123 protein-coding genes (2 of these 123 cut by a window edge) are annotated in these 112479 nt (G+C 55.3%); 70 read left to right on the top strand and 53 right to left on the bottom strand.

Annotation, left to right across the window (positions count from 1 at the left end):
- The 5 genes from RCI_RS02555 to RCI_RS02535 form a co-directional block, all read right to left on the bottom strand.
- Nucleotides 1-1479, bottom strand: partial view of a DNA polymerase domain-containing protein gene (locus RCI_RS02555; RefSeq protein ID WP_148266496.1) — the 5' portion only. The gene continues 873 nt to the left of window position 1, outside the view; the window shows 1479 of its 2352 coding nt (coding positions 1-1479); its start codon is at nt 1477-1479; its stop codon lies beyond the left edge, outside the window.
- A gap of 73 nt (nt 1480-1552) precedes the next feature.
- Nucleotides 1553-1813, bottom strand: a complete 261-nt coding sequence (locus RCI_RS02550; RefSeq protein WP_231844917.1) for an AbrB/MazE/SpoVT family DNA-binding domain-containing protein — start codon at nt 1811-1813, stop codon at nt 1553-1555.
- A gap of 26 nt (nt 1814-1839) precedes the next feature.
- A complete protein-coding gene (locus tag RCI_RS02545) occupies nt 1840-2823 on the bottom strand; it encodes an AI-2E family transporter (protein ID WP_231844916.1) in 984 nt (327 codons plus the stop codon).
- Nucleotides 2824-2998: 175 nt separating this feature from the next.
- The gene (locus tag RCI_RS02540; protein ID WP_231844915.1) at nt 2999-3331 is read right to left on the bottom strand and encodes a hypothetical protein; all 333 of its coding nucleotides are present in this window, start codon (nt 3329-3331) and stop codon (nt 2999-3001) included.
- 55 nt (nt 3332-3386) lie between these two features.
- Nucleotides 3387-4769, bottom strand: a complete 1383-nt coding sequence (locus tag RCI_RS02535; protein WP_012034809.1) for an MBL fold metallo-hydrolase — start codon at nt 4767-4769, stop codon at nt 3387-3389.
- Nucleotides 4770-4931: 162 nt separating this feature from the next.
- Between RCI_RS02535 and RCI_RS02530 the strand changes: the two genes are divergently transcribed.
- Entirely contained in the window at nt 4932-6500 is a 1569-nt protein-coding gene (locus RCI_RS02530) for a GTPBP1 family GTP-binding protein (protein WP_012034808.1), read from the top strand.
- 102 nt (nt 6501-6602) lie between these two features.
- Complete coding sequence (locus RCI_RS02525; protein ID WP_012034807.1) at nt 6603-7580, top strand: DHHA1 domain-containing protein; 978 nt, start codon at nt 6603-6605, stop codon at nt 7578-7580.
- A gap of 162 nt (nt 7581-7742) precedes the next feature.
- Here the strand turns inward: RCI_RS02525 and mch are convergent, their stop codons facing one another.
- Nucleotides 7743-8684 (bottom strand): methenyltetrahydromethanopterin cyclohydrolase, encoded by a 942-nt coding sequence (gene mch / locus RCI_RS02520; protein WP_012034806.1) that lies wholly within the window; start codon nt 8682-8684, stop codon nt 7743-7745.
- A 184-nt stretch (nt 8685-8868) separates the two neighbouring features.
- On the opposite strand from mch, the gene RCI_RS02515 reads away from it, so the two are divergent.
- A complete protein-coding gene (locus RCI_RS02515; RefSeq protein WP_012034805.1) occupies nt 8869-9519 on the top strand; it encodes a DedA family protein in 651 nt (216 codons plus the stop codon).
- Nucleotides 9520-9525: 6 nt separating this feature from the next.
- Here RCI_RS02515 and RCI_RS02510 read toward each other — a convergent pair whose 3' ends face one another.
- A complete protein-coding gene (locus RCI_RS02510) occupies nt 9526-10296 on the bottom strand; it encodes a 23S rRNA (uridine(2552)-2'-O)-methyltransferase (RefSeq protein ID WP_012034804.1) in 771 nt (256 codons plus the stop codon).
- A 171-nt stretch (nt 10297-10467) separates the two neighbouring features.
- Here RCI_RS02510 and RCI_RS02505 point away from each other — a divergent pair, with 171 nt between their 5' ends.
- The 7 genes from RCI_RS02505 to RCI_RS02475 all read left to right on the top strand — a co-directional run bounded on the left by RCI_RS02505 (nt 10468) and on the right by RCI_RS02475 (nt 16609).
- Nucleotides 10468-11481, top strand: coding sequence for a phosphate uptake regulator PhoU (locus RCI_RS02505; protein ID WP_231844914.1), 1014 nt, complete (start codon nt 10468-10470; stop codon nt 11479-11481).
- Nucleotides 11482-11807: 326 nt separating this feature from the next.
- On the top strand, nt 11808-12650 hold the full coding sequence (locus RCI_RS02500; protein ID WP_012034802.1) for a phosphate ABC transporter substrate-binding protein: 843 nt from the start codon (nt 11808-11810) through the stop codon (nt 12648-12650).
- Nucleotides 12651-12685: 35 nt separating this feature from the next.
- Nucleotides 12686-13549 carry a phosphate ABC transporter permease subunit PstC gene (gene pstC, locus RCI_RS02495; RefSeq protein ID WP_012034801.1) on the top strand — a complete coding sequence of 288 codons (864 nt, stop codon included), beginning with the start codon at nt 12686-12688 and terminating at the stop codon, nt 13547-13549.
- 1 nt (nt 13550) lies between these two features.
- Nucleotides 13551-14399, top strand: coding sequence for a phosphate ABC transporter permease PstA (pstA, locus tag RCI_RS02490; protein ID WP_012034800.1), 849 nt, complete (start codon nt 13551-13553; stop codon nt 14397-14399).
- On the top strand, nt 14399-15157 hold the full coding sequence (gene pstB, locus RCI_RS02485; RefSeq protein WP_012034799.1) for a phosphate ABC transporter ATP-binding protein PstB: 759 nt from the start codon (nt 14399-14401) through the stop codon (nt 15155-15157). Before pstA ends, pstB begins: the two co-directional genes overlap by 1 nt.
- A 13-nt stretch (nt 15158-15170) precedes the next feature.
- Nucleotides 15171-15824, top strand: coding sequence for a phosphate signaling complex protein PhoU (phoU, locus tag RCI_RS02480; RefSeq protein ID WP_012034798.1), 654 nt, complete (start codon nt 15171-15173; stop codon nt 15822-15824).
- Between the two features lie 113 nt (nt 15825-15937).
- A complete protein-coding gene (locus RCI_RS02475; RefSeq protein WP_012034797.1) occupies nt 15938-16609 on the top strand; it encodes a metallophosphoesterase family protein in 672 nt (223 codons plus the stop codon).
- 361 nt (nt 16610-16970) lie between these two features.
- Here the strand turns inward: RCI_RS02475 and thiC are convergent, their stop codons facing one another.
- Complete coding sequence (gene thiC / locus RCI_RS02470; RefSeq protein ID WP_012034796.1) at nt 16971-18245, bottom strand: phosphomethylpyrimidine synthase ThiC; 1275 nt, start codon at nt 18243-18245, stop codon at nt 16971-16973.
- Between the two features lie 158 nt (nt 18246-18403).
- On the opposite strand from thiC, the gene RCI_RS02465 reads away from it, so the two are divergent.
- Entirely contained in the window at nt 18404-19495 is a 1092-nt protein-coding gene (locus RCI_RS02465) for a cell division protein FtsZ (protein ID WP_158308854.1), read from the top strand.
- 42 nt (nt 19496-19537) lie between these two features.
- On the opposite strand, the gene RCI_RS02460 is transcribed toward RCI_RS02465, so the two are convergent.
- Nucleotides 19538-20569, bottom strand: a complete 1032-nt coding sequence (locus RCI_RS02460; RefSeq protein WP_012034794.1) for a Coenzyme F420 hydrogenase/dehydrogenase, beta subunit C-terminal domain — start codon at nt 20567-20569, stop codon at nt 19538-19540.
- A 471-nt stretch (nt 20570-21040) separates the two neighbouring features.
- Between RCI_RS02460 and RCI_RS02455 the strand changes: the two genes are divergently transcribed.
- The 11 genes from RCI_RS02455 to RCI_RS02405 all read left to right on the top strand — a co-directional run bounded on the left by RCI_RS02455 (nt 21041) and on the right by RCI_RS02405 (nt 30029).
- Nucleotides 21041-21517 (top strand): GNAT family N-acetyltransferase, encoded by a 477-nt coding sequence (locus RCI_RS02455; protein ID WP_012034792.1) that lies wholly within the window; start codon nt 21041-21043, stop codon nt 21515-21517.
- A gap of 87 nt (nt 21518-21604) precedes the next feature.
- On the top strand, nt 21605-22480 hold the full coding sequence (locus RCI_RS02450; RefSeq protein WP_048197898.1) for a PhzF family phenazine biosynthesis protein: 876 nt from the start codon (nt 21605-21607) through the stop codon (nt 22478-22480).
- A 12-nt stretch (nt 22481-22492) separates the two neighbouring features.
- Nucleotides 22493-22942, top strand: a complete 450-nt coding sequence (locus RCI_RS02445) for a C-GCAxxG-C-C family protein (protein ID WP_012034790.1) — start codon at nt 22493-22495, stop codon at nt 22940-22942.
- 17 nt (nt 22943-22959) lie between these two features.
- Entirely contained in the window at nt 22960-23664 is a 705-nt protein-coding gene (locus RCI_RS02440; RefSeq protein ID WP_012034789.1) for a type 1 glutamine amidotransferase, read from the top strand.
- Between the two features lie 96 nt (nt 23665-23760).
- A complete protein-coding gene (locus tag RCI_RS02435; protein ID WP_012034788.1) occupies nt 23761-24945 on the top strand; it encodes an aminotransferase-like domain-containing protein in 1185 nt (394 codons plus the stop codon).
- On the top strand, nt 24942-25544 hold the full coding sequence (locus RCI_RS02430; protein WP_012034787.1) for a transglutaminase-like domain-containing protein: 603 nt from the start codon (nt 24942-24944) through the stop codon (nt 25542-25544). Before RCI_RS02435 ends, RCI_RS02430 begins: the two co-directional genes overlap by 4 nt.
- Nucleotides 25545-25585: 41 nt before the next feature.
- Nucleotides 25586-25978 (top strand): ACT domain-containing protein, encoded by a 393-nt coding sequence (locus RCI_RS02425; protein ID WP_012034786.1) that lies wholly within the window; start codon nt 25586-25588, stop codon nt 25976-25978.
- A 72-nt stretch (nt 25979-26050) separates the two neighbouring features.
- Nucleotides 26051-26701 carry a TetR family transcriptional regulator gene (locus RCI_RS02420; protein WP_012034785.1) on the top strand — a complete coding sequence of 217 codons (651 nt, stop codon included), beginning with the start codon at nt 26051-26053 and terminating at the stop codon, nt 26699-26701.
- Nucleotides 26702-26820: 119 nt separating this feature from the next.
- Nucleotides 26821-28053 carry an MFS transporter gene (locus tag RCI_RS02415; RefSeq protein WP_012034784.1) on the top strand — a complete coding sequence of 411 codons (1233 nt, stop codon included), beginning with the start codon at nt 26821-26823 and terminating at the stop codon, nt 28051-28053.
- Between the two features lie 141 nt (nt 28054-28194).
- Complete coding sequence (locus RCI_RS02410) at nt 28195-29370, top strand: amidohydrolase (protein WP_012034783.1); 1176 nt, start codon at nt 28195-28197, stop codon at nt 29368-29370.
- Nucleotides 29367-30029: a diphthine--ammonia ligase gene (locus RCI_RS02405; RefSeq protein WP_012034782.1), complete on the top strand. Its 663-nt coding sequence runs from the start codon at nt 29367-29369 to the stop codon at nt 30027-30029. Before RCI_RS02410 ends, RCI_RS02405 begins: the two co-directional genes overlap by 4 nt.
- A 16-nt stretch (nt 30030-30045) precedes the next feature.
- On the opposite strand, the gene RCI_RS15640 is transcribed toward RCI_RS02405, so the two are convergent.
- From RCI_RS15640 to RCI_RS02385, 5 genes are all read right to left on the bottom strand, one after another.
- Complete coding sequence (locus RCI_RS15640) at nt 30046-31521, bottom strand: PAS domain-containing sensor histidine kinase (RefSeq protein ID WP_012034781.1); 1476 nt, start codon at nt 31519-31521, stop codon at nt 30046-30048.
- Nucleotides 31522-31668: 147 nt separating this feature from the next.
- Nucleotides 31669-31791, bottom strand: coding sequence for a hypothetical protein (locus tag RCI_RS17435; protein WP_269446488.1), 123 nt, complete (start codon nt 31789-31791; stop codon nt 31669-31671).
- Between the two features lie 114 nt (nt 31792-31905).
- On the bottom strand, nt 31906-32649 hold the full coding sequence (locus RCI_RS02395; protein ID WP_012034780.1) for a hypothetical protein: 744 nt from the start codon (nt 32647-32649) through the stop codon (nt 31906-31908).
- Nucleotides 32650-32669: 20 nt separating this feature from the next.
- A complete protein-coding gene (gene map / locus RCI_RS02390) occupies nt 32670-33548 on the bottom strand; it encodes a type II methionyl aminopeptidase (RefSeq protein WP_012034779.1) in 879 nt (292 codons plus the stop codon).
- A complete protein-coding gene (locus tag RCI_RS02385) occupies nt 33545-34639 on the bottom strand; it encodes a M24 family metallopeptidase (protein ID WP_231844912.1) in 1095 nt (364 codons plus the stop codon). The genes map and RCI_RS02385 overlap by 4 nt, the downstream gene beginning before the upstream one ends.
- A gap of 280 nt (nt 34640-34919) precedes the next feature.
- Between RCI_RS02385 and RCI_RS02380 the strand changes: the two genes are divergently transcribed.
- From RCI_RS02380 to RCI_RS02370, 3 genes are all read left to right on the top strand, one after another.
- Nucleotides 34920-36515: a tRNA uridine(34) 5-carboxymethylaminomethyl modification radical SAM/GNAT enzyme Elp3 gene (locus tag RCI_RS02380; RefSeq protein WP_012034777.1), complete on the top strand. Its 1596-nt coding sequence runs from the start codon at nt 34920-34922 to the stop codon at nt 36513-36515.
- A gap of 115 nt (nt 36516-36630) precedes the next feature.
- Nucleotides 36631-38538: a tetratricopeptide repeat protein gene (locus tag RCI_RS02375; protein ID WP_012034776.1), complete on the top strand. Its 1908-nt coding sequence runs from the start codon at nt 36631-36633 to the stop codon at nt 38536-38538.
- Nucleotides 38535-39086: a rubrerythrin family protein gene (locus RCI_RS02370; RefSeq protein WP_012034775.1), complete on the top strand. Its 552-nt coding sequence runs from the start codon at nt 38535-38537 to the stop codon at nt 39084-39086. Before RCI_RS02375 ends, RCI_RS02370 begins: the two co-directional genes overlap by 4 nt.
- Here RCI_RS02370 and RCI_RS02365 read toward each other — a convergent pair.
- Complete coding sequence (locus RCI_RS02365) at nt 39083-39502, bottom strand: secondary thiamine-phosphate synthase enzyme YjbQ (RefSeq protein ID WP_012034774.1); 420 nt, start codon at nt 39500-39502, stop codon at nt 39083-39085. The two genes, RCI_RS02370 and RCI_RS02365, sit on opposite strands and share 4 nt — an antisense overlap.
- Before the next feature lie 179 nt (nt 39503-39681).
- Between RCI_RS02365 and RCI_RS02360 the strand changes: the two genes are divergently transcribed.
- Entirely contained in the window at nt 39682-41607 is a 1926-nt protein-coding gene (locus tag RCI_RS02360; protein WP_012034773.1) for a phosphoadenosine phosphosulfate reductase domain-containing protein, read from the top strand.
- A gap of 156 nt (nt 41608-41763) precedes the next feature.
- Here the strand turns inward: RCI_RS02360 and RCI_RS02355 are convergent, their stop codons facing one another.
- Nucleotides 41764-41955, bottom strand: coding sequence for a hypothetical protein (locus tag RCI_RS02355; RefSeq protein WP_048197895.1), 192 nt, complete (start codon nt 41953-41955; stop codon nt 41764-41766).
- A 72-nt stretch (nt 41956-42027) separates the two neighbouring features.
- Between RCI_RS02355 and RCI_RS02350 the strand changes: the two genes are divergently transcribed.
- The 5 genes from RCI_RS02350 to RCI_RS16865 all read left to right on the top strand — a co-directional run bounded on the left by RCI_RS02350 (nt 42028) and on the right by RCI_RS16865 (nt 44772).
- Nucleotides 42028-42528, top strand: a complete 501-nt coding sequence (locus tag RCI_RS02350; RefSeq protein WP_012034772.1) for a pyruvoyl-dependent arginine decarboxylase — start codon at nt 42028-42030, stop codon at nt 42526-42528.
- A gap of 15 nt (nt 42529-42543) precedes the next feature.
- Nucleotides 42544-43050 carry a hypothetical protein gene (locus RCI_RS02345; RefSeq protein ID WP_148266494.1) on the top strand — a complete coding sequence of 169 codons (507 nt, stop codon included), beginning with the start codon at nt 42544-42546 and terminating at the stop codon, nt 43048-43050.
- 486 nt (nt 43051-43536) lie between these two features.
- Nucleotides 43537-43782 carry a hypothetical protein gene (locus RCI_RS16875; RefSeq protein WP_158308852.1) on the top strand — a complete coding sequence of 82 codons (246 nt, stop codon included), beginning with the start codon at nt 43537-43539 and terminating at the stop codon, nt 43780-43782.
- 63 nt (nt 43783-43845) lie between these two features.
- On the top strand, nt 43846-44307 hold the full coding sequence (locus tag RCI_RS16870) for a hypothetical protein (RefSeq protein ID WP_158308851.1): 462 nt from the start codon (nt 43846-43848) through the stop codon (nt 44305-44307).
- On the top strand, nt 44308-44772 hold the full coding sequence (locus tag RCI_RS16865; RefSeq protein WP_048197889.1) for a hypothetical protein: 465 nt from the start codon (nt 44308-44310) through the stop codon (nt 44770-44772). It abuts the gene before it with no gap.
- Between the two features lie 38 nt (nt 44773-44810).
- Here RCI_RS16865 and RCI_RS16555 read toward each other — a convergent pair whose 3' ends face one another.
- Nucleotides 44811-45374, bottom strand: a complete 564-nt coding sequence (locus RCI_RS16555) for a hypothetical protein (protein ID WP_148266493.1) — start codon at nt 45372-45374, stop codon at nt 44811-44813.
- Nucleotides 45375-45452: 78 nt separating this feature from the next.
- Between RCI_RS16555 and RCI_RS17430 the strand changes: the two genes are divergently transcribed.
- Entirely contained in the window at nt 45453-45581 is a 129-nt protein-coding gene (locus tag RCI_RS17430; RefSeq protein WP_269446487.1) for a hypothetical protein, read from the top strand.
- A 928-nt stretch (nt 45582-46509) separates the two neighbouring features.
- On the opposite strand, the gene RCI_RS16860 is transcribed toward RCI_RS17430, so the two are convergent.
- Complete coding sequence (locus RCI_RS16860; RefSeq protein WP_158308850.1) at nt 46510-47874, bottom strand: hypothetical protein; 1365 nt, start codon at nt 47872-47874, stop codon at nt 46510-46512.
- A complete protein-coding gene (locus RCI_RS16540; protein ID WP_148266492.1) occupies nt 47801-48520 on the bottom strand; it encodes a hypothetical protein in 720 nt (239 codons plus the stop codon). The genes RCI_RS16860 and RCI_RS16540 overlap by 74 nt, the downstream gene beginning before the upstream one ends.
- 858 nt (nt 48521-49378) lie before the next feature.
- On the opposite strand from RCI_RS16540, the gene RCI_RS02305 reads away from it, so the two are divergent.
- Nucleotides 49379-50296 carry a hypothetical protein gene (locus tag RCI_RS02305; protein ID WP_012034768.1) on the top strand — a complete coding sequence of 306 codons (918 nt, stop codon included), beginning with the start codon at nt 49379-49381 and terminating at the stop codon, nt 50294-50296.
- A 19-nt stretch (nt 50297-50315) separates the two neighbouring features.
- Here RCI_RS02305 and RCI_RS02300 read toward each other — a convergent pair whose 3' ends face one another.
- A complete protein-coding gene (locus tag RCI_RS02300; protein ID WP_012034767.1) occupies nt 50316-51059 on the bottom strand; it encodes a phosphatase PAP2 family protein in 744 nt (247 codons plus the stop codon).
- 93 nt (nt 51060-51152) lie between these two features.
- Nucleotides 51153-51860, bottom strand: coding sequence for a dihydromethanopterin reductase (acceptor) (locus tag RCI_RS02295; RefSeq protein WP_012034766.1), 708 nt, complete (start codon nt 51858-51860; stop codon nt 51153-51155).
- Between the two features lie 909 nt (nt 51861-52769).
- On the opposite strand from RCI_RS02295, the gene RCI_RS02290 reads away from it, so the two are divergent.
- Nucleotides 52770-53498 (top strand): hypothetical protein, encoded by a 729-nt coding sequence (locus tag RCI_RS02290; RefSeq protein WP_012034765.1) that lies wholly within the window; start codon nt 52770-52772, stop codon nt 53496-53498.
- 16 nt (nt 53499-53514) lie between these two features.
- On the opposite strand, the gene RCI_RS02285 is transcribed toward RCI_RS02290, so the two are convergent.
- The 5 genes from RCI_RS02285 to ahcY all read right to left on the bottom strand — a co-directional run bounded on the left by RCI_RS02285 (nt 53515) and on the right by ahcY (nt 58308).
- Nucleotides 53515-54330 (bottom strand): inositol monophosphatase family protein, encoded by an 816-nt coding sequence (locus tag RCI_RS02285; protein WP_012034764.1) that lies wholly within the window; start codon nt 54328-54330, stop codon nt 53515-53517.
- Nucleotides 54323-54874, bottom strand: a complete 552-nt coding sequence (locus tag RCI_RS02280; protein WP_012034763.1) for an adenylyl-sulfate kinase — start codon at nt 54872-54874, stop codon at nt 54323-54325. The genes RCI_RS02285 and RCI_RS02280 overlap by 8 nt, the downstream gene beginning before the upstream one ends.
- A 1-nt stretch (nt 54875) precedes the next feature.
- Nucleotides 54876-55967, bottom strand: coding sequence for a phosphotransferase family protein (locus tag RCI_RS02275; RefSeq protein ID WP_012034762.1), 1092 nt, complete (start codon nt 55965-55967; stop codon nt 54876-54878).
- A gap of 158 nt (nt 55968-56125) precedes the next feature.
- Entirely contained in the window at nt 56126-57028 is a 903-nt protein-coding gene (locus RCI_RS02270) for a PfkB family carbohydrate kinase (protein WP_012034761.1), read from the bottom strand.
- A gap of 20 nt (nt 57029-57048) precedes the next feature.
- Complete coding sequence (gene ahcY, locus RCI_RS02265; RefSeq protein ID WP_012034760.1) at nt 57049-58308, bottom strand: adenosylhomocysteinase; 1260 nt, start codon at nt 58306-58308, stop codon at nt 57049-57051.
- Nucleotides 58309-58524: 216 nt separating this feature from the next.
- Here ahcY and RCI_RS02260 point away from each other — a divergent pair, with 216 nt between their 5' ends.
- A complete protein-coding gene (locus RCI_RS02260) occupies nt 58525-59010 on the top strand; it encodes an Lrp/AsnC family transcriptional regulator (RefSeq protein WP_012034759.1) in 486 nt (161 codons plus the stop codon).
- Here RCI_RS02260 and RCI_RS15635 read toward each other — a convergent pair.
- The 6 genes from RCI_RS15635 to RCI_RS02230 form a co-directional block, all read right to left on the bottom strand.
- The gene (locus tag RCI_RS15635; protein WP_052309883.1) at nt 59005-60219 is read right to left on the bottom strand and encodes an ATP-binding protein; all 1215 of its coding nucleotides are present in this window, start codon (nt 60217-60219) and stop codon (nt 59005-59007) included. The genes RCI_RS02260 and RCI_RS15635 overlap by 6 nt on opposite strands.
- Nucleotides 60203-61369 (bottom strand): alcohol dehydrogenase-like regulatory protein ErcA, encoded by a 1167-nt coding sequence (ercA, locus tag RCI_RS02250; protein WP_012034757.1) that lies wholly within the window; start codon nt 61367-61369, stop codon nt 60203-60205. The genes RCI_RS15635 and ercA overlap by 17 nt, the downstream gene beginning before the upstream one ends.
- 67 nt (nt 61370-61436) lie before the next feature.
- Nucleotides 61437-62117 (bottom strand): metal-dependent hydrolase, encoded by a 681-nt coding sequence (locus tag RCI_RS02245; RefSeq protein WP_048197880.1) that lies wholly within the window; start codon nt 62115-62117, stop codon nt 61437-61439.
- Nucleotides 62118-62206: 89 nt separating this feature from the next.
- Complete coding sequence (locus RCI_RS02240; protein WP_012034755.1) at nt 62207-63397, bottom strand: DUF362 domain-containing protein; 1191 nt, start codon at nt 63395-63397, stop codon at nt 62207-62209.
- Nucleotides 63394-63600 carry a hypothetical protein gene (locus RCI_RS02235; RefSeq protein WP_012034754.1) on the bottom strand — a complete coding sequence of 69 codons (207 nt, stop codon included), beginning with the start codon at nt 63598-63600 and terminating at the stop codon, nt 63394-63396. The genes RCI_RS02240 and RCI_RS02235 overlap by 4 nt, the downstream gene beginning before the upstream one ends.
- A gap of 77 nt (nt 63601-63677) precedes the next feature.
- Complete coding sequence (locus tag RCI_RS02230; protein WP_048197879.1) at nt 63678-64694, bottom strand: CbiX/SirB N-terminal domain-containing protein; 1017 nt, start codon at nt 64692-64694, stop codon at nt 63678-63680.
- A 154-nt stretch (nt 64695-64848) separates the two neighbouring features.
- Between RCI_RS02230 and RCI_RS02225 the strand changes: the two genes are divergently transcribed.
- From RCI_RS02225 to RCI_RS02195, 7 genes are all read left to right on the top strand, one after another.
- Complete coding sequence (locus RCI_RS02225; RefSeq protein ID WP_012034752.1) at nt 64849-65994, top strand: pyridoxal-phosphate-dependent aminotransferase family protein; 1146 nt, start codon at nt 64849-64851, stop codon at nt 65992-65994.
- A gap of 49 nt (nt 65995-66043) precedes the next feature.
- On the top strand, nt 66044-66508 hold the full coding sequence (ribC, locus tag RCI_RS02220) for a riboflavin synthase (RefSeq protein ID WP_012034751.1): 465 nt from the start codon (nt 66044-66046) through the stop codon (nt 66506-66508).
- 32 nt (nt 66509-66540) lie between these two features.
- Entirely contained in the window at nt 66541-66966 is a 426-nt protein-coding gene (ribH, locus tag RCI_RS02215) for a 6,7-dimethyl-8-ribityllumazine synthase (RefSeq protein WP_012034750.1), read from the top strand.
- Between the two features lie 18 nt (nt 66967-66984).
- Nucleotides 66985-68109: a pyridoxal phosphate-dependent aminotransferase gene (locus RCI_RS02210; protein ID WP_012034749.1), complete on the top strand. Its 1125-nt coding sequence runs from the start codon at nt 66985-66987 to the stop codon at nt 68107-68109.
- Nucleotides 68110-68217: 108 nt separating this feature from the next.
- Entirely contained in the window at nt 68218-68427 is a 210-nt protein-coding gene (locus RCI_RS02205) for a hypothetical protein (protein ID WP_048197878.1), read from the top strand.
- Nucleotides 68428-68674: 247 nt separating this feature from the next.
- Nucleotides 68675-70663, top strand: a complete 1989-nt coding sequence (locus RCI_RS02200) for a cation:proton antiporter domain-containing protein (protein ID WP_012034748.1) — start codon at nt 68675-68677, stop codon at nt 70661-70663.
- 57 nt (nt 70664-70720) lie between these two features.
- Nucleotides 70721-71452, top strand: a complete 732-nt coding sequence (locus RCI_RS02195; RefSeq protein WP_012034747.1) for an endonuclease III domain-containing protein — start codon at nt 70721-70723, stop codon at nt 71450-71452.
- A 43-nt stretch (nt 71453-71495) separates the two neighbouring features.
- Here the strand turns inward: RCI_RS02195 and RCI_RS02190 are convergent, their stop codons facing one another.
- Both RCI_RS02190 and RCI_RS02185 read right to left on the bottom strand, forming a co-directional pair.
- Nucleotides 71496-72149, bottom strand: coding sequence for a hypothetical protein (locus tag RCI_RS02190; RefSeq protein ID WP_148266491.1), 654 nt, complete (start codon nt 72147-72149; stop codon nt 71496-71498).
- A 104-nt stretch (nt 72150-72253) separates the two neighbouring features.
- Nucleotides 72254-73711, bottom strand: coding sequence for a hypothetical protein (locus tag RCI_RS02185; RefSeq protein WP_048197876.1), 1458 nt, complete (start codon nt 73709-73711; stop codon nt 72254-72256).
- Nucleotides 73712-73868: 157 nt separating this feature from the next.
- Between RCI_RS02185 and RCI_RS02180 the strand changes: the two genes are divergently transcribed.
- The gene (locus tag RCI_RS02180; protein WP_081477261.1) at nt 73869-74273 is read left to right on the top strand and encodes a M67 family metallopeptidase; all 405 of its coding nucleotides are present in this window, start codon (nt 73869-73871) and stop codon (nt 74271-74273) included.
- A gap of 25 nt (nt 74274-74298) precedes the next feature.
- On the opposite strand, the gene pdxS is transcribed toward RCI_RS02180, so the two are convergent.
- The 4 genes from pdxS to RCI_RS02160 form a co-directional block, all read right to left on the bottom strand.
- Nucleotides 74299-75195: a pyridoxal 5'-phosphate synthase lyase subunit PdxS gene (gene pdxS, locus RCI_RS02175; protein ID WP_012034743.1), complete on the bottom strand. Its 897-nt coding sequence runs from the start codon at nt 75193-75195 to the stop codon at nt 74299-74301.
- Between the two features lie 153 nt (nt 75196-75348).
- A complete protein-coding gene (locus RCI_RS02170; protein ID WP_012034742.1) occupies nt 75349-75774 on the bottom strand; it encodes a hypothetical protein in 426 nt (141 codons plus the stop codon).
- A gap of 160 nt (nt 75775-75934) precedes the next feature.
- Entirely contained in the window at nt 75935-76660 is a 726-nt protein-coding gene (locus RCI_RS02165) for an ABC-2 transporter permease (RefSeq protein ID WP_012034741.1), read from the bottom strand.
- Nucleotides 76661-76663: 3 nt separating this feature from the next.
- Nucleotides 76664-77512, bottom strand: coding sequence for an ABC transporter ATP-binding protein (locus RCI_RS02160; protein ID WP_158308849.1), 849 nt, complete (start codon nt 77510-77512; stop codon nt 76664-76666).
- Nucleotides 77513-77872: 360 nt separating this feature from the next.
- Here RCI_RS02160 and RCI_RS02155 point away from each other — a divergent pair, with 360 nt between their 5' ends.
- The 7 genes from RCI_RS02155 to RCI_RS02125 all read left to right on the top strand — a co-directional run bounded on the left by RCI_RS02155 (nt 77873) and on the right by RCI_RS02125 (nt 82719).
- Complete coding sequence (locus RCI_RS02155) at nt 77873-78628, top strand: ArsR/SmtB family transcription factor (protein WP_012034739.1); 756 nt, start codon at nt 77873-77875, stop codon at nt 78626-78628.
- A gap of 47 nt (nt 78629-78675) precedes the next feature.
- Nucleotides 78676-79053 carry an ArsR/SmtB family transcription factor gene (locus RCI_RS02150; protein ID WP_012034738.1) on the top strand — a complete coding sequence of 126 codons (378 nt, stop codon included), beginning with the start codon at nt 78676-78678 and terminating at the stop codon, nt 79051-79053.
- 77 nt (nt 79054-79130) lie between these two features.
- Entirely contained in the window at nt 79131-79319 is a 189-nt protein-coding gene (locus RCI_RS02145) for a hypothetical protein (RefSeq protein ID WP_048197873.1), read from the top strand.
- Nucleotides 79320-79486: 167 nt separating this feature from the next.
- A complete protein-coding gene (locus RCI_RS02140) occupies nt 79487-79987 on the top strand; it encodes a pyridoxamine 5'-phosphate oxidase family protein (RefSeq protein WP_148266490.1) in 501 nt (166 codons plus the stop codon).
- Between the two features lie 231 nt (nt 79988-80218).
- On the top strand, nt 80219-81007 hold the full coding sequence (locus RCI_RS02135) for a 2-amino-3,7-dideoxy-D-threo-hept-6-ulosonate synthase (RefSeq protein WP_012034736.1): 789 nt from the start codon (nt 80219-80221) through the stop codon (nt 81005-81007).
- Between the two features lie 13 nt (nt 81008-81020).
- Nucleotides 81021-81956: an ABC transporter ATP-binding protein gene (locus tag RCI_RS02130; protein ID WP_012034735.1), complete on the top strand. Its 936-nt coding sequence runs from the start codon at nt 81021-81023 to the stop codon at nt 81954-81956.
- Complete coding sequence (locus RCI_RS02125) at nt 81949-82719, top strand: ABC transporter permease (RefSeq protein WP_012034734.1); 771 nt, start codon at nt 81949-81951, stop codon at nt 82717-82719. The genes RCI_RS02130 and RCI_RS02125 overlap by 8 nt, the downstream gene beginning before the upstream one ends.
- Before the next feature lie 8 nt (nt 82720-82727).
- On the opposite strand, the gene RCI_RS02120 is transcribed toward RCI_RS02125, so the two are convergent.
- The 5 genes from RCI_RS02120 to RCI_RS02100 all read right to left on the bottom strand — a co-directional run bounded on the left by RCI_RS02120 (nt 82728) and on the right by RCI_RS02100 (nt 85919).
- On the bottom strand, nt 82728-83072 hold the full coding sequence (locus RCI_RS02120; RefSeq protein ID WP_048197869.1) for a hypothetical protein: 345 nt from the start codon (nt 83070-83072) through the stop codon (nt 82728-82730).
- Between the two features lie 241 nt (nt 83073-83313).
- Entirely contained in the window at nt 83314-83607 is a 294-nt protein-coding gene (locus RCI_RS02115) for a hypothetical protein (RefSeq protein ID WP_052309881.1), read from the bottom strand.
- A 216-nt stretch (nt 83608-83823) separates the two neighbouring features.
- Complete coding sequence (locus RCI_RS16070) at nt 83824-84300, bottom strand: hypothetical protein (protein ID WP_048198900.1); 477 nt, start codon at nt 84298-84300, stop codon at nt 83824-83826.
- 198 nt (nt 84301-84498) lie between these two features.
- The gene (locus RCI_RS02105; protein ID WP_048197864.1) at nt 84499-84825 is read right to left on the bottom strand and encodes a hypothetical protein; all 327 of its coding nucleotides are present in this window, start codon (nt 84823-84825) and stop codon (nt 84499-84501) included.
- A 206-nt stretch (nt 84826-85031) separates the two neighbouring features.
- Nucleotides 85032-85919 (bottom strand): methionine synthase, encoded by an 888-nt coding sequence (locus RCI_RS02100; RefSeq protein WP_012034729.1) that lies wholly within the window; start codon nt 85917-85919, stop codon nt 85032-85034.
- A gap of 296 nt (nt 85920-86215) precedes the next feature.
- Here RCI_RS02100 and RCI_RS02095 point away from each other — a divergent pair, with 296 nt between their 5' ends.
- Complete coding sequence (locus RCI_RS02095) at nt 86216-86455, top strand: hypothetical protein (RefSeq protein ID WP_048197862.1); 240 nt, start codon at nt 86216-86218, stop codon at nt 86453-86455.
- 36 nt (nt 86456-86491) lie between these two features.
- Here RCI_RS02095 and RCI_RS02090 read toward each other — a convergent pair whose 3' ends face one another.
- A complete protein-coding gene (locus RCI_RS02090) occupies nt 86492-87064 on the bottom strand; it encodes a flavodoxin family protein (protein ID WP_012034728.1) in 573 nt (190 codons plus the stop codon).
- Between the two features lie 71 nt (nt 87065-87135).
- On the bottom strand, nt 87136-88179 hold the full coding sequence (locus RCI_RS02085; protein ID WP_012034727.1) for a hypothetical protein: 1044 nt from the start codon (nt 88177-88179) through the stop codon (nt 87136-87138).
- 193 nt (nt 88180-88372) lie between these two features.
- Here RCI_RS02085 and RCI_RS02080 point away from each other — a divergent pair, with 193 nt between their 5' ends.
- The 7 genes from RCI_RS02080 (at nt 88373) to RCI_RS02050 (ending at nt 96558) form a co-directional block, all read left to right on the top strand.
- Complete coding sequence (locus tag RCI_RS02080) at nt 88373-88939, top strand: hypothetical protein (RefSeq protein WP_012034726.1); 567 nt, start codon at nt 88373-88375, stop codon at nt 88937-88939.
- A 12-nt stretch (nt 88940-88951) separates the two neighbouring features.
- A complete protein-coding gene (locus tag RCI_RS02075; protein WP_012034725.1) occupies nt 88952-89485 on the top strand; it encodes a hypothetical protein in 534 nt (177 codons plus the stop codon).
- Nucleotides 89486-89549: 64 nt separating this feature from the next.
- Complete coding sequence (locus tag RCI_RS02070; protein WP_012034724.1) at nt 89550-90965, top strand: metallophosphoesterase family protein; 1416 nt, start codon at nt 89550-89552, stop codon at nt 90963-90965.
- On the top strand, nt 90962-93310 hold the full coding sequence (locus RCI_RS02065) for an AAA family ATPase (RefSeq protein ID WP_012034723.1): 2349 nt from the start codon (nt 90962-90964) through the stop codon (nt 93308-93310). Before RCI_RS02070 ends, RCI_RS02065 begins: the two co-directional genes overlap by 4 nt.
- Nucleotides 93297-94451: a DNA double-strand break repair nuclease NurA gene (locus RCI_RS02060; protein ID WP_148266488.1), complete on the top strand. Its 1155-nt coding sequence runs from the start codon at nt 93297-93299 to the stop codon at nt 94449-94451. The genes RCI_RS02065 and RCI_RS02060 overlap by 14 nt, the downstream gene beginning before the upstream one ends.
- Nucleotides 94452-94454: 3 nt before the next feature.
- Nucleotides 94455-95012, top strand: a complete 558-nt coding sequence (locus tag RCI_RS02055) for a hypothetical protein (RefSeq protein WP_012034721.1) — start codon at nt 94455-94457, stop codon at nt 95010-95012.
- Nucleotides 94990-96558: an ATP-binding protein gene (locus RCI_RS02050; RefSeq protein WP_012034720.1), complete on the top strand. Its 1569-nt coding sequence runs from the start codon at nt 94990-94992 to the stop codon at nt 96556-96558. The genes RCI_RS02055 and RCI_RS02050 overlap by 23 nt, the downstream gene beginning before the upstream one ends.
- Nucleotides 96559-96819: 261 nt before the next feature.
- Here the strand turns inward: RCI_RS02050 and RCI_RS02045 are convergent, their stop codons facing one another.
- From RCI_RS02045 to RCI_RS02035, 3 genes are all read right to left on the bottom strand, one after another.
- On the bottom strand, nt 96820-97344 hold the full coding sequence (locus tag RCI_RS02045) for a helix-turn-helix transcriptional regulator (RefSeq protein ID WP_012034719.1): 525 nt from the start codon (nt 97342-97344) through the stop codon (nt 96820-96822).
- 7 nt (nt 97345-97351) lie between these two features.
- Entirely contained in the window at nt 97352-97576 is a 225-nt protein-coding gene (locus RCI_RS02040; protein WP_012034718.1) for an LSM domain-containing protein, read from the bottom strand.
- A gap of 115 nt (nt 97577-97691) precedes the next feature.
- Entirely contained in the window at nt 97692-98144 is a 453-nt protein-coding gene (locus RCI_RS02035; RefSeq protein WP_012034717.1) for a flavodoxin domain-containing protein, read from the bottom strand.
- Nucleotides 98145-98254: 110 nt separating this feature from the next.
- On the opposite strand from RCI_RS02035, the gene RCI_RS02030 reads away from it, so the two are divergent.
- A complete protein-coding gene (locus RCI_RS02030; protein WP_012034716.1) occupies nt 98255-98557 on the top strand; it encodes a nucleoside triphosphate pyrophosphohydrolase in 303 nt (100 codons plus the stop codon).
- 110 nt (nt 98558-98667) lie between these two features.
- Here the strand turns inward: RCI_RS02030 and RCI_RS02025 are convergent, their stop codons facing one another.
- Nucleotides 98668-99114: a tetratricopeptide repeat protein gene (locus RCI_RS02025; RefSeq protein WP_012034715.1), complete on the bottom strand. Its 447-nt coding sequence runs from the start codon at nt 99112-99114 to the stop codon at nt 98668-98670.
- Nucleotides 99115-99550: 436 nt separating this feature from the next.
- On the opposite strand from RCI_RS02025, the gene RCI_RS02020 reads away from it, so the two are divergent.
- The 6 genes from RCI_RS02020 (at nt 99551) to RCI_RS01995 (ending at nt 103906) form a co-directional block, all read left to right on the top strand.
- Complete coding sequence (locus tag RCI_RS02020) at nt 99551-100411, top strand: thiamine pyrophosphate-dependent enzyme (protein WP_048197859.1); 861 nt, start codon at nt 99551-99553, stop codon at nt 100409-100411.
- Complete coding sequence (locus tag RCI_RS02015; RefSeq protein ID WP_012034713.1) at nt 100408-101508, top strand: transketolase C-terminal domain-containing protein; 1101 nt, start codon at nt 100408-100410, stop codon at nt 101506-101508. The genes RCI_RS02020 and RCI_RS02015 overlap by 4 nt, the downstream gene beginning before the upstream one ends.
- A 2-nt stretch (nt 101509-101510) precedes the next feature.
- Nucleotides 101511-102047, top strand: coding sequence for a 2-oxoacid:acceptor oxidoreductase family protein (locus RCI_RS02010; protein ID WP_012034712.1), 537 nt, complete (start codon nt 101511-101513; stop codon nt 102045-102047).
- Nucleotides 102048-102064: 17 nt separating this feature from the next.
- On the top strand, nt 102065-102340 hold the full coding sequence (locus RCI_RS02005) for a 4Fe-4S binding protein (protein ID WP_012034711.1): 276 nt from the start codon (nt 102065-102067) through the stop codon (nt 102338-102340).
- A 210-nt stretch (nt 102341-102550) separates the two neighbouring features.
- The gene (locus RCI_RS02000) at nt 102551-103246 is read left to right on the top strand and encodes a hypothetical protein (protein ID WP_148266487.1); all 696 of its coding nucleotides are present in this window, start codon (nt 102551-102553) and stop codon (nt 103244-103246) included.
- Between the two features lie 165 nt (nt 103247-103411).
- On the top strand, nt 103412-103906 hold the full coding sequence (locus RCI_RS01995) for a hypothetical protein (RefSeq protein WP_148266486.1): 495 nt from the start codon (nt 103412-103414) through the stop codon (nt 103904-103906).
- 131 nt (nt 103907-104037) lie between these two features.
- Here the strand turns inward: RCI_RS01995 and RCI_RS01990 are convergent, their stop codons facing one another.
- Nucleotides 104038-105414: a phenylacetate--CoA ligase family protein gene (locus tag RCI_RS01990; RefSeq protein WP_012034708.1), complete on the bottom strand. Its 1377-nt coding sequence runs from the start codon at nt 105412-105414 to the stop codon at nt 104038-104040.
- 431 nt (nt 105415-105845) lie between these two features.
- Here RCI_RS01990 and RCI_RS01985 point away from each other — a divergent pair, with 431 nt between their 5' ends.
- A complete protein-coding gene (locus tag RCI_RS01985; protein ID WP_012034707.1) occupies nt 105846-107555 on the top strand; it encodes an AMP-binding protein in 1710 nt (569 codons plus the stop codon).
- Between the two features lie 66 nt (nt 107556-107621).
- Here RCI_RS01985 and RCI_RS01980 read toward each other — a convergent pair whose 3' ends face one another.
- On the bottom strand, nt 107622-107960 hold the full coding sequence (locus RCI_RS01980; RefSeq protein ID WP_148266485.1) for a hypothetical protein: 339 nt from the start codon (nt 107958-107960) through the stop codon (nt 107622-107624).
- Between RCI_RS01980 and RCI_RS16855 the strand changes: the two genes are divergently transcribed.
- From RCI_RS16855 to RCI_RS01965, 4 genes are all read left to right on the top strand, one after another.
- Nucleotides 107959-108132: a hypothetical protein gene (locus tag RCI_RS16855; protein WP_158308848.1), complete on the top strand. Its 174-nt coding sequence runs from the start codon at nt 107959-107961 to the stop codon at nt 108130-108132. The genes RCI_RS01980 and RCI_RS16855 overlap by 2 nt on opposite strands.
- Before the next feature lie 186 nt (nt 108133-108318).
- Nucleotides 108319-108672, top strand: coding sequence for a rhodanese-like domain-containing protein (locus RCI_RS01975; protein ID WP_231844909.1), 354 nt, complete (start codon nt 108319-108321; stop codon nt 108670-108672).
- Nucleotides 108669-108956 carry a hypothetical protein gene (locus RCI_RS01970; protein ID WP_012034704.1) on the top strand — a complete coding sequence of 96 codons (288 nt, stop codon included), beginning with the start codon at nt 108669-108671 and terminating at the stop codon, nt 108954-108956. The genes RCI_RS01975 and RCI_RS01970 overlap by 4 nt, the downstream gene beginning before the upstream one ends.
- Nucleotides 108944-109684: a lipoate--protein ligase family protein gene (locus tag RCI_RS01965; protein WP_012034703.1), complete on the top strand. Its 741-nt coding sequence runs from the start codon at nt 108944-108946 to the stop codon at nt 109682-109684. The genes RCI_RS01970 and RCI_RS01965 overlap by 13 nt, the downstream gene beginning before the upstream one ends.
- Nucleotides 109685-110057: 373 nt before the next feature.
- On the opposite strand, the gene RCI_RS01960 is transcribed toward RCI_RS01965, so the two are convergent.
- Nucleotides 110058-111461 (bottom strand): dihydrolipoyl dehydrogenase family protein, encoded by a 1404-nt coding sequence (locus RCI_RS01960; protein WP_012034702.1) that lies wholly within the window; start codon nt 111459-111461, stop codon nt 110058-110060.
- Nucleotides 111462-111472: 11 nt separating this feature from the next.
- Nucleotides 111473-112479: the 3' portion of a dihydrolipoamide acetyltransferase family protein gene (locus RCI_RS01955; RefSeq protein ID WP_012034701.1), read on the bottom strand. 280 nt of this gene lie beyond the right edge of the window; 1007 of the gene's 1287 nt are visible here — the last part of the coding sequence; the start codon falls outside the window, past its right edge; the stop codon is at nt 111473-111475.

Raw genomic sequence — 112479 nt, 5'->3', positions numbered from 1 at the left:
CGACTTGTAGAGCATTTCGAGCTTCCGGTACTCTTCCGAGGCCGGGTCGAGGCTTTTCAGCTTTGCCTTCACCGCGTCCCGCTCGGCGAGCACTTTGCCGAACACCACGGGGTAGACACCCTTACGTTTCCGGCAGATGTGGAAGTCGAGGAAGGGGACACGCTCACCGTGTGCACGGCACTCCGGGTGCCTGCAGTTGATCGTCTCGGGGCTGATGTTGTGCTTGACGAAGATCCGGGGGAATAGCGATGAGAAGTCCACGATGGCCACGTTCTCATGCAGTCCGGCCTCCGGTGTTATTACAAGGCCGCCGTTCTCCTTTAGCTGCTCTGTAAGGGGCGTTTTGAAGCCCTCGGGGTACTCCGGCTCGTCCGGTATCACCGTGGACTCTATGAGGGTGGAATTCACCGAGGAGGCGTTCATGAAGCCGTGCTTCTCCCTGCATACGGAATCCAGCGGCATCAGGCACCGGTGGCACCACGACATGAGCATGGGCAGCCGTTCCCTGGCCAGGTCGTAGACCATCGACGCAGGGCTCTTTTGCCGATCATGGAACTCGGCGCCGTAGACGTCGTCGAGGTCGAGCCCGGTGCGCTTGAGGTCGGCGTCGGTCCTTGCATCTTTCCACAGGTCGAGCAGGATGCGGCCGGGGGTACGAACCTGCTTCGCCTGCCAGTGGCGCACCGCTCCACGGGGCGGGTAAAGTTTCGTGGGATCCGGCAGGCGGCCTAATCGCAGGCGCATATTGTTATCCTGCGCCCGCAGCCCCAGCAGGGGCAGTGTTTCCCAGTCGGCGTCGAAGATGGCGATGGCATCCGGGTCGCAGGCATCGAGCCGCCGCTGCATCTCGGCCAGCACATCCTCTTCCCTGCCCGATATCGCTACTTCCTCCTTGCCATAGCGCAGGGTGATCGACTGGATGCGGCAGTTCGCCGGCACTCTGGTGGTGAAGGCAGGGTAAATAGCCATCACCTTCAACGCTTCGGAATCGGCCGGGCCGATATACTCGATGCTCTGCAGGACGCCGCCCTCTGCCTCGATCGCGACGAGCGAGTGCGGCGGTATCCGGCGGAGGTAGTACCACTGCAATTCAGGCAGCAGCTTCCACTCTGCAAACCGGACCTCTGCAGGCGCCCGGGCCCGGATTTCCCGCATGGTCTCCTCCGCCCGGCGCTCGTCCAGCATGAAGGCCCTTATCACAGGAACCTGGTCCGCCGCATAGATCGACGGATACCGGCAGGCCGTCTCGGCCCGGGCGACGTTCTCGTGCTGCGCCACGACTTGCTCCACCAGCCGGGCCTGAGTAGACGGGATGACGGAGAAGGATGGGCGGAACTCCCGGTCTTCGACGCATATGATGCCGTCCGCCGTCCGCAGCCAGAGCAGGTAGGCGCCGTGCTGTGAATCGGTCGATGGCCTGTGCCACAGATCTACAATCATGCCTGTCGCCGACAATGTCGCCGACGATGTCGTGCGCATGTTATACCTCCGTAGAGTAAATCTGGCCGGGGGATAGATAAGCGCGAAGATTAAGCGAGGCGAAAATATTTGATCAAGTGATCGGCTCAATCACAAGTTTCTTGTCTTTCACATCGATCCTGACATCAGTGCCTTCCTTCAGGCCGATGATGTTGGCCAGCTCTACCGGTATCCTGACGGCCAGGCTTCCGCCGATCTTAAAGGTTTTCCGGGTAAACATCTGGCTGTATATTTCATCGTATCCTTTCTCGTCCACCCATTCTTCTTCGCATTTTGGGCATACTTCCACCTGGGCGAAAATGCCTTTCCGGATTTCTCTTCGCTCTTTTTTCATAGGTGTACTACATATGGGACAGGAACTCATTTGCACTCCTCACCATATTTCAGGTAGGTGCGGTAGACGGCGATCAGCAGTCCCACGGCCAGCGGGGCCGCGAAAAAGCCTGAAAGTCCTCCTGCCAGCCCTCCGCCGATGAAGGACATGATGATCAGGAGAGGGTGGATGTTGGATGCCCTGTTGATCAGGTACGGCCTGATGAGGAAGTCCGGGGGAAGGTAGACGAATATGATGGCCGACAGGAAGAAAAGGATTCCTATTGCCGGATCCCGGTAAATGTACATGTATGCGGCGACCGGTATGAACACCATCATGCCCGACAGGATCGGAACCATCGCCGCTATGAAGACGAAAGCCGTACATAGCGCCAGATACGGGACGCTGAACAGGAAGAATAACACGGCCGACATCGTGGCGATGAAGAGCGCCGTATAGAAAGTGCCTATGTATATGCCGAACAGAATGCGATCAGCTTCAACTGTAAAAAAGCTGACCGCAGGCTGGAACCTTGCAGGCGTCAGGCTCATTATAGTGCTGATGATCCTGTCGCCGTCCTTGAGCAGGTAGTAGCAGACGAAGATCGATACCAGCGCGTTGGTGCCCAGCAACAGTAGCGAGGTAAAGGTTTCCCTGATGGGCACGGTTGCTGCGAACGCAAAAGCGTACTGAGAGATGTTCATCAGAACGTCATTCAGCTGAACGACCAGCTCTGCCGGGACGCCGAGAGCTTCGAGTGCCGCGTTGACCTGCGCCAGCGCCTCGTTTCCGTGATCGGAGAACCAGGAGATCTGGTTCCTGAGTTCTATGGCGGCGAATGAGAAGATCGCTATGACCGGTAACAGGATGCAAAAGGTCGCCAGCATGGGGGCATATTTTGTATATTTGCGGAGGAAGTCCTTGATCGGCCGGGTCACGTAGGCAAAGAAGACCCCGAAGACGACGCCGTCCAGCAAAGGCCTGAAGAAGAAGGCGACCGCAGCGACGATCAGTAAGACTATTATAGTCACAGCAATCGGCCATTTATGGTCGTACAGGTAAGATATTATCCCGCTGCTATTCTCAGACGTAGCCATATCGGTAAACCAGATTATTATAGCAGTTGATCAGTTAATTAGTTAATGATTTGAGTTCCGCCGGACGGATCCTGGCCGTTAAAACCAGGCCAGCCTATGATAGCGGACCTTAGAATCCGCCCACCATGGCATGTTTTCTGGTGATCTGCAGGGCGACCTCATCGATTGTGTCCGCGGTGATTGTCTCATCCATGACCGGATCGCTTAAGAAATAACTTTTTCCGCCCTCCGTCACCTGGTAGATCTTGACACCTTCATGGGTAGCCACATGTACCCTGGTATCTCCCGCCGCCAGCTTGATCGATATTTTTTTGACCACCTCGTCTGTGGTCCTGCCGACGACTGCCTCTCCGTAGACCAGGTCGCTCTTATAGAACACCTGGCCACGCACGTTCACCCGGTATACGTTTACTCCCTGGTGTGTCAGCACTTTCGTCTTCATGGCTATTACCATATACGGGCTGGTATATAAATCTAGATGGGAACTGCAGATCAAGTTATTTCGCAGGCTTCACCGGGTAATCTCTCGCTCTCCATGCTGTAAACCCTCCGGGCACGTTATACACCTGCCCGTAACCGGCTTTCTGAAGAATGCTGGCGCCCAGGCTCCCCCTGTGGCCGACAGAGCACATTACCGCGACAGGCCGGTCCCGGGGCACGTCAGGCAGATCTGTTTTAAGGTGTCCCACATATCGTAGCAGGGCCCCCGGTACTATGCCGTTCTGCCACTCCCGGGGCTCTCTTACGTCGATCAGCCGGATGTCGCTGGTGTCCATCAGGGGCTTGAGCGCATCGACTGGAAGCTCTCCTGTGAACTCTATCGGCATGCCCGCGTTTTGCCACGGCTCGAAGCCGCCCGCGAGGTATCCGTATACCTGGTCGAAGCCGATCCTGCACAGGAGCCTGTCGGCCTTCCACGCGTCCTCATCCTCGTATGGCACCAGCAGCAGCTCGGTTTCATAGTCGAACAGCCACCCCGGGAAGAGCGCCATCCCGCCCAGCCAGATGCTGTACGAGCCGGGAATGTGCCCGCCTCCGAATGCCTGGGGAAGCCGGATATCCACTACTTCCGTACCCTTCTGTCTCATGGCCCTGTCGAAAGTCTGTACCCCCAGAGGGACGGGAGCGCGCCTGGACTCCAATAATGGCGGGCCATTCAGGTTATAGTCCTCCATTCTCAGGAAGTAGGGCGGCCTGACGAACTTCTCGCCGACCTTGTACTCGATAAACTCGTCCCGCCCGAGCTGCAGGTGGGGATTAGTCCGCTTCTCGTAGCCGATCGTGCTCCAGTCCCGGTCACCCATGCCAGAGCCACACACAGAGCCGGCACCGTGCGCCGGATAGATGACCACATGATCGCCCAGCGGCAGTATTTTCCCATGGATAGAGTCGTACAGCTTCCCGGCGTTTACGTGCTTCTCATTTTCGTCTGGCAGATCGATGCGGCCGGTGCTGTTTACGAAAAGGGCATCTCCAGTGAAGGTGGCCAGAGGCTCGTCAGGGTATTTTTGGTCGTACAGCACATAGGTCAGGCTTTCCGGGGTATGGCCCGGCGTCTCCATGGTCAGAATGCTGAGCTTGTCGAAAGTGATCCGGTCGCCATCCCGCAACGGCTGGCCGTACTTGAAGGGCAGGCTGGCGCCGTGGTAGATCGTTGCACCCGTCATTTTCTCAAGTTCAAGGGAGCCGTGGACGAAGTCCTCGTTTCGGTGGGTTTCCAGAATATACCGGATAATAGCGCCACTTTCACGGGCGAGGTCGAGGCACTCCCGCAGGTCTGCGGGCTCTCGCCGGGGATCGATGACGACCGCTTCTTCCCCGGAAGCGATGAAGTAAGTGTTATGGGCGAGGCCTTCTGCTTTTAGGTTGCGGAGGATCATGAAATGGCACCTGATTAATGTTATGTTTTATATATAATATTGCTGACGGTACGTGGGCTTGAAAGCCGCTGCGCACTTTGCTATGATCGGTCGTGCTTGCGACCTTTAGTACATTTATATACACAAAGATTATATCGGCAGGATATTTAATGAACTTTTAATATGAACAAGCTCGAACTGGAGGCCCTGATCTCTGCCGGAGAGACAGACAACATAGAGTTCAAGGAGTTCCTCAACCGGGAGACTCACCTGAACTCCAGGCGCATGGAGACGCTGGCCTGCCAGATGAAGCACAGGGTCATAGCAGGCAACGGGAGCGCAGTTTACGTTATCGGGGTGACAGATGCGGGCAATATGAAGGGCATCACCCGGGAGGAGTTCGAGGAAACCGTGCTGGTGCTGGACAGCATTGCCGCCGAGATCGAGGCAAGGGTCACCGGCCGGGAGGAGTACCAGGTTAACGGCGGCCTGGTCGGCCTCATTACGATAGAGAGCACTCCAAAGTCTTCCGAGCATATCCTGATCGGCACCGCAGGCCACGTCGACCACGGCAAGAGCACGCTGGTGGGCGCGCTGGTCACGGGAAGGTCGGACGACGGGGCAGGCAGGACCCGCATCTTTCTCGACGTGCTGCCCCACGAGATCTCCAGAGGCCTGTCAGCGGATCTTTCATACGCAGTCTACGGCATCAAGGGAGACAGCGTCATCCACCTGAACAACCCGCTGAACAAGAAAGAAAGCGCCAACGTAGTCGCAGAGTCAGACAAAATCATCTCCTTTGTAGATACTGTGGGCCATGAGCCCTGGCTGCGCACGACCATCCGGGGCATCGTCGGGCAGAAGCTGGACTACGGGCTACTTGTCGTAGCTGCAGACGACGGCGTGACTCACATTACGAGAGAGCACCTCGGCATTTTGCTGGCCATGGATTTGCCTGTCATCATCGCTCTCACCAAGGTCGACGTCGCGACTCCGGAGCAGATCAAGAAGACGGAAGCCAGCATCCACAACGCGCTGAAGCTTGTAGGCAGAGTGCCCTTCCGGGTCAAGACACCGGACGACGTTTTCATTGTGAGTGACAAGGCGCCTGAAGGCATCGTCGTGCCTATCCTGCACACTTCGTCGGTCACCAGAGAGGGCTACGATTTGCTTGAGCAGCTCATTTTCAGCCTGCCCAAGCGGAACCTGCTCTCCAAGGAGCCTTTCCAGATGTACATCGACCGCATCTACCAGGTGGAAGGCGTGGGAGTAGTGGTGAGCGGCACGATCAAGCAGGGCGAGGTCGTCCCGAACGACATTTTGTTCCTCGGCCCCACAAAGGAAGGCGCATTTGTCAAGGTAAAGGTGCAGTCCATAGAAATGCATCACTACCGGGTCAACAAAGGCGTGGCCGGAGACATCGTCGGCGTAGCGATCAAGGGCATCAAGCCCCACGAGGTCGTCAGGGGAATGATGCTGTCGAAAAATATGCCCGAGGCCGCCCGGGAGTTCGACGCCGAGATCCTGATTCTCAACCACCCGACCCGGATTGGTATAGGGTACGAGCCAGTCATCCACCTTGAGACCATATGCGAAGCCATCGAAGTCGTCGGCCTCGATGCCGGGTACATGATGGCCGGCCAGCATGGCAAAGCCCGGATGCGGTTCAAGTTCCGGCCTTACGTCGTCGAGCCCGGGCAGAAATTCATTTTCCGCGAGGGAAAGAGCAAGGGCGTCGGGCGAGTGTTGTAAGAGTGCTGTAAGATACTGCATAATCCACGACGCATTGCACCTTTTTCATCCGGCGAGACCTGCAATAATGGATATGTAGCCTCGAGCTAATCCGCCATATGGATGACGATGACGACACTCATTCTGACCCATGCCGATTCCGATGGTATTTGCAGCGGGGCGCTGGCGGTGGCGGCAAGCGAAGATCCCACAGTCTTTTTTACCAGCCCCGTCTCCGTGATCGACGATGCCGAGGAAGCTGAAGAATATGACCGGGTCATCATTTGCGACATTGCGATCAACATCTCGACTTCCGGGGCGCTAAGGAAAAGAATGAACGAGTTAGCCGCAAAGCGGGAACTGATCTACATCGATCACCACCCGCTGCCCGAAGGCTTCAGCGCGCCATGGCTCGTCCACGATCAGGATGCCTGCGGCTCACTGCTTACCTACTGGCAGTTTAAGGATAAGCTGAGCCCTGACATGAGCAGGGTGGCCATGTACGGAGCAATCGCTGACTTCCGGGATAATACTCCTCTGGCTAAGGAGCTTGTCACCCGGTGGGATAAGCGAAGCCTGTACTACCATTCGGGCACCCTGTCCCAGGGCATCGAGATCGACCGCAAAAATTTCGACAGCAAACGAGACCTGGTGTTCAGGCTGTCGAAAAACATCATTCCGTCAGACATCGACGGCCTGGTGAAAAAAGCGGTCACCGCTTCCCGCCTTGAGGAGGGCCTGCGAACCAGGGTGGCGCAGAGCGTCGTCAGGCTGAATAACCTATCCTATGTGGTGGACGCAGCCGGGTTCATATCTAAGGCAGCTATCTATGCCCGCATCTACGGAAATACCCCGGTGGGAATATCTGCTGAACTCAGGCCGTCACATCACATGTACGACCTCAGTGTCAGAGCGGAAGACGGTATCGACCTGAACCGGCTCCTCAACGACTCCGCCGTCAAATTCGGCGGCCACGGCGGCGGCCACCCCCAGGCCGGAGGGGGACGCATACCGGAGCACAGGCTAAATGACTTCCTCGCCGACTTAGATGCGGCCATAGGACGGGCGATTAGTGAAAAAAGAACCACTGCAGAGATATAGAACTAGTATACCACAGAGGCACAGAGACTCACAGAGATTTACTTGATAGACGGATAGGTGAATAACCAAATATAATGTAAGCCTCTGTGTTTCTCTGTGCCTCTATGGTAAATAGTAGCTCTGCGAGCCCCTGTGGTGAAAAAAGTAATTAATTTTAAGTAGTCAGACTTTCAGCCCAAACGACGTGAGCAGCATCGAAGGATCGAGCCGTCCGTATGTCTTCAGAGATCCGTCAAGGCCGTTGACCATGAGTCTGGCGGGGCCGAACATGGCGGGGTCGACTTTGGAGTAGTCGCCCTGGGCGTCTTTGAGAAGCGCTTTGAAGCTCTTTCCGTACACTTTTGACGCGTCTGAGGTTGCGGATTTGAATGCATCGTTCGCGTCCTTTGCGTAAAGCGAAACCATGCCGTAGTACGCGATTGCGTCGAGGGCCGAGCCCATGCATTCCTGGTCGGTGGGGCACAGCGGCGCTACTGGTACGACTCCGGAAGCGGAGGTGACGTCGCTGGTGTTATAGCCGAGCTGTAGCAGGCGGTTCATGACCCATTCTACCGCTCTCGTGCTGGTCATGAAAGTGCCGACGATGGATCCTGGCGGGGCTACCAGCGCCACGACACATTCCGGATCTGTGGAGCACTGTTTTGCAATGTTGTCTATTTCTTTCTCCGTAGGCAGTGCAGTGGCCTCTATGTTGATGACAGCGGTCTCAGCATCGTCCGAGTAGTTTATCGCCTGGTACAGGGCTTTGGGTTTCTGGGCGCTTGCCCGGGCGGGGCCGAATGCGGTACCGGCGAAGCCTTCCGCTTTCAGCTTCCACGCAGGTTTCTGTGAGCCGAGGCAGGCGATGGCGGGGCGGTCGATCCAGACCTGGGAGAACTGCAGGTAGAGCCCGTCGATGATGCCCGGGACCATGGATACCCGGCCGAGGCCGCCCATTGCAATGCTGGCATAGAGCATGCCGGCGCCGATGCTGCCGATCGTGTTGACTCCGCAGTCGATTACGGTCGCCTGGTTTTCCAGGTAGTGCGACTTGACGTTCAGCTCTTCTTCTTTATTTAGCAGCTCATCGACGTAGCCGGTCACATTTTCATTGATGGAGAACATCGGTATAACCCACCTGTGCCTGTTTAGAGATGCATTACTCTATAAGCGTTATATAATAAAAGTATTGGTAGCCGGCCGGGGGCAGGAAAAATATTAAAGTCTGTCGTGCCCATTACCGTGTAGCTTCACAACCCTTACAGCATTGTTTAAATATTAAGAGATAAATAAAAGATGTGGTGTTCGCTTGGTACTCTTTGAATTCCTCAGCAAGTATATAGTTGATCTGATTTGCGCTTTCGGCTACCCGGGTGTTGTGTTCCTGATGACGCTGGAGAGTGCCTGTATGCCAGTCCCAAGCGAAATCGTCATGCCTTTCGCAGGGTTCGCCGCTCAGCAGGGCAGGCTGGACTTCTTCTGGGTAGGCATGGCGGGCAGCATCGGCAGCCTGATCGGAGCAGTGCTCTCCTACGCGATCGGCTACTACGGAGGCCGGCCGCTGCTGGAAAAGTACGGCAAGTACTTCTTTATCACGAAGCACGAGATGGACGTGGCCGACGCCTGGTTCAAGAAGTACGGTGCGAGGGTGATTTTCATATCGCGGCTCCTGCCTATCTTCAAGACGTTTATCTCTTTGCCCGCGGGCATTGCCAGGATGGACTTTAAGAACTTCACCATCGCCACGTTCGTCGGCTCGGTCCCATGGTGCTTTGCCCTGGCCTATTCGGGCGTCCTGCTGGGCGAAAACTGGAGCCTGATTGAGGAGTACTGGATCTACGTCGACATCCTCACTGTGTTGTGCGTCCTCGTGTTCCTCGGTTACCTCGGCTATAAGGCTCTCAAGTTCAAAAAGATCAGCGATGCCCAGAAGGAAGCCCGGGGCATCAGATCAAAATAGGATAAGTTATTTTTCTTTTTCCACAATGTCCGCGAAGGCAAACGAGGGCTTGACATCCGTGATCTTTATTTTTAGCTTATCGCCGACGCTGCCGCCTTTGACGAAGACCACGAAGTCGTCGACGTGGGCGATGCCATCGCCGGTCTTGCCCATCGCATCGATCGTCACGTCCACGACGTCGCCTTTGCGAAGGCTGGTGGTGAGGAATCCCTTGCCGATCACGTAGATCTCTGCGCTCTGCTGGCGGGATGCCTGGGACTTGTAAGTCGTGGCGTAGGAAAAGCGCTTTCCTACCTCTTTCACGTAGTTCTCATAGAGGTCGCCCTGGAATACTTTTACCACGAAATTGCCTCCTTTCTTAAGGAGCTTCGTAGCCACGTCGAGCGCTACCGTGGCCAGATCGATGGACCTGGCGTGGTCGAGGGCCCAGTTGCCGGACAGGTTGGGTGCGGCATCGCAGATGACCGTATCTACTTCATCCACGATCTCGAAGATTCTGGCCTGAGTCTCGGGAGAAGTCATGTCTCCCTTGATCGTCTCGACACCTTCTATGGGCTCTATCCGCTGGAGGTCGACGCCGATTACTTTGCCGCCTCCGTTGAGCTCTTTCGCGACCTGCAGCCACCCGCCGGGGGCCGCTCCGAGGTCTACTACGGTATCGCCTTTCTTGATGATGTGATGCTTTTTGTTGATGAACTGCAGCTTGAACGACGCTCTCGAGCGATAGCCCATCTGCTTAGCTTTGTTGTAATAATGATCTCTCTTTTTCGCTGGCATGTTCACACAGTATCGGGTGACTATGATTATCTAACTTTCGTAGACATCATCCTGATCGATCGCTTACTGCTCTGCAAAAACATTTAAGCTATATATTGACTATATACTACTATATACACTATGTAGATAGCATATAGGTATATGCAGATGTATGCAGATTAATGGTGAACTATGAGAGAGAATATGGAGACACGGAAAGTACAGGTTACAGGAGGCACGACCCTGATCGTATCGCTTCCGAAATCATGGGCCACTAAAGTCAACCTGAAAGGAGGCGACGAAGTCAGCCTGATCCCGCAGACCGACGGCTCGCTTGCGGTCAGGACTCGAAATGCTCCTGAAGTCTACCATACTAAGACGATCTACATCGAGGGCAAAGACGGCGACAACCTCATAAGGGAGATCATAGGCGCTTATATCGCCGGCTACAACTCTATCGAGCTTCGGTCCAGTAAAATCCTGTCAAAGCAGCGCGATACTGTAAGGAAGACTGTCAACATGCTCATCGGCCCGGAGATCATAGAGGAGACCTCCGATCAGATCGTGCTCCAGGACACCCTGAACCCCGCCGAGCTATCGGTTAAGAAGAGCATCAAGCGCATGTTTATGATTGTCAGCTCCATGCAGGAAAACGCGATCACAGCGCTGAAGGAAAAGGACTTCGACCTTGCCAAAGATGTGTCCGACCGCGACATCGAGGTCGATAAGCTCTTTCTGCTCGTCTCCAAGCAGTTCCGCATGGTCATGAGGAATATCTCCATAGCAGATAAGTTCGCCATGTCTATGGAAGAGCACCTGGACATGAGGCTCTGTGCAACCCCGCTGGAACGGATCGGGGATCACTCGGCCAAGATCTGTAACATGGTGCAGCAGATCGGCTATAAAACTGTGCCAGACGACGTCCTCGCCGACATCGAGGACGCCAACAGGCAGTCCATGAAGCTCGTCGAAAACGCGATTGACGCCATGTTCAAGAGGAACATTAACCAGGCTAACTCCACCTTTATCCTGAGACAGGAAGCTACGCAAAAGCTCCGAAAGCTCGACGAGGAAGTGCTGAAGCTGAGTTCCGACATCTCTGTGCCGCTGGGGATCATCCTCGACAGCATCGACAGGGTGTGCGATTATGGCTGCAATATTGCTGAAATCGCCATCAACTCGGCAGTTTCTTCGACCCCTAAGTAGTCTGCCGGCCGGATACTGGCCGGTCGACGACCTGCCGCAGGGGCGAGATCGTCTGTCACCTGAGGCCGCTGCATGCTATCGAGAGTATTGTGAGGGCTTAAAGCCCCGGCAATTTTATCCTGAATTTTTGCAGGCTATTTGACGCCAGGTATAGTGCTTCAGCATATACTGAATGGCTACCATGCCTGTCCGGCACTCCGGGTTTTCACGCGCAAAAGCGCCTTTTTCACGTTTTTCTATATATTCTAAATATGACTACCGGGCCTACATAGATAATATTTAACAGGCCGCGGACGCACTGGCTTCTGAAGGTGAACGAGCAGATGATGGGCGAAAAGTTATTGATCGCGCTGATAACTCTCACAATCGTAGGAGCAGGAATGCTGGTGCCCGGCTGTACCAGCGCACCGCCCGGTGTAACTACGCAGGATGACGAACTGTCCGGCAGGGTTAAAATTATCGGGTCAACCTCTGTCCAACCTTATGCTACAGAGCTGGCAGACAGCTTTTCAGTCAAGTATCCGGGCGCCGACGCCCTCGTATCTGGCGGCGGCTCCGGGGCGGGCATCAAAGCTGCTCAGGATGGCACTGCGCAGATCGGCATGTCCTCCAGAGAGCTGACCGAGGAAGAGAAAGCCTCGGGCCTCCGGGCGATCGTCATCGGGTATGACGGCATCATTGTCGTCGTTAATCCTGCTAACCCATTATCCAGCCTTACCCGGCAGCAGATTAAGGATATTTTTGCGGGCAGAGTTACGAACTGGAAGGATGTCGGGGGCAGCGATGCGCCTGTTACCGTCGTGACGAGAGAGTCGGGCTCGGGCACCAGGGCCGCTTTCCAGGAGATCGTCATGGGCGAAACCAACCTTACTGACAGAGCAGTGACACTTGGCAGCACCGGCGGTATCACCCAGACCGTATCTGGTGACAGAAATGCCATAGGGTACATCTCTTACGGCTCGCTGGACGATTCTGTGAAGGTCCTGGCCGTAGACGGTGTTGCGCCTTCCGCAGATGCCATCAAGGATGGTACTTATCCGATCCGGAGGCCGTTCCTGTTCGTGACGAAAGGCGAGCCGACGGACCCGGTAACGAAAGCCTTCATAGAGTACACGTTGAGCGAAGAAGGGCAGAAGCTCCTGGCAGAGGGCAGGCTGGTGACTGTATAGGCCGCTGCCAGGACAAGTATCACAGTGGTGACTTCATGAGCAGGACTACGGAAAAAATCATAGAAGCAGGCCTTCTGGTATGTGCCCTATCCTCTATCGTCACCATCTTCCTCATCATCGTCTTTATCGTGGCGCAGGGGCTTCCGGTGATTCTCAGCGAAGGCCCGGCAAACTTTGTCGGCGGCCTGAAATGGAGCCCGGAGCACAATCTGTACGGCATACTGCCCATGATCATAGGGACTTTTGCAGTTACGACCCTGTCTCTGCTGATCGCGCTGCCGCTGGGGGTGGGCTGTGCCATACTGATCTCGGAAGTGGCTCCAGCGGGCGTCCGGGACGTGATCCGGCCGGCCATCGAGACCCTGGCAGCGATCCCGTCGGTCGTTTATGGCCTTTTCGGCCTGATCCTGCTGGTGCCGCTCATCCGGGACTACCTCGGCGGCAACGGGTTCAGTATTCTGGCAGGCGGCGTAGTGCTCGCGATCATGATCCTGCCCACCATCATCAGTGTTTCAGAAGATGCCTTGCGGGCTGTGCCCCGGGAACTAAGGGAAGGCTCGCTGGCCATGGGCGCCACAGAGTGGCAGGTCATCACGGGCATCGTGGTGCCCGCCGCGCTATCGGGCATCGTCACAGGGGCAGTACTGGCGATGGGCAGATCGATAGGAGAAACCATGGCGGTTCTGATGGTCTGCGGCAATTCGACGCTTATCCCGACTTCAGTGCTCGACATGGTCCGGCCGATGACGGCGGCGATCGCGCTGGAGTGGTCGTACGCGTCGGGCAGGCACCAGGATGCGCTGTTCTCCATAGGTATCGTGCTCCTGATCGTCATCATGATCCTGAACTTGATCATATATTCCGCGAAGAAAAAGAGGCTCAACGCCGGGAGGATGTAGTATGGCAGCCCAGTACAGGTACGTAGTTAACAACGTCGGCATCGGGCTGCTCTGGCTATGCGGCATCCTGACCGTGCTGATCCTGCTCGTCATAATCGGCTATGTGCTGATCAACGGCCTGCCCGTGGTCAGCCTGGAGTTTCTGACCCAGTCGCCCCGGGGCATGCAGCGGGCGGGAGGCATCTTCCCCACGATCGTGGCCACAATTGAAATCACTTTGATCGCCGTGCTGGTAGCGACTCCGCTGGCGGTCGCAGCAGCCGTCTACATGGCAGAATATGCCGGCAGGAGCAGGATTGCTACCATCGTCCGGTTTGGCGCCGACAGCCTCGCCGGAATCCCGTCGATCATGTTTGGCCTGTTCGGATACCTGTTCTTCGTGTACTACCTGAGGATGGGATTCTCCCTGCTGGCCGGCGGTCTGACGCTCGCTCTCATGGCTCTCCCCATCATCCTGCGGGTATCAGAAGAGGCTATCAAGACCGTGCCTGACTCCTACAAATCGGGCAGTCTGGCGCTGGGAGCCAGCAAGTTGCAGACCATCCGCAAAGTCGTGCTGCCGACCGCCATCCCCGGTATTATGACCGGCGTCATCCTGGGCATGGGGAGGGCTGTCAGCGAGACGGCTGCAGTGCTGCTGACTGCAGGCAGCGTAGCGAGAGTGCCGGAGTCGCTTTTCGATCCGGTCCGGCCGATGACAGTCCACATGTTTATCCTGGCCACGGAAAACCTGTCGATGAAGAATGCATTAGGGACAGCGGCAGTGCTGATTATCATGATCCTGGCCATCACGATCGCCAGTAACTACTTGACGAAGAGGTATATCGCAAAACTTGGGGGTAGAAGATAATGGGCAGCGCAGTCATCGAGTCGAGAGACCTGAACCTGTACTATGGCAAGGCTCACGCGCTCAAGAACATCAATATGGACATACCTGAAAAAAGCATCACAGCGATAATCGGACCGTCAGGGTGCGGGAAGTCTACATATCTCCGGTGCATGAACCGCATGAACGACCTGCTGCCCGGAGTTAAGATCACCGGAACCCTCGGCTTCCGGGGCAAAAACATATACGATCGGGACGTCGACGTAGTTGCGCTACGCAAGGACATCGGCATGGTCTTCCAGAAGCCCAACCCGTTCCCGATGTCTATCTACGATAATGTTGCCTATGGCCCGAGAATTCATGGTGTCCGAAAACGGGAAACCCTCGACCATATTGTCGAGAGAAGCTTACAGCAGGCAGCCCTGTGGGATGAGCTGAAGGACAGGCTACGAGACTCGGCGCTCAGTATCTCCGGCGGCCAGCAGCAGCGCTTATGCATTGCCCGGTGTTTAGCGGTCGAGCCGGAAGTCATCCTCATGGATGAGCCGGCCTCGGCGCTGGACCCGATCGCGACGTCTAAGATAGAGGACCTGATGAGAGAGCTGAAGGAGCGATACACGATCGTCATCGTCACCCATAACATGCAGCAGGCAGCCCGTGTCTCTGACCGGACGGCATTTTTCCTGATGGGAGAGCTAATCGAGTACGACTATACGAAGAAGCTGTTCGAGAACCCGGCGGACAGGCGTACTGAGGACTACATTACCGGCAGGTTCGGGTGAGGGAGAGGGGTACATGTCTAGAGAATACTATTTGCAGCAGATCAAACAGCTCGAGGACGACTTTTTCCAGATGGGGGAAGACTCCCTCCGTTTGATGTCCAGATCGCTCCGGTCGCTGGTCAACAAGGATCTTGAGCTGGCTAAACAGGTCATGGAAGAGAGCGATAGGATGGCAGACCGCGAAATCGAGCTGGAAAACAAGTGCATCGAGCTTCTTGCAACTCAGCAGCCCATGGCCTCGGACTTGCGGTTCATCAGCACCGTCCTGAAAATACTGACAGAATGCCGCCGGTTTTCAAGGCTGGCCTGGGATATCGGCCTGATCACGATAAAGGTGGATGGGGAAGAGCTGCTGCCCCAGATCAAGGACGTCTGCGAGATGTATGAAAATGTACACGCCATGGTACGTGACAGCTTTATCGCCTTCAGGGACCGGAACGTGGAGCTGGCGAAGTCCATGAGCGCGAGGGACGATGTGGTAGATGCCCAGTACGATCGGATCAGGAGAGAGCTGATCAACGTCATGATCAATGATCCGTCAACTATTGACATAGCGTCACACCTGTCTTTTGTCGCCCGGTACCTGGAGAGATCGGCAGATCACGCTTGCGTCATAGCGTCCTGGACGATCTACATGGTCACCGGGGAAAGGGTGAGGATCAGGTAATACCTGATCACTTGCCCTGTTATCGTTTAAGCGGCTTTTCCCTGCCCTTTTTAAATAAAACGGCCTGACAAATATTTAAACAACCGCGGCCAATTAAAAGCTGGAGCTGAGAGATGGAAATGAAGATCGGCCTCATTTCGGACATACATGCCAATGTCGTCGCATTACAGGCGGTCCTGGACGATATGAAGGACGTCGATGTTATCTTATGTGCAGGCGACATTGTAGGCTATAATCCTTACCCTAACGAGACCGTCGAACTGCTGAAGAAATACCGGGTTAAGTGTGTCAAGGGCAACTACGATAACGCGGTCGTCACGGGAGACACGCAGTGGTTCAACCCCGTGGCCATACAGACAGTACGGTGGACTACCGAGAACATCACCAGAGACAACCTGAGATTTCTGGAGACGCTGCCAGACCATATCGATCTGAACGGCATCACGATCTACCACGGAAGCCCGAGCAGGCTCGAGGAGTTCATCTTCGAGAACGACCACGAGCGGTTTTGCCAGGTTTTCGACCCCTACGACGTTCAGGTAGTGGTCTTCGGACACACTCACGTACCCCTCAAAAAGGTCTGCGGCAGCAAGATCATCCTGAACCCGGGCAGCGTAGGCCAGCCGAGAGACGGAGATCCCCGGGCAAGCTACGGCATATGGGACACTGAAAAGCAGGAGTTCACCGTGCGCAGGGTCAGCTACGACTACACTAAAGTGCAGGAAAAGATCAAAGAGGCAGGCCTTCCCCAGATGATGGCTGACAGATTGAAATATGGTAAATAATGACGGAGCCTTCGGCTGGTATATAGCATACTAATGACCATGGAGCCTTCGGCTCGGGCTTCGGCGGTGCAGCAGAACAAAAGATCGTCGTGCCAGACTAAACATACGCACAACCAGACAAAGAATGGTGCCGGCAACACTCGCCGGCAGACCACCCGTCCCGTTTTTCAAACTGACATTCTGATTTAAAGGGGGTATAACACCTGGAGAACGATCCGTTCCGATTGCTAAGTAAGTTCTCAACCCATATAAACTTTCTTTGATTTAACGCAAGTTTACTTGTACACCCTGCGAACCTCGGTTGCAGCCGGGGATGTAGCTGGTTGCCCCGGCTGCCAGCGAACGATCATACCATCTCTGGTCAGAAGTTAAAGGTCTGCTGGACGATTTTTACCGCACAGTAGTCTCCGCACATTGTACATGCTTCCTTGTCTTCCGGCATCCGGCTCGACCTGATTTCTCTCGCCAGTTCCGGGTTCAGCGAGAGCTCGTACATGCGGTTCCAGTCGAGGTTCTTCCTGGCGTGGGCCATTTCTAGGTCCCTGTCACGCTTGCCGTACTTGATCATGTCTCCTATGTGGGCGGCGAGTCTCGCTGACATGACGCCGGTTTTGACGTCTTCCACGTTGGGCAGCGCCAGGTGCTCCGCCGGGGTGACATAGCAGATGAAATCAGCGCCGTATGCCGCTGACATCGACGCCCCGATTGCGGCCACTATGTTGTCCATGCCCGGGGCGATGTCCGTAACAAGGGGTCCCAGCATGTAGAATGGCTTGTTCCCCGACATGCGCTTCATCAGGATAACGTTGGCCTCGATCTCGTTCAGGGGGACGTGGCCGGGGCCTTCCACTATGACCTGGACGCCAAAGTCGTAGGCCTGGTCGGACAGCTCGGAGTTCATCACCAGCTCCTGAATCTGAGCCCGGTCGGTCGCATCGTGCACCGCGCCGGCGCGCATGCCATTACCCATCGAAAGGGTGACCTCGTGCTTTTTCAGGATTTCCAGCAGGTAGTCGAACTCGCTGTACAGGGGGTTCTCTTTGTCGTTGTGGATCATCCAGGCAGTCATGAAGGCTCCGCCTCTGCTGCAGAGGCCGCCATGCCTGCCCTGCTTCTTCAGCCGCTCCACAGTAATACGGTTGATGCCGGTGTGGATAGCCATAAAGTTCGTGCCCAGCTTAGCCTGCTCCTCCGTAATCCTGAACAGGTCATCCTCTTTCATATGCACCACAGCGCCGTATTTGCGGGCGGCCTCGATGAATGCCTGGTACAGCGGCACGCTGCCCACCGACAGCGACGTCGCGGCACACACCTTTTTGCGGATTTCGGAGAAGTCGCCGCCGGTAGACAGCTCCATCAGGGTATCGGCTCCGGCCTGCTCTGCCGCGATCGCTTTTCTGACTTCAGTATCGACGTCGACGATGTCCGAGGAGGTGCCGATCGAAGCATTGACCTTGGTCCGGAGGCCTTCCCCTATGCCCACCGGCCTGATGTTCCGGTACGGTGTCACGGGGATGACGATCCTCCCTGCGGCGACGCCACGCTGGACAAACTCGGGGGTAACGCCCTCGTCCCGGGCAACGATCTTCATCTCTTCGGTAATTTCTCCTCTTTTAGCCTGCTCAAGAAAACTCATACGATAATGCACCTGCTGTCTGGCCTTTAAGCGATTATCATATATAAATTTTATTTACCTTAACTCAAGTTTACTTGATTTATTGTTTTTGATTCATGCGAGGGGTAATCTGCCACTATCATGTTTTCCTACAGTTTGTCCGGGAAAATTTTTATTCTATGATCTGCAAACTAAGCCATTGCGAATGGGCAATTATCTGCCCCGAGAGCAGTTTTCTTCCCGAGGTGCTGACGCATATGTTTGTTCCGGACCCCATAAAGCAGACCACGATGGGAGACGAAGCAGTATACAACTACTTCCCCAAGCAGATCAGGATCGCAGGAGTCGGGAGTGCCGGCTGCAACGTCCTCAACTACCTGTACAGCATCGGCGCCTTCGGCGCTCACCTGATTGCCATCGACACTGACGAGCGTCGCCTGAGCGTGATCAGGGCGGATGAAAAGTTCCTCATCGGCCAGTCTGTGATCAAGGAGTCCGGGGCAGCGGGAGACGTCGAAATCGGCAGGCTGGCCGCGGAGAAGTCAGGCTGGAAGCTGGACGAGTCATTCAGGGCGACGAAGCTCATGTTCCTCGTGGCCGGCATGGGCGGCGGCACCGGCACCGGAGCAGCACCTGTCGTCGCCCGGATAGCGAAAGAATACGGCGCAGTAGTGGTCGCTATCGTGACCCTGCCGTTCAGCGACGAGGTCGAGGCGAGGAAAAAGGCCGTGGAAGGGGTTGAGAAGATGCTGGATATCGCCAGCACCACGATCGTGATCGACTTCGACCGTCTCCCTGGCTACGACCCCGAAATGCCGAAGCAGAACGCGTACGGTATTGCAGACGAACTGATTGCCGAAAAGATCAAGACCATCGTGGAGTCGAGCACCCAGCGGCCCCTCGTCCACATGAACCTGCTCGACTTGCAGAAACTGCTCAAAGAAGGCGGCCTCAGCGTCATGCTCACCTGCCGGGACCGGAGCGATGACAATCTCCTCACGGTGATCAAACGAGCGATGGACCACCCCCTCTCCGCCCTGGACTACAAAGAAGCAACGGGCGCCCTCATACATGTGGCCAGCGGCAGAGATATGTCGGTGGAAGGCGTGATCCAGATCGTCGAGTACATTTACAATAAGTGCAACCCGACAATACGTGTCCTGTACGGTGCCAGGCTCGAAAAAACCAACGACTGCAGAATTAAATTACTCGTCATCCTGACCGGGCTCAGAAAAGAGCAGTTCCGGGAGAAGTACGGCGGTTCGCCATAGCTGATGACAAAGGTACCGCCACTCAGTTATTTAAGGAAAGGCTTATAGTAAGCCATTCCTCTTAAGCTTGAGCCTGCCGACTTTTTCGATGGCTGCCGCATTGATGCCGGGGACAGCTTCTATGTACTGCATGTCCTCTGCTATTTCATACAAGCCCAGGCCTGCGGCAGTTCTGACGATGACTGTGCTCAAGCCCGGCTTGCTGCCGACGCTGCCGACGCTGATGTCGGCCGACTTCGCAGTGAAGTCAGGGCATGCTTTACAGCCTTTCCGCACGAAGCCTTCGAGGCTCGACAGTGGGATCTCCTTAACTTCCCCGCCCCGGAGGGTGACCGTCATCTTGCCTTCTGCGGCGTTCATCTTCGTGATCCGCCAGGTAGGCACACCGAGGCGCTTCGAGACCTCTCCAACCATGGAGTCATCGAAGACTTCGAAGCAGAACAACCCTATGGCAAACCTGACTTTCCGGGCGAGCTTCATGGCGTACTCATTTGTAGAGGCACGGAGCAGGCCGATGGCCTGGATGGCGCAAGGAGTGCCAACAACGGCTACACTGCGAATACTGTCATCGCCAGCGACCGTTTTCAGCGCTTCGAGGATGCCGTTGGAGTCATACTTGCTGCCTGCAGCTTTGCTCAGGTCTTCAGGGTAATAGGCGATCATCGGGTGAGCTTTCTGGACCCAGCGGTCGGATCCCATCACAAGCGCACAGTCGACGAGTCCTTCCTCCAGGGCAGCGGTCAGGAGCGCTGTGACGACTCCGCCGTTCTGGCTCCGCTCGACTTCGATTCCTGCCCTGGCGCTCTTGATGTCCAGGTACGGGCCGATGATTTCGGGTGACCTGAAGGCCGCATAGTTAGCCGGCGTCCTCGGGCACACTTCCAGGCATGCTTTGCAGTCCACGCACGGCGTGTGCTGGTATGGCTTGTGCTCTTCGACGTCGTAGGCAAGCGTGTTGCCCGGACATATCGTGATGCAAGCTCTGCAGCCTGCACACACGTCCTTTTTCCAGACCGACTCTTCGAGCTCCTTGTAGGGGAGAACGGACGGCTTCGATGATGCGTTGCTATGCATGTCCGACACCTTTATAAATGTGTGTGGGTAACACCATTCCTTCTTTACTGTGTATGTATATAATTCTTATCACGTAGCAGGCGGCTATCACTCGACTGCTGCCAGCTTTAGCGATCGATCTGTCCGAGGTAAACATGTCCGGGCAGTGGTTACTTCTTACCTGACCTCGATCCGAACATTTTAAAAAACCACAGGGCCAGCCCGGTCGAGATACCGCAGGACGCGAGTATCGCCACTATCGAAGCCACCAGCAGTACGGTTATACATATCCCGCCCCCGCAGCACATGGCAGTGGCAGGGTCGATAGTGGGTGTCGGCGTAACCAGGATAATACCTCTGGCTATTCCAATAGCCCTGATCAGCTATCAACTTTACCGGGCCCGGAAATCTCTGGCTCTCAGTTTTCCGCCGAATCTCCGGGAAAGAACAAATGTCCCGGTTTGTCTCATAATAACGGGGGAAGAAGAAAAGATGGAACATTACATTATTCAGGAGATGTCGGTCTCCGATCAGGATCAGGTCTGCTCGATTTTCAGGAATGGTGTGGCCTCCGGCGATCATGTGCTGGATGCCGATGATCCGGCGGAATGGATCGATTTCGAGCGCGGGGAAAACCTGGTGGCCAAGCTGGACGATAAGGTAGTGGGCTGGGCAATCGTTACACCGCTGGAGGAGGCGGAGTTGCCTCAGGGCGTCGGTCGTATCGGCGTCTTCGTAGATCCGGAATACCGGGGTAAAGGCATCGGCCGCCTGCTGTTAAACTCAGCCATCCAGTACTCGGAAGAACAGGGCATAGACTCGCTGATCTGCGGCATTGTGCCCGATAACCTGCCTGCGGTGATGCTGCACAAGTCCTGCGGTTTCAAAGCGCTTGGTATGCTAAGAGATGCTGGCATGTGCGGTGGCAGAAAGCGGGACGCCGTTTTATTGCAGCACACCTATGCCTGAGCAGAGTGTATCGGCACTCTTCCGATCAGCAGTCTGATCGGACACACTTATTATTTATGGCCATGATACTACTTCATCGGTATCTTTATGGCCCCTCATCCAATGTATACGCTCGACGTCTTCGCTGAAGAGCGATATGCGGGCAACCAGCTTGCCGTTTTCCGCAATGCGGCCGATCTTTCCCCGGAAATCATGCAGAAGATCGCACGGGAGATGAACTATTCAGAAACTACCTTCATCCTGTCGGATACTCCCCGGGACGGCGGCTACGATGTGAGGATATTTACTCCTGAGGAAGAGCTTCCCTTCGCCGGCCATCCCACGCTCGGGACAGCCTACGTCATCCTCCACGAGATTATGGGTACGCCTGGCCCTCAGGTTAAGCTGAACCTGAAAGTCGGCCAGATACCAGTATCAGTGCAGCCTGACGGCGTGCTGTGGATGGACCAGAAGCCCCCGGCCTTCGGGAGGCTCTTTGAGCCGGCCGAAATCGCCAGTGTGCTCAGCCTCGAGTTATCCGACATCGATACGAGGTTCCCTGTGCAGGAGGTGTCCACCGGATTGCCCTTCGTCATCGTCGCTTTAAAGAGTAACGGCGCTCTCCACCGGGCTAAACGCAACATGCCTGCTTTCGAGGCCTTTTCTAAGACTCACGGGCGAGACATGATCTACCTGTTCTCCGCCGAGCCCGGAAGCAGCGAAAACCAGCTGGCAGCCCGCATGCTCACCATCTTCCAGACCATGCCGGAGGATCCGGCAACCGGCAGCGCTTGCGGCTGTCTTGGGGGATATCTGGTCGAGCACCGGTATTTCGGAGAAGTAAATGTTGACGTGCGAGTAGAGCAGGGGTACGATATGGGCCGGCCATCCCTGCTGCGGCTCAAAGCTTCCCGGCAGCCTGGCCATATTGCAGTGAAGGTGGGTGGCAAAGTTATTATGGTCTCGAAAGGCCAGTTACTCTAGAAGTGGTATTACATGAGCGGCGATGGAAAAAGCAAGAGCGACCTGGCGGTCGAGTGTTTCAAATCAGGCTTCAACTGCTCGCAGTCAGTGTTCACTGCATTTTCAGGCGACATGGGTATGGACTCCTGTACAGCCCTAAAAGTGGCTACTGCCTTCGGCGGCGGGATCGCCAGCACGGGTAACGTCTGCGGCGCAGTCTCCGGAGGGCTGATGGCCATCGGCCTCAGGCACGGGCGGTGCACGATCGACGACCTCAAAGCTAAGGAAAAGACCTACGAGATTTCCCGGCGGTTCATGGACGAGTTCAAGGCTCGCCACGGATCTGTCGTCTGTAAGGAGGTTCTGGGCTGCGACCTGAACACCCCTGAGGGCAAGGCAGAGTTCGCCAGCAGGAACCTGATCAACGTCAAGTGCACAGCCTGTGTCAGGGATGCGGTGCAGATACTCGAAAATATTTTGTAAAGAGGGAGGAGATCTACATGCGCCTGCATTACCTTCAGCACGTCCCGTTCGAAAACATCGCCAACATTCAGGTATGGGCTAAAAACAAGGGCCATACCGTCACCAAGACTGTCCTGTACTACGACGAAGCCCTGCCTGACCTGAAGAGCTTCGACTGGCTCATCGTCATGGGCGGCCCAATGAACATCTACGAGGAAAAGGACTACCCCTGGCTGGTGCGGGAGAAAAAGTTCATCAAAGAAGCCATCGATGCCGGAAAGCTGGTCCTCGGCGTCTGCCTCGGCGCACAGATGATCGCCGACGTGCTCGGCGCTAAGGTGACACCTAACAAGGAAAAGGAGATCGGGTGGTACGAGGTCGTGAAGACGCCGGAGGGCAAGGCTTCCCCCGTTTTCGGAGCACTGCCCGACAGGTTCATAGCCTTCCACTGGCACGGCGACACGTTCGGCATCCCTGCGGGCGCAACGCGACTGGCCTACAGCGAGGCCTGCGAGAACCAGGCTTTTGAGTACAACGGCGGAAAAGTGCTGGGCTTACAGTTCCACCTGGAGTCGTCTGACGACAGCATCAACCGTCTCGCCAAGAACTGCGGAGACGAGCTCGTCGACGGCAAACATATCCAGAAAAAGGCAGAGCTGATCGGGCAGGATGAGAAGCTCCGGACGATTTACTGCCACATGTGTGCGCTCCTCGACGCGATGGAAAAGGCCAAAAAACCTTAGAGAACCAGCCTTCTTTTATTTATCGTGCTTTGGCCGCACAGATTCGGCCCAATTTTTTAGACAACATCTCAGATGATTAATTATACAGGTATTATTATGAGCATAGCCTTCGCTGACAGAATGTCTAACGTGCATAAGTCGTTCATCAGGGAGATCCTGAAAGTGACCCAGGACCCCTCGATCATCTCGTTTGCCGGCGGCCTGCCGAACCCGGCCTCTTTTCCCGTCAGGGAGATCTCTGAAGCGGCTACTGCCGTACTGAACGAGAGCGGCGAGAGCGTGCTCCAGTACAGCACCACTGAAGGATACGGGCCGCTGCGGGAGTACGTGGCAGAGCGGTATGCCCGCAGAGGACTCAAGGTCGATCCTGACGAGGTCATGATCACCAGCGGCTCCCAGCAGGGCATCGATCTTGCCGGCAAGGTGTTTATCGACAAGGGTGATAAAGTCCTGGTCGAGCGGCCGACCTACCTGGCCACACTGCAGGCGTTCGGCCTCTACCAGCCAGAGTTCCGATCAATCTCGCTGAGGGACGATGGCCCGGATACGGCGGAGATGGCGGAGGAGCTTGCCACAAAAAAGATCAAGCTATTCTACGCCGTGCCAAACTTCCAGAACCCGACTGGCATCACTTACTCCCAACGCAAAAGAGAAGATGTGGCGGCTCTGCTGAACGAGCACGGCACGGCTTTCGTCGAAGACGACCCCTACGGAGAGATTCGCTACATGGGCGATGATATGCCTCCGGTTAAAAAGTACATGGAGAACGGTGTTCTACTCGGCTCGTTCTCCAAGATCGTGTCCCCCGGCATGCGTCTCGGCTGGCTGGTGGCGCCGAAGGAAGTGATGGAAAATATCGTGATCGCCAAGCAGGCCACAGATCTGCACACCAACTTCTTCACCCAACGGGTGGTGTACCAGTACCTGATCACTAACGATGTGGATTCCCACATCATGAAGATCCGGGCGATGTACAGGAAACAGCGGGATACCATGGTGCGTGCCATCGAAAAGCACTTCCCCGAAGAGGTCCGGTATACCAGGCCGGAAGGCGGCATGTTCCTCTGGGCCACGCTGCCCGAAGGCATATCTTCCCTGGAGCTGTTCGACATCGCCATCAAGGAGAAGGTGGCGTTCGTGCCCGGCCAGGCGTTCTTCGCCGACGGCTCAGGCCAGAACACCCTGAGGCTGAACTACACGAACTCGGGCGAGGAAGCGATCGAAACCGGCATCGCCCGTCTCGGGAACGCCATTCACAGGCTAATGGAGCAGAAGAAGTGAATCGGTTAGAGTCACACCACCTCGATAACATTGGAGCATATCTCCGGCCTACAGACGTCATCGACTATGACGACCACTCAGTAGCCCTGCTGGCCGGGGCAGTAGAGGGAGATACTAAACAGGATACTATCAGACGGGCTTTCGAGATGGTCCGGGACCAGTATCCCCACTCATGTGACGCGGGCTCCGAAGAAGTGGCATGTACCGCTTCAGATGTGATCCGGCTCGGGCACGGCCTCTGCTTTGCCAAGTCGAACCTGCTCGCAGCCCTGCTCCGGTACCACCACATACCTACGGGGTTCTGCTATGAGCGGGTCCGGCGAGATGAAGGGGGTTTCGTGCTCCACGGTTATAACGCCGTAGTCATAGACGGGCAGTGGAGAAAGATCGACGCGAGGGGCAACAACGACCGGGTAAGAGTCTACTTTACACCTGCCCGGGATATGCTGGCATATCCGCCCGATGCCAGCGCCGGGGAGATGGAGTTCCCCGGAGTCTATCCTGACCCTTCGCCGGCCGTGCTGAGGGTGCTGCGGGCAGGGCCTGACGTAAGCTCGGTAATTATCAAGCTGCCAGGCGATCTGCCGCCATACGATTAGCTTTATAACCGATCGTATCAAATTTCATAACGTAGGTATAAATGAAGCTGTCACTCTTAGTATTGAACCCTGTGTTCGCGATCTGTACCCTGGAAAGGGATGCCCCGTTACCCGAATGGGCTCTGTCCAGCGACTTCTTCTCGATCACCAGGACCTACGATGAGCTATCCATCGTGTGCCTGCAGGAGAGCATACCGCAGGACGTCAAGATCAACAAAGGCTGGCGCTGCCTGAAAGTCCAGGGCCCGCTCGGCTTCGACATCGTCGGCATCCTGGCCTCGCTCTCCCTGCCCCTGGCCAGCGAAGGTGTGAGCATCTTCGTGCTCTCGTCTTACGACACCGACTACATCATGGTCAAAAACTACGACCTGGACAAGGCCATCGAAGTGCTCCGCAAGGATGGGCATACTGTAGAGCAGCAGCCTGCTCAATAATCTCTTTTTATCTTTTTTCGGGTCAGTCGTCATTGTAAAATTTATATACGTACTGGCATGTATGCTTAATGTATGCGACGCACCAAAGAGGAAGCCGAAGTCACCCGGGATAAGCTGTTGAGCGCCGCCCTGAAAGTCTTCAGTAAAAAGGGCTACGCTACGACGACGCTGGACGACATAGCCAGAGAGGCCGGTGTTACCCGGGGCGCTATCTACTGGCACTTCAAGGGCGGAAAAGCTGACGTTTTCAACGCTATTGTGGATACCGGCTTCGCCCGCATCGGCGACCTTGTGGAAAAACTGATGGCCGAAGGCGGCACACCGCTCGAGCTGCTGGAGCGAATGATGGTCCGCCTGATGCAGTTCTGCGAAGAGGACGATGACTACCGGGCGTTGCAGGAGATCACTATTTTTAAGATGTCGGAAGACCCGGAACTCTCGTTAAAGCTGGAGGATAAAAAGCACGCGCAGGAAGAATCTGTGCTGTATATCGCCGATCTGATCAAACAGGCCAGAGAGGCCGGAGAAGTGCGCCCGGATGTAGACCCGATGACCGCCGCCATCACGGCTTATGGCATGCTTAACGGCATCGTGCTGCTCTGGATGATCGAGCGCTCGGTGACCGACACTCCACAGTTCTCGCTGAAAGATCAGGCAGCGTCGTTCGTGAAGCTTTATTTGCAGGGGATTACTACTCCTGCCGGCTGCAGGAGCAAGGTATAAATACAATTAACATACACGTATGTATGTAAATTTCTGAGGGTTCTGCCCTCACAACTACTATACCAAAATCTCGTATTGATAATTTACATACAAACATGAATGTATAATGAGGTTACTTTATGGAGACGAAAAAAGAAGGACTGTTGAACATGGACAAAAACCAGAAGCTCGCGCTTCTGGTCGTATTTATCGCCATCTTTACCGACATGCTCATCTACTGCATGATCGTGCCGATACTGCCTGAATATGCTTCCGGACTGGGCGCCTCTCAGCAAATGATCGGCCTGCTGTTCGCAAGCTACGCCATCACTTTCCTGCTCGCCGCGCCTGTGGTCGGCGTCCTGTCCGACCGGGTCGGCAGAAAGCTCCCGATGCTCGTCGGCTTACTGGGCCTGTTCGGCTCCACGCTGCTCTTCGCATTTTCCAGCGATCTCACCATGCTGTTCGTCGCCCGGGCGCTGCAGGGCGTCTCCGCAGGCGCAACCTGGACAGCCGGTCTGGCGCTGCTATCGGACCTGTTCCCTCCAAAGATGCGCCAGCAGGCTATCGGCATAGGCATCAGCGGCAGCTTTGCAGGCACCTTGCTCGGCCCGCTGTTCGGGGGAGCCCTCTACGAATACGGTGGCTATGCACTGCCTTTCCTCGCAGCCGCCGGCCTGGTGCTGATAGACGGCATCGCCCGACTACTGCTGCTCAAGGATCCGCCCAGGCTGCCAGCAGAGCAGCAGGTATCGCTGAAGTCCATGCTGAAAAATCGCACCATCCTGCTCATGGCCGGAGTCATCGTGCTTGTCTCCGCTGCAACTGCCCTGCTCGAGCCGGTCCTGCCACTGTACCTCTCAGATGTCCTGAAGGTATCCCCGACGATGATCGGCCTGCTGTTCGCAGTAACCGTGGTCGCCAGCCTGATCGCGTCTCCGCTGTCATATAAGGTCGCAGAGCGCTTCGGCCGCAAGAGAGTGATTATCGCCGGCCTCATCTGCTCCGCCCTCATCCTGCCGACGCTGGCCCTCAGCGGGTCCTTCATCCTCGAAGTGGTACTAATGGCAGCGCTGGGTGGAGTCCTCGCCATAGGGCTCGCCTCGGTGCCGCTGGAGATGACCGACGTCATCGACCGCCTCGGGCAGGGCGGATACGGGGCCGTATACGCGATATATAACCTGGCCCTGTCCTTCGGCATGATGGCCGGACCGATAGCCGGCGGCCTGCTTGCGGGTTCCTTCGGGATCACAGCGGGTCTCGGGATCGGCGGCGCATTCATGATCGGATACGCAATGCTTCTGCTGATCGTAATGAGGGGTTCCGGGAAGGCCTCAGAAGAAGGTACGGTTGTCTCTGTATCCACACAGTAATCTTACCGCAACCGGCGTCCCGGAGCCGGTGCTATTTTTAACTCCTCATAATCATATGGTTCATTTGATTGGACACTGGGCAGCAGGAAATAATTATTATGGCAGGATGCTAATTACTGCAAACAATTACGGCGATGTTTTATGATTATCAGAAACGCCACTTACTTTGACGGCGGTAAGATCGCGAAGGGCGATCTGCACCACGGCCCGTCTGACGAGGAGTTCGACGCCACGGGAAAATTCGTCATCCCCGCCTTTAGCAACTGGCATACCCACCTATCCATGACGCTCATGCGAGGCGCCGGAGAAGGCGAAAAGCTGCAGGACTGGCTGAACAACACGATCTTTCCCATGGAGCGGCGCCTGACCCCGGATCTGGTCTATAAAGGGGCGATGCTGGGCCTGGCGGAAATGATCCGTACTGGTACGTCGCACTTCATCGACATGTACTACTTCGCGGAAAGCGTGGCGAAAGCCGTCGAGGCATCCGGCATCCGGGGCACCCTCGGCACTCCGATCACAGAGTTCGGCACCGCCTATTATGACGACGCAGGGCACGCGCTGCGGCTGGCAGAGCGCCAGCTGAAAAACGCAGTACCCGGGGGCAGAGTAGACTATTGCGTGGCCCCTCATTCAATCTACCTGTGCTCGAAGGAGACGCTGCTGAAGGCTAAAGACCTCGCCCGCAAGTACGGCGTAAAGCTGACCACCCACATCTCCGAAACCCGCAAGGAGTGCGTGGATTGCCATAAGGAAACAGGCCTCTGGCCTGTGGAATATCTCGACAGCATCGGCCTCTTAGACGAAAACACCGTCATGTCCCATGCCGCCTGGCTGACCAAAATGGAGGTCAGGATTCTTGGGGATAGGCACAGTACAGTGGTTCACTGCCCGACCTCTAACATGAAGCTCGCCTCCGGCGGAGTCATGCCAGTGCATGAGCTGCTGGACGCAGGAGTAAAAATCGCGCTGGGCACCGACGGCGCCGCCAGCAACAACTCGCTCAACATGATGCAGGAGATGAAGTTCGCGAGCCTGCTGCAAAAGGCGCACCGGTGGGACGCCACTGCTGCCCCCGCACCTGTGGTTTTCAAGATGGCCACTCAGGATAGCAAAGACCTGGCCTTTATTGACCTGAACGACGTACGGATGCTGCCTCACCACGATCTGATCGCCAACCTTGTCTACTCGGGCGGAGCAGTGACTGACCTGCTCGTCGACGACCGGCTGGTCATGAAGGACGGCGTCATCACTACATTTGACGAGGCCAAGATCAAGAAAGAGTTCCTGGAGGCCGCGACGGAGCTGTTGAAATGAAAGTGGCCGCCCTCTTCTCCGGTGGCAAGGACTCCAGCTATGCGGTCTTTATCGCCCGGCACTACGGCTGGGAGGTGTCCCGCCTCGTCACCGTATTCTCGCAATCCCCGGAGTCGTACATGTACCATGTGCCCGCAGTAGAGCTCACGAGGCTGGCCGCCGAGTCGATCGGCATTCCCCTGGTCGAAGTAGTCACTCCGCCGGAACCGGAGGCAGAGCTGATCCCGCTGCGAGACACGATATCCAAACTGGGCGTCGACGGCATTGTATCTGGCGCGCTCGAGTCAGAATATCAGCGCAGACGACTGGATCAGATATGCCAGGATGCCGGCGTCAAGTCTTTCGCGCCTCTGTGGCACAAGAACCCGCGAGAACTGCTGGGTGACATGGTCGATCAGGGCTTCGAGATCATGATCGTAGGCTGCATGGCCGAAGGCCTGGACGAGAAGTGGCTCGGCCGGGTGCTGGATAAGGCGGCGCTGGCTGAACTGGACCGGCTACACGCAAAGTATGGCATACACGTCGCTGGCGAGGGTGGCGAATACGAGTCCATGGTGATCGGCGGGCCCCACATGCAGCGGCGCATCTGCGTGGACTACGAGAAAGAATGGCGGGTGCACTCGGGGAAGATCATTGTGAAGGAGGCGTGGCTGGAATAGTCCGGAGTTCCGGTTTTTAATCTGTTTCAGCCACCGGCAGTATGACGATAAACCGGCTGCCCTGCCTGTAATCCTCCGTCATCCGATTTTCCACTCTGAGGTAGCCGCCGAAGTCCCGGACAAGCATGTCTGTAAGGCAGAGCCCGAGGCCTTTGCCGTTGGTTCTCGCCTTATCGAGCGACTGGAGATCAAAGAGCTGCCTTTTATAATCGTCGGGTATGCCGGGACCATTATCCTCTATGGCGACCTTGCAGTACGGTTTACCGTTACTCAGGGCTACTCCGGCGGAGATGTTGATGGTCAGGGCTTTTCCGGGGTCGGAGTGCTTGATGGCGTTTCCCACCAGGTTCACGAAAACGTCCTTCAGGAGTTCGTTTGCCCTGACTTTCGGAGAATGCCTGATCGCTATGTTTATCTCCACATAGCGGCCGGTAATGCCCGAAAACTCAGCTTTTACTTCCCTGAGCAGTTTACCTACGTCTATGATCTGCGACTTATAAGCGCCCGCCTGTTCGTTTCTGACTTTTCTGACGTTGCTTATCAGGCGGGAACTGCTCTGGAGTGTTACCATCGGCTTCTCGATTAAGAACAGGTTCTCCTCCGTAATCGAGCCTCCTGCTTTTACTATGTCGATCGCCAGTTCCAGGTAACCCATCGCTATCTGGTTCATGTTGTTGATGTCGTGGCCCATCAGATCAAGGTACAGTTCTGCCTGAGCTCTGGCATTTTGCAGCTCTGCCTCGATCATTTTTCTCTCGGTGATGTCGTGGAAGACTCCGAACGCCCTGATGGGGTTTCCCAGCTTGTCGAATTCGACGTCTCCTTCGAGGTAAATGTGCTTAAGATTACCATCCGGGGTTACGATCCTGAAATCGATCTTTCCGTCAGTCATCCGGGCTTTCGCCGTCGATAGGAATTTTCGGACCCTGTTACGGTCTTCGGGATGAACGTGCTTCAACAACGCTTCGGTGGATGGAGTTTTTTCCGAAGGCTCCATGCCAAGAATTCTGTAAGTCTCATCGGACCAGTAGAGTCTCCGCTGGCGCAGATCCCACTCCCAGCTACCCATGCGGGCGATCTTCTGCGCCCGGTCGAGCTCCGCTATACTGGCCTTAAGGCTCTTCTCCATCCGTTTTATATCCGTGACATCCCGGACAATAACCTGCACCAGAGGCTCGCTATTGTCACCTACTCGACATGCTGAGATCTGAAGACTAACCGGATTGCCGTCAAGCCCGATCATATTATCTTCGATCAGGGGGATGTTAATGCCCTTTTCCAGTATGAGCTTGAAACGCTGCCTGGCCAGTTCACGGGAGTATGCCGGAATAAAATCGTAGATGCTCCTGCCGATTAAACAGGCCGGGCTGTCGGCTCCCATAATTCTCGCATATGAGCTGTTTGTATAGACAATCTGTTCTCCCGTATGTATGACGATCCCGTCGTGAGATTGCCGGTATATCTCTTGATATAGGCTCAAATCATCGTGCATCGATAATCCTCGGAACAGATATCACTATTCATGTCATATCGAAGAGACGAAATAGTTAGCGCTACCGGTAAATCCGGTTAAATAACAGGGGGAGATACTACCATAGTCTGCAAGGCTTGTATCTCCCATGTGCTCGTCCTTTTATACTTAATAGCCCTGGATCTCTCGTTCCCCGGCCTTGAGGACTTCTTTGCACTTATCCGGCAGCTCCTCGTAACTGTCTACTTTTTCCACCTCGTGGATGAACCTGAGCCTGTCCTCCTGTTTCATATTCGTGTAAGCGTCGGTATGAGTGATCTTGAAAGCGCGCTTGCTGAGCTCCGGGTCTATAGGAATTCCTCCGCAGGTGAGGTTTACTACTGGCGATAAAAATGTTAGCTGCGTTTAATCGACTACGACGACCGAAGCTTTCTCGTCGAACGGGTTGGTCCGCAGCGCGAGGGAGAACAGGTATGGGTAGTGGCCTTCCAGATACTGGATGTAGTCCAGCCACTGCAGCGCGAGCAACTCGTAGGCTCTGCTCGTATCTTTCGACAGGTGGGCGATGTCTGAATCCGGCAGCTGGTCCAGCGGGCCCCTATAGTCCAGCTCCTCGGCGAGGTGGAAGACTGCCCGGAGTAAGCTGGTGAAAGCTTCGTGCTCCAGCAGGACCGGATTTTCCAGCAGCCTGACCAGGGTGGGCCGCTTGCTGCACAGGAGCTCCTTGATGGCGGACAGTTCTCCCGCGTCGAACTCCGCCCGGAACTCGTGGCCCTTCATGGTCTGTCTGATCCTGATAAAGTCGTCAGGCTTGCATTGGCCAGTTATCCGCAGGCAGCTGCGAAGCTCACTGGCCGACCGGTCCTCGATCACCATCATCCTCAGCAGAGACGTGCCTATCTCGCTGAAGAACAGGCCGATCACCATGTTCATCTTCTCCAGGCGCTCCCGCCTTTCCCGCATCTCTATCAGGTGGTCGAGGATGAGTGTTACCAGGATGACTTCGATGGGCAGGAAGCCCAGGTGAAATACCAGGTACTTTTCCAGCCAGTGGGCGTCGTGGAAGAGTAGCAGGTGCAGCCCGAATACTGCGATGGATATGAATACCAGCCCCGTGCCCAGGGCCACCTTCCAGCCGACTCTCGCCATCGTTACAACCTGTCTGCTGTTTACATCGTCGTTACTTCGCACCCGTCTTCGGTGACGATCAACGTGTGCTCGGCCTGGGACACCATGCCACCCCTCTCCTCTACGAGGACCGGGTACGCGTGGATGATCCCCATGCGCATCAGGTTATTTAGCGTCGCATCAGCCCTCTTCTGGCCTGCCACCCATCTTCTGGCGAACGGCAGCCCGTTGAACTTCTGGATCGCCTTGAGCATGTCTCTGTCCGAGGGCATACGAACCGGCTTGACCGCCGTAATGCCGAAGATCTCCATCAGCTCGCCTTCGCCGACCATTCCAATTCCATCGGTGGCGAAAGGCTCGATGGCGATGACCTGTCCTGCCTTGAGCACTATGCCCTGTCCAATTCTCTTGTTCGGGATGGAAGGCGCCGCGTGCTGGACGAACCGCTCCAGCCCGTGGCCGGTCAGGTTGTAGACCGGCTTCAGGTCGAAGCCCTCGATGGTCTGCTCGATGACTTCACCAATCTCAGCCGTGGATACGCCTGCCCTGACCACCTTGATCGCTTCTTCCAGCGCTTTTTCCGAGGCTTTGACCAGGTTGGCGTCCCCCTTCAGGTCGACTGTGATCGCAGTATCCGCAATGTACCCGTCTACGTGGACTCCGATATCCAGCTTGACGATGTTGTCCTCGAAGACCCTCGTATCGCCGGGCGCGGGAGTATCGTGCGCAGCCTCCTCATCCAGCGAGATGTTCACCGGAAACGCCGGCCTGCCGCCTCTCTTGAAGATGTCGTTCTCGATGGCCTCTGCTACGTCGAGCATCTTCGCTCCCTTCTTCACCAGCGGCACTGCCGCCAGCCGGACTTCCTTGAGGATACGCCCCGCTTCGCGGTATTTGTCCAGAATTGCGTCACCGCTCATATGATTAGCTCCTTGGGATACTTAGTCAGGTTCTTGCAGCCCTTTTTCTCGACCACAACAATGTCTTCTATCCGGACGCCGCCGACGTCCGGGAGGTAAAGTCCGGGCTCGACCGTGACGACCATGCCCGCTTTCAGCGCCTTTGTGCCAGTCTGGCTCAGCCTGGGGGCCTCATGAATCTCCAGGCCGACGCCGTGGCCGGTGGAGTGTATATACCCGGTCTTCGACTTAGTCCTGGGGGTGCCATAGCCATGCTTTTCGAAGACGTCGCAGACCTTATCGTCCACCGACTTGCCGGTCACGCCTTCTTTGATTGCCCCGAGGGCGGCTTCCTGTGCCTTTAGCACGAGATCGTACATCTCACGCATCTGCTTCGTGGGCTCGCCCCTGACGAACGTGCGGGTCATGTCCGCCCAGTACCGCTCCTTTTTACCGAACGGGAATATATCTATGACTATAAGCTGATCAGCCGGGATGGGGCCCGCGCCCGTGAAGTGGGGGTCTGCTGCGCCAGGGCCTGCCGCTACTATCGAGTCAGTCGTCTCATAGCCATTCCTGACAAAGACAACCTCAATTTCACGCTGAATCTGCTCTGATGTCAGAGGCTTGCCCCTGTAGTAGAGTATGCCGTCTTTGACCGTGGCTTTCCTCAGCAGGCTTTCAGCTTTTGCCATGCCCTTCTCGTTGACCCGCTGAGCCTTCTGGATCAGGGCGATCTCTTCCTTCGACTTGATCAGCCTGCTCTCTTCGATCTGCATTTCCGCAGGAGTCACTTCGATGCCCCGTGAGCGAAGGCTGTCGGCCAGCTTCAGCGGGAACAGCGCCGGGACTGCAACGCTTTTCGCGGACAGATCCCTCAATATTTCGGAGAGCATGTCAGCGTAGGCGCCGTCCGGGTCGTTGGTCGCCCTGACCTTATCCATGTAGCCGTACTCTTCGTCGGAAATGACCTGGTCTACCCTCGCCTCTTTCTCTGCCCGGCCCCGCTCCATAGAGGATACTATGACATACGATTTACCCCCGGCGCAAATGTACGCAAACGAATCGGGAGCCAGAAAATGCGTAGCGTAATAGAGATTTGCGTTATCCATGCTTTTGCCGACCATCAAGACCGGCATATCGTCTTTTTTACACGTCATCAGAATCGATCCAGAATTCTAATAATAGGGAATAATACGGCGATTCTCATTGATAAAACTTACACTAATCTAAAAGAAAAGAGGTTCTTCTCCATATTTCAGATTATGATTCCGGGTAAATGTAGCCATCGTGGAGGGGGTAATCTGACCAATACATCTCCTATAGGAAAAGAGCCATTGTTCTACTAATCCGAAAAGTACATATCACGTTGCACCACTTTTCAATCATCACATGGATGAAATCCAGATTGCCTGCCGAGAGTTGATTGATCTTATTCTATCCGGCAACGTGGCCACCCAGGATGAGCTAAATAAGGCGAAGAAGAACGTCAGCATAGCCCACCGGCTCTCCAAGCTGCCCCGGAACTCCGACATTCTGGCAGCAGCCGCTACCGACGCCGAGCGTGACGTTGTACTCGGGCTCCTCCAGAAACGCCCTATCCGCACAATTTCCGGCGTAGCCGTCGTGGCTGTCATGACCTCACCCGAGAAGTGCCCCCACGGCAAGTGCGTGCCCTGCCCGGGCGGCGTCGATTCTGTCTTTAATTCCCCTCAGAGCTATACCGGGACAGAGCCAGCCGCATTGAGGGCGAAGCAGGAGGACTACGATCCCTACAGGCAGGTCACAGTCCGTTTATCTCAACTCAAGCAGATCGGCCATGATCTTGATAAATGCGAGCTCATCATCATGGGCGGCACGATGACTGCCCGCAGTCTCGATTATCAGGAATGGTTCGTACGCCGGTGCCTCGAAGCGATGAACGACTTCGGAGGCGAGCCGCATCCCACTTACTTCATCGAAGAAGCACAGAAGGCCAACGAAACAGCAAGCATCCGCAACGTGGCTATGACTTTCGAAACCCGCCCCGACTGGTGCCGGGAAATCCACGTCGACCGGATGCTGAACATGGGCGGCACCAAGGTCGAATTAGGGGTGCAGAGCACCTACGACTTCGTCCTGAAGAGGATTGAGCGGGGCCACTCGGTCGCGGATTCGGTCGAAGCGAACCGTATCCTCCGGGACTCAGGCTTCAAGATCGGCTTCCACATGATGCCCGGCCTTCCCGGCTCGGACTTCGAGCGGGATCTCAGGATGTTCAAAGAGCTGTTCGAGGACAGCCGGTTCTGTCCCGACTACCTGAAAATCTATCCGACCCTGGTGACCGAGGGGACAAAACTCCATGACATGTGGGAGCGGGGCGAATATAAACCCCTGTCAAGCGACGACGCCGCAGTACTGATCGCTCAGATCAAGGCATCGCTGCCGCCGTGGGTGAGGCTGCAGCGTATCCAGCGGGATATCCCGATCAAGCATATCGTAGACGGAGTAGTCAAGAGCAATGTCCGCCAGCTTTCGGGAGATCTGCTTAAGGACTCACACCTTAAATGCCGCTGTATCCGGTGCCGGGAGATCGGGCACAAAGTGCTCCAGGGCTCGAAACCAGATCCGGCAGCTGTTCGGCTCCACGAGCACAAAATGGCCGTCTGCGGCGGCACCGAACACTTCCTGTCCTTCGACGACGAGAGCATCGACGCTCTCGTGGGATTCCTCCGCCTCAGGTTCCCTCACAGGCCCCACCGGCCGGAACTCGCCGACGCAGCCATCGTCCGGGAACTGCACGTCTACGGGCGGATGGTGCCTATCGGAGAAAAGGACGATGCATGGCAACACCAGGGCTATGGTAAAAAGCTCCTTGCAAGGGCTGAAGAGCTCGCCACCGAAGCCGGCTTTAAGAAACTGGCCATCATCAGCGGCATCGGAGCCAGGCAGTATTACCAGAAACTTGGATACAGGCATGATGGACCTTATATGTCTAAGATGCTGTAATCTGTCACCCTCTGGCCAGCAAGATACTGTTGGCCTACCGTCCCTTGTTTTAGCGCCATGAAAGCTTATTATTAAGCGATAAGAGTTAAATATATAAAAAATTTAATAAAACTGCATGGACTTTTTGCCGGGCGCACGAGGGTTGATCAACTACATAAAAGATAACCTCAGCATAATTATCCTTCTGTCAGCAGCATTCCTCGCTGCACTGATCTTCGTCTGGCAGGCCGTCGCTGCCCGTACCTACGTCAGCCCGGCCGAGCAGAGTGCCATCTTAAACATGCTCTTCATCTGCGATACTATCTTCCTGACAATCTCTGTAGTGATCGCCCTTCTGATCCTTTATCTCTCATCGTTATCAGGCGGCAGCCTGAAAGAAATTTCTTATGATACCTATGCAGTCTTCATCATCTTCCTCATAGCGCCGCTGGTATTCATCGGGTGTATGATGGCCTATAAGCCGCCCGGCCTTTACCAGTATTCTGTGAGTGTCTCGGGACTGCTTTCAGTGATGTCGTTGCTGACTGCAGTCATGCTGGTACTGTACGCCATCCGGTCCGTTCAGCCCCAGGTGCGAGTCAGGCGCCTGATCGAGAGGATCTGCCAGGAATTCCGCCAGTCCGGGGCTGCCGGGTCTACGGCTTCCATCGCCATGCAACAGCCATTGGTCTCTTCCACCACTATCTCGCTGATCAGCCTGTTGAAGAAGCTATCCGTGGCAGGAGATACTTCTGTCGTGAACGCCGCTGTCGATTCTATGGCTTCGATAGCCTTAGGCGTTACTGGCAGGGCGAGTATCAAGGACCTGGCGTTAGCCCGCAGTATGGTCTGCGACATCGTAGAAACAGGGGCGATTGGCGCAGAAGCCCGTAATCCCGGCGTAGTCTGCCACTCGATCGACCGGCTCAGGGAGATCACCGTCATGTCCCGGCGCATAGAGATATCCTCCATGGCTTTCAGGGGAATCGGGTACGTGGCCAGCGCGTGCATAAAATTCGGCGACTGCGTCCGGGCCTCTGTGTTTGATCCGTGGCTTGCCCGGGTCTATACGACCATATATGATAGCATGGGCCGGAGAGAGGCTCTCGACAAAGCTGTACAGGTGGTGGAACGGGCCCTGGCCCGTAAGGACGAACTGATGCCGGAGGAAAAGTCCCACCTGCTGTTCGTGGCCGGCCACGTGTATACCCGGCTTGCGAAAGCTGATAAATCGGCAGACAAGGCGTTACTTTCCATATCTCTGCTGGAGCAGGCGCAGAACACCGGAGAGCCCGGGGTGCTGGACCGGGCACTGATCAACGCCGAGGTTGGCCGGGCGTATGTAGTGCTGGCCTCGTCCCGTAATCCGGTGAAGAGCTATAAGAAAGCCCTGGCTGCCTTTGAAGAGGCTGGTAAAATATTGACGGAAGCCCTGTCTCCCTGGGACGCGTCCTCTCTGGAGGCGGATACCGGAAATGCCTGCGTTCTGCTCGCAGACGAATACTACCGGCTGCGTCGGTATGACGATGCACTGGCGAGCGCAAGGGGAGCCATCGAGCATTATACTGTGGCTGCCAGATTCTTCACTCCCCGCAGGTCAAAAGAGCTTCACGGCAAAATCATGTCTGACGCCGGTCTGGCTCACACGGTCATCAGTGAGATTTTCCTGAGGTCTCACGAGCTGGATAATGCCCTGAAGCACGCTTCTATGGCTATCAGCTGCTATAATTCTTCGATCGGCATGATCGACCGGGAGTACGCGCCCGAAGCATATGCGTCCATGAAAGTAAGCATCGGTCTGGCCTATGCCAGCATGTCGGAGATCTGCTTCAAGGAAAAGCGGTACGAAGAAGCGATATCGGCCTGTGACAGCGCCATCCAGGCCTACAACGAAGCAGTGAAACTGTACGAGGGTGCAGGTAAGGAAAAGCTGGCAGCAGATGTCCGGAAGCGCCTGAAGCAGGCAAGCGATCTCTTTAACACCTTCATGATGATCGGTAAAGGCAAAACGAAGTCTATATCCCTGACGGAGGACGTTTTATGAGAGATGCGACCGCCCGGTGTCTCAGGGATGCCTTCTGCAGCGAAAGCATGTCCCACGTCCGGTACCTCATTTTTGCAGGCCATGCCCAGGACGAGGCCTTTCCCGGCACTTCCCGCCTTTTCAGGGCGTTCGCCCTTGCCAAGTACCTCCGGGCCTCCGAGTTATATTTCCTGTCCCGGGACATGCTGGAAAACCCGGCTGTGAATGCGAACTCGTACTTCATCCTCGAGCGGACTATTGACCACCTGATCAAAGCGAAGGATATGGAAGCCCTCAGCGTCAAAGAAGTTTTCGAGCCATATTACGCAGTTGCATCCTCTGAGGCGGAGTCAGCTGCCATGAAATGCCTGGATAAGTCCATAATGATAAGCAGGATTATTGTTAATACAATAGATCCCCTACTACAGCAGCTTAAGCATATGGATGAGGAACCCAGTATCGGGGATATCTACCTCTGCTCGATTTGCGGCTTTATCGCCCTCGATCAGCCGCCGGAAGCATGCCCATGCTGTAACAGCAGTGCAGAAAACTATATTCTCGTCGTCTAAAACCCGAGGACCTGGACGATTACTTCCCGGCGCCGGGGGCGCATGTCGAAGTCCACAAGGACGATCTGCTGCCAGGTGCCCAGGAGCAGCGACTTGTCTTTGAACGGGACTACAATGCCCGGCCCCATCACCGCAGCCCTGATGTGGGACATTCCATTGCCGTCTCCCCATTTCAGGTCGTGCTCGTAAGAGGCGTCCGACGGGGCGAGGCGCTCCAGCGCTCTCGGTAAGTCCTGCTGTAAGCCGGGCTCGAACTCGATGGTGGTGATCGACGCAGTGCTGCCCGGAACGAAGATTGTGGCGATGCCTTCGTTTATCCCGCCCGAAGCCAGCACCTGCTCTACCTGATCCGTGATATTGATCATATTGCTATAGCCTTTGCTTTCGAGCGATAGCGTTCTGGTAAACACTGGCATTAGATACTCACTCCTGCCCCCGTTGCATTAGATACCCACTCATGCCCCCGATAGTTCCTCTCTATAGGCTGATTACATTTAAATATATCCCGGTATCGATCCTTCGTATGCAGGCAAGATTCTTGCAGACTCACGGCCACTCATAAGGTATATAGTCTCCATCTACACTGTATATCGCAATGAGCGGAAGAAAGCCCTTCGAAGAGGCCTTAGATCACATTTTCTGGTGCGACGCGTGCAACGTGCCGTTGATCACTGATGTATGCGGAGCCTGCGGTGGGCCTGCAAGGGCTGTACAACTCTCTCCGCCCGGCGACGTTCGGTTTTGCTCTCCGTTCGAGAGAGACATCCTCCACCGGCTTTTAACAGACATGTACGGGGCCGATCCGATAGGGGACCGGCTTGTCCTGCTGAACAAGATTCCCGGAGACGACAAGACTGACGAAGTGATCGTAGACGGCAGGACACTCGCTGTCATGGCTTACGACCTGGTTAAGCAGGGCTATGTCCTCGATTTAAGGCCGGATGGCGCTAAGGTGCTAATGCCTCACGCTACGAAGAAGATCGTCAACGTCGATGTCCCCCGGGAGAAGCACCTGAACGGCAAAGGCCTCAGCGGAAGCTGCGTTACTGGCAGCACTCCCGACGTGAAAGCGGGAGACGTCGTGCTGCTCAAGGTCAGCGAGTCCTTCAACGGCCTGGGCGTGGCAAGGGTCGATGCCGACCGGCTGGCCAATCCCGTCGAGAACACCCTCAAGGTCAGGAAGATCGGCAGCAGCAAGGTCCGGCTGAACGATCGCGTAGCCACGATGGCCGACGCGGTGGAAGCTAACCGGAAGCGGCTGCAGTCCATGGAAGCCGACGCGATCAGCGTCATCCGGGGCGTTGCCGGGCAACACAAGAACCTGCCCGTCACGGTCTCCTTCAGCGGCGGCAAGGACAGCCTGGTCGTCTTCAACATCGCCCGAAAAGCTGTAAACAAGCTCAAGGCGTTCTTCGTAGACACCGGCTTAGAATTCCCGGAGACCTCCGAGTTTGTCGAGCGCTTCGCCCACGACACGGGCGTCGAGATCACCGTCCAGCGGGCAGGTGACGCCTTCGATCAGAACTTCCCTGCCTTCGGCCCGCCCGCAAAGGATTTCCGGTGGTGCTGCAAGGTCTGTAAGCTCGGCCCGATCACCAGCCTGCTCAACAACTCAAAGGGCGTCATCACCATCGACGGCAAGCGCCGGTACGAGTCCTTCCAGCGGGGTCACATCGGCACTGTGGAGAGAAACCCGTTCGTGCCCGGCCAGATTGGAGTCTTTCCTGTTAAGGACTGGAGGGCTATCGAAGTCTGGCTATACATCTACATGGAAAAGCTGCCTTACAACCCACTGTACGACCTTGGCTTCGAGAGGATCGGCTGCTGGCTCTGCCCTGCTGCCTTGCAGGCAGAGTACGTGAGGATGAAAGACCTTCACCCTGACCGGTTCGACGAATGGCAGGGGCGGCTACACCAGTGGGCGAAGGCTTCCGGGCTCTCCCCGGAATACGTCGACTTAGGCTTCTGGCGGTGGAAAGCCCATCCGCCCAAGATGCTCAACGTCGCCAGGGAAAAGGGCCTCTCGCTTAAGCCCCGGGCAGGTACGGGGATGTCCCTGTCTATGATCAAGGGTATCAGCCCCTGTACTGCGGGCGGCTACAGTCTCGAGGGGGTCCTGTCTTCAGGTAAGTGGCCGGAGCCGGATGCGCTCAAGGAGATGCTCAAGACTATCGGCACCCCGTCCTATTCCGAAGACCTCGATGTCATGCTCCTCAGGGCCGGCAAAGGCACGAGCAAGATGTTCGCCGGCGGCCAGATCTATGCCTCTTCCGACGACAGGGCGTATGCACAGCGGCTGTTCGGTGACACTGTCAGGCAGGTATTGCGAGCTGCTCTGTGCAGCAAGTGCAAGATCTGCGTGAAAGCCTGCAACCGCAGGGCGATTCGTATAGATGGCTATTTACGCGTTGATGAGTCAAAATGCAACCGTTGTGGAAAATGCACCCGGGCATGCGTTATTGCCCGTTATTACGACAAATTAACCGGTAACAAGGAAAATTATCCTAAAAGTATATCGTAATTCTAATATTAACACGTGGTATCAGAATTTGCCCGGAATCGTGAGCCGGGAGTGAAGCATGATACAAAAGCAGTTCAGTTCACTCGAAAAGTTTAAAAATGCAATGCGTATATTAGCACTTGCAGAATAACGGTGCGTTATGCACCGTCGTTCACGTCAATACAGGTGCGGCGCAAGTTTCAGACCAAACAGGCTGATGACGACCGTGAAAGCGATTATGATCGCAATGTAGCCCAGGTTTGTCCACTGCCCGAAGATGCTTTCAGCAAGCGCGAAAAGCGCGATGAAAATCGCAAGAATGACGATCGAAACGCCGAACTCAATAAGTTTAATATTGACGTTGTCCACACTATGCACCATTCTATACAGGTGCGTACTCGGACTTATGCTTTACGATGGACGAGGATTGGAGATAACAAGATGAGACAGGGTCTGGTACCAAAGAAAGTGTTTTTCACCAGTGGCGTTGGCAGACACAGGGAAATGCTGGAATCGTTCGAGATGGCGCTACGGGATGCAGGGATAGAGAAGTTCAACCTCGTCACTGTCAGCTCGATTCTGCCGCCAGACTGCGAGATCGTACAGAAGAGCGAAGGTCTCCCGTCACTGTACCCGGGGGAGATCGTGTTTACCGTCATGTCCCGGAATTCCTCTAACGAGCCGAGCAGGCGGATCGCTGCTTCGATAGGCTGCGCTATCCCCAAAGACCCGGTTAAAAATTTCGGTTACTTATCGGAGCACCACTCCTACGGTGAAACTGAGCAGTACGCAGGCATGTATGCAGAAAAGCTCGCCGAAAACATGCTCTTCACCTGGACAAAGGAAAAGCCGGGGAAAACTATGAACATCTCGAAGACTGCAGAAGTCGACGACGAGGGAAACTGGACGACAGTTATATCTGCTGCCGTGTTTATATTATAATTGGTGATTAACCCTATGCGCTGTCCCGGCTGTAAAGAGGAGACCTTTGAAGAGGAGCTGATACAGGGTAAGTGCCCGCTATGCGGTACCAAGGTTATGGAAGCCCGAGACACTCCTCCCCAGTCTGCGTCTGAGCCTTTCATCAAGTGCATATCAGACTACGAAGAGTCACCTCTGGATTTCGGTGACGGACCCGTGCGTGACATCATCAACGATATCTTCGAGGACATCTTCAGCGGAGTCGAACGCACGCTGCTCATCAGCTACATGGCATACGATATCTCCCAGAACACCGGCCTCGAGATCAAGCAGGCCCGGAATGTCGCCCGCCAGGTGGTCGACATGGACGAGGCCTCTTTCGAGTTCGACGTAGTGCCCGCGTGGTACGACGAGTTCAAGCTGAAAAAGTGCGCCAGATGCGGCAGGCTGCATCTGATGATCGGGAAGAAGGTTCTCAAGGGCCGCATCGAAGACGGCGTAGGCGAGTACGACATCGAGTACGTCTGTCGCCGGTGCAGCTAAAATTTTTTTACTATTTTCGTTTAGTATAAGCTTATTTAGCTTCAGCGGCCGATTCGCATATCTACATTAACAATCCGATTCCTGGTAATATTGGTTAATATCCGATTTAGCCATCTATTTTAATGTATAATCTACTATTGTCCAAAATTTATTGTTGTTTATTCAATCTAAGGCTTTTACGGTCTGTTTTCATAGAATTTCGCTCAATTCTTTGTTAAAAATATTATCGACATCTCATATGTCATTATCTGTAAGTTTTACATCGAAATAGGGGTGGAGACTTGAGACGAAGATGTAGTAATATATTAGCTGCGTTAGGCATTTTTGTTACAGTCATGCTATTATGCTCGACGCAGTTCACAGGTATTGTTTTTGGACAGGGTACTGGCACTGCGGTTGCTGGCGCAACCGGGGCCGGTACTTTAGACCCGGCCGCGATCTCCAGCGCTGTATCATCCGCTGCAGCGGCAGGCGGAGCCAGCTCTGGTGATGCGGCTGCGGCTGCTGCTGCGGCTGCTGCTGCGGCTGCCGGTCAAGATGCTGCGGCTGCTGCGGCTGCTGCGGCTGCTGCTGCCGGCGGTGCCGGTGGTGCGGCTGCTGCTGCGGCTGCGGCTGCTGCTGCCGGCGGTGCCGGTGCCGGTGGTGTGGCTGCTGCTGCGGCTGCTGCTGCGGTGTCTGCCGGTGGCGGTGACGCTGCGGCTGCTGCTGCGGCTGCATCCGCTGCTGCAGTAGGGCCTGGCGGTGCTGCTGCGGCTGCTGCGGCTGCTGCTGCGGCTAATGGTGGTGCCGGTGTAGGTGGTGCGGCTGCTGCTGCGGCTGCTGCTGCGGTGTCTGCCGGTGGCGGCACTGGTGAGGCTGCTGCTGCGGCTGCTGCTGCGGCTGCTGCCGGTGGCGCAGGCGGTTCTGCTGCTGCTGCGGCTGCTGCTGCGGCTGCTGCTGGCGGTGCCGGTGGTGCGGCTGCTGCTGCGGCTGCTGCTGCGGTTGCTTCGGGTGGAGGTAGTGCCTCCGCTGTCGCGGCTGCTGCTGCGGCTGCGGGTGGATCCGGTTCTGCTGCTGCGGCTGCTGCTGCTGCTGCAGCTGCCGGTGGCGCAGGTGCCGGTGGTGCGGCTGCTGCTGCGGCTGCTGCTGCAGTTTCCGCGGGTGGCGGTAGCTCTGCGGCTGCTGCTGCGGCTGCTGCGGCTGCTGCCAGCGGCGCTCCAGGCGGTGCTGCGGCTGCTGCTGCGGCTGCTGCTGCGGCCACTGGTGGTGCCGGTGTAGGTGGTGCGGCTGCTGCTGCGGCTGCTGCTGCGGTGTCTGCTGGCGGCGGTAGTGCCTCCGCGGCTGCTGCTGCAGCTTCGGCTGCTGCTGCGGGCGGTCCCGGTGGTGCGGCTGCTGCGGCTGCTGCTGCGGCTGCTGCATCAGGTGGCGCCGGTGTTGGCGGTGCGGCTGCTGCTGCGGCTGCTGCTGCGGTTGCAGCTGGTGGCGGCTCACAGTCTGCTGCGGCTGCTGCGGCTTCGGCTGCTGCTGCCGGTGGTGCCGGTGGTTCCGCGGCTGCTGCTGCGGCTGCTGCTGCGGCTACGGCTGCAGGAAATGATCCTGGTGCTGCTGCGGCTGCTGCGGCTGCTGCTGCGGCCGGCGCTACTGGTGGTGATCCCACTCTGGCAGCGCAGAATGTGGCTCAAAATAAGCAGTTCGCCGATAGCCCGGGCGTCAAGAATGTATTACAGACGACTCAGCAGCTGAAACAGCAGGGTATCACTGGCCAGCAGCTCGGAACCCGGTTATCCGACACGCTGAAAACTACGACCGGAGCTCCGACAGGAACTCAGGCGGGTCAGCAGCCTGCGGGTACTCAGATGGGTCAGCAGCCTGCGGGTACTCAGGCGGGTCAGCAGCCTGCGGGTACTCAGGCTCCGGGTACTCAGGCTCCGGGTACTCAGATGGGTCAGCAGCCTGCGGGTACTCAGGCTCCGGGTACTCAGGCTCCGGGTACTCAGGCTCCGGGTACTCAGGCTCCGGGTACTCAGGCTCCGGGTACTCAGGCTCCGGGTACTCAGGCGGGTCAGCAGCCTGCGGGTACTCAGGCTCCGGGTACTCAGGCTCCGACAGGATCTCAGGCTCCGGGTACTCAGGCTCCTGGTCAGATGCCTTCTGGAACTCAGGCGGGTCAGCAGCCAGGTCAGCAGCTTCTGCAGCAACAGCCTACGGGTCAGCAGATTGCTAAACAGCCTCTCCAGCAACAGGCTGGACAACAGCAGCTCCCGCCTGTGGGTCAGCAACAGGGTTTGCAGCAGCCCACGAGGCCTCTCGGACAGCAACAAACTTTCCAGCAGCCACTGGGTCAACAGGCTTTCCAGCAGCCTGCCGGACAGTTTACTCAGCAGCCTCTGCAGCAGCAGGCTTTCCAGCAGCCCTTACGGCCGATGGGGCAGCAGGCTTTCCAGCAGCCGATGGGGCAGCAGGCCTTCCAGCAGCCCGTCAGGCAGTTTAGCCAGCCCGCCGGTTTAAGTGGCATGGGCGGCATGGGCGGCATGGGTGGCCTGAGACGCTAGTGTTGTACGATGAAAAATCCACTGGCGGGACTTCTTCCGCCAGCCTTTCTTTTTTACATGTGTCATAAGGAATAGTCTTGTGCATCTGGTTATCGACTCTATATTCATCGCATATAGATCAATACTAATCATTATTAATATGACCGCATTTAGCATACGGCCGTTAATTTACTGTTATAATCGAAAACAGGGCTATATATCGCCACATTACTCAATAATACCATATAATTGGATAAATTTCATCAAAATTCGCTATAGAACTCCTTAAACGTATTATCGTTACAATTCGTTTTTCAGTTCAGTGTCAACATGGGGGTGGAGTCTTGAATAAACGAAGATGCATAAGTATAACTTCTGTATTATGCGTCCTTATCACGGTTTTATGTGCTACCCAGTTTACGGGTATAGCTCATAGTCAGCCCGTCTACTCCGGCACTTACGCCGGGGCAGGGCAGTACGGTGGATTAACTATCCAGGGCCTCGAAGGCCTGCAAGGCTTTTCTACCGGTGAAAACGTTTTAAGTCTCGCTATCCAGCCTGTCCGGCAACAGGGCAGCCAGCTGTATTTCCAGGTGGTCGGTTTTACCATTTCGAGCCCTGCGTCGGGCCAGGCTGTGGCTTACGCGCTGAAGACGCCTATCATGGGCGTTGCTGACCCGTCTCAGAACACGATGCAGATTGATTTGTCTTATCTTCCCACTGCGGTCGGATCGGCAGGCTACGTCAACAGTAATCAGATCTACAACGTGCTCAGGGTCGATCCGAGCATCATGGTCTTAGAGCTGAACATGAATTACGCCGGGACCCAGGGCTTGCAGACCATTTTCAACGTGAACGCCATCCGTATGATCACGCCTGACGGAAGCGCACGGGTTTTCCAGATGCAGCAGCCGACGCAACTCGTCATCGACGCGATGTCTTACCGTATTTACATGGTGGCGTTCCCGCAGATGTTCAGTGTTTTCGGCACGTTCTTCAGCACCCCGTACTCAGTACTGGGTCCGATCGTCTTTGCCAGCCCGATCCTGATTACGCCGCCGATCTTCGTACCGTACGTGGTGCCTATACCGATCGTGTTTGCGCCGGTACCGTTTGCTTTCGCGTTTCCGAGCGCGTTTGTGACCAATATATTCACGCCATCGATCTTCGTGAACCAGTTTGCCGTGGCTGCTGCTGCGGCATCTGCTGCAGCTTTCGGCGGTAACGCAGCGGCTGCAGCTTCTGCTGTGGCATCTGCGGTGGCCGGTGGTGGCGGCGCGGCTGCTGCTGCGGCTGCTGCTGCAGCTTCAAGCGGGGCCGGGCCTGGCGGTGTCGCTGCTGCGGCTGCTGCGGCTGCTGCTGCGGCCACTGGCGGTAATGTTGCTTCTGCTGCGGCTGCTGCGGCTGCTGCATCAGGAGGTGCAAGTGGGGCGTCTGCGGCTGCGGCTGCTGCGGCTGCTGCGGCGTCCAACGGCGCAGGGCCAGGAGCAGCGGCAGCTGTAGCAGCAGCATCGGCCGCTGCTGCCGGTGGCGGTAATGCGGCTGCTGCGGCCAGCGCAACGGCCTCTGCCTTAGGCGGTGCCGGTGGTGCGTCTGCGGCTGCTGCTGCAGCTAGTGCGGCTGCTGCGGGCGGCCCGGGCGCGGCTGCGGCTGCTGCTGCAGCAACTGCGGCTGCTGCCGGTGGCGGTAATGCGGCTGCTGCGGCCAGTGCAGCAGCGTCTGCATTAGGCGGCATCGGTGGAGCATCCAGTGTGGCCAGTGCGGCCAGTGCGGCCGCATCCGCCGGCGTAGCACCGGGCGGTGTAGCGGCTGCTGCGGCTGCCGCTGCGGCTGCCGCGGGTGGTGGTGATGCTGCGGCAGCTGCTGCAGCGGCGAGCTCTGCTGTAGGTGGTGCTGGTGGTGCGGCTGCGGCTGCTGCTGCGGCTAGTGCGGCTGCTGCCGGTGGTGCTGGCGCAGGTGGTGCGGCTGCTGCGGCTGCGGCTGCTGCTGCTGCGGCCAGTGGCGGTAATGCCGCGGCTGCGGCCAGTGCTGCCGCGTCTGCCGCCGGCGGAGGCCCCGGCGTCTCATCCGCTGCTTCAGCTGCGGCTGCTGCCGCATCTGCTGCAGGAAACGATCCTGGTGCCGCTGCGGCTGCTGCTGCGGCTGCTGCGGCTGCTGCCAGCGGTGGTGATCCGCTACGGGCAGCCCAGACCCTGTCCCAGTCGAAAGACTTCGGAAGCAGCCCGGGAGTACAAAAAGTACTACGGGCAGCCCAGCAGGCAAAGCAGCAGGGCATTGCTCCGCAGCAGTTCGCCAGCAGGCTGCCTGAAACCATCAAGACCGGCGTGGGTCCGGGCGGGCAGATTGCCGGACCCGGCGGCAGAGTAACCACTCCGACAGGGCCGGGCGGGCCGGGTGCACAGATCAGTGAGCCTGGCACTGGCCGGATTACAACTCCAGGCGGGCCTGGAGGTCAGCAGATTACTGGACCTGCCGGAAGAGTAACTACGCCTGGTGGTCCTGGCGGTGCACAGGTTACCGGACCTGAAGGCAGAGTGACCACTCCGGGCGGGCCTGGAGGTCAGCAGATTACCGGACCTGCCGGCAGGATTACAACGCCTTCCGGCGTCGGAGGTGCCCCTGTTACAGAACCGGGCACCGGTAGGATTACTACTCCGGGCGGGCCGGCTGGTCAGCAGATTACCGGACCTGCAGGCAGAGTAACTGCTCCGACCGGGCCCGGAGGAGCTCAGATCGCTGAACCGGGTGCTGGTAGAGTAACGACGCCTTCTGGTGCGGGTCAGCAGTTTGCCCAGCAGCCTGCTCAGAGGATTAGTACTCCGTCCGGTGCTGGTGGCGCTCAACAGATCGCTCAGCCAGTTACTGGCAGGGGGACTACACCGGCGGGTGCTGGCGGGGCTCAGTTTGCCCAGCAGCCTGCTCAGAGGATCACTGGGCCTTCCGGCGGTGGCGGAGCTCAATTCACACAACCTTCCGGCGGGCGCATTAGTGCCCCGAGTGGTGGAGGGGCTCAGTTTGCGCAGCCTGCTCAGAGGATTAGTACGCCATCAGGAACTGGTGGCGCTCCTCAGATCGCCCAGCCTCAGAGGGTAAGCACACCTTCGAGCATGGGTGGCGGGGCTCAGTTTACTCAGCCTGCTCAGAGGATCAGTACACCCACCGGGCCAAGTGGCGGGGCTCAGTTTGCCCAGCAGCCTGCTCAGAGGATCACTGGGCCTTCCGGCGGTGGCGGAGCTCAATTCACACAACCTTCCGGCGGGCGCATTAGTGCCCCGAGTGGTGGAGGGGCTCAGTTTGCGCAGCCTGCTCAGAGGATTAGTACGCCATCAGGAACTGGTGGCGCTCCTCAGATCGCCCAGCCTCAGAGGGTAAGCACACCTTCGAGCATGGGTGGCGGGGCTCAGTTTACTCAGCCTGCTCAGAGGATCAGTACACCCACCGGGCCAAGTGGCGGTGCCCAGTTTGCGCAACCCCAGCGTATTAGCACACCATCTACGAGAGGTGGCGGGGCTCAGTTTGCGCAGCCTGCTCAGAGGATTACTACTCCATCCGGGCCGAGTGGTGGAGCCCAGTTTACTCAGCCTGCTCAGAGGATTAGTGCTCCGTCCGGCGGAGGAGGAGCCAAATTTACCCAGCCGGCGAGTAGAATAAGCTCTCCGTCAAGAGTGAGCGGCGGAGCCCCATCCATATCGGGCGGGTCTCCGGGCAGCCTGAGAAGACGTTAAAAATAGCTTACAGTGGAGGGCATAGCATAATTTTAATGCTATGCATTTTCTTTTTGGAGAGCCTTTTTGAAACTGAAGCCCTGATCGTAATATATGACTGAACAGGCGGGGCTGATCGGCTTATCGGGCGACGTTATCAGGCCTTACGGCGAGCTGGACGTGCTACCTTATTACGGGAGAATTGCTGAGAAGCTGACAGGCTTTCTGCACGGGCGAGAGCTCGCTTCCCGGATCTGGACACCCCACGGGCGTATCAGATCAGTGGTCGTCACAGGGCAGACGGCGCCGCCGCTCTATATCCGGCAGATGTCGGAAGCCGTCACTCCGCAGATCATCCGGGCCAGGGAACAGTATTCCAATCTGGATGAGGTAAGAGGCCGGCTATCACCTGAGCAGCAGCTGGTATGGCAATACTTCCCCCAGCGCAGGTACATCGGCTTCTATTATTCTCTCAACCGGATCGGCCCGGCCAGAGAGATCGATCGTGTTGTCTTCCAGATCGAGCGCAGCTTCGGCTCGACGTTGGCAGAGGCGCTTGAGGCAGCGCAGGAATTCATCCGGGCTGCCGTCTCCGACACAGGCTATCAAGAGCTGTTCAGGAGAGAACCGTTCGTCTACTGGACCGGAAGCTCTTTTCAGGTGATGCTGTTTACCCGCGAGGTGCAACCCGCCACCTTTTACCGCAGTCATCTCGAATGTACTGGCAAGGGTCGTACCATGGCTGACCTCTGGACCGATCTGGCCACAGCGAGCACTGGTAGTAAGATCGTGGGAGGCACCGGACGCCGCAAAGGAGCGGTATTGATCAACTCAGAGCCCACGTTACCAGGAAAGCTCTGCCCGGTGCCCCTCGGGTGCCTCGACATGGCCGACGGCACGACTTTGCGAGGCGTTTCAGTGCCCTTGACCGGTGATATGCTGAGTTCTGACATACTAGATGATCTGACAGCTTATACGCCCGAACGCATCGTCGAAGAGCTGGATAAGCTTGCTGCCCGGCTGCCTGTATGAACGCCCCTGCCGTGCTGCCTCAGGCTTTAAAGAACGCATAAGCCAGCGGTAGCTTGAGTATTGCGATATACGTCAGAGCGATGAATACCAGCGATACGATATACTGGCTCGTTAACATTGCCAGAGTAGCTATACCCGTCCCGGTCAGGAAAATAATAAGCCCAACAATCATCTGTCCTCTGGTTGCGATCTCTACAGGAGGCGTGATGCCACCAAGCTGAATAAACCGCCCTGTAAGCCCAGTTTTTTTCGTCACTCCGTTAAAATACAGGGCGAGCATGACCAGTTCTGCAATCACGATCCCGATCACTGCACCGGCCGCAACGTCTGTCAGATAATGGACTCCGAGATACATCCGGCTTAAGGCAACATATCCTGCGAAGAGATACGCGTACAGGCCATATTTTATGCCTAAAAGCGCAGTGGCCAGCGCTGCCAGCATGAACGCAGTTTGTGCGTGCTGGCTCGGGAAGGAGTAGTTCACTGGCGTAAGTGATGCTCCTACTATAGCTCCTTCGGGTCGTTCCCGCTGGACGATATTTTTTATGTCCTCGTTGATCACCGTCCCGAAGAGCAGGGCCAGGATGAAGATAGCAGCTATGAGCTTCTTTTTACCGATGAGGGAGTACGCTGCGAAGGCGGCCAGCCAGAAAGCTACGCTGCCGAAGTGTGTGGACACTCTGAAAAAGCCGTCGAAACCGGGGATCGCATGCCTGTTTATCAGCTCCAGTAAATACTGGTCTACCTGGTTTACGTCCGGCATTTAGATCTCCTGCTCCGAATGGAGATTACGTCGATCTCCACTATTATTCATTTTATAGAATATGCAGGTGCATAATTGTTGTTTCCGATTGCGCTACATTTTTCGGACGGTCTCGAGCAGCCGCTTTGGCCTGCTGATGACCTGGACGTGCTCCATCTCCGCCAGCATCCTCGTATTTCTAGCATCGACCTGGCGGATGGTCAGTGGTACTGGATCGCCTCCGGAGATGGCCCCATGCAGGCAAAGATCTACGCACGTGCCGCAGCCCTGGCACTTAAGTAAGTCGATGTGATCCTGGATGGCCTCGCCCGGGCATGCGGCTTTCGGCGGGCATTCCGCACAACTTTCGCATCTGGACCTGTCCAGTGTATATGGTAACTCAGAGACGACGTCGCTTTCCTGGTCTACAGGCACGATCAGGCACGGAACGTCGCTTTTCATCGCCTGCGCCGCGCAGTTCGTCACCAGCGTATCGGCGATGCCGAAGACTATTTTTGCCACAGTGTTGGACGTCGCAGGAGTCAGTACGAATAAGTCGTAGCGTTTCAGGTTGAACCTGCCGATCTTCGGGAAGCTGGCACCCTGGGCTGAATCGAGAAATATCTCGTTCAGGTAGGTGCCGTCAGAAATTTCTTTGAGATCGTCAAACAGGCCATACATTCTGGAGACCTCTTCTCCTGCCCGGGATACAAATGTGGTTATGGAGTGGCCTTCTTTCTTTAGCTCTCCCATCACAGCATAAGATTCTCGCAAGTAGTGCCCTGCACCAGTGATACCCCAGGCGATACGAAGCTTCTTCATGGTCTCCTCTTTCTCCTCGTTCTCTGAAAGTAATCATTACTGCCCCTGATATATGATAACTTTATTGGGCTTCGGGAATCAGGCTCTGAGAGCGCTTCACTGCGTGTTTCTGATTGTATAGTCTTATGAAAAATGTGTTTTATCGGCTATGGTTATAAGGCCGCCAGGCTCGCCAAGAGGCCAGGTTCGCCAAGGATTTTGTGATCAGGATCAGAAGATATCGCCAAAAACCTTGGCGCTCCTGGCTCCTTGGCGTTCCATAAAAAATCTGGGTCCGGAAGGTATTGAGAGGTCGGGGAGGAGGTCGGAGAGGTTCACGGAGTTCAGAGAGAACTTTCAAGCTGGGAGGTCATGGAGGTCATGGAGATCAGAGAGGAGGTCATGTGAGTACCCGGAGGTCAGAGAGAATTAACTTAAAAAATCCTCCCAAACCTTTCCACACTCCCAATCCTCCTCTCAGACCTCTCCACCCTCCCCAACCTCCCAGCCTGAAAATCCTCCCCCGCCTCCCGGGAACTCCCCGACCTCCAGGAGTTTTTCACCGGCTTAACTTGAAAAACCAGTTTTCATGAGGCGAGTGTTTGGCGATATTTTCGACTATTCAGGGTCAACTTTCAATTTTTCGTACCCCTACTTGAAAATACCCTTTTCATCCACGGGTCATTACTGAACGTTTTGTACGAGTACCCGTACCGTTTACACGAAGTACCCGAAGTACACGAGGTACTCAAAGTTCGATAATAACGGCATGCTGTAATATGATCTTATAATATAACTTCGTGTATCTCGCGTACATTGCGTACTTAGTGTAAACGGTACCTGAGAGTCCTAAAAGTTCAAGATTAACTATACCTGCCCGCTCTCAACGCGCATACCCGTTAAATCGACAGCGGTCTACTTTCTGTCAGCATGAAAATCTTCGACATGACGAAAGTACGCATTACCAGGCTTGGAGACTCTGACTCTGTAGGCATCTCCCTGCCTGTCGAATATGAAAAGCTTGAGGGCTTTTCTGCGGTGCTGGAGTCTGCCGTGGATGACGGCCGTCTGGTTCTCCTGGTCAGGCCGGAAGTGGAGCCGGCGGTAAAAGAGACGGTTAATGAGTTATGGCGGGATTTGCGCCTGCTGTTTTCAGAAATCGCCGACGTCGGCGAAATGCCGTGGGACGACGTCGTTATCGTGTGGGAGGTTCACGAGGCTGCCGAGGGGCCGGTGCCTATCTCTGCAGCGGAAGTGCTCACCCACAGGAGACTATACCATACCAAACCTGTAGACTGGGACAAGGAAGACATTCGGAAAAGCATTCACGACACGATGACCAAGCTGTGTGAGCTGGCTGCCGGCAGGCTCGGGTTTAAGAGCAGGCTGTTCGCAATGGCTTTCGGAGATGCGGTCGCTAACAAGTTTTCGATGATCAGCTGCACTTATGGCACGCTGGATGTGATCTGTGAGATTTTCTCCGAGGAGTTCACCCGGATCGACGACGACCGATACTGGCCTTTGACTTCTGTGCCGGCAAGAGCCGCCGTGGCCGCGGGGTACAGAAAGATAAAGAGGCTTGAGGACGACCCGCAGGAGTTCGAGAAAGAGCGCGCAAGAGTTCAGCAGAAGTGGGGCTTCCCCTTGCAGAGCCACTGATTCTTCCTGATCAAGCCTAATCTGGATATTTCTCAAGCTCCAGCAGGATCCGGTCCCGCGTCTTTTCATCAACTGCGCCTATGATTGACAGTCCTGCTGAATTGAGCGGCAGGTCATCGGGGCTCCACCCGTTCAGCAGCGAAAAGTTGCCGCCCGACTCTTGCAGGATGAGCCCTGCAGCCATCACGTCGTAGCCGCTGACCTTGTTTCTGGTGTCAATCACGGCATCAAAAGAGCCTCTGGCGACCATGCAGATGTCCAGCGCTATGCTGCCCATGGTCCTGACAATGCAGTCTCTCTCCTGCAGTTTGATGATCCCCAGGGGTATCGTGCCAGACCCGTACACGTAGATCGAATAGATCGGCTTATAACCCGTCCGCACGGCTTTTATCGGCCGGTCGCCCAGAAAAGCTCCTCTGTCCCTGGCAGCATAAAAGGTGCCCATGTGAGGGCTGGAAACTGCAGCCGCATCAAGGTCTGCAAAGGTGGCCCCATCCGGTTTTCTGGAGAGCGTCAGGGTGGTGCAGTAATACGTTATGCCCGAGACAAAATTGTTTGAGCCGTCTACCGGATCGCACAGCAGAGTCAGCTCTGGCATAGCCCCCGCCGGCACGATGCGCTCGCCGATCTCCTCTGAGATGATTCTGGCTTTGAGACCCTCCCTGATAACTGCCTCGTCAAGCGCTTCCTCCGCCGCCATGTCTATCCTCCGGGTCACGTCCCGGGGCCGATGGGTAATAATGTCTGTAAAATCTTTGTGATCTGCGGCATAATCTGCCGTGGCATCTCTGACCTGCTCAGCCATCCGGCGGACCAGGGACAGATCATCCATGGCTGCCTCCGAACTTTTTCAGTATCGCACCGGCAGCCTTCTTACCCGACTCTTCCGGCGACATCTTCGACGTATCTACGGTGATAATGGGTTCCAGGGGCTCTTCGTACGGGACGTTAAGCCCCGGGACTGTCTGGCTCTGTCCTGTCTTTCCCTTCTCGTATATGCCCCGGGGGGCATGGCCTGCCCTTCGGCGAGCTTCCCGCTCCATGCTGATGTCCAGCGGGCACCTGACATACACCTCCGCGTAAGCCGGTATCAGGCTCCGGGCAACGTCCCTGTACTGGCGCAGGTTTCCCGTAGCGTCTATCAGGACGTTGATGTTTTCTTCAGTTAGCAGCTTTGCCATATATGCCAGTGCAGCATACACAATGCGGCGCTCTTCCTCCGTATACTCAGGCTCCGGGGTGATCACCTTTCTGATCTGGTCCAGCTCCAGGCGCCTTACCCGGATGCCTGCAGCCGTGAGCTGTTTTTCAGCTTCCCTTGCCACAGTAGTTTTTCCGCTGCCCGGCAAACCTGTAAACCAGACCGCCCAGGCCATCTTACCTCTCCTGCAGATACTGGTTGACGTTCTTGTAGTCGAACTCTTCCGCGGCAATCACGTTGTCGATAAAGTTAAAGAGCTTAGTGCGCACTTCCGGAGTCAGGCCCGGATACCAGATTGGGCTGGCCACTACCAGAGCCCGGAACACGTAGAACGGCTGAATCAGTGTCAGCATCTCGAAGTCGCCCGACTGCAGAAGATAGTTTTCCATGAACGTATCGTAGAGCTGCTTGAACTCGCCTTTCAGTCTGCCGTATTTCCGCAGGCTGTAAAAAAGGTAGTTCAGGCTCAGGCACGAAACATCGTCTGCAGGCTCGCCATACTCGCCCCGGCTGCGATCGAGCAGAGTGTAGTCGATGCCGTTCCTGAACATGATGTTCCACGGGTGGTAGTCGCCGTGGACAACCGAGAGACGGTGATATTTAGGCTTCAGCTTCCACCGCCACCGCACGCACTCTTTCTCCAGGCGCTCGAAGCGGTCCCTGCCGTAAAACTCGAAATCTTCAGGGTAACTGTCTACCAGGCCCATGATGCACTCGCCCGAACCTACCAGCTCCCGGATTCTGCGGTCCCAGAGCGTGCGATCGTCATGCTTCTGCTGGTGTATGTACACCAGATTATCCGACAGCGCTTTAGCCCTGTCGAGGTCCAGGTGGCCAAAGAATCCGGCTTCGGCAATCCTGTCAAGGTCCCGGTAGTACTCTATGCCGCTGACCCTGTCCATGAGGATGAAGAACTCGTCCGCGTCCCCGGCACTTTTCAGCCTGCCATATTTAGTGAAGTAGCCGACGTCCAGGGAGCGCACGTGTCTGGGCAGCACGTTGAAGGTGGCGTTCTGCCAGAGCATGATGGCGGCCCTGTCTGAAAAATGATCGTGGCCGAAGCCCTTCTGGACGCGCATGGACGACAGGACGGCGGATCGCTGCTCTCCCTCACAGATAAAATCGATGAGGTACGGCTTGCCGTAGCCGAACCCCTTAAGCTCTGTCTCCCCGGGCTCTGCTCCCAGGGGGATGATCCGTATGACTTCGGCGGGCTTCCCGAACAGATCGTTCAGGTAGTCACTCACTTTCTCGATCTGGTCGTCCATAATCTCTCCAGAAATATATTAGTGGTCATTTAAATGAATGTATGCCATGGAACTCCTGCCGACCGGGGGCTTTTATCTGCAGCGCATGCAGGAAGAAAAAATGAAATGTTGCCGGGGCTGACCTTCACTCCTGAGAGGAAGTGACAGCCCTGCTACATTTAAAACGAGGCAATGTCCTGGAATCTCATGTACCTGTTGAAGACGTCATCGCGGGATATCGTCTTCAGCTTGTCAAGACTGAACGCTTCGGCATTGTACGAGGCAATCGTGCTGCCAAAGATGACTGCCTTTCTCATATTCCGGGGCGAGATGTCGTCGGTCCTGGCCAGCCAGCCGATGAAGCCGCCCGCGAAGGAGTCGCCAGCGCCGGTCGGGTCGGTCAGCTTTTCCAGCGGGTAGGCGGGGGCGCTGAAGCACTGGTCTTCGGTGAACATGAGTGCGCCGTGCTCGCCTTTCTTGATGATGACGGCTTTCGGCCCCATCTCGAGGAACGCTTTGCCCGCTTTGACCAGGCTGGGCGTGTCGAAGAACTGCCGGGCTTCGGCGTCGTTGGTGAGCATGACGTCGACCTTCTCGATCATCCTGGACAGCGCTTCTTTCTTGCTCTCGATCCAGAAGTTCATGGTGTCCATCATGACCAGCTTCGGCTTGTTGATCTGCTCGTAGACCCGCATCTGGATCTCCGGGTCCGTGTTAGCCAGGAAGACGTACTTGCAGTCCCGGTATTCCGGGGGTAGCACGGGGTCGAACCTGGACAGCACGTTCAGCTGGGTGTCCTGGGTATGTGCCTGATTCATGTCGTACTCGTAGTAGCCCTTCCACCTGAACGTTTCCCCGTCCAGAGTTTCGAGGCCCGCCATATCGACGCCTTTTGCTCTTAAAAAGTCTACGTGTTTCTGTGGGAAGTCTTTGCCCACTACGCCTACCAGGCCCACGCTGGCGAACAGGCTCGCGGCGACGGAGGCGTAGACGGCAGAGCCGCCCAGCGTCTCCTCGGCGAGGCCGAAAGGTGTGCGCACTGTGTCCAGCGCCACAGTGCCGACCATGATGACATCGACCATGTCCTGTCACCCGTGCGAGCTTATGTCCCCATGTTCCAGGAGCTCAGGTAGTTCTCCTGCTCCTTGGTCAGCTGTTCCAGCTTGATGCCCATCGACTCCAGCTTGAGCTTTGCGACCCGGTTGTCGATGTCTTCGGGCACCTTGTAGACGTCCTTCTTTAGCTTCTTGTGGTTCTCGACGATGTACTTGACCGAGAGGGCCTGGTTGGCGAAGCTCATGTCCATGACTTCGGGCGGGTGGCCGAAAGCGCAGGCCAGGTTTACCAGGCGGCCTTCGCCCAGTACGTAGATCCTGCGGCCGTCCTTGAGCAGGTATTCCTCGACGTCGGTCTTGACCGTGGAGACCTTCTTCGCCATCTTCTTCAGGGAAGGCAGATCCAGCTCTACGTTGAAGTGGCCGGAGTTGCAAACGATCGCCTGGTCCTTCATGAGCTGGAAGTGCTCCTTGCGGATGACGTTGATGTCGCCGGTGACCGTGATGAACAGGTCGCCGACCTTTGCTGCCTCAGTCATGTCCATGACCCAGAAGCCGTCCATGGCTGCTTCCAGCGCCTTGCGCGGCTGGATTTCTACGACGACTACGTTGGCGCCCATGCCCTTGGCCCGGGCTGCGACGCCTCTGCCGCACCAGCCGTAGCCGACTACGACAACAGTCTTGCCGGCGAGCAGGATGTTGGTAGCGTTCAGGATGCCGTGCAGGGTGCTCTGGCCGGTGCCGTACCGGTTGTCGAACATCATCTTGGTCTCTGCGTCGTTGACAGCTATCACGGGGTACTTGAGGGCCTTGTCCGCTGCCATGGCTCTGAGCCTGATGACGCCGGTGGTGGTCTCTTCGCAGCCGCCGTAAATATCCTTCAGGTATTCCTTGTGCTTGCTGTGGACTGTGGCAATCACGTCTGCGCCGTCGTCCAGCGTCACGTTGGGCTTGATCTTGAGAGCTGCCTCAATGTGCTTGTAGTACGTCTTTTCGTCCTCGCCGCGGATAGCGTAGACCTTGACGCCCTTCTTCGCGAGCGCTGCCGCCACGTCGTCCTGGGTCGAGAGCGGATTGGATGCGGTGAGCGCCACATTAGCTCCGCCTGCGAGCAGGGTCTCGATCAGGTTGGCTGTCTCCACGGTCACGTGCAGGCAGGCGATCACGTTGACGCCCTTCAGGGGCTTGTTCTTCTCGAACTCTGCCTTGATCAGGTTAAGCACCGGCATGTGCCTGCGTGCCCATTCGATCCTGTCCAGGCCTTGCTGTGCAAGGCCAATGTCTTTTACTGCATAATCCTTTGCCATAAGATCACCATAAAGTAAAGTGATAGATGATTTTAATTTACATGATGGCTCAAGTTACTATAAAAATCTTTCTTCATGTTACTTTGAATACTGTTAAATTTAACATAATGCAAAAGAATTATGTAATATCCCGTATCATATACGTTCGGAGGCTTTACACGAGGTAATCTACATGATGAGTCAGACCTGTAGTATTTAACTTCGCGTAAAATGATCATGTCTGGAAATGTCCCCGACGAAGTAGATAAAAAGATTCTTTCCGCACTGGCCAGAGACGGCCGCACTCCTCACGTTGATATTGCTGCAGAATGTGGGATAACCCGCCAGACTGTGGCTTCACGCATCCGCAGGCTGGAGAAAGAAGGCATCATCAAAGGCTACCGGGCAGTGGTGGACATGGAAAAGATCGGCCTCAACTCCTTCTTTATCCTGTTCCTGAAGCTGGACGTGACCGACCAGGCGACTATTAAGAGCTTTATCGACACGCTCAAAGAGGATCCGCACGTCATCATGGATGTATCAGTGACTGGGGAGTGGGATGCAATGTTGCTGCTCGCATTCAAAGACGTGAGAGAGTACGAGTCTTACATCAGTCATATCCGGCTGAGCATGGGGCATATGCTTAAAGACAGCAAGAGCCACGTTGTGCTGAACTTTTACAAGAGTCCTGACGAGTGGGCGCCATACCAGGAACAGTCATGAGGTGCAGGTCCTGTCGGTATTCTTTTCTTCCAGATTATCTATGGCGGGGAGGAGTACTACGAACCGGCTGCCTTTCGTGTAATCGCCCGGCACCCGGTCCTCCACCCATACCTGCCCGTACAGGTCGTCGACGAGCGTCTTGACAATGTACAGGCCGAGACCCTTTCCTGAAACCCTCGCTTTTCCCCGCTGCCGGATGTCAAAAAGGCCTTGCTTTACTGCATCAGGAATGCCCGGGCCGTTATCCTCCACAGCAATCCTGCAATATTTCTCTCCATTGATCTCCTGTGTATCCAGCCTGATGCAGACTTCTACAGGGCCTGCCGAGTGGCGGATAGCATTGCCCACAATGTTGATAAAGACGTCCTTGAGCATTTCGCTTGCACAAACTTTGCACTCCCCGGCCAGGTCGAGGCTGATCGTCACATCCCTGCCCTGGGGTAGCGGAATTGTGTCCCTGATGCTTCTCAGCATTTCCGCCACATTGATCTCCACCGGTTTGAGTGAGCCTGATCCTGCTTTCCTGAGCTTTCTCACGTTATCTATAAGCATAGAGCTGTTCTGCAGATCCTCGATCGCCTGGTTGATCAGCAGTTCGTCATCTTTGCTCATGGGGCAGACTTTGCGCAGCCTCTCCAGCGCAAGCTCCAGGAAACCCATTGCTGCCTGGTTCAAGTTGTTGATATCGTGGCCCATCAGGTCGAGGTAGAGCTCTGCCTGAGACTTGGCTATCAAAAGCTCCCTTTCAGACTCTTTTCGGGAAGTGATATCTCTGCATACTGCGATGATGTATGGCATGTCTTTAAAGCGGACCCTGCGCATTCTGATCTCGTATATGTTGCTCAAGCGGTCTTTTCTTGCCAGCTTTGTCTCTACGATCAGCGAATCCGCTTCCCCTGAAAATAGTTTATCCAGTTCCTCCCGTTTATCGGGCATGATATCGTATAATGTCATCTTACTTAACTCAGCCATCGAATATCCCATCTGCATGCAGGCAGACTGGTTTGCATCGGCCACTTTCTTCGACGACATGTCGATCATGAATATCGCGTCGCCTATCTGGTCCAGCAGAGTTTTGAACCTCTCCAGATCGGCAAGCTTCTGCTGGAGCTGGGGGTAGTAGCTCTTCCTGTATGATCGTTCTCCGAGCCCGATGATTCTGTCACGCAGCCTCTCCGCATCTTCACCCTGGCTATAGCGCTCTTTCATAAATCCTCTCCACGTCCTCCAGGCTCATGGGCCGGGGGTTAGTCACCATGCAGACGTCTTTTATAGCCTGCCGGGAAAGCCGGGGTATATCCTCCCTCCTGACTCCCCGCTGCGCCAGAGTCCCTCGCACCCCGCAGGCCTCGATCAGCTTTGCCACTGCCTCGAGGACTGCATTCTTTCCACCAGCATAGTCATACTTCTTCAAGTCGAGTCCCATAGCCTCCCCGATTGCCTCATACTTCTGAGGAACAGCGTCGTAGTTGAACTCCATCACGTACTTGAGAAGAAGCGAATTGCTCTCGCCATGCGGCGTATCTTCTACCCCACCCAGGCTGTGAGCCATCGCGTGTGTCGCGCCAAGGCTGGCATTAGAAAAAGCCAGGCCTGCCTCCAGGCTGGCCAGCATCATGTTACTCCTGTAATCCATGTTATCCGGTTCATCGATCGCTTTTAGCAAATTGGACGTTATCAGCCTTACAGCATTGAGCGCGAATAGATCAGTGATAGGAGAGCTGGCGTTAGATACGTATGCTTCGACTGCATGAGTAAAGGCGTCCAGTCCAGTGATCGCTGTCAGCTCTTTCGGCATGGTAAGCGTAGTGTCGGGATCTATCAGCGATGTATCCGGCACCAGCATTTTGCTGACCAGGGCGGCTTTCCTGTGGCTGGGGAGGTCAGTGATTATAGCAAACTGCGAGAGGTCGGCCGAAGAGCCTGCAGTGGTGGGGATGCAGATAAGCGGGGGGCCAGGTATAGGGATCTGGTCCACGCCCTCGAACTCCATCACATCTCTATTATTTGTACTCACGATGCCGATCCCTTTGGCGCAGTCTATCGGACTCCCGCCCCCTACCGCCACGATCACGTCGCAGCCGGCTTCCCGGTACAGCTTTACACCTTGCATGACCTCATCCGACCGGGGGTTAGGAGAGACGTTTGAAAATACTATAAATGGCAGATCTTCCTCTTCAAGCGAATCCGTCACTTGCCTGGTCCAGCCCGCCTCGATCACTCCCTTATCGGTGACCACGAATACCTTGCTGGCTCCGAAATTAGTCGCGTATCGTCCGGCGAGGCGGAGAGATCCGCTTCCGAATACGAACTCTGGCGACACGAACTTTCTGAGTTCATAGCTTTTATGGGGCGTCATGGACCATCGCGTACAGATATAATTGTTTATAAATAAAAAATGAGTGCTGTTTATGTCGCGATAATTCTCAAATGTCTATGAAGTCGCCCGGCTGCATAATTACTACCTCGGCGTCAGTCTGCTCTTCCACCATGCGCTGGAACTTGCCGACGTCTGCCTTGATCACGTCGAAGGTATTGTAGTGCATGGGCAGGACCAGCTGCGGCTTCAGCATTTTGACGGCAATCAACGCCTGATTTATGTCCATGGTGAACCGGCCGCCGATCGGTAGCATGACTGCTTTGGGCTTGTACATCTCGTGTACCAGGGCCATGTCGCTGAACAAGCCCGTGTCTCCTGCATGGTAGGCCACGACTGTATCGCTGATCACCCAGCCGGCAGGACTGCCCGCATCCCAGCCGAATCCCGCTTCGTCGATGCCGTTAGAGTGTGTTGCCGGCACCAGCGTGTACCGGACGTTTCCGATTTCTATGCTCCCGCCGATGTTGGCGCCAAGGGCATCGACACCTTTTGACTGGAGGTACTTGGCGATTTCGTTGACGGCGACCACCTTACAGCCTGTCTGCTGGGCCAGTGTTATGGTGTCGCCGAGGTGGTCCGAGTGCCCGTGGGTGACGGCGATGACGTCGGGCTTCAGATCATCCAGCTCCACATCGCACATCACGTTACCCAGGATGAACGGGTCTATCAGTGTCGTCAGGCTATCCTGCAGCTCGAAAGCCGAATGGCCATGCCAGATTATCCTCATGAGTTTCAACCACCGGTTTAAAGTATATTACAATTATGACTGTAATAATATTTAAAGATAGTAACGTGGCGATGGTCATCAGCTATTCTCTATGCCGTGACCTCTACCTTGAACTCGTAATCCGGCTCCGGCACCCTGTCGTAGAGTGGCGTATTGGCCGCATGCCGGACGAAGGTGGGGAGGGCGAACACGTCTCCCCGGCGCATCAGGCCGAGCATGTGGCCGGGCATGATCTCTGAGGCCTGGGGACTAATCACGTAAGCGCTGAAGTCCCTTGTCCTGCCCATGCCCGACTCTTCGGCCAGCTTCAGGAAATACTGTTCTCCATAGGAGTCTAGTAGCTCGTCATCTGCCGCGAAGTTCATCTCGTGCAGGGCGTACTGGGCAAAGTTCCTCAGGAATTCGGGGGAGTAGCCCACGTAGTAGCTCTCCGCCGCGTCTATCGTCGCCGGGTTGTTGACCGACGCCAGCACGACGTTCTCCTGTCTGGGTGTAGCCGGCTGGAACAGGGGGCCGTCTCCCTCCCCGGATATCACGCCTTCTATGACGCAGATCTCGTCCATGCCGAAGGTATTCAGGATGCCGCTGTGGACCTGGACGAAGGTTTCGCACAGTTTCTTGTAGCCCTCGGCCATCCTGCGCCGGGAAATGCGGGTCCAGAGCGGGTCTGCGCAAAAGTGGCCTTCAGCCCGCCGCTGTGACGGCTCCAGTGACCCGTACATGTTCTTCACTGCTCCGGTGATCAGGGCGTTGCTGTGACACTTCAGCTTGGCCAGGTTCAGGATAACGTCGACCTGGCTGAAGACCTCGTGCACGTCCATTTCGGCAAAATCCTCCAGCCACACTCTGGCAGGCCGTATTTTTACCCGCTGAGCAGGCGACTCGGTACTCGTATCAAAGAGCACCGCTTTGCTCCCCTCCAGCAGCGGCTCGCAGCCGGTCTGCAGGTAGACGCCCCTCGTTCCGCCAGGCCACTTGGTGCCTTCGCAAATCAGGGCCTTGCCGCCATGATCGATCACGAAGTCGCAGGCTGCCTTAATTGTATAAGGATCGGTACAGACGTGGTTATGGATCGTCAGATCAGAGTTACGGGGGCCGAACTTCAGCGACGGGTTCGGAGGCTGGGTAAAATTCGGCTTTATCATCACCGTGCCGCTCAGCTTGAGCTTATCTAGCTGGCCGTCTGCCTCCAGCGTTTTCAGCGCCTGCATCGTGTTATCATAAGCCGTAGCCCCCAGCGAGCCCGAATCCAGGCTAACCGCAACAACGTCGAACTTCATTTCTTCACAGGCCTCCCTACATCGCACGCTTTAGCCCTGTACTGGAAGGTCAGGCCTTCGTAGCAATCCTGGCAAAGCGTCTCGTATTCGTCGAGGACTCTAACGTCGAAAGGACAGAGTACTTTACCGCAGCTTTCGCATCTGATGGTGATGTCGATCGGTCGCCCGCAATCCACGCAGACCTGGGGGTAAGACTCGGTCATTGAAACGCAGTACGCGGCATTTTTATATTAACGTTGTCGCGGATAAAAACGAGGTGATAGAGCAGGGTGCATGTGGCTTACAGCGGCAGCACCTGCCCGTTGATCGCCTGCTCTATCTTGAATACTACCGCACGGGCCAGCTCGCTCATTACTAAATCGACGTCCGGGTACGCGTAGACCATCTCGATATCCGGGTGCCGGGCTTTCAGCTTTTCGATGGCCTCAGGTATGTCTATCAACGTGTGCGAGCTCCTGTCGAAGAAGCCTGTGCCGCCGCAGAACACGATCTTCCTGGCTCCGGCTGCGAGCAGCTTTCCGAACGCTTCATCTATGTCTGGCGAGGCGAACTCCAGGTAGCCGACCTCCACCGTGACGGGCCAGAACATCTCCCTTAGCTTGACTTTCAGGACGATTGTATCGTAATAGTTCGGGTCGTTCTCCTCCGAGCGGGGCCAGTCCTTCACCATCTCAGACCAGCGGTGAGCATGAGTTTCAGCATCGGCCATTACTCCGGCATTCCTGACGATAAAGTCGTGGGGCACGTCACCGTGGGCTATCAGGACGACGCCGGTCCCAGGATGAATAGCCTTGAGGTTAACCTGCTCCTTATCGGAAGGGGCGCCGGACGCTGCATTGACCTTCTTCACAAACGCTCTGGCGATCAGCTCGAAAGGCATCCCTGGCATGGCATACAGCATCTCTAGACCTGGATTCTTTTCCTTGATCTCTCGCAGTACCTCTGGCACGTCCAGCAGGCTGTGGGAACTGCGCATCATCAGGCCGGGAGCGCATGCGAATACAAGCTTTTTATGTCCACGGGCAGTCAGGGCGACGACAGCATCGGCAATGGTCGGCAGGGAAAAGTCGAGGTAGCCGACCTCTACATCATATCCAGCGGCCCGGATGACGCTGGCCAGCTTTTCTGTGTCAGCACCGTGCGGATCGTTCTCATGCGTATGTGTCAGCTTTCGCGACTCCTCGCTCAGGTGCTCCATAATTCCTTCGACTCGCTCGTACATCTCCCGGTGCTTCTCTATGAAATCGAAGGGAAAGTCACCGTGCTGTATAATGAGGATACCTGTGTCCGTCGCCATGTCCTGTCACCGCTTATGACAACTAATCCGAAGCGCCTGAATATAAAATCTTGCCAGGCAATGTCTTGAGGCCATGGTTATAGTCCGGACTCCGAAAGAAATATATCTGTATAAAATTCTTAGAGACATACCTATCAATGGAGAAAAGTCACTTATGGCAAACGAACCGCTACTCATGATACCGGGGCCGGTTATGCTGCACCCCCGCGTGCTGCAGGCCATGTCGAGGCAGATGATCAGCCACAGGGACAAGGCGTTTTCTGCGATCTACGACGAATGCCGGAACACTATCAAGGAAATAGTCAATACCGGGAATGACACTTTCATTATTTCCGGCTCTGGTTCTGCCGCGATGGAAGCCGCCATCTCCAACCTCGTCAAGGGCGACAGGATGGTCTCTATCGTCAACGGTAAGTTCGGAGAGCGGTTCAGAGACATCGGCCAGCGCTATGGCCAGGTGGAGAGCCTCGAGTTCGACTGGGGCACGCCTGTCGACCTCGAAAAAGTAGAGGATGCTCTCGCCAGGGCGCCGACCAAGGTCATTTCCATGGTTCACAACGAGACTTCCGCAGGTGTCAAGAACCCGGCAGAGGAAGTCGGCAAGCTCGCTAAGAAGTACGACGCTCTCTTCGTACTCGACACCATCACCTCGAGCGGCGGCGACCTGGTAGAGGTAGACAAGTGGGGCGTCGACATCATGGTCACCGGCTCCCAGAAGAGCCTCGGCGCACCATCGGGGCTGGCCCCGATAACGGTCAGCCAGAAGGCATGGGACAACATGGTGAAGAACCCGCCCTACTATCTGGACTTGAAGAAGTACAAGAAGTCTGCCGATAAGGAAGGCAGGGCAGAGACGCCGTACACTCCGGCAGTCACGCTCTTCTTCGGCATGCAGGAAGCCATGAAGATCATCAGGGAAGAAGGCATGGAAAACCGCATCGCCAGGCACAGGCAGGGCGCAGAGGCCATCAGGGCAGCAGCTAAAGCCCTCGGCCTGGAGCTCTTCCCGGTGACGGACAAGCACACCGTCCTGTCGAACACGGTCACCGCCATCAAGACCCCTGCAGCGATCACTGACAAGGACCTCCGTGGCACCCTCAAGTCTAAGTATGGCATCACCATCTCGGGCGGCCAGGACAGGCTGGACGGCAAGATCTTCCGCATCCCGAGCATGAACGCCTTTACTGGCGACGATCTCATCCGCACGTTCACGGCCCTCGAAGAGACTCTGGCGGAGTTCAAGGTAATCGAAAAGCCCGGCGCCGGGGTAGAGGTCCTGAGAAAGGTATATAAAAATTAACAGCGGAAAATCATAGGTTTTCCGACAAAAATTTCAGGGGTTTTTCCCGATGGCCAAAGTGGGCATAGCCGATACGACGTTCGCCAGGTACGACATGGGCAAGGCAGCGATCGACGAGATCAAGCGGAACAGCTCGGTCAAGATCGAGCGGTACACGGTTCCGGGAATCAAGGACCTCCCGGTAGCCTGCAAGAAGCTTATCGACGAGCGCCACTGCGACATCGTAATGGCGCTCGGTATGCCCGGCTCCAAGCCGGTTGATAAGACGTGTGCCCACGAGGCCAGCATGGGCATCATCATATGCCAGCTGATGACGAACAAGCACATCATCGAAGTATTCGTCCACGAGGACGAGGCCCCCGACGGCCGGGAACTGGCAGCGCTGATGGATAAGAGGGCGAGGGAACACGCGCTGAACGTAGTCCGGCTGCTCTTCGACCAGCGCTCGCTGGAGCGGCAGGCCGGAACGGGACAGCGGCAGGGCTACGAAGACGTGGGTCCGGCGAGGATTTAATTTAACATTCTTTATATACAGGTCTGATTGTAATGGCAGCAAACAACGAGATCAGGATCGGGTTCGTGGTTGCGGAGTTCAACCGTGACCTGACCTGGCAGATGGAATTGTTAGGCAAAGAACACGCAAATTTCCTGGGCGCGAAGGTCACCAAGGTCTTCTATGTACCGGGCGTATACGACATGCCCCTCGCCGTCAAGAAGATGGCGGCGGACAAGACAATCGACGCGATCGTCACTATCGGCAGCGTCATCGAGGGCGCCACTGACCACGACCAGGTCGTCGTGAGCCAGGCGACGAGGAAGATCACCGACCTCGCGCTGGAGTACGACAAGCCCATCACCCTCGGCATCGCAGGGCCCGGCATGACTCGCATGGAAGCCTTCGACCGCATCGAGTACTCGAAGCGCGCCGTCGAAGCCGCCGTCAAGATGGTACGCAGGATAAAAGAGTATTAAGTTACCGAGCCTGTTGTTATGTCCCGGCTGGACCAGGTAGAAGAGTCGGCGACGCTGCGGATCGCCGATCTGACCAACGAGCTGAAAAAGCGTGGTAAAGACATTCTGAGCTTTAGTCTGGGCGAGCCGGACTTCGACACCCCCAGGCACATTGTCGACGCAGCGAACGAAGCGATGTCTACCGGCAAGACGCACTACGCGCCCTCCGCCGGCATACCCGAGCTCCGCGATGCCATCGCGGCCAAGCTCAAGAACGATAACGCCATCGACGTCACCGGCAAAGACATTATAGTGACCCCCGGTGCCAAGCAGGCGATCTTCGAAGCATGCTTCGGCGTACTAAATAAGGGCGACGAGGCCATCCTGCTGGAGCCGTCGTGGGTTTCCTACGATGCCTGCATCAAGATGAGCGAGGCAAAAACTGTATGGGTCAAGTCGAACGAGGACGGCTCTATTCCGGCCGACTTCGGGAAGCACATCACGAAAAAGACCCGGATGGTCATTCTCAACAGTCCCAATAACCCTTCGGGCGCCGTTCTCACCAAAAAGGATCTGCAGCACGTGGCCGATCTGGCCGTCGATCACGATTTCTACGTGCTTTCTGATGAAATCTACGAGAAGATTAGCTACGGTGAAAAGCACTACAGCATCGGCTCGATGATCCCCGACCGGACGATCACTGTCAACGGCTTCTCCAAAGCGTACGCGATGGCCGGCTGGCGCATAGGGTACGTCACAGCCCCGAAGCCCGTCTTTAAAAATTTGCTGAAGGTACAGCAGCACACGATCTCCAGCCCGACGACCTTCGTCCAGTATGGAGCTCTCGCTGCCCTCAACGGGTCTCAGGACTGCGTTACCGAGATGGTAAAGCAGTTTAAAGCCCGCAGAGACGTAGTCATGAAAGGCCTGAAAGACATCGGCCTGGAATGCCCGACTCCCGAAGGCGCATTTTACGCTTACCCGAAGGTGGATGGCAACTCCGAGAAGATCGCCGAAGGCCTGCTTGATGCAGGCGTCGGCCTGACGCCCGGCTCCGCTTTCGGACCGGACAGCAACGACCACCTGCGGATGTCGTACGCCTCTTCCATGGAGCAGATTGTGGAAGGGCTGGCCAGGATGAAGAAGTACTTCGCAAACCAGTGATCTTTCCTTTTTTCCCGGGACTGCTCAGCCATATCTATGGCTGCACGCATCTCCGGGAACCTTTAAATACCCGGAAAAGCAACCACTTACTATTATCCGGGAGTTATTATGATACCAAAGCTAAAGCTCGAAATTTTAAACCCTTACATGCTCCTGGGCTGGGTCTTCGTCTTCGCCGGCCTGATCGGAGTGCTCTTCTACATCATGTCTCCGGGCGCCGGTTTAGAGGCAGTACTTGGCTTCTCCGTGGCCTCCTTCTTCTGTGGACTGATCATGATCTATCTCGGCACAACGAAGAAAAAGATCTTTAAAAAATAATCTTTGCAATATCTATTTAGCCGCAAAATATTCAAACTTGCGGCACTCTTCCTATCGCTAATTCCACTCGGCGCTGAAAGTATTTATACCAGAATTGACTAAAGTGCGTAGGAACAGTCTATCCGCCTTTTCGTGTATCCTCGGACTGGGATAGGGCGAATTGTGATTAGACTTTCCTATAGATCGACTCTTAATCGTTGGGTATTTGCGGACTCTTATCAAAATCACCTGTCTCCGGGGCTTAAACATGGAATTCGAGCTGCTTAAGAATCTTGGCATATTGTTGGCTTTTGCTATCCTGGCTTTGCTGATCTGCTACCGGTTTAAATTACCGGAGATCATCGGCCTGTTCATCACCGGCCTGCTGATGGGCCCCCACGGTATCGGTGTCTTTACCAATATGCACGAGATCGAGTACATTGCCGAGATCGGCGTAGTATTGCTGTTATTCACCATAGGCCTCGAATTTTCCTTCAAGAGCCTGATAAACCTGAAGAAGCAGTTCTTCATAGGCGGAACGGTCCAGATGACGCTGATCTTCGTCGCGACCTTCCTCATCGCCAGCATGCTCGGGCTGTCCCAGAATGCAGCGATACTCGCCGGTTTCATGCTGTCTTTAAGCAGCACTGCCATCGTTCTCAAGCTTCTGCAGGACCGGGACGAGCTGGATACTCCGCAGGGCAACGTCATCATGGGCATCATCATCTTCGAAGACATTATCGCAGTCTTCATGATGCTGGCGATCCCGCTCATGTCCGGCAAGGCCGGGAACATAATCGAGTCAGTCCCAACCCTGGTACTGGCCGCCATCGTCATCGGTATCATCCTGATTGCCGGGACTCTATGGGTAGTCCCGAGAGTGCTCCACCGCATCGCAAGAACCAGAAGCAACGAGCTGTTTGTGCTATGCATCGTCGTCATATGCCTGGCCATGGCCTCACTGACCTCTCAGTTCGGGCTGTCGCTGGCGCTGGGCGCCTTTCTGGCAGGGCTGATCATCTCAGAATCTCCCTACAGCCGCCAGGCGCTGGGCACCATACTGCCGTTCAGGTACGTCTTCACCAGCTTCTTCTTCATCTCGATAGGGATGATGCTGGACCTGCACTTTTTCATCAGCAACCCGTGGATCATCATCGCCGCAGCTATCATAGGAATCCTGATCAAGCTCTTCTCGGGGACTATCACTACCCTGCTCCTCGGGTATACGATCCGCGTGGCTGTGATAGAAGGCATCAGCATGGCTCAGGTAGGCGAATTCTCCTTCATCCTCGCCAGCCTCGGGCTCGCCGCCGACATGATCAATGCCGACCTCTACCAGATCTTCCTGGCCACTGCTATCCTGACCATGGCAGCTTCGCCATTCCTCATCTCATACTCGCAGAAGCTATCCGATACCCTGTGCAGACTGCCCCTTCCTGCCAGGCTCAAGGCCTCTTCGTGCCCCATTGCGACGCCTCATGAAAACATTACCGATCACCTCGTGATCATCGGCTACGGCCTTAACGGAAGAAATCTGGCACGGGCAGCAAAGGCAGCTAAAATTCCGTATACAATAGTAGAGATGAACCCTGATACAGTTTCCGCAGAGCAGGCAAAGGGTGAGCCCATCCACTACGGCGACGCCACTAATGAAATCGTGCTCGAGCACCTGAACCTGGAAAATGCAAAGATCGCAGTCATCGCGATCTCCAACGTCGAAGCAACCCGGAGGATCACCTCCACACTCCGGAAACATTTCCCTCACTTACACATCATCGTCAGGACACGCTATACGAGCGAAACCCAGGTCCTTAAGGAACTGGGAGCATCAGAAGTGGTGCCGGAAGAGTTCGAGACCTCTGTGGAAATATTCGCCAGCGTCCTGAGAAGGTACTTTATCCCGAAGAGCCGGATCGATCAGCTGACGGCTGAGCTGCGATCTGAGAACTACGAAGTCTTCCGGAGCCCTGCGCAGGCAGGATACTCGCTGGACGACCTGGTTTCCCGGGAGTCCGGCGTAGACATAGCCACTGTACGCATCGGGGAAGATTTGCCTCTCATGGGCAAATCGATCAAAGACCTCGGCCTCAGGAACAAATACGGGGTCACCATACTAATGGTATACCGTAACGATAAGCAGATCTATAACCCCGATCCCGGCACTGTCCTGGAACCCGGAGATCTCGTCTACGCCTTCGGAAGACACGACAGGCTGACCGAAGCATTCAATGACCTTCGCAGCAGGGATGTAGCCTGAAGAGCTCCCTGCCACGGAAATGTATATCGGCTCCAGTGCCGGCATTAGGGTGTCATTATGGCTACGCCAGTCGATCCTAAAACAGCCGAGATATCCCGCAGGCTGATCGCCCGTTACGGCAGGTACGATGAGTCGAGAGGCAAGCCTTTCGACGTACTTATTATGACGATCCTGTCGCAGAACACCACTGACCGGAATTCCCTCAGGGCGTTCGCGAACCTGTACGAGGTATATCACACGCCAGAACAACTTGCCAGCGCGCCTGAATCCGCAATAGCCGATCTGATCCGCATCGGAGGCCTGCACGAGCAAAAGGCGAAGCTCATCAAAAATATCTCTCAACTCGTGATAGACGAGTACGACGGCACTCTGGACTTCGTCTGCGAAACAGACCCCGAAGTCGCCAGAAAGGAACTGCTGACCATCAAAGGCGTGGGCCCTAAAACAGCAGACTGCGTACTGCTCTTCTCCTGCGACCGGGACGTGATACCTGTAGATACCCACGTCTTCCGCATTACCAAACGTCTCGGCATCGTGCCCGAAAAAGCCGACCACGAGAAGGCCCGCCAGATCCTCATGGAAAAGGTCCCCGAAGGCCTGAGAGGCTCGACCCACGTGGCTCTCATCAAGTTTGGGAGGGAGATTTGCAAAGCCCAGAATCCCCGTCACGATCAATGCTTCTTACTCGACTTATGCGACTACGCCCGGCAAGTCGGGACTGCCAGAGGGCCGGAATGCGGCCGTACTGAATGCGACAGCGTCCACTCACACAGAGACAAAGGATTGTGAGTAATCCCGGTAGTTCTGGCTTATGATGACTGTGAGCTTGTGTTTACAAGCCCGACAGTAAGAATGCCAGATTCTTTTCTAACGCTTCTGCCTCGTTCCGGCTCTGCATGGCCAGGGCGTTGTAATCGTTGGCCTGCCTGACAAAGCTGTTATATTTGACAGGGTTCACGTTGCCGGGCCCTTTGGTCGCAATCTGGTCGGCCATTTCGGCGTAAGCGAGGCTGGCGTATTCCATGCTTGCCGCGGAGTAGTTGGCCGTCTGGACCCACTTTTCGCTGAGCAGCACTTCGTCCTGGTTGATCGAGAAGCCGCCCATCGTCTCGAAGTCAGCTCTGGCGGCTTCCATGCGTTCTTTGGCTTTGAGCATCATGCTGCTGGCATTGGACCAGTCGGACTGGTTGTGGGCCAGCCTCTGGGCTTCGTCCATGTAAATGATGCCCGCGTTGTACTTGTCGATGCCGGACTGGAGCATTTCAGTGTACTTATATTGCTGCTCGACAGTCGCATTGGTGGCGGGGCCTGGCACTGCAGTCGCTGTGGGAACTACTGTAGGCGTTTTCGACGGTACCGGGGCCGAGGTGGCCGTTGGCGCTGGCGTGGGCTGCTGGGGCTGTTCCTTCAACACTGTACATCCGGACAGCGCTACGATGATTACGAAAAGTAGTGCTACTGTGGTGATTCTTAGGGCTCTGAACAAGCTTACACCTTCTGAAGATGTGGTCATTCAAACATTTCTGCTGATTGTTTAAAATTATGCTACTGGAATAAGCGGCATAATAACCGATCGGCGATAGCCGGCTGTTACCGGCGCCTTGTCGCAATTATCGCAAGTACTGCTGCCAGTATGACGGTTATTGTCTGCAGTAGCCCGAAGCCCGGTGCCGGGCCTGAGAGGGGATGGTCCTTTTTCCACGCCGCTTCTGTGGCGGTGGTGTTGTTCGCCAGAGTATAGGCAAGGTCAGCCTGGATGATGGCGTTTCTATAATCTTCCCTGGCATAGTTGCTAAGGGATAGATTATAGTGTTCCCGGGATAGATTTAGCTCGTCGTTCGCCGCAGGGCTCGATAGTTTGCCGGCGGTCGTGATCTTTTCCCGGGCCTGCTGCAGATGGTAGTCGGCCTCGGCTTTAAGTGCCTGCTGTGCGAGAGCCTGAGCGACGCTCGCCTTATTGGAGGCGTTCAGATACTGTGACGCGTTAAAGGCGGCCATGGCCAGATCAAGCTCATTCCGGGCTTCGGTGAGCAGGTTTCCGGCTGACGCGCTGGTCAGTATGTCCGTATGTGAGATCATCTCCATAGCAGAATCGATAGCCCGGCGGGCGACGTCCCTGGACTCGTCGGTCTGGTTTGACGTGATCAGGTAGTAGTACTGGGCGTTGACTGCATTGTTGACGGCGATATCTGCAGTTGTTACTTCTGCTTTCGCCTTATTGAAGTCCTCTGCATCCAGGTATATACTGGCCTGCTGCAGGTGAGAGAGCGACTCGTTGATCAGCCTCCGTGACTCAGGGCTGTCAGCGCCGGACAGCGTCGTAATCTTGACATTGACGGCTTTGACTGAATCCAGGATAACGTTCTTTTTGGACTGGTAGTCGTTTTCCGATGCCCTGGCATTCCTGATCATTTGCGTGACGTCGAAGGTACTGTTGATCGCCATCTCGAAGTCGTTAGAGTTGTATGCGCTCCAACCGTCAAGCATGACGTTTGTCGCGTTGAACAGGTCGGCTTTAGCGGCTTTGCTCGAGTAGTTCATCGCCCGGGCATCGTTCAGCGACTGGTTAGCCTCCTGCAACAGCCGGAGGGCCTGTTGCCGGGAAGGCGAGTCCACGTATATGTGCCCCTCAGGGGTCACTACCGTGTCGTTGACCCACGACGAGGAGGCCGTGTCGTACCGGGTGATGTCGAGCTTGAAGTAGTATTTGTGATAGCCCACGCTGGTGTTCTTGTTGCAGCTGACAAGGAACTGGCCGGGCCTGCTGACGGTATTCGACTCTACCTGCACGTAGTTGCTGCCGAAATTGAGCATGTAGGTAGTATCCTCCGGCATCCAGTCATAGTGGACGCCTATGGTGTAGAGCCTCACAGGATAGTTCTCATTGTTATGGACGGCGAGATCTGCTGCCATGATCTGGCCCTGCAGCAGCGTTCCTGAAGGCAGGGACATATTTACCGATACGTTAGCCGCTGTGGCCGGGGAGGCCGGCAGGGCTGAGATGCCGATCAGCAAGAGCGACAACAGGAAGATTAGCCGGCCATTCATAGGCGGTTATGAGTGTTACCACACTCTTAATCTTTATGGTATCATCTGTCAGCCTGACGATTCAGAATAGGGGTACCCGCTCTTTTTCATTCGGGATTAGCTTAACGTGCCTGTCTCCCGGCTCATTTTTTTAAATCTATCCGCGCTATCGATTCCTATGGCAGAAAAATCTGTATCTGTCACCCGGTCAGGACTTGAGACGATGCGCAAGGATGCTCAGGCCAGAAAGCCTGAAGAAGCCTGCGGTCTGCTGATAGGCCGTCAGGAGGGTGATAAGGCTATAGTGACTGAAGTCGTGCCAATGGCTAACGTGAGCAGATCGCCCGAGCGCTTCAGCATCGACTCGGAAGAAATGTATGCAGTATTGCAGGAGGCGGAAGATAAGGGCATGACTGTCCTCGGCAGCTATCATTCTCACCCGTCGGGCCACGTGCCGTCCTGCCTCGATGCGAAGTACATGCAGCACACGTCCTACGTCTGGATGATAGTACCTGATACAGGGAACGTACGGGCTTACGTCTTTCAGGACGGGGTAAAAGAAATGAGGATGGAAGAGGCCTGACTGCGGTTATCCACCGCAGTCCAGCTTACCAGCCGCGGGTCTGGAGAATCTCTTCCTGGGGAATCGTGCTGACGCCGATACCCTTCATCGGGTTGCCGATGCCCTTGGACACTTCGGCAAGCTTGGCGGGATTGTCGTAGTTGTTGACTGCCTCGACGATCGCCTTTGCCATCTTCTCGGGGTTCTCTGACTTGAAGATGCCGGAGCCCACGAAGACGCCGTCTGCGCCCAGCCTCATCATGAGCGCTGCGTCGGCAGGAGTGGCCACGCCGCCGGCGGCGAAGTTGACGACCGGTAAGCGCTGCATCTGGGCTGTTTCGATGACGAGGGCTGCTGGTGCTTCGATGGTCCTCGCGTACCTGCTGAGCTCTTCATGAGTCTTGCCCTTGAGCTCCCTGATCTCGCCCTGGATCTGCTTCATGTGCTTGACTGCCTCGGAGACGTCGCCGGTGCCGGCTTCGCCCTTGGTCCTGATCATCGCCGCGCCTTCCTCGATCCGGCGAAGGGCCTCTCCGAGGTTCCTTGCGCCGCAGACGAACGGAACGGTGAACTTAGTCTTATCGATGTGGTACTTGTCGTCGGCTGGAGTCAGGACTTCCGACTCGTCGACCATGTCGACTCCGATGGCCTGGAGGATTTCGGCTTCCACGAAGTGGCCGATCCTCGCTTTCGCCATGACCGGGATGGTGACTGCGTCGATGATCTCCTGGACGATGAACGGGTCTGCCATCCGGGCCACGCCGCCAGCCTTGCGGATGTCGGCCGGAACAGCCTGGAGAGCCATGACTGCTACTGCGCCTGCTTCCTCGGCAATCAGCGCCTGTTCCTTGTTCGTTACGTCCATGATGACTCCGCCTTTCTGCATTTTGGCGAAGCCGCGCTTGATTAAAGAAGTTCCGTGACGTAGTTCTTCCATCTTCATGATTGTATCCTCTATGATATCTGGTCGCTAGTAAAATGATTTAGTATTTAAATCCTGCGCGACCGGGATACAAGGAGATGGCAGGGTGGCGATATATACTTTTACATAGTGGCAGGATGCAGGGCATTAAAAGAACTATTTTATAGAAAGGGCTTATCCGGGCATGTCTGGCCGGCTCTTCCTGACGAACAGGTTATAAAAGCCAATGGCCGCCATAGATCCGGCAGATACCACGAGGAGAAGCATGAATGCTTTTCCCATGAGGCCGTCCTCGAAGATCGCCCATATTACCCCGGCTAATGCGAGCATGGAAATCCCCAGCACTGCAAGATGTCCCTGGTAGCGCTTGAAACGCCAGCCGGCGGCCAGGGATAACATGAATCCGGCGGCGAGAAGCATGATGAAGCCCGGGGGATAATCGCCAGCCATCAGCTTAATGCTCCCTAAGGCCAGCAGGCTGAAAAGCCCCATGGCCACGCCGAGTGCAATAAGGATGATCATTGTGCCTCTGGTAACGGTTGCCGCAAGTGTTTCCGTGCCCTGGCCTGAAACGGGTCTCATGTGCTCTGCTTTCCCCATAGACTAGAACCCCCATATTCCGGATACCGATTTATTATGCCTTCCCGGGTGCAATCGCTGCATATGACTAAGTATCCAGGAATATGTCGGCTTATAGGCATTAAAAAGTGCTTACAGTAAATAGCGAGCTTCTATACACGATGAGAAGAGGCAGGGAATCTTAGTTCCCCGCAATCCTCTCCCTGTTGAAGGTTTTCACGCTCACCGCAAAGGTCACTGCGATAGCGGCCGCGAGCAGGACGATTATTACTGCATTGGCCAGCATGACGTATTCCCCGAGCTCCGCCCTGGCAAAGGTCAGGCCCATTACGATGCCTGCGATGACGTACACAGGCATGTAGGTCATCCTCGCGTTAGAGATGAAGCCGGATATCGCCACAATGATGAGCACTGACAGCACGACGATCATGGGGGCTATGACGAGGACAGTCAGCACCAGCGAGAGTGTCGGGAACGGCGTCGTCCACTGGATCAGGTGGCCGTTGAGCGCCAGTACGCAGCCCAGGATCACGGCCATGACGAAGGCCAGGCCCCCGATGCCTGCGATGACTGCCGCCAGCATCTTGCCCGCCAGTATCTCGTAATCCTTCAGCGGCAGGGTAAAGAGATACTCGATCGTCTTCTGCTCCTTTTCGTACGGGAACGCCATGACGGCTATCGTTGAGGCCATGACGAGGGCGTAAAAGCTGGAGAACAGCAGGTAGACCTCCAGTGACTGGCTAAGTGCTGCGGAGCTGTATCCTCCTGCCATGAGGGCGTTATTGATCTGCATGATCGGGACAATGGAGAAGATCCCTAACATGATCAGGTTCCGCAGCATTGCTGATTTCCCTGTGAAGTACGCTAAGAGCTCTTTCCGGGCGATTTCCCATATGATATTGACCATTGCTTATTCCCCCATGACCTTGAAGTACACGTCTTCCAGGCTCTGGATGTTACTCGACATTTCCATGATGCTGATTCCGGCAGATGCCAGCCGGCGGTTGATCTCGGGTGCAAGAGCGTCCCGGTCGCCATGGATATATATGTAGTCGTCGGCCAGTTCCACCTTACCCAGCCCGCCGAGCACTGCCAGCGCCTTGTTGGCGCCTGCTGCCAGCCCGGAGACCTTGATCCGTATGGCAGGCGCATAGAATTTCCGCCGCATGTCGTCCATGCTGCCCGCTGCCACAATTGTGCCGCTTTTTATGATTGCCAGGTGGCCGCACACCTTCTCGACTTCGGGCAGCACGTGAGAGGTGATGAAGATCGTTTTTCCCTCCCTGGTGAGGCTCTTGATCAGGTCTTCAATGTTTCGGGCGGCCACCGGGTCCAGCCCGGAGGTGGGCTCGTCCAGGAACAGCACGTCCGGGTCGTTGACCAGCGCCCGGGCGAGGGCGACTTTTTGCCGCATACCCTTGGAGTACCTGCCGACTTTCTGATTCCGGGCCTCGAAGAGGTCCAGCTTCTTGAGCAGGTATTCAACGATCTCTTTTCGCTCCCTTGTATTGAAACCGTGCAGCCTCGCAGTGTAGTCGACGATGTCGTAGCCGCTCATGTAATCGTACAGCCCGTAGGTATCCGGGAGGTACCCTACGATCTTCCGTACCTTCTCGGGCTCGGCCCGTACGTCATAGCCGCTGACGATTGCTGTGCCTGTTTCTGGCTTTAGCAGCCCGACCAGTATCTTAATGGTCGTAGTCTTGCCCGCTCCGTTGGCCCCGATGAACCCGAAGCAGGTTCCCGACCTGATGTTCAAGTTGATATTTTTGATACCGTGAATTCCGTCGAAAGTCTTTGTCAGACCTTTAGTGGTAATCGTGATGTCACCTCGCCCCGCATGTTGGGGCAACTACTTATCTGACGCTAATCTATTTAAGAAAAATTTTGACTGAAGCCGGTAAATCATTGACTGCAAGTGGGAAATACGGCAAGCTGTGCCAGCGTGATAAAATATGATATTATTATATGGTTATTGAAAAACCAGATGAAATATTATTCTTCACAGGCCTTCTTGAGATGCCTGAACTCCCACCCCATATATTTATAGAGGTAGTAGAGCAGCAGTATACCTGCCGCCCGACAAGTTATATATGATAGCTCTGAATATTAGCCACTGATGCCCGCGAAAGACGTCGCCCGCCTGCTGAACAACGAGTCTAATCTCAAGATCCTGGACCGGCTCAAAGCCAGGCCGTACTATCCCCGGGAGCTGGCGCAGGAGATGGGGCTGAGCGAGCCCTTTGTAGTGCGCCGGCTGAAGGCGATGGAGGAAGAGGGCATCGTCGAAGGCCGTTGGGAGGCTGAAGGCAGCCGCAAAGTCAAGCGGTACTACCTTATGGACGTGAAGATCGAGTACGGGAAGGAAGGCCTGAAGGTCAGCTCGGAAGAAATTCCGGAGAAACCCGGCATCGACCTGAAAAATGAACTGGTAGGCAGGCTGATCAAGCTCCCCCTGATCATCGTCTTCGGGATCGGGGTCCTGTTTAACATACTGGCCCTGCAAGTGGCTCTGCTAGTATTTTTGATCTGGTACGTGGCCATGACTACCGGATTCTATAAGAGATACCATTTTAAGACATCACTACTATCGATTCCGCTCTACGTGTTTAACACACTGATCATCGGCGGCCTCGTGGCCGGTAATTTGCTTCAGATACCGGTACCCCTGGACGTAGTCTTAGGACTTATGGCAGTCGGGTTAGTCTTTCTCATGATCTACCACGCCCGGTACTACCAGCTGGAACTGGGCGACATGCTGATCAAGTACCGGGAGTTCATCGATGGCCTGGAAGAGTCGCCCCTGCACGTCAAGCTGTTTTACCTGCCGATGGCGGTCCGGTGGAAGCTGTGCGAATACTTTAAGATCGTCTGAGCGCAAAAACTATATCGCCGGCCGGAGGCATATTCCATTGATACTCCATGGCTGGCCATCCGGATTCCACCAATGATTATGATTCCTGCGAGGCGACGCAGGTCCACGAAGGCTCAGTCAGCAGAGCCCGGGCCAGGGCGATCGACGAGGAGACCGTGCAGCGCCTGTCGGACATTTTCAAGGTCATGGGCGACCCTACTAGGCTCCGCATAATCAATGCCCTCTCTGCGGGAGAGATGTGCGTCTGCGACATTGCCTGCGCACTGGGTATGGAAAACTCCGCCATATCCCACCAGCTCCGAATTTTAAAGGCTATGCGGCTGGTCAAGTTCCGGAAAGAGGGCAAATCGGCAATCTACTCCCTCGATGATGAGCACATGCTGACACTGTTCAACGAAGGCCTGAAGCACGCACAGCACAGGTAATCGATTGAGAGCCATAGATCGCCAGATTACGGGGGATGATTATTCTTCCCGGGCTCCTTATATCCACCTGATTATTCATGGCTGAACAAAAGCGAAGTGTAGAGGATATCGTAGCGGAGGACATCGAGCGGGAAAAGCGGCTGAACCGGGAGCAGAGCAGCCAGAGCCCGGACAGGGTCGAAGATTTCAACCGACGGGCGGACCGCCGCAGGGAAGAGTATGCCCGGGCCAACTACGATGAGTCCCAGTCGGATACCGGGGAATAAGAAGTATCGTCCCAGAGGACTATAACTGCCCGGCCTGTTTCTCCCAGCTTTTCTCCTGCGCAGCGGCGGAAATTAAGATTCCGATAGCCCGTATAAGCACTCAATCTCCGGCAACTGCGTGCATCGTATTTATTTATTTGAAAACTTATATTTATTTGGTGTTTGCAGTGCAGGAACAAATAAAGAGGGATTACGAGATCAAACGGTTCGATCTGCCGGACATGTCGCACCGCGAAATTGATGATCTGCTCAACAGCCAGTTGCTGTGCCGGATAACATTCAACGATCAGCCATATCCGTATACGCTGCCCATGGAGTACTACTATTTCGGGGATACGATGTATTTCCACCTGACCTCGACAGGCAAAAAGATGGACCTGCTGAGCCGGGACCCGAATGTGACCGTGGAAGTGGACTGGGCGAGCAAAGACCTGTCAGACTACAGAAGTGTCATCCTCAAGGGCAGGCTGGTCGAAGTGACGGACAGCGAGGAGCGGAATACCATGAACGTGGCAATGTCCACGGCGGTCAAGGACAAGGTTGGTATCACCTACCTGCTGCGAGTGCCATGGTCGAAGAAAGGGATCGATTACCTGTCTGCATCCAACATACCTCTGACGCTCTACAAGCTGGAAGCTAAAGAGATCACTGGCAAGAAAGCCCATTAAGCCTGACGGACTCTCGCCGCGACTGCAGCGCGGCGAGACAACCAGACCCTTTAGCGGCGTATTCGCCAGAACTGCTTTTTTACTAACCGTCAAACATGCCCATATTCTTTCAACATATCCGGCCAGGAAGCTATGAGGAAAACATTTTGTATAATAAACGTATATATGCATGAATTCGAAGATTTCGCCTGACCGGCATCCGACTAAACCAGCTTCCCTATAGGTGCAATCATGAATACAGGCAAGTGCATAAGGCTTGGACGCATTATCAACCGGCAGAGTAAGAAGACTGTAATGGTGCCAGTGGACCATGGGGTCACCCTCGGTCCGGTCACCGGCCTCTCGGACATCAGGCAATCGATGATCGCTGCAGGCGAAGGCGGGGCAAACGCGATGATCATGCACAAGGGCATCGCAAAGGAATGCTATGCCGGCCACCAGAAAAACACGGGACTGATCATCCATCTCTCGGCCAGCACCACTCTCAGCACTGATCCGGATTATAAAATTCTTGTGGCTTCGCCTCTTGAAGCCCTGAAGCTCGGAGCCGACGCCGTATCGATACACGTCAACGTAGGCTCGGATAAGGAGTTCGCGATGCTGGACGACCTGGGCCGCATATCCCGGGAGAGCGAGGAACTGGGCTTGCCGCTGCTGGCCATGATGTACGCCAGAGGCAAGAACATCCACAACCAGTATGACGCTGACCTGATCGCCCACGCCTGCAGGGTGGGCGCTGAACTGGGCGCAGACCTGATCAAGACCAACTATTCAGGAGACCCTGACTCTTTTAAGAAAGTCGTGAAAGGCTGCCCTGTGCCAGTGCTGGTGGCAGGAGGCCTCCGGACCGGCTCCGACCTGGAGCTGCTGGAAAAGATCCGTGGGGCGATGGAGGCCGGAGCAGGCGGCGTTGCCATCGGCCGCAACGTGTTCATGCACGAGAACCCGGTCCTCATGGTCAGGCGGATTAGCGCGGTAGTCCACAATGGGCTGAGCCCTGCAGAAGCCATGAAATTATAGGACTGTGTATGCAGTGCCTGAAGAAGATGCGATCGTCATCCGGAACCTGACCAGGTCTTTCGATAAGCTGGTAGCCGTAGATCACGTTGACCTGGAGATTAAAAAAGGAGAATTTTTCGGGCTGCTGGGGCCCAACGGCGCGGGCAAGACCACGCTAATCAGGACACTGGTCGGGCTATGCACGCCGACGGACGGCTCGGCGACCATATTCGGCAAAGACGTTGTTAAGGATAAGTATGCGGCCAGAGAGCTCATCGGCGTCGTGCCCCAGGATTTCAACTTCGACGAGAACCTGACTACGAGGGACATCCTGACCTACCACGCAGGCTATTTTGGCATGGAGCGCAGAGAGCGGGAAGCGAGGGCGGATGAGCTGCTGGAGTTCCTGGAGATCAAGGATAAGGCTAATACCGCGTGCACCAAACTCTCCGGCGGCATGAAACGGCGCCTGCTGATCGGCAGAGCCCTGATGCAGAGGCCGAAACTGCTCTTCCTGGACGAACCCACCACCGGTGTCGACGTTCAGCTCAGGCGATCCCTCTGGGAGATGCTCAAAAAGCTGAACGATGACGGCACGACGATCATCCTGACCACCCACTACATTGAAGAAGCCGAAAACCTGTGCACCCGGGTGGCGATCATGGACCACGGCAAAATAATCGCCATGGGCTCGCCCAAAGAGCTGATCCAGTCCTCGGGCAGCGGTAACCTGATCGAGATCGCCTTTTCCGGCGGGACCCCGCCTGACCTGAAAATTATTCCTGAGGTCCGACGTGTCTGGTGGAAGGACGGAATGCTCAGCGTCAGGGTGACCGACCCGAATACCGCCGCGGTAAAAATCCTCGACATGCTCAGGACCTCGGGAATGTCCGTCAAGTCCATGCACGTCACCGAATCCAGCCTGGAAGACGTCTTCATTAAGCTGACGGGGCGTGAGCTGCGTGAATAAGCAACTCATCGCCATGTCCACCATGGTGAAGCGGGAGATCATCCGGTTTGCCAGAAAGCCCAACCGGACGGTGCTGCCCAGCCTGGTCTCGACCTTCCTGTACATCTTCGCGTTCGGCTACGCGCTCGGATCGGCCATCCCCCCGATGGGCGGGCACTCATATATTGAGTTCATGCTTCCCGGCCTGGTCATGATGCAGGTGATCATCCACGCGTACATCAACCCGGCCTACTCCATCTATATTTCAAGAGATAACCAGTACATCGAAGACCCTCTGACCACACCCATGCACTATTCGACCATGGTCGTGGCCTACGTGCTCGGAGGCATGGCCCGGGGCCTGTTCATGGGCCTGATCATCGCGGCCGTGACCATGCTGTTATTTGGAATATGGCTCCACGATATCCTGCTCTTCATCCTCTTCCTGGTATTCACTTCGGCGATCTTCGCTACCATAGGCGTCATGTTCGGCCAGTGGTCCAAGAATATCGAGGACGTAGGCAACGTGATGAGCTATATCCTTAGCCCCCTCCTGTTTTTGGGCGGCGTCTTCTTTTCTATAGACATGGTTCCCGGAGACTGGCTCCGAATAGTCTCTTACGTGGACCCGTTAACCTACGTCATCGACGGCTTTAGATACTCGATGATCGGCTACTTGCGGACGGACCCCTACTATTGCCTGATAGCGATAATGGTCGTGTTAATCATCTGCTTCATCGCCAGCGTCAGGATGTTCGAGAGTGGTAAGAACCTGAAAACATAAGGTGGTAATCAAAACCAGTCATAAGCAGGTTCTCCGCGGTTTAGCATGGTAGCAGTCACGTAAGCATCGTAGATCTCATAAATATATATGATTACGGGTAACAGAAAAACTGGCAGACAGCATAACAGCCCTACGCCAACCGTTATAAGGCTGCCTCCGAGGTACAGGGCTGCGACGATCCCGCCCATGAAAATGTTAACGATGGTCAAGACGGTGAATTTCTTCACCTGGCCATTATAAAGCTGGCCGAGGCTGAAAAGCAGGCTTCCTGTGAGCAAGCCGCCGGCGATTGAGAGGACTGCGGCGAAGAAGGGGTCTTTCCGCGGTAAGCAGTACTGTGCTTGTTCAGCCATCACTGCAGCACATTCCTAACAGATCATCCGGTTGTCGATCGAGATCGTACAGCATGAACAGAGACCCTTTCCGCATCGGGTACATGCGCCTATTGCTTCAGTATCGTTATGCAGGTAACACTTCATCCGGAGATTCCGCCGTTACTTGTTTATGACATGATGACCGGCTGGTTAAAAGAATTCACCGTTAAAACGAGCAGATCAAGTCTGAAAAAGTCTGAAAAAATGATAAAAGAGGGTTTTACGAGAACCAGTCCGGCTGGTGTTCACCGCAGTTAATGGCTGCAGCGACCGTGTAGCCATCATATAAGCCATAAATCCATATAATAAGCGGCGCAATGCAAGTCCAGCACAAGAGGAAATAGGCTACCAGTAACACCAAGCCCTTCTTTACCTGACCGTTATAGATCTGACCCAGGCCAGGTACGAGGAACGAGAGGATCAGCGACAAAATGGGCTCCTTCCGGTTGATGACAGGGGCGCTGGCCATCTGTTCAGTACACTGCCTACACACCATCTTCCCGTTGACGTTCATAGCGCAATCGGAGCATAAGGCCTTCCCACACCGGGTACAGGTGCCTACTGCTTCAGTTTCATTATGTAGGTAACACTTCAACTCCTATCCCACCTTAATAGTTTATTATACAAGGGGATGGACTCTTAAAAAGATATCGATAGAAAGGAGCCAGATACAGGCGACTTAAAGATCTTGTATACCAGCGGCCGAAATAACTAAAAAAATGCAGGCTGGTTACTGGAACCAATCTCCTACGACTTCCCCACGATTGATTTGCTCTGCAACTATATATGCATCATATATAAAGCCCAGTTTCCAGATGAACGGCAGGATCATGAATGGGAAACAACAGCACGCTCCCATACCGCCTACCCAGAAAGTAAGCATACCCATAAAGATGCTGCCACCGAAAATCAGGAAGACCAGCACAAAGGCGAACAGGATATCTAGCACCAGAAAAGTCAGGCCCTTTTTTACCTGGCCGTTATAGATCTGGCCTAGCCCGGAAAGCAGTAAAGTCAATAATGCCGATAGTATTGGCTCTTTTCGATTAACAGCTGTATTGCATGCCGGGTTGGATGCTAGCTGCTCTGCACACTGCTTACATACGATCTTTCCGTTGACGTTCAGAGTACATTCAGAGCACACCGCTTTTCCACACCTTGTGCAGGTGCCTACGGCATCCATTTGATTATGCAGATAACACTTCATTTGGTACCCCACTACTGATATGAAAATGAATTTGTTGATCAATACTTTGGATAATACTTAAACTCTGTGTGCCCCATATAGCTTGTTCTTGCTTCACAGTAATAAGACACCATAGCAATGGAGGTATCATGGAAAAAACAGTATAAGTCTATAAAAACAATAAAAAATCTTACGGCCTAAAGGCCGATAATGCAGGGATTACGACATCCAGTCGCCGACAAAGATGCCCGCGTTGATGTCGTTGGCAATCTTGTAGGCATCGTAGGCTGCGTAGAGGTTGACGAGCAGCGGAATTACGTACCCCAAGCAGCATAAGCATCCGCCAATACCGCCCAGCGGCGCGGTAATAATTGCCAGGAAGAACGTGCCGAAAAATGCCAGGAAGAAGATTACTACCCAGAGGACGATATAGCCCACCAGCAGGATGAGGCCTTTCTTCGTCTGGCCGTTGATGATCTGTCCCACGCCCGGGATGAGCAGTGATACGATTGCCGAGATGATCGGGTTCTTAGCCGGCGTACCCATGGGGGGGGCACTGGTGCGGCTGCAGGATTTGTAGCTCCATCTACCATAATAAATCACCCACCAATATTTGTTATTAAGTGTCCGATGCGATAACCCGGCTTTCCGGGCATCCTTTGAACTAGAATAAGATAAGAACAAGGGCTAAATAAATTTTCGCTTGCATAGCCGGCTGCCGATAGCCGCCGGCATTGCATAATAGGGGAGCTTCAGCCGATCTTCCTGACGGCTTCGACCATGTTGGTCAGCTTAGCGTAAGCCGCCTCTTTTGTACGCATCCTCATGCCGCAGTCGGGGTCGATCCACAGGTTCTTCTTCCCGATCTTCTCGATGGCCTTGCGAATGCTTGCTTCGACAGTTTCCACGCTCTCGATGGTGTTGGACTTGGTATCCAGGCAGCCGTAGCCGATGATCTTGCCGTGCGCCTCGATCAGTTCCCGGTCCATGGCTTCGAGGTTCTTCGAGATGGCGAACTCATGGTCGAGCACCCTGACGTTGGCTTCGAGCAGCTTCTTAAAGATCGGCCTGATGTCTCCGCATACGTGCATGACCGGAGTTTCTGCAGCCTTTGCAACTATGTTCACAGCCCTGATGCCGGTTTCGAGGTCCGCGTCAACGCTGAAGAACGGCTCGTCGATCTGGATGATGTCGGCGCCCGCCCTGGCCAGAGCCCTGACCTCCGAAGCCTGGGCGTAAGCCAGATCATAGATCAGCTCCGGATCTGAAGTGGACTTATAGGGCGAGGTCTTATCGACCACCGAACTCTTCGCCATCGTCGTCGGTCCGGTGACAATGCCCTTGACCACGGCTTTGCCGCCCGCCACTTTTTTAGCGTACAGGTAATCCTTGACTGTGGCCGGAGTGTCCGGCGCTTCGATGCGGCCGGAGATATGGTACCTGCCGCCTTCGTATCTGTAGCCTCGCATGTTCAGCGCGAAAATTCCCACCATGTCAGTGCGTACCTGGCCGTCGGAGATCACTGAGATACCTGCCTTTACCTGATCGTTGACGGCGATCTCGATAGCCCGCCTGGCCTCCTCCTCGCTGTGTACGGTAATTCCCGTAGGGTAGCTGCCTACGACTGTAGTAATTAACATATCTACATACCGGTATATTGCTTAAGATATTAAGCCTTTGGTAAACAAAGAAGTCCCCGCTGCCGGCCTGTTTTGCCTGAACGGACGATAAGAAATTACATACGTTTGCAAACAGGTGCACGGTGGAATAATATCCTTTATGCTATGGGTGGTCAATTTGATACTGTCTATATCGACCATATTAAAGGTAAATTAGGTTTATATGTAATTATACAATCGTAATAAAATCTTTTTAAACGAGCAGGTGCTATCTATTTACGTACATAGTGTACGGACAGTAATGGAGGAAATACTACATGAGCAAGTTCGGGATGTTCCAGACAATCGGTGCCGCACTGATGACCATCGGATTGATGTTTATAATGATCACCGGACTGTCATACACTGGGGTCCTCGGCATCGAGGGCATCGCGATAGAAACCGCTTTCATAAGCCTCCTGATGGCCACTAATGGATTCATGATCATGCTGTTCGGAGTCATGACCGGCGGTAAAGCTGTAAAAGTAGATTTAGGAGTTCCGGCCGCCGCCCACTAAGCGGCGCAGCCGAACATTAAAAAATTAAACAGCCTCTTATTGGCTGTGTATTTTCTTCAGCAGCCACGCCATGTTTACGGCGAGGTTACGGACTGTCCGCAGGCCTTCCTCATCATTTTTCACTTCTTCCAGCGCCCTGCCGTAGCCCACATTCCAGTAGGTGGAGCCCGGCACGATCATGCCGTTGATGAAGAAGAAATAGTTCAGCTGTGCAAACGTGAAGTTCGCCCCCGCCCTGCGGGCGACCGCAATGGAGGCTCCGACTTTCCGCTCCAGCGACCGGTTCTTCTTGAGAGCTACGTATCCTGCGCGGTCCAGCAGCGCCATCATCTGCGGGGTCGCAGAGCCGAAGTATACGGGGCTGCCAACGATGATGCCGTCTGCCTCTTCCATCTTTGCGAAGATCTCCTGAAAATCGTCCGATATCTGGCAGTCCATAAGCGCGTTGCAGGCTTCGCAAGCTTCGCAGGGGGCGACAGTCTTCTCCGCCAGCCTTATAAGTTCTACCTCGATACCCTCGGCCTTAAGCGTTTCAAGCGCCTCATTAATAAGATACTCAGTATTACCCCGCATACGAGGGCTACCGCAGATACCAATGACCTTAACCATAAATATACCTCGTTAATATGCAATACTGGCAAACGTATATAACTGATACGCCAGATCGCAGGCCAGGGGAATCAGAGAACCACGATCTTATCCTTAGTAATATCTTGCCAATCATGAGCGAAATCCGCGGCCGGCATGCCCGGGAAGGGGTCTAAGATGCAGACGTCGCAGGACTTGATCACTCCCGGTAGCTTTCTCACGTCCCCGTGGTAAACTTCAAGCTCGACACTGCCCGAAGCTCTGGCGATCAGCTCGGGCTCGCCGCCGATGTCGGGCAGGCCCGAAAGAGGGCGCAGCCGCTCAAGCCTGACTCCCAGCAGTGCCTGGTTCGCATCGATGTTCCATAGTATGCTTTCGACTGCGGGCAGCCACGCATCGTTAAGGATAGCCTTTTTTGCCCCGGCAGCTGCTGCCATGAGCCCGAGCGTGCCAGCGCTGGCCATGCCATCCACTACGGTTTTGCCGGCCAGATCACCCTGGAGGAACATCTTTTCCAGCATTTTAATCTTTACCGAGTTGTTTCTCCAGTACTCGATATGCATCACGGACTGGCGGCGGTAGAAGCAGAAATCGCCGGTCAGAGAATTTAATACGTCTCCCCGGACGTCGCAGCCTGCCTGCAGTTCGTACAGGTGCGGCTTCTGATCAGTATCCATAAGCCCGACACTCATCCGTGGCCCTCCGTACCTCCGGATTACGCCCTTGATCTCGGGGACCTTCGCCATGATATCTTCTGCAGTCTTCCGATCGATATCGTCCAGGACAAGCACCAGGTCCTTCTTCCCCAGCCTCGGCGGCCCCAGCATGTCGACGCCAAAGGCTACCAGCGGAGTCCCCGCGTCTTTCAGGGCGGCATTGCCAGGCTTCAGGCCGGCATCGATCAGCAGGTCCAGAACCTGCGCCATGACCATGTCCAAATGCCGCCTGCCGCATACCGGGCATCGTCCCGCATCCGGACTGACAGTAACGCCCAGCCCCCGGAAGGGAGCCATCTTGTCCAGCGGCTTATCCCCGACGCAAGTGCTGCAGGGCACGTACATAGACGGCGCTTCGGCCAGGATCTCATCCATGGGCCTGATACAATCGGGGCTGCCACAGGTGGGGCACGGGAACATAATTACGAGTATATTATACCGATAATATTAACTGTTGTGGTATAACCGGTGACTGTAATATCGGTTGGTATTATTATGTCGATATTTAATCAAACTGGGAGGATATGGCATACTGCAATCCGGACAAATTATAAAGCAGGTCAGCCCCTGGAAACAACACCCTTAAATAGGATGCATCCGAGACTTACTGGAGATGACGGACGCCCTTTTCTTATCGGACCGCGGTAACGCCTTTAGCCAGGCATTCGAAGAGCTGGGGTTCACCTGCCACCAGGTTACGCCCGGAGCGTTCGGATCGCCCTTCTGCATGCCATGTAAGCTGCTGATCATACCTTCAGGCTTCGCCGACCCCAAGTATTATAAGATACTCTCTGCCATCGAGAGGAACTCTGATAAGATAACGCAGTTCGTAGAACATGGCGGAGTACTGCTGGTCTTCGGCGCGATGCTGGACGACTACACGTACGACTGGCTGCCAATGACACTCTCGTATCACATGAAATTCAAGGCTGTAGACGTCACTCTGGTAGACACGGCAGACCCCGCGGCTTCGTTCATTCCGCCCGGCAAACTCGACTGCGACGGCTACTTCACCGAATGGGAGGGCAACGTAGTCATGGCCAGGGAGGAAAACCGGCCTGTACTGATATCGAAAAAGATCGGAGACGGGTACGTCGTGGCATCGGCGCTCCACCAGTATCCCTCCAGGCAGTTCCTGGAATGGGCATGCGGTAAAGAACGCTGCGCATGTCTTATCTGACGAGGCAGAACAATGGAAAGGGAAGGAAAGGACCTGAAACAGCTGTTCATGCAGAAAAAGCCCTGCCTGATCTTCCTCGCGATCTCCCGGGTGGAGAAGCCCTATGTCTCCACTCTGATGAAAGAAGCCGACACTACTTTTGCCCACACTACCAACATCCTGTCAGACATAGAAGCCTGTGGCCTGGTGGAGTTCGTGAGCGAGGGCAGGGTAAAATACGTCAAGCTCACGAAACGCGGGAAAGAAGTACACAAAGCACTTTTAGCGCTCGACCGTATGCTCGGTGGCGAGAGTCTGCTGAAAGACCTCAAGAAGCTCGAAAAAAGAGTGAATGGCCTGGAGACAAGGATAAAAGCCGGCGGCCTTGACGAGAGAGCCGTCAGGAGAGCGATGAAAAGTCTTGACGAAGTTGCCGCACGCACCAGCACTATCGAGGGCGAGTCGCAGATCTTCAGCAATGAGAAGCTCGATTACGAACTCAGGGTCATGAAAGAGCGCCTGGAGTACCTCCGGACAAAATTGCAGCCAGCACAGCTCCAGGAATGAATAGTTTCAGGTCGCACACCAGTTACGGTTAATATACGCCTGCTCCATAAACATAAGGTGTCCTATGAACTTCATACACACCGCTGATCTCCACCTCGGCTATCGCCAGTACGACCTGGACGAACGTTTCAGGGACTTCGGGCGATCGTTCAAAACGATCGCACAGCATGCGATCGAAGCCCGGGCTGAATTCGTCCTAATCGCCGGCGACCTTTTTCACAGCCGCAACATCAACGCTCCTACATACTTCCAGGCGCACCACATTCTCACTATGTTAAAAGATGCAGGCATCCCCTGCATCGCTATCGAGGGCAACCATGACAGGGCTTTCGTCAGGGATGGCATGTCCTGGCTGGAAGCGCTGGAAAGCCAGGGCCTTCTCAAGCTGATCAAGCCGTCGCCGGAAGGGCTGGTGGACGATTTTGTCGACATCGGCGGCACCCGCATCTTTGGCATGTGTTACGCAGGCGCATCGACGTCGAGGATTATTCCTGATATCGCCAGAAGAATTGCCGAGATCAACTCAACGGATAAGCCCAACTACACAGTGCTGATGATGCACACAGGTATCGAAGGCCAGATGAAAGGCAACATCATCGGCGAAACCTCTTATGAAGACATATATAAGCTGAAGGATGTAGTCGACTACCTCGCCCTCGGCCACTACCACTGCGCCTACGAACTCGACAGCTGGGTATTCAATCCGGGCAGCCCGGACACATGCTCGATCGCGGAAGTCGGAGAGCCAAAAGGCTACTATCACGTTGTCGATGGCAAAGCCACCCTTAAAGAGATCCCGAGAAGAAAGTTCCTGCCGATCACGATACGGACTGACGATCACCTGAATGCGGCATCGCTTATGGCTGAGGTAGAGAAAAGACTTGCCACCATAGGCAAGCTGGATCAGCAGCCGGTAGTCCACATCCTTTTCAGGGGCTGCCTGAACTTTGATAAAGCCCACCTTGATCTCGACAGTGTCAAAGCTATAGCCACGGAAAAGCTCGACCCGCTATACGTCGACGCCCGGTTCGACCTGACCAACGACGAGGTCGGCATCTCGGGAATCGAAGCCGGCAACTTCGACCGGCTGGCCATCGAGAGAGAAGTACTGAGCCGGCTCGCTTCCACTGACAGTATGCTGGCCCCCTATGCCGGATATTTCGCCTGCGTCCTCTCGGAGATCAAAGACCTGGCCATCAGGGAAGCCGATCCCCAAACGCTGGACAGGACATTGCGCAGGGCGTTCGAGGACATCAGAGCAGGGAAAGCGCCGATATCGGCCCGGCCGGCAGCCGAAGAGAAGAAGCCGGTGTCTGCGCCCGGGGTAGAAGCGTCGACCAGGACCGTAGAGGAAAAGCCCCCGACACCGAAGAAGAAAGCCCGGCAGAAACATGTGGAAACCAAAGTCGAAGCCCCGCCAGCACCGCTCGTTCAAAGCAGAACGCTGGACCAGTTCTGGAGCGGAGGTAAGACGCCATGATCATCAAAAGAGTCTCCCTCAAGAACATCAAGAGCTACAAAGAAGCTGAAATAGAGCTGCCCGAAGGCATTACAGGCATTTCCGGCCTGAACGGATCAGGCAAGTCTACGGTGCTGGAAGCGATCGGCTACGCCCTGTTCGACTGCTTGCCGTACACCCAGGCGGAATTCGTCAGGAAGGGGGAGAAAACAGGTGAAATCACGGTGGAGATCGAAGGCGGCGACGGCCTCAGGTACGTGATCACCCGCAAGTGTGGATCATCGCAGGCGTACTCAATCACCGACTCCCTCGGTCAGAAGTACGAAGGCAAGGAAGACGTGGGTGATCGCCTGTGCGAGGTGCTGGGCTACAGAGTGGCTGATCTCGACGGCCTCAAGTCGATGTTCGAAAACGCAATCGGAGTGTTACAGGGCACGTTCGTGTCCGAGTTCCTGGAGAGCGCCACCAAGCGTAAGAGCATCTTCGACCCGCTGCTCCACATTGACGAGTTCAACGTAGCCTTCAAGAACCTGCTTTCGCTGAAAAACCTCGTCAAAGACCGGATCGACAGGCTGGAGAACGAGAAAAAGTTCCTCGAAGGCAAGACGATCCGGCTCGAGCCGCTGAAAGATGAACAAAAAACCCTGTCTGCAGAAAGCCTGAGCCTTTCCGGCCTGCTGGCAGAAAAACGCCAGAAGCTCGCCGAGACCAGTTCTGTAAAGGAGAGCCTGGACGCCCTGGAGAAAAGCGTGCAGGAACTGGACTCCCGGTTTAAGCTGAAGACCGCAGAGGCTGCCAGCGTCCGCAGGGAAGTTGCAGACGTTATGACTCAGCTCCAGGCCTGCGAAGCCGCAGAGAAAAAACTGGCTGAGAGTAAGCCGGGTTATGACGCATTCCTGGCAAAGAACGCCGAAAAGGAAAAGCTGGAGAAACAGCGCCTCGAGAGAGATACTCTCCTGACAACCATAAACACTACCTCGATTAAGGTCACCGAGCTGCGCACTAAATCCGCTGCGGCTGACAAGGCACTTACAGACATCGAAGAAACAGAAAAAGCTATTCCCGCCCTTGCCGAAAAAGCTCTCGCACAGGAAAAGCTGGAGGAAGAAAAACAAAAGACCCGGTCGATGATCCAGGCGAAAGACATCGAGCTGGCCCAGGTCCGGGAAAGGGTAAACAAAGCCAGGGGCAGCAAAGGCAATATGTGCCCGATTCTGATGGGCGTCGAGTGCGGTGCCGTAACAGATTTTTCAGACTACTTCGCAAACCAGACCCGGCGGATAGACGACGAGAAACGGCTGCTTGAAGCGCAGGCTGCAGCGATAGAGAATCAGCTAAGGGAACTAAAGAATCCAAAGCTTGCCTTGAGCATGCTTCAGGAGCAGGTAAAGAAGAAAACTGCTGCCCAGGAGGAGAAAGCGAAGCTCGCGAATGAGCTCGAAGCCCGCAATGCGGAGTTGATGGAAAAGTTTACCAGTCTCAAGCAATACGAGCACGTCCAGAAGGAGATAGAGCAGGCGAACAAGGATATTGCCAGCTATAAGCCGGCCTACGAGGCTTACCAGCAGAACGTTAAAATGGCCGGGCAGAAGGCTTCCTTCCAGCAGAAGCTGGAAATGGCAACTGTTGCACTAGACAAATGCCAGAATGAACTCTCCGTGCTCGAAAAGCAGCTCGAGGAAAAGCGGGCACTCTACGATAAGGATGCTCACCTGCAGGCTAAGGCTACTTGCGAATTACTGAACCGGGAGGTCGCTTCTACAGCGGCTAAAGTAGAGGAGATGACCCGGCGGGCTAAAGTTGTTGCAGAGGAGATCCGCTTGATCATGGAAGACCTGGAAAAGATCAAGGAGATCGAGAAGGCCCAGGCCGAAGAAAACGAGTACATGCGGTTTGTGGACATCTCCCGGAACATCATAAAGATCGCTGGCCCGGAAATCGTCCAGCTGTACATCGATCTGATCTCGAGGGAAGCGACGAAGATGTACTGCGAGATCGCAGGAGACCGCCGCCTGGAGATCAGGTGGACTGCAGATTACGATATCATCATGATCGAAGATGGCAGGGAACGGTCATTCAAGCAGCTCTCGGGCGGAGAGCAGATGAGCGCAGCCCTGGCAGTACGTCTGGCCATCCTGAAGATCCTGACCAACAGCGACGTAGTATTCCTGGACGAGCCTACCCAGAACATGGACGAGCGCCGGCGCAATAACCTGGCCCAGGAGATCACGAGGATCAAGGATTTCAGGCAGATGGTGGTCATTTCCCACGACGATACGTTCAACGCCAACCTGGAGAACGTCATCGAGATCGAGAAAGTCAACGGCGAAAGCACAGTCAGGAGGTCTCAGGTTGCTGGACCTTAAGCTCCTGATGCAGGAGATATCAGACTCCAGAGATCAGTTCATGGAGTTCGACGCTGACGTGAAATCTGTCTGCGAGGAGTACCGGGCGAAGCTTCCGGTTATAGACAGCCTCGATTCCTCGATTAACACCTCGCTCAGAAAGTACTCTGGATGCAAAGTGCTGGAGGAAGGGGCGTTCGTCAGGCGCTTCATGCAGAAGTTCGAGTCCAGGCAGCAGGCGACCGACTGGGCGCTGGAGACACTGAAAGGAACTACAATTGGAGCGGTAGACGGCAGCCAGATCTTTCCATCCCCGGCTTTATCAATGCCCGTAGGCCTGGCCCAGGCCTGTACGGTCACTAACGGCCACACCGGCAAAAACAGCTACTCTACCACATCGATGCTGAAACTGATGACCCCTGCTGAGCTCAAGGAAGCTGGAGGCTACGCGTATGCTCAGTCCCCTGTATCTCTCAAGCGGTTCGAGATGGAGTACGGGCAGATCGTGGCATTCACCGAGGCCCATCCGGGCAACGTCGTCTTCATGGACGGTTCGCTGGTGCTGTCTTTCATCACCCAGATGAACAGCGAAGACCAGACGAGGTACATAGATGCTGTCGGCCGGGTAATGGAGGCTTCCGAGCGCAACAAATCACCAGTCGTAGCATATACTGATATGTCAATGAGCCAGGATCTTATTACGATGATGCGGCTCTTCTTCAAGCTCACGCCCACCAGCAACCTCACCGATGCCTTCGTGATCAAGGAGACCCTAAACTGGGGCGACAGAACAAGAGCTTTCCTGTGCGACCGGGATGACCGGATGGGCAATGGCAACCCTTCAGTCCTAGATCTGTACGGCAAACACAGAGACAGCATCGCGTTCTTCTACCTGAACGCCAGCGGTGCTCTGCCAAGCAAAGTAGAAGTACCGGTATGGTGCGTCAAAGAAGGTTTGCTGGACCGGATCACCGACATTATACGAGCAGAGTGCATCATCCGGCCCGGGTACCCGGACATCATCCACCGGGCGCACGAGTACGCCACGATCAATAACGCTGAGTCAGGCTTGTTCGAAAGCGTGATCGACAGCATGGCTCGTAAGCATAAGCTTAACTTGTTCAAGAGCGCTAAAGAACTTAACAAGCATCAGGGGGTCTGACGGTTGAAAATCGGTTCTATAGTACAGGTCCGCTCCTTCGCAGAATACGTCGTCCGGGTCCCGGTCGACGAGAATAGCGGCTACATCCCGGCATCCAGCCTGGGCATCGGCAGCTACGTATCGATCAAATCAGCGCAAGGCTCTGTCATAGGAGTCATATCCGACATCCTGCACAACGTGAAGGAAGATCTGCTTCCATATCTGCCGCAGGAGAAACAGGAAGTTTTCGTGCCCTACATGGCAGATTTCCGCAGCTCCTACGTCGTTATTACAGGAATCGGATGCATGTCAACCGGCCTTCCATCTCACACTATCGCCTTTACTCCGGCAATCAACGATATTGTTGAACTCATGCATCCGGCGGATATCAAAGCTTTCCACCACACTGGCGATGGTAAGATGAGCTTTGGCTATTACAAGAAGCTGACACAGTCGACCAGCCCCGCAGTTGCTTCGAGTGCAATCGACCGGGCCTCTGAGGCCATGCCCGAGTGCTCTGGCATGCTGAAAGCCCTGAAAAAGTTTACGGAGAACCGCTATGAAGCCGGCAGGCGTCGTTAGAGACGTAGAGGAGAACGAGATCACCTTCGTTTCTCCCCACAAGTTCAAGACTGGAGAGTTCGTAGCCTACAAAGACCGCTGGGTAGACCCCGAGCGGTACGTGCTCTGCAGGGTCACGTACTCAAAGTCCCTAAAGACCTTCCCTGACGAGTTCATAGAGGCAGCGGATATCAACCCAAAAGACCTTATGCAGTTCGCGGGCATGGACACAGAAGAGTACGATCACCACCTGATGACCGCCCTCGTAGTAGGATACTTCAATGAAAAGCTCCAGGAGTTCAAGCACCCCCGGGCGATGCCGGACTCCGGGGAAACGATCTATATGGCGGGGCCGGAAGTGCTGAAGAACATCAGCAAAGTTCAGGCAGAAGCCAGAGGCGCGGCAGCGCTTGGCACCATACCGGGCACCGACGTCCCGGTAGTCGTCAGCGTGAAAGACATTGTCAGCCAGCATGTCAGTGTGATCGCCTCCACCGGAAGCGGCAAAAGCTACACCATCGGCGTACTGCTGGAAGAGATGATGAAACCCAACAACCGGGCTGCCATCCTCGTCGTCGACCCGCACGGCGAATATTCCACTCTCTCCGAGATGGTGAACAAGCCCGAGTTCAGGGACGGCGACTACCAGCCCACAGTCAAGATTTACCGCAAAGAGTCGCTGAAGATCAAGATCACTGAACTCGAGCTGGACGACCTGCTGGGCATCCTCGACCTGTCAGAGAAGATGCAGCACTTCTTTGTCACCGGGTTCTTCAACTGGCGGAACGGGCCGCATCATAAGAAATCTGACCTACGCCGGGAAATCGAGGTCCAGCGCAACCCCACCAACGAGTCCACTATCGACGCCATCCTGTGGCGTTTCGACTCGGTGATGAGACGGGGCATCTTCGAGGACCACCTGCATACTCAGCTTGCAGAGCTATTTGCCCCGGGACAGCTGACCGTTCTCGACCTGAGCGGCATCGGCGAATCAGACCAGCAGCTCATCGTATCGGTCCTGCTGAGGCGGTTATTCGACGCCCGTGAAGGCACCGTCAACCAGCGCTACGCTGAAAACGAAGAGCGTTACCTGCCATATCCGACCTTTGTAGTGCTGGAAGAGGCTCACAGGTACGCACCCCAGAACGGCGAGGCAAAGTCCAAGAGAGTCCTTAAAACTATCCTCTCCGAAGGCCGAAAGTTCGGTATCGGCGTCTGCATGGTCTCCCAGCGCCCTGCCAAGCTGGACAGCGATTCTCTATCGCAGTGCATGTCCCAGATCACCATGCGGATCATCAACCCCGTAGACCAGAGCCAGATCGCCTCCAGCATCGAAAGCATGAGCAGAGAACTCCTGGACGAGCTTCCCGCGCTGGCGAGAGGCGAAGCCATCGTGTCAGGCGTTGCCATCAACACACCAGTGCTGGTCAAAATCCGGGAAAGGTCCACGCCCCACGGCGGCGTCAGCAGAGATGCCCCCGAAGAGTGGAGCAACTACTGGAAGAAATCCCGGGTCCAGAAGGCAACATCGGCCATACTGGCCAGAGAACGGAAGTCACCACTTTAGATTTTTTTAATCTGTTATAACTATTTACCACAGAAACACAGAGGCTCACAGAGAACTGGTTACCACAGAGACACAGAGGCTCACAGAGGCTCACAGAGACTAGCGTATTATAAGATTACTATCAAATTAATTATAGAGTAATCTCTGCGCGTCTCTGTGTTTCTCTGTGCCTCTGTGGTAAACTGTTTCTCTGTGTGTCTCTGTGGTGAAAACGACTAATTAAAATAAAAAAGTATAGACGCAGCAACGATTGCCGCGTTCTTACTTGCGCTTTTTGGCCGGGGCTTTCTTTGGCGCCGGCTTCTTGACTTCCGGCTCTACTTCGGCCACTTCAGGCTCGGGCTCGGGCTCGGGCTCAGGCGCAGGTGCTTTAGCAGCCTTCTTCGGCTCGGCAGCTTCCTTTGCGCCTATTTTTCTGAGCCTGGCCGACTCTTCCTTTGCGAGCAGCTCGATCCAGTTGCCCAGGTCGGGGCAGTAATCGGGCTCGCATTCGTAAGTGCAGCCGACGCATGGAGCGACTTCGTCTTCGGCCATGATCAGGTCGAATTTGTACTCCTTTTTGGGCGCCTCTTTCTTAGGAGGCACATACGTGAGCCTGTAAGTCCTGGTACCGCTGACTGTTTCCCAGGTGCGCTTGATCTTGCCTTCTGCTTCGAGCTTGGCGACTACCCGGGAACATTTCCGGCTGTCTATATCCAGATCTTTCCACAGGTCGCTCTGGAGGACGCCTTTTGGGCTGGCCTTGATAAGCTCAAGGGCCCTGTCCTCGACGTTCGTCGCGTTCACCGCACTACTACTCCTTGATCGGGTTTAGCAAAATGATGTTGTTACCTCTCAGCACGACCGATCCCAGGGTCCGGAGCTTCTGGCCGGCAGCGACTTCGGTAGTGTCGACGAGGTGAAGGTTCAGGTAGTCGTCTGCGCTGACTAAAGTGCCTTCGAGAATGTTTTTCTCGCCTTTCATTTCAACTTGAACCTTTTGTCCAATAAGTGCCTGGACTTTTTTGTTGGGGAACAAAAAATAAACCTCCTGTTAACAAAGACAGATATGAGTATAATGTACACCCTTCCTATTTGTATTTTATTATCCCGCATGCGGCGGAAAAACGCAGGCAAAGGGAGCGAGCCGGGATTCAGGCGACCGGTACGGGCTCCTTCTTCAACGCTTTCGCAATATCTTTCCCGAGCCGCTCGCACTCTTTCAGGTCCTTTTCTTCCGGGTCCCACTGGACACGCAATACCGGGTCAATGACGTCCAGGCCCAATTCTCGCATTTTTTGCGCGATTTGCACCGGCGCTTCTCCGCTCCACCCGTAAGAGCCAAAGGCCGCGCCAACCTTTCCTTCAAGCTTTAAAGGCTTCAGCCTGTCGAGGAACTTCTCCATGGCATCGTGCATCTTGTACCAGAAGGTGGAGGAGCCGATGGCTATCGCGTCCGCTGACCTGAGTTTATCGAGATCCACGTCGTAGAAGCTGACGACCTCAGAGTTGATCCCGCGGGAATCTGCACCTGCCGCTATCGCATCTGCCATTCGTTTCGTGTTGCCCGAAGTGCTGAGATAGACGACCATCAGTGTCTTTTTCAAGGCATGATCACTCCCAATATTATATATTTCTGTATATATTAAAAATTCGATCTATTAAAGCCTATCTACTGCTCTGCCCTGAAAGCTCTAAATACTCGGAGCCCGGACATCTGATCGTGGGAAAGCTAGTCAGGGACAGAATACCCGAGATCATGCGACAGCAGGGAAAGGACCCCGAAGTCGAGAGGATATCCGGAGAGCGGTTGCGCCGGGCGCTAAAAGACAAGCTGGTGGAAGAGGCCGAGGAAGTCAGGCAGGCGGACGACATAGCTGAGGAACTGGCAGATGTCCTGGAAGTCGTGGATGCGCTGATAGAAGCTTACGGGCTCGACCCGGGCGAGGTAGATCTTGCCAGAGCGGATAAAAAGGCAAAGAGAGGGGGCTTCTCCCGAGGGGAGTACCTGATCCGGTAAAAGAACTGACATAGATCCGCAGGAACAGTAGTCTGTAGGGGCAGAAGCCCATGTACAGAAACGACTAACTGTTAGCTATTAGGGGCTCTGCGGTATCCTGTCACTCTCTGCTACCGTGAATGCCCGCTTCTGCTATACACTGCGTTGACGTACTCTTCTTCCGCTTCTTCCAGGCGGTTTTGCTCCTCCAGTAGTGTAGCATAGCTGAAGTGTGCATTGAAATCCCGGGGATTGACACTGATTGCCTTCCTGTACTGAGCTTCAGCATCGCTGACCCTGCTGGTCTTCCGCAGCATGTTACCGTAGTGTACGTAGGCCTCTACGTATTCCGGCTTCGCCTCGGTCACCTTCTGGTACTCTTTTTCAGCGTCTTCGAACCTGCCGTTCTCCTCCAGCAGGTGCGCGTAGCTGAAGCGGACTTCTATGTTCTGAGGTTCAATCTCCAGCGCATAGCTGACATCCGACAGGGTGTGCCCGGGCAGAGCCTGCCGGGGCGGAGTTCGGCAATCGTCTCTGGCATGAGCCCCCACATTCCAGGCATTCGCTTTCTGTTCCATAGCCTGCTACCTCACACCTTCTATATTATTTTGACACGTCTTCCGTGCCCGATGTATCTCTCTTGCGGCGGCCTCGATAAGCCTATCGCGAAAACTAGATACAAAAGAAGCGACAGCGATAAAAAAATGGCGCAATAGCTGCCCGTACGCCGAATTCTTTTCAGCTGCCATACTTATAACGGATTTGATCTGCCAAACAGACGCTGAATTTTGTAGAAGCTAAGCGACTTTCAGCGGTAAACGGTCTGCTCATAATTTGTTTATTAATTATTAGACTGAGCATCAGGAGAGTAAGGGTTCTTAGGAGCCTGTCTATACCATAAGGTTTTAGTCCTTCGGGTGTGATTATGAAACACCTGTGTCTTAGACGATGTAACGCCGTCGACGTAAAGTCGTACGGTGTGACCTTTCTAACGACGTAAAAGTGGTGGGTAACATGCTAGACGACATCCCCCGGGAAGAATACCTTTATAAAGGCAATACTGCTTGTGCCGGTTGTACGGCCATGCTCGCCCTGCGCTATATCTTGAAGGCGGCGGGGAAAAATACGATCATCGTAAACCCCGCATGCTGTTCGACGGTGTGCCAGGGTTCGTTCCCCAAATCGGCCTATGGCGTTCCTGTGCTGAACATAGCCTTCGCGGCCGCGGCTGCGGCAGCCGATGGCATCGCCTCAGCAGCGAGGAACAAGGGCAAGAACGTGATCGTGTTCGCCGGCGACGGCGGCACCGTGGACATTGGCATACAGGCATTATCCGGCGCCATCGAGCGTAACGCGAACATCCTGTACGTCTGCTACGATAACGAGGCTTATTCTAACACGGGCATGCAAAAGAGCGGTTCCACACCTTACGGAGCGATTACTACCACCACTCCTACGGGCCGTAAAGATTCCAAGAAGGATATCGATTTCATCGTCATGGCTCACCGGCCAGCCTATATGGCTACGGCAAGCGCAGCCTTCCCCCGGGACCTCCTGAAGAAGACGCAGAAGGCTCTCTCCATCGAGGGCACCAAGTTCCTACACATACACGTCCCCTGCCCGTCCGGGTGGCGGTATCCGACTGAAAAGTCGATCGAGCTGGGCAAGCTGGCTGTACGGTCCGGTATGTGGTTCCTGTACGAGTACGAGAACGGTAAGGTCACCCTGAGCCCGCCGACCTCGGCGGCGCTAAAGAAGCCGGCGCCGATAGATGATTACATCAGGCTGCAGGGCCGTTTCAAGGGAGCGGACATAGAGAGTATGAAGAGAGAGGTTGAACTGGGCATGCAGAGGATCAGGGGGCTAGTGCAGTGAAGAAGATGGCAACGGGCAACCAGGCGGTTGCCTACGCAGTCAAGGAGTGCGACGTGGAAGTCGTCGCAGCTTACCCAATCACCCCGCAGACGGAAGTGGTCGAGACAGTGGCGAACTTCGTCGAGACCGGCAAGATGAAGGCCGCCTATATCCGGGTCGAAAGCGAGCACTCGGCGCTTGCCGCCTGCATCGGTGCATCCGCCACAGGCGCCAGGGCTTTCACGGCTACCTCGAGCCATGGCCTGCTCTACATGCACGAGATGATCCACTGGGCGGCGGGCGCACGTCTGCCTATAGTCATGGCAAATGTCAACAGGTCTGTCGGCCCGGCCTGGAATATATGGGCTGAGCACACGGACGCCCTGTCCCAGAGAGACACCGGGTGGATGCAGTTCTACGCTGCGACGGTGCAGGAAGTCTACGACTCGGTGATCATGGGCTACAAGCTCGCTGAGTCTGTGTACCTGCCCTGCATGATCAACCTCGACGGGTTTATCCTCAGCCACGCGATCCAGCCGCTGGATATTACCGAAACAGGCGACTTCCTGCCTGAGATTAACATGCCTCACGCGATCGACACTGAAAACCCGATGTCGTATGGCAACCTGACCGGCCCGGCAGACTACTTTAAGTTCCGCCGCATGATCAAGGACGATATGGATCTGGCGGGCAGGCTAATGAAAGAGATCGAGGCAGAGTTCGCAGAGCGGTTCGGGCGCAAATACTCTGCGGTTATGGAGTACAAAACAGACGATGCCGAAGTCGTTATTGTAGGCATGGGCACCATCGCGAGGGAGGCTGAAATGGCCGTGGACCTGCTGCGCAAGGAAGGCGTGAAAGCAGGCGCGGTCAGAGTCAGGCAGTTCAGGCCGTTCCCGGACCTCAGCATTCTTGAGGGCAAGCGTGTTGTTGTGCTGGACCGCGATTACTCCCCGGGCGCCGGTGGTATCCTCGCACAGGAAATCCGGTTCAGGCACGACGTCAAGGTCTTCAACGTAATCGCCGGCATCGGTGGCCAGGACGTCACCTTCAAGGATCTCGCCGCCATCGTAAGGAAGGCCAAACCTGAAGGCGAAGTCTGGCTGGGGGTGGACTAACAATGCTGGAAATAAGGTTCCACTCCAGAGGAGGGCAGGGCGGCGTGACCGCATCCAAACTGCTCGCGCAGGCGGCTTTCCTCGAAGGCAAGTACAGTACTGCCTTCCCGCTCTATGGCGCAGAGCGCCGGGGAGCGCCAGTTACGTCCTTCACCCGTATAAGCGAAGATGAGATCAAGATCTCCAGCCAGATTTACCAGCCCGACATCGTCGTGGTGCTGGACGACTCGATCCTCGATCTGGTGAACGTCACAGACGGGCTCAAGTCCGGAGGACTGCTGATTGTTAATACCAACCACCACGCGAAGCTGCCCCAGGGCGACTTCAAGGTGGCTACTGTGAATGTGACAGACATCGCTTTGAAGATGGGGCTGGTCCTGTCAGGCAACCCGATCCTGAACACGCCCATCCTTGGAGCGCTGGCGAAGCTAAACGTGGTCGGCCTGGACTCGGCACTGGCCGCGATCAAGGAAACGTTCAGCGACGAGAGAAACGTGAACGCAGCCAGGGAAGCATACGAGAAGGTGGTCATGTGCTGAAAGCTAAGACAGTTCAAATGAGTGCCGGCGTCAAAGGCGGCAAGAACAAGTGGGATCTGCCGGTGACCCCGGCATCGAAGCCGCAGCATGGTGCCGCAGGCAAGACCGGCACCTGGAGGACGTTCAAGCCAGAGCTTGAAATCGAGGCCTGCAAGAAGTGCGGGAACTGTATCCTGTATTGTCCCGAAGCCTGTATCGACGATGATCTGAACATCGACTACGACTACTGCAAGGGCTGCGGTATCTGCGCAAACGAATGTCCCTCCAAGTGTATTAAAATGAAGAGAGAGTGAATAAGCTCTCTCCCCATTTTTCATATAATTTACAGGCTCCCCGCACACCTTTTCCTAACGTTCGCGCCGGCTTCCGGCACAGGAAAAGTGCACATTTGTATTTTTATTCTGTCAAACCTGACTTGCCGCCCCGGGATGCAAGCGAAGTGGCGTTGAATCGTGCAGCATCAGTTATGTAAAGTCCCCGTAATCCTGATTTGGTGTGAGAACATGACAGGCAAGATTCGGATTGCACTGACCGTGTTATTGGTATTGGCGGTCGGTATCGGGATGATTGGATTAGCCGATGCCGCGACTTCGGGAGCGGCAGGATCAGGCACGAGCACTGCAACTGCCGGAAAGGGAGGCACGACAGGCTTCTCGACCGGCTTCGGCTCTATCGGTAGCACTTTCGGAACGGGCACAAGTAATGCGTTCGCTTCGCCGTTTTCGGGATCAAACGCGTTTTCCAGCGTCTTTGGCCAGACTGGCGGTATAACAGGTATGGGTACTACCAATGCCTTTGCATCTCCGTTCGGCGGAGCTAACACCTTCTCTAACGTCTTTGGTCAGACGGGCGGCATAACAGGCATGGGCACTACCAACGCGTTCGCATCTCCGTTCGGAGCATCCAATACTTTCTCCAACGCCTTCAACCAGGCGAACGGCATAACTGCGAGCGGCTTCAGTAACTCGTTCGCATCCCCGTTCAGTACTACACTGAGCTCTCAGGGATTCGTCACCCAGCCCGGTATTACGGCCAACGGCTTCAGCAACGTGCTGATTTCCCCGACCTCGACGCAGCTGTCCTCTACCGGCTTCACCTCTATTCCTGGCCTGACAGCGAACGGCTTCAGCAATGCGCTGGCAGTGCCCTTCGGCGGTGTCTCACTGACGTCGAACGCCTTCGGGTCCACCTTGAAGTAGCCGCCAGATCGCAGCCAGGATATAAGCCGTAGGTAGCAGGGATGATGGCTGAAGCAGATCCTTCCGCCATCGTTCAACCTTTTTACTTCAGGACGCCGGTATCCAGCGATACGCCGGGGTAGTTATTTCATCGGGGAACCCAAACTCAATGACTATGTGATTTATATGATGAGACGAAGTGTCCGCATATCCTGTGTGCTGGTCGTCCTGACATGTATACTCTTCTTACTATTACCTCACCAGGCCAGTGCCCAGGGCTCGACGGGAAGCTCGACGGGCGGGAGCACGTCATCAGGAGGTGCCATGGGGGGCCAGCAGTCGATGTCAGGTGGAGGCTCGACCTTCGGCGGCAACATCGGCTATGGCCCTGGCCAGCAGTATGGTGGTACCAGCTTTATGTCGCAGGGATACGATCGGAATGGTTTCGGCCCGCTGGGCATCTCGAGCCCGCCATCGCCCCAGTCCGGAATTGTGCAGGAAAACCTGTACGGCATTCCTGGGGCCGCCGCAGGACAGACCGGCGGACGCCCGGGGCCATACAGCACTATTCAATATCCAGAGCACGATCTATGGTGGAGAATACGGGGGGTTTGCACAGCAGGGCCCGGCTCCGGGTGGCAGCGGCCCGTCGGCAGCGTCTGTGCAAGCAATGGGTGGTGAACCCCCGGCTGTCGTAGAAGGAGAATCCTGTATGAGTGCCTGCACAGAAATGTACACGCCGTTCGAGTGCCGGACTCAGTACTGTCCGCCTGAAAATAAAAAACAGTGTTGAGGGCTGAAGCAAGCCTGCTTCAAGGCTTGCAATCAGTCCAGACTCCTGTCCGCCGGTCTACGACTCGCTTGCTTTTTAGCTGAGCCACGGGCAGAGTACGGGGGCTGACGATCTCTACTGAAGTGCTGATACCGCAGCCTGCTTTCACATTATTTGCGATTTCGCTTATGAGCTCCTGTTTAAGACGTTTGATCTCTGTTTCTGATAGTCCATCGAACAGGCCATCCCGGTGCTCGACTTCCAGCGCTACAAGATCCATGTCTTTAGGCCTGGTCACGATGATCCTGAACTCGGCGCCCGCGTTTTCGCACTTCCTGATGGCCTCTTCAATGGCGCTCGGGAATGTGTTGACTCCCCTGATGATCAGCATATCATCCAGCCTGCCAAAGATTCCTTTCGGAAGGCGCGGATATGTCCTGCCACAGTTGCACTTCTCCATCGTCATCATGGATCTGTCGCCTGACCAGAACCGGATCATCGGCTGGGACTCACGATACAGGGTAGTATACACGATACCGCCCTCTTCGCCATAGGCCATCCCTTCGTTCGGGTCGTCCTCGCTTACGATCTCAGTATATACTTGATCAGTGTAGCAGTGCATACCTGCCTGCTCCTCGCATTCGCAGTTGGTTGCCCATGGAGTCACTTCAGAGGTAGAGCCGCAGTCATAAGCTTTCAAGCCCCAGATATCTTCGATACGTCTCCTGATGCTCGGGATACCTGCCCCCGGCTCTCCCAGGAAAACACCTTTCTTTACCCCGATCTCACGAGGGTCTATGCCGATTTCTTTGGCCACCATGCCAAGATGGATCGCATATGTGGGAGTACAGGTAAGTACGCTGGGCTTCAGAATTTTCATCAAAGTAGCCTGCTGCTCTGTGTTACCGGCACCTATCGGGAATGTCCTGGCGCCGATGCGCTCGGATGCCAGTACGGCACCCCATCCGCCCATGAACAGGCTGAGGAGCATCGATACCTGCACGGTATCGTGCGACCGGATACCCGTGCTGTAATAACACATCGCCTGGACATCGGAGATGTGATCCCAGTCCTTCTTAGATATCGCATACAGGGTCGGGATTCCTGTCGTGCCTGATGAGCCGTGTATCCGGTAAACGTCCTTACCGCCCCAGTAATCCCCGAAAGGAGGATACATTGCCTGGCTTTCCCGGAGCATGCTCTTCTTGATGATGGGTACCTTTTTCGTGAAATCGGCGAGGGTCTTTACCATTTCCGGCTTGAAGCCCTTAGCATCATACAGTCTCCTGTAGAATGGGATATTATTGTAAACATAGTTCAGCTGGTATTTGATCTGCTTCAGAATCCTCTGATCGCGCTCTTCCGGGCGCATCGTCTCCAGTTCTCTGTTCCAGTACTTGTTATCCGGTCTCAGCATCTACCGACCCACCTAACGCTACAACTATTTCAGCAGATCACTTTAACATATATACCGAATCTGTACGGCTCAGCATATATATGCTGAATAAGTGGTCTGAAAGCAATCATGTGGGGATAGTATTGCCCTGGAATGGCTGAATCGATAATTCCTAATCTATAATCATGATAATTGTTTATACGCTATCTTCATTATTGCTTATCGCTACGAAAGATTTAAGAGCCGAGCATTTTTATTAGTATGGCTAGCAATCGTGCAAGTGCGGCAAGTACTTGCCGTCGCAAATACCTGCCGTGGCAAGTACTTGCCGATCAAGGCACAGGTGCTATGTATTGCAGGGTTAGGTATAAATACACGAAAACCTACTCTACAATGACACGTGTTAACATACTGGCTGCATTTGACAGCCATATGATATTCGGTGGTTAGAAATGCTTAAACGAAAATCCCTAAGCTACGCATACACGGGATCTGACAAGCCCCTCATCGGCATGACTATCGGTGACATGTTCGATGAGATCGCCAGCACGTATCCCGAAAGGGATGCGCTTGTATCAGAACACCAGGGGCTTCGCTATACCTGGCAGGAATTTCAGCAGCAGGTGAACAGGGCAGCTAAGGGATTATTAAGCATGGGCTACAAGAAGGGCGACCGTGTAGCCATCTGGGCAACAAACGTTGCCGAATGGGTCATCATGCAGTTTGCCACGGCTAAAGTCGGCATTATCCTGATCAACATCAACCCTGCATACCGGACCCATGAACTGGAGTACGTACTGCAGCAGTCCGAAGCACAGGGCCTGGTGCTCATTGAAAGTTTCAAGACCTCGGACTACGTGAAGATGCTCGAGGACGTCTGCCCCGAAGTCAAGACGTCCAGGCCCTGTAATATCAACTCCGAAAATCTTCCGTTCCTGAGATCCGTAGTCCTGATTCGCGGCGACAAGAAGGACTACATGTACACCTGGGATGAGATGCTCGAGAAGGGCGATGAGATCCCGGACGCTGCGCTGTGTACGGTGCAGGGCACGCTGTCCTTTGACGATCCTATCAACATTCAGTACACCTCAGGCACCACAGGTTTCCCCAAAGGCGTGGTGCTCACGCATCATAATCTCCTGAATAACGGCTATTTCATCGGCGAATACATGAAGTTCACCGAAAAGGACAAGCTGTGCATACCTGTGCCATTCTACCACTGTTTCGGCATGGTACTTTCGAACCTGGCATGCATGACTCATGGGGCTACCATGGTCCTGCCCGCCGAGCACTTCGACCCGATAGCGACGCTGACCGCCATCGAAAAAGAGAAGTGCACCGCAGTTCATGGTGTGCCGACCATGTTCATCGCAGAGCTGGAGCATCCCCTGTTCAGCAAGTTTGACCTGAGTTCGCTGCGCACGGGCATTATGGCCGGCTCACCCTGCCCGATCGAGTACATGAAGAAAGTTAACAACCTCATGAATATGCGGGATATCGTCATCACCTATGGCCAGACTGAAGCCTCGCCGGGGCTGACGATGTCTTCTACTGACGACTCGCTTGAGAAGAGAGTCTCCACAGTAGGCAAGCCGATGCCCCATACTGAAATCAAGATCATCGACCCGAAAACCGGAGAAATCGTTCCCAGAGGCGTGCCGGGAGAGATTTGCGCCAGAGGCTACATGATTATGGAGGGGTACTACAAGAACCCGGATGCTACCGCTCTGGCCATTGACGAGAAAGGCTGGCTCCATACCGGCGACCTCGGAGTGCTGGACGAGGATGGCTACTGCAAGATCACCGGCCGCATCAAAGACATGGTAATCAGAGGCGGAGAGAACATCTACCCGAGGGAGGTCGAAGAGTTCCTCTACACCCACCCGATGATCAGCGATGCCCAGGTGATAGGCGTCCCGGACCTCAAGTATGGGGAAGAACTGATGGCGTGGGTCAAGGTCAAGAACGGCTGCAAGCTGACCGAAGGCGAAATAAAGGAATACTGCAAGGGCAAGATCGCCCACTACAAGATTCCAAAGTACATCAAGTTCGTAGACGAGTTCCCTATGACTGTGTCGGGGAAAATCCAGAAGTACAAGATGAGGGAAACCTCAATCAAGGAACTCGGCCTGGAAGAAATCGCCAGAATCAAGACCGCATGAGCAGAAAGGCTGCAGAGGGGTTCTACCCTCTGTGCCTCAATACCTTTTTCTAATAATTACCCAGACCTAAAGGGTAAAAATTATTCCCGGCGTCGTCCAGTCAGGCATATTCATCGGACCGGGAGCGGGTATCGCTCTCATGTCGTTGAGCCGGCCGGTTACAGGGCTCATACCGGGCAGTGAGATCGCCCCGGACATTTTTCCCATGTTCTGGACAATGTTCTTCTGGATGCCATAGGTCATCTGTGCTGCCTTGCCTTTGACTGCGTTGCTCGCAGCTACGCTTGCTTCATCCATCGCTTCGCTGCCGATCCTGTCCATCAGGTTGATCCTGGCTGTCAGCTTATCGAGGGACGGTACCATCCCGGGCATTTTCAAAGACGCCATCTGTGCAGATGGTGCCATGGCTGATCCAGATGTCGCTGCATTGCCCACCGCCATCGCCGCACCGGCGAAAACGGATAGCGCCAGCAGTGCCAATACAATTCTCAATGTTCTCATCTCAATTACCCTCCTCAATGATCGCTATTGCATCCGCGCATCAGATGCAATTGATCATGAAACATTTAAAACTTGATAAATATATTAAAATGGCCTTGTAAAAGCAGGTTTCCGTTTGATCTGTCACGGATAACCAGACCATTTCCTGCACACTGGAAAGCTGATAATATGACAGAAGGCGTGAAAAGCCGGGCGACCGGTCACTCAAACCTACTGAAACCGAATGAAATATTTTTATCGTGACAAACGCGTAACTTTTTTGGTGTTATCATTGTACACGGCGCACGTCAGGTCGATCAGCATGGATCACCTGAAGAGGATGATGGACAACAACGAACCATTCGTACTGCTGGATGTCCGGAGCAGAAACGACTTCGACCGGGAGCACATCAAAGGCGCGAGGTCCCTGCCGCTCGACGAGATCGAGGAATCTGCCAAAAACATGATACGGCCAGACGAAATGGTCATCGTGTACTGCGACAGCTTCGTCTGCTCAGCCAGCACCAGCGCCTCCAAGATACTCACCAGGCTGGGCTACACGAACGTCAGAGACTATAAAGGCGGCCTCAGGGAGTGGAAACAGTCCGGGCTGCCCACAGAGAGCCGCTATCAATGATCAGAGCCGAGAAAAAAGTCCCCGGGGGCAAACTGGTCAGGCTAGCCATAGACATGAGTGGCCAGACTGCGAGAATCCGGCTATCAGGCGATTTTTTCGTGCATCCGGAAGAGGGCATCTTTGAGATCGAAGAGCTGCTTGCCGGCCTGCCGGTAGACGAGCCCGCGGACAGAGTTAAAGATGTGATCGATAATCATATTATGGCCCGTAAGCTGGAGCTGATCGGCATCGATTCTGAGACAATAGCGCAACTTTTTACGGAGTGCTTCCAGTGTGGAGAGTAATCCCTCTCGAGCTGCGATCTGCAGCGGAGAACATGGCCATAGACGAGGCGATTGCAGAAGGCATCACTGCCGGCCTGTCCATGCCTACGATACGGTTTTACAGGTGGAAGCCATCAGCCGTCACCATCGGCTGCTTCCAGTGCCTGCAGGACGAAGTGAACGTAGCGGGCTGTAAAGAGAAAGGCATCGACATTGTCCGCAGGCGTACAGGCGGCGGGGCAGTGTACCACGACCATTCGGGCGAGATCACTTACAGCGTCATCGCGCCTGAGAGGTACTTCCCGAAAGACATCAAGGCCTCATATAAAGAGATCTGCGGGTGGATCGTAAACGGGCTCTCCATCACGGACATCAAGGCAGAGTTCAGGCCGATCAACGATGTCACTGTTAATGGCAGAAAAATTTCGGGCAGCGCCCAGACCAGGCGACAGGGAGTCCTCACCCAGCACGGGACTATCCTATACAGCGTCGACAGAGACAGCATGTTTACAGTGTTAAAACCCTCGGAGAAAAAGCTGGACGGTAAGGCTGTAACAACATTTAGAGACTACGTCACCTCGGCATCTGAAGAAGGCTGCCCGTCACTGCAGATGCTCTACAACGCCCTGTTGCTCGGCTTCACGGCAGGCAAGAGCTGGAAGCCGGGAGAGCTTTCTTTAGAAGAAGCCGAAGCAGTCCGACGGCTGGTACCAAAGTACTGCTCGGATGAGTGGAACTGCTCTCGGTGAAACTCCTGGAGGTCGGGGAGTTCCCGGGAGGCGGGGGAGGATTTTCAGGCTGGGAGGTTCGAGAGGGTAGCGAGGTCTGAGAGGGGGATTGGGAGTGTGGAAAGGTCGGAGAGGTTTTTTAAGTTAATTCTCTCTGACCTCCGGGTACTTACATAACCTCCTCTCTGATCTCCATGACCTCCTTGACCTCCCCGCTTGAACGTTCTCTCTGAACTCCGTGAACCTCTCCGACCTCCTCTCCGACCTCTCAATACCTCCCGGACCCAGTTTTTCAGTAATTTCTTTGCGTCCTTGCGCCTTTGAGCCTTTGCGAACTAAGAACAAGGCGGCCTGTCGCCGAATTTATTCGAGCAGTCAACCTTTCGAGAAGTATTCATTTTTTAACAACGTTGGCCGACAACCCCGCAGCCCTGGCGCAGGCGTCGGCAAAGATCTCGTTGAGCTCCGGGTGGGGATGCAGGGTCAGCGCAACATCTTCCAGCCTTGCTCCCATTTCAATGGCCAGCAGGGCTTCTCCGATCAGATCGCCGGCACGGGGTCCCACGATCTGTGTGCCGAGGATGCGGCCGGTCTGCTTTTCCGCCACTACTTTGATAAAGCCATCCTGTTTACCGTATGTAGCAGCCCCGCCGTTGGCAGAATACGGGGAGCGGCTCACCGTGACGTCTATGCCTGCCTTTTTCGCCTCTTTTTCCCCCATGCCCGCTGAAGCTATGTCAAGCCCGGCCTCGATGGTCAGAGTCATGGCCTGGTAATCAGGCAGCCCGGGCTTTCCCGCTATGATGTTTGCCACAGAGAGCCCGTCGCGGAATGCCACACTTGCATTACGTCTGCCACCGAGCACGTCTCCAATGGCATAGATCGAGGGGTCGGCCGTGCGATAACGATCGTCGACCTCGACAAACCCCTTATCCGTGAGCCTGACTTTTGTCCGGTCCAGGGACAGGTTCTGAACGTTCGCTTTTGTAGGCGAGCAAATCAATATCAGATCTGGCGTTCGTGTGGTCGTCTCGTTCCCGGATCGAATGACGACTTCTCCGCCCTCGGAATGCACTTCCCATGAGGCCTGAGGGAAAGTCTGCACTCCCAGGTCTGCCAGGCTTTTCATCGCCGGCTGCAAAACGTCATCATCGATTGCAGGGACCAACGAGGCACTTTTATAGGCGAGGGTCACTCTGGTACCCATCTTAGCAAGCAGGGAGGCCATTGTCGCCCCGTCTATGCCGCCGCCCAGAATAACGGCGGTACCCGGGACCTTATGGAGATGAGCTACAGCGTGGGGAAAAATGATGCGCCTGCCATCAGGCCGGATACCCTCAGGGACAATATAGTGCATACCTGTGGCGATGACCGCTTTCCTGAACCTGATATGCTGAGTGCTCCCGTGAATACGTACCACCGCTGTGGTCGACGACGTAAACGAGCAGGTGCCTTCGAACAATTGTACGCCACTTGCGTTCAGGAGGCTCCTGATGCCGGCCTGCAGCTTCCGGATGACCTGGGCGTTCCATGCCTGTACCTTGTTTAGATCAACTTCCACCCCGTGAGCTTTGATTCCCCGGGCCTCTGCAGCAGTCACGTCGGCAACCAGATCGAGCGTGCGGACGATCCCCTTGACAGGGATACAGCCATGATTAAGGCAGATACCCCCGATCTCCGGGCCGACCAGGGTCACGTCCATGCCCATCTGCCCGAGCCGGATTGCCGCCGTATATCCCGCCGGCCCGGCGCCGATCACGAGGACATCTGTCCCGACTTCAATGTCGCCGACAACCATAAAGAATCGCCTCACGGCATATTTACCAGTAGTGCAGCCGGGTCTTCGAGATAGCCTTTGACCTCGTTCAGAAAACGCTGGCCTTCGGCGCCGTCGATGATGCGGTGGTCGATCGTCAGGCTCAGGTTCATCACCTTGCGCACACAGACATTGCCGTCGCAGACCCGGGGCATATCCCTTATCTGCTGCATCTCAAGAATAGCAGATTCCGGCGGGTTGATGATAGGCGTGGCAAAAAGCCCCCCGATACTGCCGATGTTGGCGATAGTGAATGTACTTCCCCGTAGCTGCTCAACGCCGATCTTCCCCGACTCCGCCAGCTCGACGAGCTCTTTGATCTCCCTGGAGATTTGCACGATACTCTTGCGATCGGCATCCTTCACAGGTGCTACCATCAAGCCTCTGGGAGTGTCGATGGCCAGGCCGATATTGTAGTACTTCTTGAGCACTATCTCGCCTTTCTCGTCGTCAATACTGGCGTTCAGGACAGGATGATTCCGGAGAGCTGCAGACACGGCTTTCACAGTGAAAGCAAGGTAGCTCACCTTGACTCCGTCTTTACGGGCGCCGTTCACCTGCTCCCGGAGCTCGCTCAGCTTAGTCACGTCTGCATCGTCGAAAACAGTCACCTGCGCAGTATGCTGGAGGGAGCGCATCAGGTTGTCGGAAATCGTCCGCCTGATGCCCCGCAGTGGTATCCGTTCTTCCAGCCCGGCAGGCCCGGCGGGAGGAGCGGCCGGCGCAGGAGTGGGAGCGGGAGCAGGAGCAGGCGCTGGCTTTGCGGCTGGCTTTGCTGATGCGGCTTTGACATCCTCGTCAGTAATACGGCCGCCAAGGCCCGTGCCTTTTATTGATTCGATGTCTACGCCCAGCTGTTTTGCCAGCATACGGGTCGCCGGAGTGGCCAGCACCGGGACTTTTCCGGGGGCTCTGCCGACAGCTTCGGCAGGCGGCTTAACTTCCGGCTCCTTCGCCTCTGCAGTAGCCTTCTCGATCGCCTTCTCCTGTACAGGAGAAG

The organism is Methanocella arvoryzae MRE50, from assembly GCF_000063445.1.
GTDB classification, from domain to species: domain Archaea; phylum Halobacteriota; class Methanocellia; order Methanocellales; family Methanocellaceae; genus Methanocella_A; species Methanocella_A arvoryzae.
The sequence above is the reverse complement of the archived record's forward strand: the minus strand, read 5'-3'. Positions and strand labels throughout refer to the sequence as shown.

Excerpts from the sequence above, each read along its gene's own strand:
- RCI_RS02150 (WP_012034738.1), top strand. The coding sequence starts at position 78,676 with ATGGCTGGCCATCCGGATTCCACCAATGATTATGATTCCTGCGAGGCG.
- RCI_RS02290 (WP_012034765.1), top strand. The coding sequence starts at position 52,770 with ATGAAAATCTTCGACATGACGAAAGTACGCATTACCAGGCTTGGAGAC.
- ercA (WP_012034757.1), bottom strand. The coding sequence starts at position 61,369 with ATGACGCCCCATAAAAGCTATGAACTCAGAAAGTTCGTGTCGCCAGAG.
- RCI_RS02200 (WP_012034748.1), top strand. The coding sequence starts at position 68,675 with ATGGAATTCGAGCTGCTTAAGAATCTTGGCATATTGTTGGCTTTTGCT.
- RCI_RS02165 (WP_012034741.1), bottom strand. The coding sequence starts at position 76,660 with ATGGTCAATATCATATGGGAAATCGCCCGGAAAGAGCTCTTAGCGTAC.
- phoU (WP_012034798.1), top strand. The coding sequence starts at position 15,171 with ATGTCTAGAGAATACTATTTGCAGCAGATCAAACAGCTCGAGGACGAC.
- ribH (WP_012034750.1), top strand. The coding sequence starts at position 66,541 with ATGGCAGCAAACAACGAGATCAGGATCGGGTTCGTGGTTGCGGAGTTC.
- RCI_RS02120 (WP_048197869.1), bottom strand. The coding sequence starts at position 83,072 with ATGGCTGAACAAGCACAGTACTGCTTACCGCGGAAAGACCCCTTCTTC.
- RCI_RS02240 (WP_012034755.1), bottom strand. The coding sequence starts at position 63,397 with ATGAAGTTCGACGTTGTTGCGGTTAGCCTGGATTCGGGCTCGCTGGGG.
- RCI_RS02420 (WP_012034785.1), top strand. The coding sequence starts at position 26,051 with ATGCGACGCACCAAAGAGGAAGCCGAAGTCACCCGGGATAAGCTGTTG.
- RCI_RS02090 (WP_012034728.1), bottom strand. The coding sequence starts at position 87,064 with ATGGTTAAGGTCATTGGTATCTGCGGTAGCCCTCGTATGCGGGGTAAT.
- RCI_RS02415 (WP_012034784.1), top strand. The coding sequence starts at position 26,821 with ATGGAGACGAAAAAAGAAGGACTGTTGAACATGGACAAAAACCAGAAG.
- RCI_RS02380 (WP_012034777.1), top strand. The coding sequence starts at position 34,920 with ATGGATGAAATCCAGATTGCCTGCCGAGAGTTGATTGATCTTATTCTA.
- RCI_RS17435 (WP_269446488.1), bottom strand. The coding sequence starts at position 31,791 with ATGAAACAGGAGGACAGGCTCAGGTTCATCCACGAGGTGGAAAAAGTA.
- RCI_RS02080 (WP_012034726.1), top strand. The coding sequence starts at position 88,373 with ATGACGGACGCCCTTTTCTTATCGGACCGCGGTAACGCCTTTAGCCAG.
- RCI_RS02530 (WP_012034808.1), top strand. The coding sequence starts at position 4,932 with ATGAACAAGCTCGAACTGGAGGCCCTGATCTCTGCCGGAGAGACAGAC.
- RCI_RS02305 (WP_012034768.1), top strand. The coding sequence starts at position 49,379 with ATGACTGAACAGGCGGGGCTGATCGGCTTATCGGGCGACGTTATCAGG.
- RCI_RS02115 (WP_052309881.1), bottom strand. The coding sequence starts at position 83,607 with ATGAACGTCAACGGGAAGATGGTGTGTAGGCAGTGTACTGAACAGATG.
- RCI_RS02365 (WP_012034774.1), bottom strand. The coding sequence starts at position 39,502 with ATGCCAGTGTTTACCAGAACGCTATCGCTCGAAAGCAAAGGCTATAGC.
- RCI_RS02375 (WP_012034776.1), top strand. The coding sequence starts at position 36,631 with ATGGACTTTTTGCCGGGCGCACGAGGGTTGATCAACTACATAAAAGAT.
- RCI_RS02145 (WP_048197873.1), top strand. The coding sequence starts at position 79,131 with ATGGCTGAACAAAAGCGAAGTGTAGAGGATATCGTAGCGGAGGACATC.
- RCI_RS02100 (WP_012034729.1), bottom strand. The coding sequence starts at position 85,919 with ATGTTAATTACTACAGTCGTAGGCAGCTACCCTACGGGAATTACCGTA.
- RCI_RS02020 (WP_048197859.1), top strand. The coding sequence starts at position 99,551 with ATGCTAGACGACATCCCCCGGGAAGAATACCTTTATAAAGGCAATACT.
- RCI_RS02475 (WP_012034797.1), top strand. The coding sequence starts at position 15,938 with ATGGAAATGAAGATCGGCCTCATTTCGGACATACATGCCAATGTCGTC.
- RCI_RS02295 (WP_012034766.1), bottom strand. The coding sequence starts at position 51,860 with ATGAAGAAGCTTCGTATCGCCTGGGGTATCACTGGTGCAGGGCACTAC.
- RCI_RS02500 (WP_012034802.1), top strand. The coding sequence starts at position 11,808 with ATGGGCGAAAAGTTATTGATCGCGCTGATAACTCTCACAATCGTAGGA.
- RCI_RS01960 (WP_012034702.1), bottom strand. The coding sequence starts at position 111,461 with ATGGTTGTCGGCGACATTGAAGTCGGGACAGATGTCCTCGTGATCGGC.
- RCI_RS02280 (WP_012034763.1), bottom strand. The coding sequence starts at position 54,874 with ATGGCCTGGGCGGTCTGGTTTACAGGTTTGCCGGGCAGCGGAAAAACT.
- RCI_RS02505 (WP_231844914.1), top strand. The coding sequence starts at position 10,468 with ATGAGAGAGAATATGGAGACACGGAAAGTACAGGTTACAGGAGGCACG.
- pstA (WP_012034800.1), top strand. The coding sequence starts at position 13,551 with ATGGCAGCCCAGTACAGGTACGTAGTTAACAACGTCGGCATCGGGCTG.
- map (WP_012034779.1), bottom strand. The coding sequence starts at position 33,548 with ATGAGCGGTGACGCAATTCTGGACAAATACCGCGAAGCGGGGCGTATC.
- RCI_RS02385 (WP_231844912.1), bottom strand. The coding sequence starts at position 34,639 with ATGGATAACGCAAATCTCTATTACGCTACGCATTTTCTGGCTCCCGAT.
- RCI_RS02435 (WP_012034788.1), top strand. The coding sequence starts at position 23,761 with ATGAGCATAGCCTTCGCTGACAGAATGTCTAACGTGCATAAGTCGTTC.
- RCI_RS02085 (WP_012034727.1), bottom strand. The coding sequence starts at position 88,179 with ATGTTCCCGTGCCCCACCTGTGGCAGCCCCGATTGTATCAGGCCCATG.
- RCI_RS02410 (WP_012034783.1), top strand. The coding sequence starts at position 28,195 with ATGATTATCAGAAACGCCACTTACTTTGACGGCGGTAAGATCGCGAAG.
- RCI_RS02075 (WP_012034725.1), top strand. The coding sequence starts at position 88,952 with ATGGAAAGGGAAGGAAAGGACCTGAAACAGCTGTTCATGCAGAAAAAG.
- RCI_RS02230 (WP_048197879.1), bottom strand. The coding sequence starts at position 64,694 with ATGGCGACGGACACAGGTATCCTCATTATACAGCACGGTGACTTTCCC.
- RCI_RS02370 (WP_012034775.1), top strand. The coding sequence starts at position 38,535 with ATGAGAGATGCGACCGCCCGGTGTCTCAGGGATGCCTTCTGCAGCGAA.
- RCI_RS02135 (WP_012034736.1), top strand. The coding sequence starts at position 80,219 with ATGAATACAGGCAAGTGCATAAGGCTTGGACGCATTATCAACCGGCAG.
- pdxS (WP_012034743.1), bottom strand. The coding sequence starts at position 75,195 with ATGAAGATGGAAGAACTACGTCACGGAACTTCTTTAATCAAGCGCGGC.
- RCI_RS02155 (WP_012034739.1), top strand. The coding sequence starts at position 77,873 with ATGCCCGCGAAAGACGTCGCCCGCCTGCTGAACAACGAGTCTAATCTC.
- RCI_RS02225 (WP_012034752.1), top strand. The coding sequence starts at position 64,849 with ATGGCAAACGAACCGCTACTCATGATACCGGGGCCGGTTATGCTGCAC.
- RCI_RS02300 (WP_012034767.1), bottom strand. The coding sequence starts at position 51,059 with ATGCCGGACGTAAACCAGGTAGACCAGTATTTACTGGAGCTGATAAAC.
- RCI_RS02460 (WP_012034794.1), bottom strand. The coding sequence starts at position 20,569 with ATGCATAGCAACGCATCATCGAAGCCGTCCGTTCTCCCCTACAAGGAG.
- RCI_RS02345 (WP_148266494.1), top strand. The coding sequence starts at position 42,544 with ATGCGCTGTCCCGGCTGTAAAGAGGAGACCTTTGAAGAGGAGCTGATA.
- RCI_RS02540 (WP_231844915.1), bottom strand. The coding sequence starts at position 3,331 with ATGAAGACGAAAGTGCTGACACACCAGGGAGTAAACGTATACCGGGTG.
- RCI_RS02245 (WP_048197880.1), bottom strand. The coding sequence starts at position 62,117 with ATGAGGATAATCTGGCATGGCCATTCGGCTTTCGAGCTGCAGGATAGC.
- RCI_RS01995 (WP_148266486.1), top strand. The coding sequence starts at position 103,412 with ATGATGAGACGAAGTGTCCGCATATCCTGTGTGCTGGTCGTCCTGACA.
- RCI_RS16860 (WP_158308850.1), bottom strand. The coding sequence starts at position 47,874 with ATGGTTTCAGGCAGCCTGCTGGCGAACTGCTGCGGAGCAATGCCCTGC.
- RCI_RS02095 (WP_048197862.1), top strand. The coding sequence starts at position 86,216 with ATGAGCAAGTTCGGGATGTTCCAGACAATCGGTGCCGCACTGATGACC.
- RCI_RS02270 (WP_012034761.1), bottom strand. The coding sequence starts at position 57,028 with ATGGTCGATGTCATCATGGTCGGCACTGTGGCGCTGGACACAGTGCGC.
- RCI_RS01990 (WP_012034708.1), bottom strand. The coding sequence starts at position 105,414 with ATGCTGAGACCGGATAACAAGTACTGGAACAGAGAACTGGAGACGATG.
- RCI_RS02185 (WP_048197876.1), bottom strand. The coding sequence starts at position 73,711 with ATGAATGGCCGGCTAATCTTCCTGTTGTCGCTCTTGCTGATCGGCATC.
- RCI_RS02440 (WP_012034789.1), top strand. The coding sequence starts at position 22,960 with ATGCGCCTGCATTACCTTCAGCACGTCCCGTTCGAAAACATCGCCAAC.
- RCI_RS02010 (WP_012034712.1), top strand. The coding sequence starts at position 101,511 with ATGCTGGAAATAAGGTTCCACTCCAGAGGAGGGCAGGGCGGCGTGACC.
- RCI_RS02405 (WP_012034782.1), top strand. The coding sequence starts at position 29,367 with ATGAAAGTGGCCGCCCTCTTCTCCGGTGGCAAGGACTCCAGCTATGCG.
- RCI_RS02005 (WP_012034711.1), top strand. The coding sequence starts at position 102,065 with ATGAGTGCCGGCGTCAAAGGCGGCAAGAACAAGTGGGATCTGCCGGTG.
- RCI_RS02205 (WP_048197878.1), top strand. The coding sequence starts at position 68,218 with ATGATACCAAAGCTAAAGCTCGAAATTTTAAACCCTTACATGCTCCTG.
- RCI_RS02070 (WP_012034724.1), top strand. The coding sequence starts at position 89,550 with ATGAACTTCATACACACCGCTGATCTCCACCTCGGCTATCGCCAGTAC.
- RCI_RS02025 (WP_012034715.1), bottom strand. The coding sequence starts at position 99,114 with ATGGAACAGAAAGCGAATGCCTGGAATGTGGGGGCTCATGCCAGAGAC.
- RCI_RS02065 (WP_012034723.1), top strand. The coding sequence starts at position 90,962 with ATGATCATCAAAAGAGTCTCCCTCAAGAACATCAAGAGCTACAAAGAA.
- ribC (WP_012034751.1), top strand. The coding sequence starts at position 66,044 with ATGGCCAAAGTGGGCATAGCCGATACGACGTTCGCCAGGTACGACATG.
- RCI_RS15635 (WP_052309883.1), bottom strand. The coding sequence starts at position 60,219 with ATGAAAGAGCGCTATAGCCAGGGTGAAGATGCGGAGAGGCTGCGTGAC.
- RCI_RS02105 (WP_048197864.1), bottom strand. The coding sequence starts at position 84,825 with ATGGGTACGCCGGCTAAGAACCCGATCATCTCGGCAATCGTATCACTG.
- RCI_RS02000 (WP_148266487.1), top strand. The coding sequence starts at position 102,551 with ATGACAGGCAAGATTCGGATTGCACTGACCGTGTTATTGGTATTGGCG.
- RCI_RS02425 (WP_012034786.1), top strand. The coding sequence starts at position 25,586 with ATGAAGCTGTCACTCTTAGTATTGAACCCTGTGTTCGCGATCTGTACC.
- pstC (WP_012034801.1), top strand. The coding sequence starts at position 12,686 with ATGAGCAGGACTACGGAAAAAATCATAGAAGCAGGCCTTCTGGTATGT.
- RCI_RS02285 (WP_012034764.1), bottom strand. The coding sequence starts at position 54,330 with ATGGATGATCTGTCCCTGGTCCGCCGGATGGCTGAGCAGGTCAGAGAT.
- RCI_RS02195 (WP_012034747.1), top strand. The coding sequence starts at position 70,721 with ATGGCTACGCCAGTCGATCCTAAAACAGCCGAGATATCCCGCAGGCTG.
- mch (WP_012034806.1), bottom strand. The coding sequence starts at position 8,684 with ATGTTCTCCATCAATGAAAATGTGACCGGCTACGTCGATGAGCTGCTA.
- pstB (WP_012034799.1), top strand. The coding sequence starts at position 14,399 with ATGGGCAGCGCAGTCATCGAGTCGAGAGACCTGAACCTGTACTATGGC.
- RCI_RS02170 (WP_012034742.1), bottom strand. The coding sequence starts at position 75,774 with ATGGGGAAAGCAGAGCACATGAGACCCGTTTCAGGCCAGGGCACGGAA.
- RCI_RS01985 (WP_012034707.1), top strand. The coding sequence starts at position 105,846 with ATGCTTAAACGAAAATCCCTAAGCTACGCATACACGGGATCTGACAAG.
- RCI_RS02210 (WP_012034749.1), top strand. The coding sequence starts at position 66,985 with ATGTCCCGGCTGGACCAGGTAGAAGAGTCGGCGACGCTGCGGATCGCC.
- RCI_RS02550 (WP_231844917.1), bottom strand. The coding sequence starts at position 1,813 with ATGAAAAAAGAGCGAAGAGAAATCCGGAAAGGCATTTTCGCCCAGGTG.
- RCI_RS02350 (WP_012034772.1), top strand. The coding sequence starts at position 42,028 with ATGAGACAGGGTCTGGTACCAAAGAAAGTGTTTTTCACCAGTGGCGTT.
- RCI_RS02275 (WP_012034762.1), bottom strand. The coding sequence starts at position 55,967 with ATGGACGACCAGATCGAGAAAGTGAGTGACTACCTGAACGATCTGTTC.
- RCI_RS17430 (WP_269446487.1), top strand. The coding sequence starts at position 45,453 with ATGGGGCAGCAGGCTTTCCAGCAGCCGATGGGGCAGCAGGCCTTCCAG.
- RCI_RS02180 (WP_081477261.1), top strand. The coding sequence starts at position 73,869 with ATGGCAGAAAAATCTGTATCTGTCACCCGGTCAGGACTTGAGACGATG.
- RCI_RS02360 (WP_012034773.1), top strand. The coding sequence starts at position 39,682 with ATGAGCGGAAGAAAGCCCTTCGAAGAGGCCTTAGATCACATTTTCTGG.
- RCI_RS02450 (WP_048197898.1), top strand. The coding sequence starts at position 21,605 with ATGGCCCCTCATCCAATGTATACGCTCGACGTCTTCGCTGAAGAGCGA.
- thiC (WP_012034796.1), bottom strand. The coding sequence starts at position 18,245 with ATGAGTTTTCTTGAGCAGGCTAAAAGAGGAGAAATTACCGAAGAGATG.
- RCI_RS16855 (WP_158308848.1), top strand. The coding sequence starts at position 107,959 with ATGGCTGATCCAGATGTCGCTGCATTGCCCACCGCCATCGCCGCACCG.
- RCI_RS02525 (WP_012034807.1), top strand. The coding sequence starts at position 6,603 with ATGACGATGACGACACTCATTCTGACCCATGCCGATTCCGATGGTATT.
- RCI_RS01980 (WP_148266485.1), bottom strand. The coding sequence starts at position 107,960 with ATGGCACCATCTGCACAGATGGCGTCTTTGAAAATGCCCGGGATGGTA.
- RCI_RS02050 (WP_012034720.1), top strand. The coding sequence starts at position 94,990 with ATGAAGCCGGCAGGCGTCGTTAGAGACGTAGAGGAGAACGAGATCACC.
- RCI_RS16070 (WP_048198900.1), bottom strand. The coding sequence starts at position 84,300 with ATGAAGTGTTATCTGCATAATCAAATGGATGCCGTAGGCACCTGCACA.
- RCI_RS02510 (WP_012034804.1), bottom strand. The coding sequence starts at position 10,296 with ATGCCAGCGAAAAAGAGAGATCATTATTACAACAAAGCTAAGCAGATG.
- RCI_RS02395 (WP_012034780.1), bottom strand. The coding sequence starts at position 32,649 with ATGGCGAGAGTCGGCTGGAAGGTGGCCCTGGGCACGGGGCTGGTATTC.
- RCI_RS02235 (WP_012034754.1), bottom strand. The coding sequence starts at position 63,600 with ATGACCGAGTCTTACCCCCAGGTCTGCGTGGATTGCGGGCGACCGATC.
- RCI_RS02445 (WP_012034790.1), top strand. The coding sequence starts at position 22,493 with ATGAGCGGCGATGGAAAAAGCAAGAGCGACCTGGCGGTCGAGTGTTTC.
- ahcY (WP_012034760.1), bottom strand. The coding sequence starts at position 58,308 with ATGGCAAAGGATTATGCAGTAAAAGACATTGGCCTTGCACAGCAAGGC.
- RCI_RS02465 (WP_158308854.1), top strand. The coding sequence starts at position 18,404 with ATGATCTGCAAACTAAGCCATTGCGAATGGGCAATTATCTGCCCCGAG.
- RCI_RS02260 (WP_012034759.1), top strand. The coding sequence starts at position 58,525 with ATGTCTGGAAATGTCCCCGACGAAGTAGATAAAAAGATTCTTTCCGCA.
- RCI_RS02455 (WP_012034792.1), top strand. The coding sequence starts at position 21,041 with ATGGAACATTACATTATTCAGGAGATGTCGGTCTCCGATCAGGATCAG.
- RCI_RS02535 (WP_012034809.1), bottom strand. The coding sequence starts at position 4,769 with ATGATCCTCCGCAACCTAAAAGCAGAAGGCCTCGCCCATAACACTTAC.
- RCI_RS01970 (WP_012034704.1), top strand. The coding sequence starts at position 108,669 with ATGATCAGAGCCGAGAAAAAAGTCCCCGGGGGCAAACTGGTCAGGCTA.
- RCI_RS15640 (WP_012034781.1), bottom strand. The coding sequence starts at position 31,521 with ATGCACGATGATTTGAGCCTATATCAAGAGATATACCGGCAATCTCAC.